A 112,457-nucleotide genomic window follows, 5' to 3' on the forward strand; every position below is an offset into this window, starting at 1 on the left:
CGAAGGCGGCCGCACCGTCGGCTCCGGCGTCGTCTCCAAAATCATCGCATAAGCGGTGGTTTGCAGGTGCGCCATCCTTGGCGCACCTTCGATGCCAAACAGAAATTCGTCAGTTTTATCCGTAGGATAGACTGGCAAAGGGTTCGAAGAAGCGGCGGGATGGTCCCGCCTCTTCCTCTCAACTCTCACGCGCCAAAATAAGGCCAGTAATATGCAAAGCCAGAACATTCGCATTCGGCTCAAGGCGTTTGACTACCGTGTGCTGGACGCCAGCACGCAGGAAATCGTCAACACAGCCAAACGGACGGGCGCCGACGTGCGCGGCCCGATCCCACTGCCGAACAAGATCGAACGCTTCACCGTTCTGCGTGGTCCCCACGTGAACAAGAAGTCCCGCGATCAGTTTGAAATTCGCACCCACAAGCGTCTGCTCGACATCGTCGACCCGACGCCGCAGACTGTGGACGCCCTGATGAAACTCGACCTCGCCGCTGGCGTTGACGTCGAGATCAAGGTTTAAGGAGGGCAACGGAAGATGCGCTCTGGTGTAATCGCAAAGAAAGTCGGCATGACCCGGCTTTTCATGGAAGACGGTAAGCAGATTCCTGTGACCGTTCTCCAACTCGAAAACCTTCAGGTTGTTGCTCAGCGTACAGCAGACCAGCACGGCTACTCGGCCGTTCAGCTGGGTTGCGGTACTGTGAAAGCAAAGAACGTCTCGAAAGCGATGCGCGGCCACTTCGCCGCAGCAAAGGTCGAGCCGAAGCGCAAAATTGCGGAATTCCGCGTTGCGCCCGAGAACCTGATCAACGTCGGTGAAGAGATCACTGCTGACCACTATCTTGAAGGTCAGTACGTCGATGTTTCCGGCACCTCCATCGGTAAAGGTTTTGCCGGTGCGATGAAGCGCCACAACTTCGGTGGTCTGCGTGCGTCGCACGGTGTTTCCATCTCGCACCGTTCGCACGGTTCGACCGGTCAGTGTCAGGATCCCGGCAAGGTTTTCAAAGGCAAGAAAATGGCTGGTCACATGGGTGCTGTCCGCGTGACAACCCAGAACCTGCAGGTTGTGAAAACCGATGCCGATCGTGGCATCATCATGATCAAAGGTGCTGTTCCCGGTTCCAAGGGCGGTTGGGTGACCATTAAGGACGCCGTTAAAAAGCCGACACCTGACAACCTGGTTCTGCCCGCCGCTCTGCGTTCCGCGCAAGCGCCGGCCGCTGAAGCAGCTGCTGTTGAAGGAGACGAGGCATGAAACTCGACGTGATCAAACTTGACGGCGCAGCCGCTGGTTCTGTCGAGCTGACGGACGAGATCTTTGATCTCGAGCCGCGCGCCGACATCCTGCAGCGTGTTGTTCGCTGGCAGCGTAACAAGGCTCAGGCCGGTACGCACAAGGTTAAGACCCGCTCGGAAGTGAGCTACTCGACCAAGAAGATCTATCGCCAGAAGGGCACAGGTGGCGCACGTCACGGTTCCCGTAAGGCGCCCATCTTCCGCAAGGGTGGTATCTACAAGGGTCCGACACCGCGCAGCCACGCACACGACCTGCCTAAAAAGGTCCGTGCACTGGGTCTGAAACTGGCTCTGTCCGCAAAGGCAAAGACAGGTTCGCTGGTTGTGATCGAAACCGCCGAAACAGACGGCAAGACCAACACACTGGCCAAGCAGGTCCGTGATCTTGGTTGGAAGCGCGCTCTGATCATCGATGGCGCAAGCGTAAACGAGGGCTTTGCCCGCGCCGCTGCAAACATCGACGGTCTGGATGTGCTGCCGTCCATGGGCGCAAACGTCTATGACATCCTCAAGCGTGACACTCTGGTGCTCACAAAAGCGGGTGTAGAAGCACTGGAGGCTCGACTGAAATGAGCGCGAAGGCAGAACACTACGACGTGATCCGCAAGCCGATCATCACTGAAAAGTCCACAATGGCGTCTGAAAACAACGCTGTGGTTTTCGAAGTTGCGATCGATGCGAACAAACCGCAGATCAAAGAAGCGGTTGAAGCCCTGTTCGGCGTTAAGGTGAAGGCAGTGAACACTGTCGTCTCCAAAGGTAAAGTCAAGCGTTTCCGTGGTCAGATCGGCCGCCGGAACAACGTGAAGAAAGCTTACGTGACGCTGGTTGAAGGCAACACAATCGACGTTTCCACTGGTCTGTGATCAGCGGTTGAACGGAATAGAAGGGCCCTCGGTGAAAACCGGGGGCCTTTTTTTGTAGGGCAGTCAAACGCTGCTGATAGCGATTTCCGACATGTGCAAAGCCCCTTATTTTCTTGGCTTTGCGTTTTGTCGGAATACATCGGCTGCAGCTATTGACCCCTCGGGATCGTTGGACTAAACGACCCCATCGGCTGGCCCCGGATTCGTTCCGGGGCTTTCCTGTTGTTCTTAAGAAACATCGTTTCGACAGGACATTGCTAATCGGGGACCTTCGGGGCCCTATACTCGAAATAGGCAGGCCTTTGGGTTTGCCGCACGTTAAACGGAAGACAGAAAGCATGGCACTCAAGTCGTATAAACCGACGACGCCGGGCCAGCGCGGGCTGGTGCTGATCGACCGTTCGGAGCTGTACAAAGGACGTCCTGTCAAAGCCCTCACCGAGGGTCTGACAAAGTCGGGCGGTCGTAACAACACCGGACGGATCACATCTCGCCGCCGCGGCGGTGGCGCGAAGCGTCTCTACCGGATCGTCGATTTCAAGCGTAACAAATTTGATGTCGCAGGCATCGTTGCACGCATTGAATATGACCCAAACCGCACAGCCTTTATCGCGCTCATCCAGTATGATGACGGCGAACAGGCGTACATCCTCGCACCGCAGCGTCTCGCGATCGGTGACAAGGTCATCTCTTCTGCCAAAGCAGACATCAAGCCCGGCAACGCAATGCCGTTCTCTGGTCTGCCGATTGGTACAATCGTTCACAACATCGAACTGAAGCCGGGCAAGGGCGGTCAGATCGCACGTGCCGCTGGTACATATGCTCAGTTCGTTGGTCGTGACGGTGGCTACGCTCAGATCCGCCTGTCCTCGGGCGAACTGCGCATGGTACGTCAGGAATGCATGGCAACAGTTGGCGCCGTGTCGAACCCCGACAACTCCAACCAGAACTACGGTAAAGCCGGTCGTATGCGCCACAAAGGCAAGCGTCCGTCCGTTCGTGGTGTCGTTATGAACCCGATCGATCACCCGCACGGTGGTGGTGAGGGTCGGACATCGGGTGGTCGTCACCCGGTCACCCCGTGGGGTAAGCCGACCAAGGGTGCACGCACTCGTAACACCAACAAGGCATCGCAGAAGCTGATCATTCGCTCGCGTCATGCCAAGAAGAAAGGGCGGTAATCCATGACACGCTCTGTTTGGAAAGGCCCCTTTGTGGATGCTTATGTGCTTAAGAAAGCAGAAGCATCGCGCGAATCCGGCCGCAATGAAGTGATCAAAATCTGGTCGCGCCGTTCGACAATCCTGCCCCAGTTCGTAGGTCTGACATTCGGCGTCTACAACGGCCAGAAGCACGTTCCCGTGCTGGTATCCGAAGACATGATCGGCCAGAAGTTCGGTGAATATTCCCCGACGCGTACCTACTACGGTCACGCAGCCGACAAAAAAGCCAAAAGGAAGTAAGCCATGGGCAAGGATAAAAATCCCCGCCGCGTGGCGGACAACGAGGCAATGGCGAAGCTGCGCATGCTGCGCACGTCTCCGCAGAAGCTGAACCTCGTTGCGGCAATGATCCGCGGCAAGAAGGTTGACAAGGCTCTGACCGATCTGACCTTCTCGAAAAAGCGTATCGCCGTTGACGTGAAGAAGTGCCTCCAGTCGGCTATCGCAAACGCAGAAAACAACCACGGTCTCGACGTAGACGAACTGGTTGTTGCGGAAGCATATGTTGGCAAGAACCTGGTGCTGAAGCGTGGACGTCCTCGGGCGCGTGGCCGTTTTGGTCGCATCCTGAAGCCGTTCTCGGAAATCACCATCAAGGTGCGTCAGATCGAGGAGCAAGCCTAATGGGTAACAAAACCAATCCGATCGGCATGCGTCTTCAGGTCAACCGCACCTGGGACAGCCGCTGGTACGCTGATACCAAGGACTACGGTGATCTGCTGCTGGAAGACCTCGCGATCCGCGAATTCATCCACGAAGAGTGCAAGCAGGCGGGTATCGCCCGTATCATCATCGAGCGTCCGCACAAGAAATGCCGCGTAACCATTCATGCCGCCCGCCCGGGTGTCATCATTGGTAAAAAAGGCGCGGACATCGAAGCCCTGCGCAAAAAGCTGGCTCGCATGACCGAGTCCGAGCTGCACCTCAACATCGTTGAAGTGCGCAAGCCCGAGCTTGATGCGCGTCTGGTTGGCGAATCCATCGCCCAGCAGCTTGAGCGTCGTGTTTCTTTCCGTCGCGCTATGAAGCGTGCCGTTCAGAACGCAATGCGCATGGGCGCACTGGGTATCCGTGTGAACGTTGCGGGCCGTCTTGGCGGTGCCGAAATCGCGCGGACAGAATGGTATCGCGAAGGCCGCGTGCCCCTGCACACACTGCGTGCTGACATCGATTATTCGCATGTCGAAGCTGAAACACCCTACGGTATCATCGGTATCAAGGTGTGGATCTTCAAAGGCGAGATCATGGAGCACGATCCGCAGGCGCGTGACCGCAAGAGCCAGGAAATTCAAGACGGCCCTGCACCCCGTGGTGCTGGTGGCGGTCGGCGCTAAGGAGGGCTGAACTGTGCTTCAACCTAAACGCACCAAATTCCGTAAGGCCCATAAGGGCCGGATCAAAGGCCTTGCAAAAGGCGGTTCCGATCTGAACTTTGGCACATACGGCCTGAAGGCCCTTGAGCCAGAGCGTGTAACAGCACGTCAGATCGAAGCAGCACGTCGTGCCATGACGCGTCACATGAAGCGTCAGGGCCGTGTCTGGATCCGTATCTTCCCGGATACACCCGTAACCGCAAAGCCCATCGAAGTTCGTATGGGTAAAGGTAAGGGTTCCGTCGACCGTTGGACCTGCAAGGTTAAGCCCGGTCGCGTGATGTTCGAACTGGACGGCGTTAACGAAGAAATCGCACGAGAGGCCCTGCGCCTGGCAGCGATGAAACTGCCGATCAAGTCGCGCGTCGTTGTTCGCGAAGACTGGTAAGACCGACGCGCATTTGCGCTAGGTTCAAGAAAAAAGACCCCCGTCAGAAATGGCGGGGGTTTTTATATTGTGCATGGCGGGGGTTTTTATATTGTGCGTGGCCTTGGTCGTTCTTAAGTGTCGCGGGCAAACAATAGGGGATCCCATGCGCCAGATCGTTGCCGACATCCTAGCCAAACAAAGCGTCAAGAATTTCGTGACGGCGGTTATTCTGTTCAATGCCATCATTCTGGGGATGGAAACATCGGACGCCATTATGGCGACGGCCGGCGATTTGCTGAAGGTGCTGGATCATATCTGTCTGGCCATCTTTGTGATCGAAATCGTTGCCAAGATTTATGCCCATCGCATGGATTTCTTCAAATCCGGCTGGAACATCTTCGACTTCTTGATCATCTGCTTGTCGTTGTCCCCAAGCGGCGAGGGCTTTGCTGTTCTTCGCGCCATGCGCATCCTGCGTTTGCTGAGGATGGTGTCGATCGCCCCGACATTGCGCCGTGTGGTCGAGGCCTTTGTATCGGCCTTGCCGGGGATGGCGTCTGTCTTCCTGCTGATGGGCCTGATTTTCTACATCGCATCTGTCATGGCGACGACACTGTTTTCCGATGCGTTCCCGCAGTGGTTCGGGTCGCTAGGCGCGTCGGCCTATTCGCTGTTCCAGATCATGACGCTGGAAAGCTGGTCCATGGGGATCGTCCGTCCGGTCATGGAGGTTTATCCATATGCGTGGATGTTCTTTGTACCGTTCATTTTGGTCACAACATTCGCGGTGGTAAACCTTGTTGTCGGTCTGGTCGTAAACTCCATGCAGGATGCCCACGCCGAGGAAAGCAACGCCGCGACCGATGATTACCGTCATGATGTGACGGACCGGTTGGAACGGATCGAGGCTGCTTTGACAGAGCTAGGTAAAAAATAAGGGGCCGTTTAGCCCCTTTCTTTTACGCCCAAGCGTAGTTGAAGCTGACGCTGATGCGTTCGTCTTCGGCCATGTTCATCGGCACCTCATGGCGTAGGAAGCTTTCCCATAGCAGGACATCGCCAACCTTGGGTTTTGCATAGACGAATGTTTTCAGTTCTTCACGTGCGCCTTTCTTGCGGGGTGGGGCGGCCATCATGCGGGCTGAGCGTGGGTCTTCCAGCTTCAGGGCCGAGGCACCGTCGGGCATGGATACATAAGTGGTGCCTGAGATCACGGAATGCGGATGGATGTGCGAGCTGTGCATGCCGCCTTCGGGCAGGATGTTGATCCAGATGTCTTCCAGCTTCAGTTCGCGTCCGTCCAGATCGAACTCCAGATCTTCGGCAAAGGCGGCGACGTGTTTGTCCAGCGCATCCACGATTGATTTGAAAATCGGAAAGCGCCAGGGCAGGTCGGTCAGCGAGGCGTAGCTGGTATAACCCGGATAACCGTTTTCTTCGCACCACTCTTGTCCGGCGTCATCGTCTTCGGCAATCACATAGCAGGAATTCTCAAGTTCTTGCGCGTCGATGTCGTCGCCGAATTCATTCAGTTCCGCGCGGTAAAGGCGCGTTACAAACAGGGATGAGATTTGTGCCATGAAACCGAATTGCCTTTGGTCTGGATTTGTTTGATCTAGGCTTACACCTGCCCACCACGACAGGGAAGGCGGCGCCGGTATTTCCTGCTGAAATTCGCTGAATGGGGCAGGGGGCAGGAAATATCCTGAAAAACACTTGCTAATATGGGCTTTCGGTTGTACTGGGACCGCTCATCCACGGACTCCACCGGAATCAGGGTGACCTTGCGCGTCTAACGTAGGCAGGGGCTCTCCGGTGATGTTGATTAAAGAAAGGGCGACAATGAACGCCAATGAACTCCGTGACAAGACCCCGGACGAACTCCGGGACCAGCTTGTCCAGCTTAAGAAAGAGGCCTTCAACCTGCGCTTCCAGCAGGCCACAGGTCAGATCGAGAACACCGCACGTATGCGCACCGTACGTCGCGATGTGGCACGGATCAAAACCGTGCTGAACCAAAAAGCCGCTGACGCGGCATCGGCAGAATAAGGGGAGCCTTGAGACATGCCCAAACGTATTCTCCAAGGCGTCGTAACAAGCACAGCAAACGCCCAGACTGTCACAGTCTCGGTTGAGCGTCGCTTCAAGCACCCTGTTCTGAAAAAGACGATCCGTAAGTCCAAAAAATACCGGGCTCACGATGAAGCTGAAAAGTTTCAGGTCGGCGACGCGGTTCGCATCATCGAATGCGCACCCAAGTCGAAAACGAAACGCTGGGAAGTTGTCGTCGAATAAGACGGTAACGATCCAGTTTGATCGAAACCCTGGGGGCGTACAACAGAACACCCCCCAAAGGTCGGGAGAAACCACATGATCCAGATGCAGACCAATCTGGATGTTGCTGACAACTCCGGCGCTCGCCGGGTGCAGTGCATCAAGGTCCTGGGTGGTTCCAAGCGTAAATACGCATCCGTTGGCGACATCATCGTCGTCTCGGTAAAAGAAGCCATCCCGCGTGGTCGCGTTAAGAAAGGTGACGTCCGTAAGGCCGTCGTCGTGCGTACCGCCAAAGAAGTCCGTCGTGAGGACGGCACAGCAATTCGCTTTGACCGTAACGCCGCCGTGATCCTGAACAACGCAGGTGAGCCGGTCGGTACCCGTATCTTCGGGCCGGTTGTTCGCGAACTGCGTGCGAAGAACTTCATGAAGATCATCTCGCTTGCTCCGGAGGTGCTGTAATGGCTGCTAAACTCCGTAAAGGTGACAAGGTCATCGTTCTTGCCGGTAAAGACAAAGGCAAGACAGGCACCATCGCTTCCGTCGACCCCAAAGCGGGCAAGGCTGTTGTTGACGGTGTGAACTTGGCGATCCGCCACCAGCGTCAGACACAATCCAGCCAGGGCGGCCGTCTGCCCAAGGCGATGCCGATTGCTCTGTCCAACCTGGCATTCGTTGATGCAAACGGCAAAGCAACTCGCGTTGGCTTCAAGGTTGAAGGCGACAAGAAAGTACGCGTTGCCAAATCCACAGGGGACGTAATCGATGCTTGATACGCAAAACTACACCCCGCGTCTGAAGTCGGTCTTCAAGGACTCTATTCGCGCAGCGATGAAAGAAGAGTTCGGCTACAAGAACGACATGCAGATCCCGCGTCTGGACAAAATCGTTCTGAACATCGGCTGTGGCGCAGAAGCGGTTCGCGACTCCAAAAAAGCGAAATCGGCCCACGAAGATCTGACACGGATTGCTGGTCAGATGGCAGTTGTCACGAAAGCAAAGAAATCCATCGCGGGTTTTCGTGTTCGTGAAGAAATGCCGCTGGGTGCGAAGGTAACTCTTCGCGGTGACCGTATGTACGAATTCCTGGATCGTCTGATCACCATCGCAATGCCGCGTATTCGCGACTTCCGTGGTGTAAAGCCGTCCTTCGACGGTCGTGGCAACTTTGCCATGGGTCTGAAAGAACACATCGTGTTCCCGGAAATCGATTTCGACAAGGTAGACGAAGTTTGGGGGATGGACATCATCATCACCACAACTGCGGACACCGACGCGGAAGCCAAGGCGCTGTTGAAGCACTTCAACATGCCGTTCACCAGCTAAGGGGATTTTAGACTATGGCTAAGAAATCCATGGTAGAACGCGAGAAGAAGCGCGAACGCCTTGTGGCAAAATATGCCGAAAAGCGTGCCGCGTTGAAAGAAATCGCGAACGACGAATCCAAGCCGATGGAAGAGCGTTTCAAAGCGCGCCTGAAGCTTGCCAAACTGCCGCGGAACTCGGCGCCTACGCGCCTGCACAACCGCTGCCAGCTCACCGGGCGTCCGCACGCCTATTACCGCAAGCTGAAGATCAGCCGGATCATGCTGCGCGAACTGGGTTCGCAAGGTCTGCTTCCGGGCATGGTCAAGTCCAGCTGGTAAGGAGGGTCCAAGAATGAACGATCCTATCGGCGATATGCTGACCCGTATCCGCAACGCTCAGATGCGTGGCAAGTCCACTGTATCGACCCCGGCCTCCAAGCTGCGTGCTTGGGTTCTGGATGTGCTTCTCGAAGAGGGCTACATCCGCGGCTATGAGCGTACAACAGGTGCCAACGGTCATCCGGCACTGGAAATCAGCCTGAAGTACTACGAAGGCACACCGGTTATCCGCGAAGTTAAGCGCGTATCCAAGCCGGGCCGTCGTGTGTATCTGGGTGTGGATGAAATTCCGCAGGTTCGTCAGGGCCTGGGCATTTCCATCGTCTCCACGCCTAAAGGTGTCATGTCCGACGCAAACGCTCGTAGCCAGAATGTTGGCGGCGAAGTGCTTTGCACGGTCTTCTAAGGAGGTCATTCGATGTCTCGTATTGGTAAAAAACCGGTCGAGCTGCCGTCGGGTGTAACCGCCGCAGTGTCCGGCCAGACCATTGAAGTAAAAGGCCCCAAAGGGACCCAGAGCTTCACTGCAACGGACGACGTGACTATTGCTGTAGAAGACAATGTCATCACTGTAACGCCGCGCGGCAAATCCAAGCGCGCACGTCAGCAGTGGGGCATGACCCGCACAATGGTTGCTAACATCGTACACGGTGTTCAGAACACCTTCAAAAAAGAACTTGAAATCCAGGGCGTTGGTTATCGTGCCGCCGTTCAGGGCAATGTTCTGAAGCTGAACCTTGGCTATAGCCACGATGTTGATTTCGCAATTCCGGAAGGTGTGACGGTTACCGCCGCTAAGCCGACTGAACTGGTCGTCGAAGGACATGACGCCCAGCTGGTCGGTCAGGTTGCCGCCAACATTCGCGACTGGCGTCGCCCCGAGCCTTACAAAGGCAAGGGCATTCGCTACAAAGGCGAATACATCTTCCAGAAGGAAGGCAAGAAGAAGTAAGGACGGAGCACATGGCAAACAGCAAACAGGTTCTGTTCCAGAAGCGCCGTCTGCGCGTACGGAACAAGTTGCGGAAGACCAATTCCGGTCGCATGCGCCTTTCGGTGCACCGCAGCAACAAAAACATCAGCGTTCAGCTGATCGACGATGTGAACGGCGTAACAGTCGCTTCGGCCTCTTCCATGGAAAAGGCACTGGGCGTTGTTGGCAAAAACAACATCGAAGCAGCCACCAAAATCGGTGCTGCGATCGCAGAACGTGCCAAGAAGGCCGGTGTCGAAGAAGCATACTTCGACCGCGGTGGCTTCCTTTTCCACGGTCGCATCAAGGCTCTGGCCGATGCAGCCCGCGAAGGTGGTCTGAAAATCTAATGGTTGTGCGCGAGGGCTCTGGCCTTCGCGCATTTCCTCTTTCGAGTGAAGGCAGAAATGCCTCGATGATCGGGGGGCTGGTGACAGTCCACTGCGATTGAGACACAGCGCCTTAGGCGCAAGAATAAAGGGATGCCAAATGGCAGAACGTGAAAACCGCCGGGGTAACCGTCGCGAACGCGAGGAAGCACCGGAATTCGCAGATCGTCTTGTAGCGATCAACCGCGTTTCGAAAACAGTTAAAGGCGGTAAGCGCTTTGGCTTTGCTGCACTGGTAGTCGTAGGCGACCAGAAAGGCCGCGTAGGCTTTGGTAAGGGTAAAGCGAAAGAAGTGCCCGAGGCGATCCGTAAGGCAACCGAGCAAGCGAAGCGCCAGATGATCCGCGTGCCGCTGCGCGAAGGTCGTACACTGCACCACGACATCGAAGGTCGTCACGGTGCGGGCCGCGTCGTAATGCGTACAGCTCCGACAGGTACCGGTATCATCGCCGGTGGTCCGATGCGTGCCGTATTCGAAATGCTGGGTATTCAGGACGTTGTTGCAAAGTCCATCGGTTCCCAGAACCCCTACAACATGATCCGTGCCACTCTGAACGGTCTGAAGCGTGAAAACAGCCCCCGTCAGGTTGCTGCACGTCGCGGTAAGAAAGTCGCTGACATTCTTCCCAAGCGTGAAGACGCTCCGAACGAGTCCGCACAAGTAGCCGAGGAGGCCTGATCACATGGCTAAGACCATCGTTGTGAAACAGATCGGTTCCCCGATCCGTCGCCCGGAAAAGCAGCGTCAGACCCTGATCGGTCTGGGCCTGAACAAGATGCACAAGACCCGCGAACTGGAAGACACACCCGCGATCCGCGGCATGGTCGCCAAGATCCCGCACCTGGTCGAGATCATCGAAGAGCGCGGCTAAGCCGGTTCTTTCGGGACAGTGAGAAATAAGAAGGGCCCTTCGCTGGAAGGGCCCTTTTTCTTTGCGAACGTTAAATCCGGTTTACTCGACCTTCGGGCACTTGAGGTTGCCGGTTTTGGCCCATGCGCGCACCGCGCCTTGGATCGCGCCGCTGCCCCATGCGCCGTTAACCGACAGGTTCGTGCCGGAACCCGCGGGCGTGGCGACTGCCGTAACCCATGTGCCTTTGTTGTTCGGCCCTGCACCGATAGCGCCGGTCAGCAAGGTACGGGTTGTGGTGAGCGTGGTCTGGCTGCTTGTGCGGCGTACTTTCGTGTCAAGGCCGACGGTCCACGCGCTGTTGCTGATCATACCGCCGCCAATCGTCATGTCGCTGGCGCCGAAAGTGCCGTTCAGGCATTTCGCAGCACCGGCGTCCAAACTGCGGGACACATCTGCAAAGCTTCTGTTGATTGTCGTGCCTGCACCGGGTGTGGGCATGTCGACATTACAGGCGGCCAAAGCGATCATGCCGGCGCCAAGGCCCAGAAGTCTGAAAGGGTTCATGGTGTTCCTACTTATTAAAATTAATGTATTTCCTTTTTGTGATAAACCTTAACGCCAATCAACCTATGGAATACCTGAATGGTGCTTAAGTATCGGTTTGATTGAATGGTCAAGAATTTTTGACCACACGTGAGAGACGCAAAGTGACTGCGTCGATGTTCCGATATGAAACCGTCAGGGAAGGGCGTGCGCTGAAATACGGTATACTGCGGCATGTTGACCGCCTGTCGCACTTGATCCAGCGCGACTCCCCGTCTATACGCGCACGGTGATCCAAAAGGATTGCGATTCATATCAACACACGCCGCGTTTGTCCCATCCGTCGCTGGGGGGCACATCCGGCAAGGAGAAGCGACAATGAAACTTCATGAACTGCGCGACAACGAAGGCGCAACCAAGCGTAAGAAACGCATCGGCCGTGGCCCGGGTTCGGGCACAGGTAAGATGGGTGGCCGTGGTATCAAAGGTCAGAAATCCCGTTCGGGTGTAGCGATCAACGGCTACGAAGGTGGCCAAATGCCGCTCTACCAGCGTCTGCCGAAGCGTGGCTTCAACAAGCCGAACCGCAAAGCCTACGCTGTTGTTAACCTGGGCCTGATCCAGAAATTCGTTGACGCAGGCAAGCTGGACGCTGGCAACACCATCACCGAAGACGCACTGGTTACATCCGGTCTGGTTCGCCGCAAGCTGGACGGCATCCGCGTTCTGGCGAAAGGCGAAGTGACAGCGAAACTGACACTGGACGTCACAGGCGCATCCAAGTCGGCGGTTGAAGCTGTCGAGAAAGCTGGCGGTTCTGTTACCGTCAAGACAGCAGCTGCTGCTGAATAATGGGTTGTGAGCAGCGGCAACGCTGCTTACATCTCTGACCAGTTTTCCCGACGCCGTCCGAGCTGGAAAGCGCTCAGGGCGGCGTCTGTCCGAGAGAGAGACCCGAAATGGCATCTGCTGTTGAACAAATGGCCGCGAACACGAGCTGGGCGGCCCTTGGCAAAGCCACAGACCTTCGCAACCGTATTCTTTTTACCCTTGGCCTGTTGATCGTTTACCGTCTGGGCACGTTTATTCCCGTTCCAGGTATTGATGGCGCCGCGCTGCGCGAATTCGTCGATCAGGCGGGGCAGGGTATCGCTGGCATGGTCAGCATGTTTACCGGCGGCGCTCTGGGCCGTATGGGCATCTTCGCCCTCGGCATCATGCCGTACATTTCGGCCTCGATTATCGTTCAGCTTCTGACAGCGATGGTTCCTGCACTGGAACAGCTGAAGAAAGAGGGCGAACAGGGTCGTAAAAAAATCAACCAATACACCCGACTGGGCACTGTCGTTCTGGCGACGTTCCAAGCCTACGGTCTGGCTGTCAGCATCGAAGCTGGCGATCTGGCCACCGATCCGGGCCTGTATTTCCGTGCGGCCACAGTGATCACGCTGGTTGGTGGTACGATGTTCCTGATGTGGCTGGGTGAGCAGATCACCCAGCGCGGCATCGGTAACGGTATTTCTCTGATCATCTTCGTGGGCATCATCGCCGAAGTTCCTGCAGCTCTGGCACAGTTCTTTGCATCTGGCCGTTCCGGCGCGATCAGCCCTGCTGTGATCATCGGTGTGATCGTGATGGTGATCGCCGTGATCACCTTTGTGGTCTTCATGGAGCGCGCCCTGCGCAAGATCACCATTCAGTATCCCCGTCGTCAGGTGGGCATGCGTATGACCGAGGCGCAGAATTCGCACCTGCCGGTCAAGGTGAACCCCGCTGGTGTTATCCCTGCGATCTTTGCGTCCACGCTGCTGATGTTGCCTGTGACGATCTCGACGTTCTCCGGTTCGGACACCGGTCCTGTGATGTCGACGATTCTTGCGTACTTCGGCCCCGGACAGCCGCTCTATCTGCTGTTCTTCGCTGCGATGATCATCTTCTTTGCGTATTTCTATACCTTCAACGTTTCGTTCAAGCCGGACGAAGTTGCCGAGAACCTGAAAAACCAGAACGGTTTTGTTCCCGGTATCCGCCCAGGCAAGAAGACGTCCGAGTATCTGGAATACGTTGTGAACCGCGTTCTGGTTCTGGGCTCTGGTTACCTTGCTCTGGTCTGCCTGCTGCCGGAAATCATCCGGAATGAATTCGCAATTCCGTTCTATTTTGGTGGTACTTCGGTGCTGATCGTTGTCAGCGTCACCATGGACACCATTCAGCAGGTGCAAAGCCATCTTCTGGCGCACCAATACGAAGGTCTTATTCAGAAATCGCAACTGCGCGGTAAGGGTAAGGCTCGCAAGAAAAGGGGAGGCCCCGCACGCCGATGAATATTATCCTACTTGGACCGCCCGGAGCGGGTAAGGGAACACAAGCTCAACATCTGGTCGAAACCCGCAACATGGTTCAGCTGTCCACAGGTGACATGCTGCGTGAAGCGAAAACCAGCGGCACAGAAATGGGCAAGCGCGTGGCCGAGGTCATGGACAAAGGCGAACTGGTCACAGACGAGATCGTCATCGGCCTGATCCGCGAAAAGCTGGAAACTGTGAAGGCATCCGGCTTTATCTTTGACGGTTTCCCGCGCACCTTGGCTCAGGCCGATGCGTTGGCCCAGTTGTTGGAGGAAACTGGCCAGACGCTTGATAAAGTTGTCGAGCTGCAAGTGGATGACAAAGTACTGGTCGACCGTATCGTCAACCGCGCCAAAGAGGCGGCCGCTGCCGGTCAGCCTGTTCGCGCAGACGACAACGAAGAAAGCCTGAAGATCCGTCTGATGGAATACTACCGCAAGACATCGCCGCTGATCGGCTACTACTATGCCAAAGGTCAGCTGAAAGGTGTTGATGGTCTGGGTACGATCGACGCTGTTCGCGATGATATCGCGAAGGTTCTGGATAACTAACGATCCGAACAGCAGGGGGCTTCTACCCCTGGGCAAAGAATGGGAAACGTCGCGAACACCGCCGCGGCGTTTCAACTTTGAAGAAATATAGGGGCAGTTGACGCTCTGGGTCTTGACGCTTTGGTCAAATCCCCGTACCCGTCGCCATCTCTATGAGAATCGCCTTGCCATAAGTCCGTCCGGATAAATGGCAGATCACCTGATCAGCCGCCGCCCACCGGGCACCCAGCCTTGGGCGGTTTGTTGTGAAAAAAGGTTCTGGAAATACGGAACCGCAACCGAAGAGGAATACCACGTGGCACGTATTGCCGGCGTAAACATCCCGACAAACAAGCGGGTGCCGATCGCACTCACTTATATCACAGGTATCGGCCACACATCGGCTGAAGCCATCTGCGAAGCTGTAGGCATCGAACGCGCACGTCGCGTGAACGAACTGTCCGACGCAGAAGTTCTGGCCATCCGTGAGCACATCGATGCGAACTACACCGTTGAAGGTGACCTGCGTCGTGAAGTTCAGATGAACATCAAGCGCCTGATGGACCTTGGCTGCTACCGTGGCTTGCGTCATCGCCGCAACCTCCCCGTACGCGGTCAGCGTACACACACCAACGCGCGTACGCGCAAAGGTCCGGCGAAAGCAATCGCTGGCAAGAAGAAGTAAGGGAGGTCTCAGCACATGGCACGTGATACCCGTCGTGGGGGCAAGAAAAAGGTCTCCAAGAACATCGCAGCTGGCGTTGCACACGTAAACTCCAGCTTCAACAACACCAAGATCCTGATCTCTGACGTGCAGGGCAACGCCATTTCGTGGTCGTCTGCAGGCACAATGGGCTTCAAAGGTTCGCGTAAATCCACTCCTTACGCTGCTCAGCTGGCAGCCGAGGATGCAGGCCGCAAGGCGCAGGAACACGGCGTGAAAACTCTGGAAGTCGAAGTTCAGGGCCCCGGTTCTGGCCGTGAATCCGCGCTGCGCGCACTGGCTGCTGTTGGCTTCAACATCACGTCGATCCGCGACGTGACACCGATCGCTCACAACGGCTGCCGCCCGCCGAAGCGTCGCCGGGTCTGATCCGGACATTATTTCAAGGGGCCGCGCCTTTTGGCGCGGTCCCATTTCGCTTTTTTTAACCTCGGGCGTCTCCGGCCTTAAGGACATGGGGCCGAGACAGGAATGGAGGTCTACATGATCCATAAGAATTGGGCAGAACTGATCAAGCCGACACAGCTTGACGTGCGTCCGGGCAACGACCCGACCCGCTCAGCAACTCTGATCGCCGAACCGCTGGAACGCGGCTTCGGTCTGACACTGGGCAACGCATTGCGTCGCGTCCTGCTGTCGAGCCTTCAGGGTGCGGCTATCACAAGCGTACAGATCGACAACGTCCTGCACGAGTTTTCCTCGGTTGCTGGTGTTCGTGAAGATGTCACCGACATCGTTCTGAACCTCAAAGGTGTCGCGATCCGCATGGAAGTCGAAGGCCCCAAGCGCCTGTCGATTTCGGCCAAAGGTCCGGGTGTTGTCACAGCTGGTGACATCGCTGAATCCAACGGCATCGAAGTTCTGAACAAAGACCACGTGATCTGCCACCTCGATGACGGCGCAGATTTCTTCGTGGAACTGACAGTTAACACCGGTAAGGGCTATGTCTCTGCGGACAAGAACAAGCCCGAAGATGCGCCCATCGGCATGATTCCGATCGACGCGATCTATTCGCCGGTTAAAAAGGTTGCTTACGACGTGCAGCCGACCCGTGAAGGTCAGGTTCTGGACTATGACAAGCTGACCATGAAAATCGAAACAGACGGTTCGGTGACGCCTGAGGATGCCATCGCATTCGCCGCGCGTATCCTGCAGGACCAGCTGTCGATCTTCGTCAACTTCGACGAACCCGAAGCTGCTGGCCGTCAGGACGAAGACGATGGTCTCGAGTTCAACCCGCTTCTGCTCAAGAAAGTGGACGAACTGGAACTGTCCGTACGTTCGGCGAACTGCCTCAAGAACGACAACATCGTCTACATCGGCGATCTTATACAGAAGACAGAAGCAGAAATGCTGCGTACGCCGAACTTCGGCCGCAAGTCGCTGAACGAGATCAAAGAAGTTCTGTCCGGTATGGGGCTGCACCTTGGCATGGATGTCGAGGACTGGCCGCCAGACAACATCGAAGACCTGTCCAAGAAGATGGAAGACAACTTCTAAGACAGTCCGATCAGTGGGGCAGGGAAACCTGCCCTGCACCCCCGGGCACCCGCCCCAAGGAGAGGGTGAGACACGCATCTTACCCCTGACAAAGCATAAGCATTAGGAGACTAAAACATGCGTCACGCAAAAGGTTACCGCCGCCTGAACCGTACCCACGAGCACCGCAAGGCACTGTGGGCAAACATGGCTGGCTCGCTCATCGAACATGAGCAGATCAAAACAACTCTGCCGAAGGCAAAAGAACTCAAGCGTGTCATCGACAAGCTGATCACACTGGGCAAGCGCGGCGATCTGCACGCGCGCCGTCAGGCAGCGGCTCAGCTGAAGCAGGACATGCACGTTGCGAAACTGTTCGAAGTGCTTGGCCCCCGCTACGCAGAGCGTCAGGGCGGCTACTGCCGCGTTCTGAAAGCTGGCTTCCGCTACGGTGACATGGCGCCCATGGCGATCATCGAACTGGTCGACCGTGACGTCGACGCGAAAGGCGCAGCAGACAAAGCACGCGTCGCAGCAGAAGAAGCAGCGGCAGAAGCCGAAGCATAAGAATTCGGCCCTTACCGGCCAATCTGAAACCCCCGTCGAATTTCGGCGGGGGTTTTTGCTTTCCCCTTGGCCTTTCCCGTATTCGCGTCGATGATCTGGCCAAACGCAACTTGATAAAAGTGATTATTCATGAATGACCCTTCTCCAAAGCCCGCCAAACTCCGGCCCAAGGCGTTGGTGCTAGGGGGCTACGGGATGATCGGCCATGCTTGTTTGCGGTTGCTGGATCAGAACGGTTTCGAGGTTATTGGAGTAGGGCGGTCAGTACGGTCAGCCCGTGCGGTAGACCCTGACGGGGCGTGGATCATTCAGGATATTGCATCGGCCACCGTCAGTGACTGGCGTGCAATGTTGGACGGTGTGGATGTGATTGTGAACGCCTCTGGCGCGCTACAAGACGGCGGCAAGGATGATCTTGAGGCAATCCACGTCACGGCGATCCAGCGACTGGTTGAGGCCGCCTCTGGCCAGTCCTGTCGGATTATCCAGATCTCGGCCGCCGGGGTGTCTGAAACCGCCTCGACCGAGTTCTTTCGCAGCAAGGCGCGGGCCGAAGCGGAATTCGTGGCTAAGGCCCACGACTATGTAATTTTGCGGCCCACTCTGGTTCTGGCGCAAGAGGCGTATGGTGGCACAGCCCTGCTGCGGGCGGCGGTCGCGATCCCGCTGATCCGCCCTAAGGTCTTTGCAGAGAGCCTGATCCAAACCGTGTATGTTCAGGATGTGGCAGATGCGGTGCTAAACGTAGCAAAGGGCGAAATTCCGTCAGGCACAATTGCGGATCTGACCGAAAGCCATCCTCAAAGTTTTCCTGATCTGTTGACGGCCACTCGCCGCTGGCTGGGGTTTAAGCCACCAGTATTGACAATAGCGGTGCCGGAATTCGTGTTGTCGGCGATCGGCAAGGTTGCAGATGGGTTGGCCTATCTTGGTTGGAGGTCCCCTTTGAGGACAACGGCATTTCGCACGCTAAAGGATGGTGTGCAGGGCGACGCCGATACATGGATCCGCGCGGGGGGCACGCCTATGCGACCATTGGCAGAAACGTTCCGCGCCATCCCTGCGACGCGACAGGAACGACTATTTGCTCGCGCCTATCTGGCGCTGCCCTTGGCGATTGCCATACTGTCTTTGTTTTGGTGTGTGTCGGGGATCATCGCGCTGGCAAATCCTCAGGCCGCGATGCAGGTCATGTTCGATCGAGATGCTCCAAACTGGATTGTCGCGCCCATGGTTTATGGGGGCGCAGTCGCGGATATCGGGTTAGGACTCGCCATTTTGTGGCGACGATGGGTCAAATCGGCGGCTTTGGGTATGATCCTTTTAGCCGGCGGTTACATTGCGGGCAGCGTCCTGTTCGCACCAGACCTTTGGACCGATCCGCTCGGACCAATGGTAAAGGTCATCCCGAGTATCGCGTTGGCCGCATTGGTTTGGTTAATGGTCGAAGAAAGATGACATACGAGATCCTGCTTTTCCTGCATGTTATTGGCGCAACAGTTCTTTTGGGCACCGGAGCCGGCATCGCGTTTTTTATGCTGATGTCACATCTGTCGGGCGATCCAAGGTTAATTGCACATGTCGCAAGCATTGTGATTTTGGCAGATACGGTGTTCACAGCCTCGGCCGCCATTTTCCAACCTATCACCGGCTTCTTTTTAGCGCGCGAGGTCGGCTGGCCCATATTCAACGGTTGGGTGGGGCTTTCGTTGGCGCTGTATGTTGTTGTCGGGGCGTTTTGGTTGCCAGTCGTCTGGATGCAAATCCGGATGCGCGACTTGGCGGCTGAGTCTCGGGATACAGGCACGGAATTGCCGGATGCCTATCACCGTCTGTTCCGCTGTTGGTTTGCTTTCGGCTTCCCGGCTTTCGGCGCAGTTCTGACAATTGTTTGGTTGATGCTGACAAAGCCGGTGTTCTGAAATTCTAATTTGGTACCTTTTGGTTTTAAAAAGGTTAGCTCCACTTCGAAATTACGCGTTTGACGGATTGAGATTGGTTCTCAGCTTGATATTGAAGCATTAACTTTGTTTCTAAGGATGTCTCATGCGCTTGCCCAAACCAGTTTCTGTATTCGACCTTCAAGGCATGGCTTTCGGCATTGGTATGGCGAGCCTTGGCGTGGTGTTCCTGAAGGCGGCTGGGTTGGTGACGGGGCAGACCGCCGGGATTGCTTTGTTGTTGTCTTACGTTTTGCCCTACGGCTTTGGTCCGATCTTCTTCACACTCGGTATCCCGTTTCTTGTGCTGGCGTGGTTGAAGCGCAGTCGCACGTTTGCCATCCGTACGGTCGTGGCCGTGGCCGGCATTTCGCTTTTGTCGCAGTATCTGGCGACGATCCTGAAATTCGAAGACCTCAGTCTTGCCGTTGCGGCGATTGCCGGCGGTGCCTGTAGTGGTGTCGGATTGGTCGCGATCTTCCGCCATAACGCGTCGGCCGGTGGGATGACGATTGTGGGCATCATGATCGAACAGAAGACCGGTTTCAAAGCGGGCTGGTTCCAGTTGGCTGTCGACGCGCTGGTCTTTCTGGCAGCGGCTTTTGTTCTGTCGCCTGCGCAGCTTGGCTATTCGTTCCTCGGAGCATTGATCACCAATATGGCCATTGTCTGGAATTTCGACGTTGAACAAAGCGGGACAGGGCGTCCGGGGTATGGGCGGTCTTCCAGGAAAGATGCGTAGATTGGAATAGCGAGCTTTCGCAATGTCACGCCCAAGGTCATTTCTTTGTCGGTTGTTTCCCAGACCTTCCACTAATTACGGGCCTGTTGTTTCGGCGTGGGGAATGTACGTTGCACGGACAAAGCGGCCGTTTGCCCGAAGTACTTGAGCGGCTGATTGTTCTTGAACCGAAAGAAGATATTGTATCGAGTTGCAACAGTAGGAGCTGCTAGTGAACAATTTACAGAAGATCATTTCAGACAATGTGGAGGAGCATGGGTGGCATGCCCAATTCGTTGGTGGTGACGAAATTTGGCCCGCATTCACCTATTCGATTGGCTGGGGGATCACGAGAGACTGGCCCGAGGTGATTATTGTAGGACAGAGGCTTGAAGTTGCACATGGCATGTTGGCAAAGATTTGGGCAACCAATGAAAAACCGACCAATAATCAAATGCGAACGGACGTCTTACCTGAATTTCGCTGCAAAATGCTTACGGTCGATTTTACATGGTACGAGTTCTTATTTGGTGCTGCCATTGATTTTTATATGGACAGAAATCTGCCCCCATTTGAAGCTTATCAATTAGTCTGGCCGACCACATCTGATGTTCTTCCTTGGGAGGAAAACGCACCTGATGGCTTTTCAAATGCCCAACCGTTGGTGAATTCGAAAATGCTTCAGGAACCTGATAGCTGACATTCGCGCATTTGCAGCGTCTGCGAGCCTGGGCTCTTTCCGGACATTCCGTGGACCGAATGCCAGTGACGGGATTCATGTCCGCTCTGCGATGGCAACCCTTTGGTGCTTAATTGGTAAAACTAAGTGTACCGCGCTCGTAAGGCAGAAAATCGAGCCAAAGCGCATTTTACTGTCGACAGTCAAAATCTTTGTCGCTAGCCTTTGCCCCATGACACAGACCTACGCAGCATTTTGGTATTTTTATGCACCGAGCCATAAGGCGGCGGCAGGGGTTTGTGCGTTCTGACAAAACGTTAAAACAAGATACCACACCGAACCGCCCTCACCGGCGGTTTTTTTTGTGTCCGTCGGGGGCCTAAAAAGGATCACCACCATGACCACCCAAGACCTACGGATCACAAAGATGCAGCAACTTATTTCCCCCGAGGAACTGGCCCGACGACATCCCGTCTCGGACGCCGCCGCGCAAACAGTGCGGGCAGGGCGCGAGGCCATTCAGAGCATTCTTATGGGCGAAGATGATCGCCTGATTTCAATTGTCGGCCCCTGTTCGATCCACGATCCCGTTGCGGCCATCGAATACGCGCGTCTGTTGTTGGAGCTGCGCGAAGAAACCAAAGGCGAGCTTGAGGTGGTCATGCGCGTCTATTTCGAAAAGCCGCGCACCATTGCGGGCTGGAAGGGCATGATCAACGATCCGGGTCTGGATGGCAGCTTCCGCATCAACGAAGGTCTTGAAACCGCGCGGACGCTTCTGCTGCAGATCAACGAAATGGGTCTGCCGGTGGCGACCGAGTTTCTGGATACGACAGTGCCGCAGTACATTGCAGATCTTGTGTCTTGGGCGGCAATCGGGGCGAGGACGACGGAAAGCCAGATCCACCGCGAAATGGCGTCGGGTCTGTCCTGTCCTGTTGGGTTCAAAAACGGCACGCGCGGCAACGCCCAGATCGCCATTGACGCGGTGCGTTCGGCGGCGGGCCAGCACCATTTCATGGGCACCACTGCCAGCGGTCAGGCGGCGATTGTGTCGACCAGCGGCAATGAAGACTGTCATGTGATCTTGCGCGGCGGTGGCGGTGCGACCAACTTTGATGCGGCTTCCGTCGACGCGGTGTGCATTGCCTGCGAACGTGACGGTGTGCGGCCTCAGGTGATGATCGACGCAAGCCATGCCAACAGTGGAAAAGACCCCGCGCGTCAGCCTGCGGTGCTTCACGAAATCGGGACGCAGATTGCCGATGGGGATCATCGCATCACCGGCGTCATGGTCGAAAGCCATCTGGTCGGCGGCGCGCAAAAGCTGGGCAAAACGCCTTTGGTCTATGGTCAGTCGATCACGGACGGATGCCTTGGTTGGGCCGAAACCGAAGCGGCCATGCGCAAGCTGGCGCACACAGTCGCGCTGCGCCGTGATGCGGGCCTAAGCCTCGCGAGTTAATCAGTTCCCTCCCAAGGGGCCGTTTGTGGCCAGAGATGGTTGCAAATGGCCCCCGTGGCCCGCATATCCTGTGACAACGTTTCAGGAGGGCCCATGATCCGCATTCTTTTGGCTCTGGTATTGATGTTGCCGGTCGCTGTTCAGGCTGACACGCGCATTCCCGCATCCAAGTCCGAAATCTCTCTGTCATTTGCGCCATTGGTGAAACAGGCGGCCCCTGCTGTCGTGAACATCTATGCCTCGCGCGTGGTGGAACAGCGGTCGCCTTTTGCGGATGATCCGTTCTTTGGCAATTTCTTTCGTGATTTCGCGGCACCGCGCCCGCGGGTGCAGAACTCGCTTGGGTCCGGCGTGATCCTGTCACCGGACGGAATCATGGTGTCGAACTACCACGTTGTGGGGCAGGCGACAGATATTCGCGTGGTGCTGAACACGCGCGAGGAATACGCCGCCCGTGTTTTGCTTGCGGATGAGGAATCCGACATCGCGATCCTGAAGCTGGACGGGGCGCGAGATATGCCGTTCCTGCGGTTCCGTGACAGTGACACGGTCGAGGTGGGTGAACTGGTGCTGGCCATCGGCAACCCCTTTGGTGTCGGCCAAACGGTCAGCAGCGGCATCGTGTCGGGACTTGCGCGATCAGGCACGGCCACGGGCAACGCGCGGGGGTATTTCATCCAGACTGACGCGCCTATTAATCCGGGCAACTCTGGCGGTGCGCTGATTGATATCAAGGGCGATCTGATCGGCGTGAACACTTCGATCCTGACGCGGTCGGGCGGATCAAACGGCATCGGGTTTGCCATCCCGTCAGCCTTGGTTGAACAGTTCGTCAAACAGGCGACATCAGGCGAACAGCGTTTCCAGCGTCCTTGGGCCGGTCTGACAGGGCAATCGGTGGATGCGGATATTTCCGAAAGTCTGGGCCGTGCCGCGCCGCAGGGTATTCTCATTTCCGCCATCCATCCCGCCAGCCCGTTTCTAGAGGCGGGGCTGCGTGTGGGAGACGTGATTTTGCAGGTTGATCGCCAGCCGGTGAACACACCGGCCGAGATGATCTACCGGATGAGCGTGAAGGGCATTGGCGAAACCGCGCGCGTTCAGATCGCGCGGCAGGGCAAAACCAAAACGGTGAAGGTCAAGCTGATCGCGCCGCCGGATAGCCCTGCGCGGAATACGAAAACCCTTGGTGGGAACGACGTGCTGCCGGGCCTGACGGTTGCGCGGATCAATCCCGCTGTGATCGAAGAACTGGGGCTTCCGGTAAACAGCGAAGGTATCGTTGTGCTTGATCCCGGTCGCTGGGGCGCGCGTGCGGGGCTTAGGGCGGGCGACATCATTACCGAAATCAATGGTCGCGTGATTGAACGACCTGCTCAGGTGGCCAAGGCTTTGGCGCAGGCCGCGCCGCGTATCGCGATCACCGCCATTCGCGGTTCCCAACGTATCCAGCTTAGGTTCCGCGCGTGATTCATGGCTGATCTGTTCGATAGCCCCTCCCAATCCGGTGACATGCCCGAAGGCGCTGCGCATCGCCCGCTGGCGGATGTCTTGCGCCCTGCGAGCCTGTCCGAAGTTATCGGTCAGCAGCAGGTGCTTGGCCCCGAAGGATCGCTGCGCGTCATGCTGGATGCGGGCGCATTGGGCTCGATCATATTCTGGGGGCCGCCGGGCGTCGGGAAAACCACTATCGCGCGGTTGTTGGCACAGGAAACCGATCTGCATTTCGTCCAGATCAGTGCGATCTTCACCGGTGTTCCCGACCTGCGCAAAGTGTTCGAGGCAGCGAAGCAGCGGCGCAAGATCGGGCAGGGGACGTTGCTGTTCGTGGACGAAATCCACCGCTTCAACAAAGCGCAACAGGACAGCTTTCTGCCCCATATGGAAGACGGAACCATCCTGTTGGTGGGCGCGACCACGGAAAACCCGTCGTTCGAACTGAACGCGGCGGTACTAAGCCGGTCGCAGGTGATGGTGCTGGAACGCCTGTCGCCGGACGAACTGGAACTGATGGCCCAACGGGCCGAGGCTGTGTTGGAGCGCGAATTGCCCCTGACCCCGTCGGCGCGGGCGGCTTTGATTGAAATGGCCGATGGCGATGGCCGCGCATTCCTGAACCTTGTGGAACAGGCGATGGCATGGCGCGTCGCCAAACCGCTTGAGATCGAAGACCTGCGTGCACGTTTGATGCGGCGGGCGGCGAATTACGACAAATCCGGCGACGGGCATTACAACCTGATTTCGGCCCTGCACAAATCGGTGCGCGGGTCTGATCCCGATGCAGCGCTTTATTGGTTTTCGCGGATGCTGGAAGGCGGCGAAGACCCGCGTTTTCTGGCGCGTCGCCTGACGCGTATGGCGGTGGAAGATATCGGGCTGGCCGATCCGCAGGCGCAGGCGTTTTGTCTGCAAAGCTGGCAGACCTACGAACGCCTTGGTAGCCCCGAAGGCGAGTTGGCCCTGTCACAGGCGGTGATCTATCTGGCCTTGGCCCCGAAATCGAATGCGAACTACGTGGCCTATAAAGCGGCGCGTCGTCTGGCGGCCTCGTCAGGGTCCGCCCCGCCGCCCAAGCATATCCTGAATGCCCCCACATCTTTGATGAAGGATCAGGGCTATGGCGACGGGTACGCCTATGACCACGATCAGGAAGATGCGTTTTCGGGCCAGAACTATTTCCCTGACGGGATGAAGAGGCCCGAGTTCTACGCGCCGGTCGAACGCGGGTTCGAACGCGATCTGAAAAAGCGGGTCGAGTACTTTGCCAAACTGCGAAGAGAGCGTCAGCGCTGAACGCGGTTGCCGTTCACCCAGACGGCCCGCACAGCGCGGTCATCGCCCATCATGATTGTGGCAAAGACCTCTTCCCACGCATCGCTCGCGCGGTTGGCACGTTGTGCGATGGCGTCGGTCGAGGACAGGTCCAGGATACAAAGATCGGCCTCGTAGCCTTTGGCGACACGCCCGATCTTGTCCTCCAGCTTCAGCGCCCGTGCCGACCCTGCGGTGGCGAGCCACATCAGCTCTGCGGGATGCAGCGGGCGACCACGCAGTTGTCCGATCTCATAGGCTGCGGCCATGGTGCGCAGCATGGAGAACGACGATCCACCACCTGTGTCCGTGGCCAAACCAACGCGCACACGTGATGTCAGGCCGTCCATGTCGAACAGCCCCGAACCGATGAAGGTGTTTGATGTCGGGCAATGGATCAGGGCGGCGTTGACCTCGGACAGCCTGTCGATCTCGCGCGGTTCCAGATGGATCGCATGGCCATAAAGCCCGTTTTCCCCCAACAGGCCTGTCTGTTCGTAGGTGTCGAGATAATCCCGCGCCTCGGGGAACAGGGATTTGACCCACGCGATTTCGTCGGTCTGTTCCGACAGATGCGTTTGCATCAGACAATCGGGCCGCTCGGCCCACAGCCCGCCAAGCGCATGAAGTTGTTCCGGCGTTGATGTGGGAGAAAAGCGGGGTGTGATGACGTAGGCAAGACGATCCACACCATGCCAGCGATCCAACAGCGCCTTGCTGTCATCATAGGCTGTCTGCGGTGTGTCCCGCAGCCCTTCGGGCGCGTTGCGGTCCATACAGGTTTTACCGGTTAAGGCACGCAGGCCGCGTGTTTGTGCCTCGGTGAAAAAGGCATCCACACTGGTCGGGTGCACGGTGCCAAATGAACAAACAGTTGTGGTGCCATTGGCCAACGTCAGATCGAAATAGCGCGCAGCGATCATCGCGGCGTAGTCCGGATCGCCAAAGCGCATTTCTTCGGGGAAGGTGTAGCTGTTCAACCAGTCGATCAGCCGTTTGCCCCAACTGGCAATGATGGCGGTTTGCGGAAAATGCACGTGCGCATCGACGAAACCGGGGCAGATCAGGTCATTGCCGTAGTCTGTGATATCGTCGTTTGGGTGAGCCGCGCGCAGGGCGGCGGCACCGCCTGTTTCCGCGATCAGACCGTTGACAATACGCACTGCGCCATCGGTGCGGATCGTGACCGCATCAAGACCGTCCTGAAACGGATCGCCCGAAATTTCCAAGATACGGCCCAAAAGCAAAGCCATGCCCGCCACCCTTTCTGCGCACCAGCAAAATTTTCGCCGACACCTGTTTCTTTCCAGAGACCTGCCATATGGTCCCCGCGCGTAGATACGCAATCTAAACGTTACGGAAGCGCGCGAAAGGGGCTGTATGACCGAAGATCAGGTAGAAACCGCTGCTGAAACCGTTTCCGAGGAAGACGACAACTACGTTCTTTCCCCGAAAACCGTCGCCGCGATTCTCTATGCGGTGGATGTGCAGGATCGGGAACGGCTGATCGAGCTGATGGAGCCGCTGCATGCGGCGGACATCGCCGACATGCTGGAACAGATCAACGCGTTCGACCGACTGCGCCTGATCAAGCTATATGATCGCGAATTCGACGGCGAAATCCTTTCGGAACTGGATGAAAGCATCCGGGAAGAAGTGATCAGCATCCTGAACCCCGAAGTTCTTGCCGACGCGGTGCGGGAACTGGATTCGGATGACGTTGTCGACCTTCTGGAAGACCTTGAAGAAGGCGACCGCGAAGCCATTCTTGATGTGCTCGAAGACAGCGACAGGATCGCGGTTCAACAGTCGCTGACGTACCCAGAATATTCTGCCGGTCGTCTGATGCAGCGCGAAGTCGTCATGGCGCCCGAGCATTGGAATGTGGGCGAGGCGATTGATTACCTGCGCGATCAGGATGATCTGCCGGACCAGTTCTATCACATTATCATGGTAGACCCGCGCCTGCGCCCTGTGGGCAAGATCGCCCTAGGCAAGCTGATGGCGTCACGGCGCGAGGTTTTGCTAGACTCGATCAAGGACGACAGTTTCCACGTCATTCCGGTGACACGGGACGAAGGCGACGTGGCCTATGCGTTCAACCAGTACCACCTGATCTCGGCCCCCGTTGTGGATGAAACCGAACGTCTTGTCGGTGTGATTACCATCGACGACGCGATGGCGGTTCTGGATGAAGAACACGAAGAAGATATTCTGCGCCTTGCGGGTGTTGGCGAAGAAAGCTCTTTGTCCGACACAATTATCGAGACGACCAAAAAACGTATCCCGTGGCTGGTGGTGAACCTTGGCACGGCGGCTTTGGCTGCGACCGTGATTGCACAGTTCGAAGATACGATTGCGGCTTTGGTCGCGTTGGCCGTTCTAATGCCGATCGTGGCGTCCATGGGTGGCAACGCCGGTACGCAGTCTTTGACCGTTGCGGTGCGTGCACTTGCGACGCGCGACTTGACCGGATCGAACGCGTTTCGGGTTATCCGGCGCGAAATGTTCGTGGGCCTGTTGAACGGGCTGATACTGGCTGTGCCATTGGCCATGGTGACAGCGCTCTTGTTCGGTTCGCCCTTGTTGGGCTTCGTGATTGGTGTGGCGCTGATCATCAACCTGTTTGTGGCGGCCTTGTCTGGTGTGGGCATACCCATTTTGCTTGAGAAGCTGGGCGTTGACCCTGCCTTGGCATCGGGTGTGTTCGTGACAACTGTAACCGACGTGATCGGCTTCTTTGCCTTCCTCGGTCTTGCAACGGTGATCCTGCTATGACGACTGATCCAAAGGCCGTCGCGCGAAAGGCCGGTTTTGCCCGGCGTAAGGCTGCGTTTGATGCCCAAGGTCCCGGTGCGGCCGGTAAGCTGTCCGAGTTTCTGGCAGGCTATCGCGGTGTGCCGATCGCCGGCTATATGCCCATCCGGACCGAGATCGACCCGCTTCCCGCCATGGCCGAAGCCAGCGCACATGGCCCTGTGGGTGTGCCTGTCATCAAGGCGGCTGATACGCCGTTGGACTTTGCCCAATGGGATCCCGATTGCGCCATGGAGACAGGGGCGTTCGGGGCCTATGTGCCGGTAGAAAAGGTCTGGATCAGACCAGAGATCGTGATTGTCCCGCTGGTGGCCTTCAGCCGTGAAGGCGGACGTATGGGCTATGGTGGTGGGTTCTATGACCGGACGCTAGAGCTTCTTCGCGCAAACGGGCCGGTTCTGGCGGTTGGCTTTGCCTTCAACGCGCAAGAAGATCCCGATCTGCCGCTTGAGCCGACGGATCAGCCGCTGGATCTGATCATCACCGAAAGCGATGTTCTTTCCTGCAAATCATAGCCACGAAAAAGGGGGCCGCGGCCCCCTGAATTCTGTTTGCAGTGATCAGAGCGATCAGCCCATCGACAGGCTTGCTGCGCTTTCGGGCAGTTCCTGATCAAAGCAGCGCTGGTAAAATTCGGCGACTGTCTGACGCTCAAGCTCGTCACATTTGTTCAGGAACGATAGGCGGAACGCATAGCCGATATCGTTGAAGATCGTCGCGTTCTGGGCCCATGCAATCACGGTACGGGGCGACATAACGGTCGACAGATCACCGTTCATGAAGGCAGTCCGTGTCAGTTCCGCAACCGTCACCATCTGGCGCACAGTCTTGCGGCCCTTGTCGGTGTCATAGCTGGGATTCTTGGCGACGATGATGTCAACTTCGGCATCCAGCGGCAGATAGTTCAGCGTGGCAACCAGCGACCAACGGTCCATCTGACCTTGGTTGATCTGCTGTGTGCCATGGTAGAGGCCGGTTGTGTCACCCAGACCAACAGTGTTCGCCGTCGCGAAGATACGGAAGAACGGGTGGGGGGTGATCACCTGGTTCTGGTCCAGAAGCGTCAGCTTACCGTCAACTTCCAGAACACGCTGGATCACGAACATAACGTCGGCGCGGCCTGCGTCGTATTCGTCGAACACGATCGCAGTTGGGTTGCGCAGCGCCCACGGCAGAATGCCTTCCTGAAACTCGGTTGTTTGCTTGCCGTCAACCAGACGGATCGCATCCTTACCGATCAGGTCGATACGGCTGATGTGGCTATCAAGGTTCACACGTACACAGGGCCAGTTCAGACGCGCTGCAACCTGTTCGATGTGCGTGGACTTACCAGTTCCGTGATAACCCTGGATCATCACGCGGCGGTTGTAGGCAAAGCCCGCCAGAATGGCCAATGTGGTGTCGTGGTCGAAACGATAGGTCGAATCCAGATCCGGAACACGGTCTGTGCGCTCGGGGAAACCATGGACAACCATGTCAGAGTCGATGCCGAACACATCGCGGACCGAGATCTGCTCTGTCGGTTTAGCGTTGATGTCGATCGAACCGTCCGCCATAGTCATAGTGTCCTTCGTTTGAAATGGGCTTTTGTTGGTCATGTGGTGCAACATATCTCGCGCGGGGGCAAGGGCCACAACGCCCGTCTAAACCTGCCGGGGGCCTTTATCCAGACTCTTCCGGCATAATGCGAGCGCGGCAAATTAACTCTGATGACACCACAACAAGAAATCGAGAATTTGCTGTCTAAAATAGCGCTGGGCGACCGGAACGCGTTTTCTTTGCTCTATGACCGGACGTCCGCGAAACTATTTTCGGTGTGTCTACGTGTGTTAAAAGACCGGACCGAAGCGGAAGAAGCCCTTCAAGAGGCATTTCTTCGCATTTGGCACCGGGCCAACATGTACCGGACGAACGGATATTCACCAATGACGTGGCTGATCACCCTGACCAGAAATATCGCGATTGATCGCTATCGTAAGGCGGGGCCTAAGGCGTCTGAAAAGCTGGATCTGGCCGAGGTTGTTGCAGACGACCGGCCTGGCCCCGAAGCGCAGGTGGTTGCCTCTGGTGAACGCGCGCGGCTTGAAATGTGTTTGAAAGAACTTCCAGCGGATCGCGCGGTTCTGATCGAACGCGCGTATCTGGACGGCGACACCTATCAGCAATTGTCCGATGCCACAGGAGTTAAGCTGAATACAATCCGCACATGGTTGCGTCGAAGTCTTCAGCAACTGCGGGAGTGTCTGGTTCAATGACAGATACTGAAAACACATCCGGAGGCGCGCCACCCGATAGCGTTCTAGCTGCGGAATATGTGCTAGGGCTGCTTGACCCTGAAGAGCTGGAGGCGTTCGAGGCACGGCTAGACACCGAAGAAGACCTGGTGATCGAAGTGGCGCGTTGGGCGGACCATTTCGCCGTGATGGTAGATCGCCTGCCCGAGGCCACGCCGCCGGGCCGGGTAAAGCGCGCCATTGATACGCGGCTCTTTGGCGAAGACGAACGCAAATCGCTGTTCGGCTGGCTGTGGCCTTATGCGGTAGGGGGCATTGCGGCTGCGATGCTGGCCTTTGTCGCAATCGACACCGGACTGGTTGAGATGCCGGGGCAGGTGGCTGACGGGCCTGTTTATCGTGCCGATCTTGAACCCGCCGATCCGGTCGCTGCCAATGTCAGCCTAAGTGCTGTGTTTGATGCCGGACGCGGCGTTCTGGAAGTCGCGCAGGTGCAGGGGCTAGCTCCCGATGGGCGCGATCACGAACTATGGCTGATTGTCGGAGAAAATGCGCCAGTATCGTTGGGTGTCCTGCCAGACGACGGCGTTGCTGTGATTTCGTGGCCTGACGCCTTGCCGAGGGACGTCGATGGCGCGTTGTTTGCCGTGTCCGAAGAACCGGACGGCGGTTCGCAAACAGGCGCGCCGACAGGCCCGATCCGCGCTGTGGGTTCAATCACGCTCTCGTGAACGAAAATCTTAAAAAAACCTGAAACTCCTTTCTGTCTTCCTCGTGGCTAAGGGCATCACGGCGACAATCGCCGGATCGAATTCTAGGAGGAAGACCTATGTCTATGAAAATGCTGACAGCCACAATTATCGCAACAACCCTGTCCACAGCGGCCTTTGCAGAAAGCCACGCGCAAACAGGTAACCCGATGGTTGGCGGTGCTGCGATGTTCCCCGAAAAGAACATCGTTGAAAACGCCGTGAACTCGGCAGATCACGAAACGCTTGTTGCGGCTGTAAAACAGGCCGGTCTGGTCGACACGCTGATGAGCCCCGGACCGTTCACGGTTTTCGCCCCGACCGACGCTGCCTTTGATAAGATTTCCGACGAAAGCCTGTCGCAGCTGATGATGGATCAGAACAAGGCCCAGCTGACGCAAATCCTGACCTGCCACGTGGTTGCTGCCAACGCGATGTCTGATGCGATTGCGGGCATGATCGCAGATGACAACGGCATGCACGCGGTTCAAACCGTGGGTGGCTGTGTTCTGCAGGCGAAAATGGCCGGTGGAAAGATTACCCTGACCGATGAACAGGGTCGTGTCGCGAACGTGACGATTGCAGACGTGAAACAATCCAATGGTGTGATCCATGTGATTGATCGGGTTCTGCTTCCGGCTATGTAATTAACATAGCCTGAAGGCATGGCCCGCCCAGAGTCCCCCTATTTCAGGGGCGGGTCATGCCGCTTTTACCGGGAGAATACAGATGAACAGACGTCATTTCACTATCGCAGGTTTGGCTGCATTCGGCTTGGGCACATCACGTGCTTCTGCTGCAGAGGGAAGTTTTGAAATCACGCGAACAAAGGCTCAGTGGAAAGCGATGCTGTCGCCCTTGGAATACAAAGTCATGCGACAGGAGGGGACCGAACGCGCGTTTACGTCGCCACTTAACGATAACAAAGCGGCAGGCACCTACATCTGCCGCGGCTGCGACCTGCCGCTGTATTCATCCGAACATAAATTCGACAGTGGCACAGGGTGGCCGAGCTTTTACCAACCGGTACGCGGGGGCGCGATCGGAACCAAGGCGGACAGATCGCTGTTCATGACGCGAACTGAATGCCATTGCAGCCGCTGCGGGTCGCACTTGGGGCACATCTTTGATGACGGTCCCAAACCGACCGGCAAGCGACACTGCATCAACGGGGTATCGCTGAAATTTGTCGCAGCTTGACCCCTGAAAGGCGCGATACAGCGTTTGCCACAATAAAAGGCACGGTGGTCCCCACCGTGCTTTTTTGTGCGTGAAGTTTCCCAAACACTCCGCAAAACGCGATAACTGCGGCAAAATGATACCGTTTAAGCAATATTCCCACTTTTTGAATGCTTGCTGCATTCCCATCATTACCCTAGTACGAGCCCACAGAGACGGAGGCCGCCCTAGTGCTTGATATACCCCACGTTCGTTCTGTTTTGGCGGAACACTATGATCTGACACCTTCGCCCGAGTTGGCGGAAGAGATGAAAGATATCTACGACAAGATGGATCGCGTCGTATCGCCGGCTGACTGGGCGATTTACGCGCCATACGTCAAAGCCATCAACGAACTGAAGAAAAAGCGCAACGCGGTTATTCTGGGCCACAACTATATGACGCCCGAGATTTTCCACGCGGTGTCCGATTTCGTGGGCGACAGCCTGCAACTGGCAATGAAGGCTACCGAAGTCGATGCCGATGTGATCGTGCAGGCCGGTGTTCATTTCATGGCCGAGACATCCAAAATCCTCAGCCCTGAGAAAATCGTGCTGATGCCGGATATGGAAGCGGGCTGTTCGCTGGCCGAAAGCATCACTGCCGAGGGCGTTGAAGAGATGCGCGCCAAATACCCCGGTGCGCCGGTTGTGTCCTACGTGAACACCACCGCCGAGGTGAAAGCCGCGTCCGATATTTGCTGTACCTCTGCAAATGCGGTGCAAATCGTTGATGCGATGGACAGCGATACCGTCATCATGACGCCGGACCAGTTTCTGGCGCAGAACGTGGCGAACCAGTCCAAGAAAAAGGTCGTCTACTGGCCGGGGTCCTGCATCGTGCATGAACTCTATACAGCCGACGATCTGCGCGCCTACCGCGAGATGGATCCCGAAGTTAAGATCATCGCCCATCCGGAATGTACGCCTGACGTTGTGGCGGAATCCGATTTCACCGGTTCCACAAGCGGCATCATCAAGTGGGTGCATGACAACAAGCCCGCCAAGGCGATGCTGGTCACCGAATGTTCGATGGCATCGAACATCGCCGATGAGCTGCCCGAAGTGGAATTCGCCAAGCCGTGTAACATGTGTCCCTACATGAAAAAGATCACGCTTGAGAAAATCCTCTATGCGCTGCACACGATGGAAGGTCAGGTTGAGGTCGATCCGGAAGTGTCTGAAAAGGCGCGTCTTTCTGTCCAGCGTATGATTGATCTTTCGCGTAAACTGGGGCTGTAAGCCGGCTTATGAAAACTGTCACCACCGACCGTATCGTCATTGTTGGCGCGGGCCTTGGCGCGCTCTACGCCGCGCTGAAACTCGCGCCGCGGCCCGTCCTTATGATCTCGCCCGAGGTTTTGGGCGAAGGGGCCAGTTCGGCTTGGGCGCAGGGCGGTGTGGCGGCGGCGATGGATCAGGCGGACAGCCCTGAAAACCACGCCAATGACACGGTCAAGGCGGGCGCGGGCACGGTTGATCCCAAAATCGCTGATCTGGTGACACGCCACGCGCGGGACTTCATTCTTGATCTGACAGAGCTTGGTACGCCATTCGATCGCACAGATGACGGACAATACGTACTGTCGCTGGAAGCCGCGCACAGCTTTGCCCGCGTCGTTCGTGTCGAAGGCGATCAGGCCGGGGCCGAAATCATGGCCGCGCTGATCGAACAGGTGCGTCAATCGCCGACGATCCAAGTGCTGGAAGGCACGATGGCCGTGGGTCTGGATACCCAAGACGGCAAGGTGACGGGCATCGCCATTCAGGATGCTGCCGAGGGACGTTCTGCACCCGTTATGGTGCGCGGTGCGGCGTATCTGCTGGCCGGTGGTGGCTCTGGTGGGCTTTATGCCCTGACGACCAATCCTCCGCGCATTCGCGGTCAGGTGATCGGTATGGCGGCACGGGCAGGGGCCAAGATCGCGGATGCCGAGTTCGTGCAATTCCATCCGACCGCAATTGACGTGGGCGAAGACCCCGCGCCACTCGCGACCGAGGCATTGCGCGGCGAAGGGGCGATCCTGATCAACAAGGATGGCGAACGGTTTATGACCGCCGTCCATCCCAACGCCGAACTGGCCCCGCGCGACATCGTCGCCCGTGCGATCTTCGCTCAGACCCAAGCGGGCAACCGCCCGATGCTGGATACGCGCGAGGCGCTGGGCGCGAAGGTCAAGGAACTGTTCCTGACAGCCACGGACGCCTGCATGCGCAATGGCATTGATCCTGAGCTTCAGCCGATCCCCGTTGCCGCAGCCGCGCACTACCATATGGGCGGGATCGCTGTGGATGACCACGGTCGTGCGTCATTGGATGGTCTTTGGGTGTGCGGCGAGGCGGCCTCGACCGGTCTGCATGGCGCGAACCGTTTGGCGTCGAACGGCCTGCTGGAAGCACTTGTTTTCGCACGCATTTGCGCCGAAGGGATCGAGGCGCAGTTGCCTGCGATTTCTGACGCGGCCGAGGTTGAAATCGCCTTTGACGCCGGTGGCACGCCGCCTGATGCCGCAGGCGTTCGGGAATTGCGCCAGACGATGACCAACCTTGTTGGCGTGGTGCGCAATCGCGAAGGTCTGGAAAATGCCTTGCGCAAGATCGACGCTTTGGAAAAGGCCTATTGCGACAGCCCGTCGTTCCTGAACATGATGGCGACCGCCACCATGATCGCCGCCTGCGCGCTGATGCGTGAAGAAAGCCGTGGCGCACATTTCCGCTCGGACTTTCCCGAAGCAAATGGCGAAATCGGCGAACGTTCGTTGATCACTCTGGATCAGGCCATCGCCCTGCGCACCCGTATTACGGAGACACCGACATGAGCTACGCCAGCGTTCCCGATCTGGTTCTGGAAGCCACCGTTCGCAATGCCCTTCTGGAAGATCTGGGCACCTACGGCGACGTCACCACACGCGCGGTAATCCCCGATGGGACGACCTATCAGGCACGTCTGAACGCCCGCGAAGACGCAGTTGTGTCCGGCATGCAGGTGGCGGCCTTGGCCTTCCGTCTTGTGGACCCGGCACTTGAGATTGTGACGCATGTTGCCGATGGTCAGCCCTGCAAAAAGGGTGAAACGCTGATGTCGATCAACGGCTCGGCGGCGTCGATCCTGTCGGGCGAACGAGTTGCGTTGAACTTTGCCGGTCGTCTGACAGGCATCGCGACCAAGACGGCAGGGTTTGTCGCGGAAACCAAAGGTACCAAGGCGCGCGTGACCTGCACGCGTAAAACCACACCGGGCCTGCGGATTGTCGAGAAACTGGCTGTGCTGCACGGTGGTGGTTTTAACCACCGTTATTCCCTGTCCGACGCCATCCTGATCAAGGACAACCACATCGCTGCGGCGGGTGGGGTGCGTCAGGTGCTTGAGGCCAGCAAAGCCCATGCCAGCCACATGATGGCGGTCGAGATCGAAGTGGATCGTCTGGACCAGCTGCAAGAGGTTCTAGAGGTCGGCGGCGCGAGCGTTGTGCTGTTGGATAACATGGACAACGACACGCTGCGCAAAGCTGTCGAAATGGTCGACGGCCGGATCAAGACCGAAGCCAGCGGCAACGTCAAACTGGACCGGATCGCATCGATTTCGGCGACGGGTGTCGACTACATCTCATCTGGCGCGCTGACGCATTCCGCGCGGACGGTGGACTTGGGGCTGGATTTCTAAGCCAAGCCCACCAGTTTCCGAAAGCTGATCAATGCCTCACTGGCGCGTTGCGTGACTTGCTCTTGCGAAAGCGGGTGCAGGGCGCCGATGGCGCGTTTGATTTGCAGATCCCCCACCAGAAGCGTCACGAACAGGTCCGTTGGGTTCAGTCCTTCGGTGTCTTGAATCGAAAGCCTGCTGATCAAAGCGCGGATCAGAGGCACGATTTCATCGCGTCCGCCTGTGGAAATGGCAGCACCCAATTCGCCGCTCGGGTCAGCCGCGGCGGCGCGGTTCAGCGAAATCGCGCGGTCGTCCAGCAACATCGACAGCAGAAGCGGCGCGATTTGTTCAAGCGCTTCCATCGGGTCCTGATCATCCGACAAGGCCTGTTCCAGACGGTGGCGGATGCCCTGCGCGTTGTCACGCACCATCGCTTCAAACAATCCGCGCTTGTCTCCGTACCAACGATATAGCGTCTCGTTCGATGCCTTGGCGGCTTTTGCGATGCTCAGCATCGACGCGCCTGTATAGCCCTTTTCGGCCAGCAACGCGTAAGCAGCGGTTGTGATGGCTTCGTGTTTGTCCTGTTTTTTGTCGTCGCGCATGGGGCCTCTGAAAATGCTTGCGTTTATCCGTACACATAGTTACGGATATGGCAATCCGTAACTATGTGTACGGTTTTTTGAGAGAGGTATTATCATGTTGGAAAAGTCACTGTCCTTTTTGTCGCTGATGTTCTGCGGCGCATTGTTTGGGTTTTTCTATGCGTGGGTCTGTTCGACCATGTGGGGGCTGGATGCCACGGACCCTCGGGTCGCTATTCAGGCGATGCAGGCTATGAACGGATCCATCCGAAACGCGGTATTCGCGCCGGTCTTCTTTGGCACAGTGGTGGTTCTGGCGATTACAACAGCAGTTCAGTTCACCAAAGGGCAGCGGGTTGCCGCAGGCTGGTTTCTGGCGGCCACGATCACGACCTTGCTGTTCAATAACGTCATGACCTTCACAATGCTGGTCCCGATGAACGAAGCGCTGGGTTTGGTAGTCGTACCGGACAGCATTGATCAGGCTGAAGCGATCTGGAGCGCTTATTCGGACCCGTGGAAAGTTCGAAACTATATCCGAACCGCTGGCTGCGGTCTGGCGTTGGCGCTGACCGCCATTGGAGTTTTGTCAGGACGTCGGACGGCCTGAACATGAAAAGGGCCGCGATGGGAGCGGCCCTTTTTCTTTAAGGAGTGGCCTTAGGCAGGCGCGAACATGTCCTTGAACTGATCCCGCAGGATGTTCTTTTGGACCTTGCCCATGGTGTTGCGCGGCAGTTCGTCCATCAGGATCAGTTTGCGCGGATGCTTGAACCGTGCGAGCGATGTTTTGACCGCCTCCATCATCTGATCCAGATCGGGCGTGGCGCCGGCCTCGGGGATAATGACCCCTAGAACGGTTTCGCCGAAATCAGGGTGGGGCACGCCAATAACAGCGCTTTCCAGAACGCCCGGTTGGTCATCCAGCAGCAGTTCGATTTCCTTTGGGTAAATGTTGTAGCCGCCGGAGATGATCAGGTCTTTGTTGCGGCCGACGATGTGGACATAGCCGTCCTCATCCACCTTGCCCAAATCGCCAGTGATAAAGAACCCGTCATCACGTAGTTCGGCGGCGGTTTTCTCGGGCATCTGCCAGTAGCCTTTGAACACGTTCGGGCCGCGTACCTCGATCTGGCCGATCTCTCCATCAGGCAGGGTGGCGCCGTCATCGGGATTGGTGATTTTCAGCTCAACACCCGGTAGCGGGAAGCCCACAGTCCCCGCGCGGCGTTCGCCATCGTAGGGGTTCGAGGTGTTCATGTTGGTTTCGGTCATGCCGTAACGTTCAAGGATGCGATGACCGGTGCGCTGTTCAAACTGGATATGCGTTTCTGCCAGCAACGGGGCAGAGCCTGAAATGAACAGGCGCATATCTTTGGTCAGGTCTGCGTCAAAGCGATCGTCACTCAGCAGGCGGGTGTAGAAGGTGGGAACACCCATCATCGATGTCGCCTCGGGGAGGCGGGCGATCACCACATCCAAATCGAACTTGGGCAGGAAGATCATCGATCCGCCCGCCAGCAGCATGATGTTGGATGCAACGAACAGCCCGTGCGTGTGGAAGATCGGCAGGGCGTGCAGCAACACGTCTTGATCAGTGAAGCGCCAGTGATCGACCAGTGTTTCGGCATTGGACAGCAGGTTGTTCTGCGTCAGCATCGCGCCTTTGGACCGGCCAGTGGTGCCCGATGTATACAGGAAAGCCGCCAGATCATCGCCGTCGCGGTCAACGGTGGCAAAGCTGTCAGGCTGTGCGCCGGCCTTGTCCATCAAGCTGCCAGAGCCGTCGGCGTTCAGTGTTTCCACCTGTGCATTCAGCGCGGCGGCCATCGGCGTAACGGTGTCGGACTTGGCGGCATCACACACGACCAAGGACGCGCCGCTGTTTTCAATGAAATACTGAAGCTCGTCGGCGGTGTAGGCTGTGTTTAGCGGTAGAAAGATCAGACCCGCTTGTGCACAGGCTGCATAAAGCGCCAGTGCCTCGGGCGATTTTTCGATCTGGGCTGCGACGCGATCACCGGCCTTCACACCGGCGGCGGTAATCGCGTTCGCGATCTGCGCTGCGATTTTCAGAAACGCGTCGTGGGTCAGGGTGCCGCCATCCGGCAGGTGCAGGAAGGGTGTGGATTTGCCCGCATGGGCCCCGAACAAGCGATCGTAAAGGGGGTTTGCCATGACAGCGCCTTTCTAGTTCTGTTTGGTCGCGGCGGCCTTGGCCAGAGCATCAACCGCATCTGACGTGGCCACCTGTTGTCGTGTGACGAAAGCGTCGTGGTTTTCTTCGATCTTTTTCAGATCGTAAAGGTAATTCACCATCGCCCCACCAGACTGTTTGCGTCCTTTGGGGGAAATATCGGCATCTGCATGAACTGCGTGCAAAATCGCCCCGTTCCCAAGGTGGAAGCGCGCCACCGGATCATGGGGCAAACCGCCACGGGATTTAGCCTGTGTCAGATAGTGTGCTGCAAGGATTCGGGTGCCTTCGGGGTTTGATTGATCCCAGCTGATGTTTTCCTGCAAAATCCAGTCGGCCATTTTCGGGATGGGCGACAGGGTGACAAATGTTTTCAAACCACCAAGTTCGGCCGACAGATCAGCCGCCACTTGTTTGATCAGGAAATTGCCAAAGGAAATACCGGCCAGTCCGGCCTGACAGTTGGAAATCGAATAGAACACCGCCGTGTCCGCGTCATCGGCGGTCATCGGTGTGCGATCTTCGGACAAAAGCTTTTGCACCGAATTGGCGATGCCTTTGGTCAGGGCCACTTCGACAAAGATCAGCGGTTCTTGCGGCATGGAAGGGTGGAAGAAGGCAAAGCAGCGCCGGTCACTGGGTTGCAAGCGGCGGCGCAGGTCATCCCAGCTGTCGATGGCGTGAACCGCCTCATAGGCGATGATCTTTTCCAGAATATGCGCAGGGCTTTCCCAGTTGATGGGGCGCAGCACCAGAAAGCCACGGTTGAACCAACTGGCAAACAGGTGACGGAAATCCAGATCAAGCGCCTGCAGCTCGGGCGCTTTAGCCCCTAGGCGTAAGAGATCGGCCCGTATCCGCACCAGACGCTCTGTGGCGCCGGGCACGCTGTTCAACCGGCGGATCAGTTCCTGACGGCGTGGTTCGCAGGCCTCGGTATAAGCACGATAAGTCTCTTTCGAGGGGCTTTCCTCATATGCAGTAAGCGCTTCGCGTACCGTTGGAGGATCGATATCCATGCCCGTTGCGACTTGGCTGAAGAACGCCAGTTTGTCTGCGTCCGACATGACTTCGTACCGACTAAGGATATCCGAGGCCAATGCCAGCCCCGAGGGTTCGGACGAAGCCCCGACGAGGGCTTCGGCCAGTTCGTAGATCGGGCGGCCATCTTTACCCGATCCGGTCTGATTTTGGTGCCGCCGTTCAAAAACGGTCGACAGAAGATCAGCAAGCAGCGTCATATCGCGGTTCCCATGACAACGTTAGGCAGCCAAGTTGCCAGACCCGGGAACAGGCACAGCAGGATGATGGCAATCACCATGCAGGCCACAAAGGGAAGGGACCCAACCAGAATGGTCTTGAGCGAGATATCAGGTGCGATGCCGTTGATCACATACAGGTTCAGACCAACAGGCGGGGAAATCAGGCCGATTTCCATGTTGATCGTCAGAACAACCGCGAACCAGATCGGATCAAAGCCTGCCGTTGTGATGATCGGCAACAGGATCGGCGCTGCCATCAGGATGACCGCGACCGGCGGCAGGAAGAAGCCCGCAACCAACAGGAACAAGTTGATCGCGCCCATCAGGACCCAACGGTTCACATCCAGCGTGCCAATCCATTCCGCGATGCTTTGCGTGATGAACAGCGACGACAGCATGTAGGAAAACACACCGGCGGCGGCGATGATGAACAGGATCATCACGCTTTCCTTGGTGCTGTCGCGCAGGACGACCCACAGATCACGCGGGTTCCACAGTTTGTAGATGACCATCGCGATGACCAGACACATCAGTGCGCCAACCGCCGCGGTTTCGGACGGTGTCGCGACACCGCCATACATCGCATAGAGAACGCCGATGATGATCAGCAGGAACGGCAGAACGCGCGGCAGGATTTCGAACCTCTCGGCCCATGTGTAGCTACCCGATCCCAGCTGTGCCGCATTGCCAGACTTCCATGTGGAATACAGCGACCACGCCATGAACAGACCCACCAGCAACAGACCCGGGATGACGCCTGCCAGAAACAAACGACCGATCGAGGTTTCAGTGGCGATACCGTAGACGATCATCGTCACAGACGGCGGGATTAGAATGCCCAGCGTGCCGCCCGCAGCGATAGAGCCTGCGGCCACGCCATCGGGATACCCGCGCTTGCGCATTTCAGGGATGCCCATTTTGCCAATCGCGGCGCAGGTGGCGGGGGACGATCCCGACATCGCGGCAAACAGGGCGCAGGCGCCAAGGTTGGATACCACCAGACCACCGGGAACACGGGTCAGCCAACGCTCAAGGGCCTCGTACAGGTCTGCGCCCGCACGGGTCGAGGCGATAGACGCCCCCATGATGATGAACATCGGAATGGACAGTAGGGCGAAGTTATCAAGTTTGCCGAACAGGATTTCCGGCATCAGTTCCAGCGACCTCATTCCATCAAATACGATCAAGAAACCGGCGGAAACGATCAGCAAGCCAAGCGCAACAGACACGCCCGAGAAAAGAACACAGATAGTGACAAGCGCAACCAATGCGCCAAGGACGAGGGGATCCATCAGTCGGCCTCCAGGCCAAAGGGCTTATCCGCGCCGATCAGGACAGCGATCAGATCAGCGATCAGTTGTAGTAGGTAAAGGCCGAAACCGACGGGCAGGGCCAGATAGGGAATCCAAAGGCGTACACCCCAGACGGTGTCAGACCGCCAGCCGCGGTCCCATGCGAAATGCCAGTACTCAAATCCGTACCAAAGCATGATCGCAACGATCACGATCGACAGAATGGACGTGCACAAAAACATTCCAAAGCGTGCCTTGGGTGCAAGAGAGATAGGGATCAGGTCGACATTCACGTGGCCGCGTAGGCGCTGGACGTACGGAAGACCGATCAGGGTCGCCGCGATGACCAGATAGATGACGGCCTCGGTTTGCCACACGGTCGAGCCGTTCAAAACAAAGCGGATAAAGATCATCTGACAGGTGATGCCGACAGCCGCGACAATCATCGCAGCCGAGGTCCAGCCCGCCAAAGTAGACAGGGCAGCAACGGCCCTTAGAAATTTGTTGTCGCCAGTCTGTGCGACGCGCACAGGGGTGCTGTGGCCAGCCATAGTTGACGTCCTTGTGGTGTGTCTGTGTGGTGGGATTGTAGCATAAATTAGGGCGGCTGGTTCGCCGCCCTGACGGGGCGGTTACTCGACCGCCAATGCCATATCCAGCAGTGCCTGACCGTCCGGCACTTCTTCGACGAAGGCTTTGTAGGATGTTTCCTGCGCAAGGGCGCGCCATGCTTCAAAGTCTTCCGCGCTCATTTCCGCGATCTCGACGCCCGCGTCAGCAAAGACTTTGGCCGAAGCGGCGTCCTGCTTCTTCGCTTCTTCCAGATAGAAGGCTTCTGCTTTTGCTGCAGCGGCAAGAAGTGCTTCCTGCTGTGCGTCGGTCAGACCTTCGAACGTGGATTTGTTCATCAGCAACGGCTGATACATGAACCAAAGCGCAACGTCGCCTGCCGGTGTGTAGCAGCTGACCTGTTCGTAGATGCGGTAGGACACAAAGGACGAAGATGATGTGTTCGCAGCTGTCAGAACACCTGTCTGCATCGCGTTGTAGATCTCGGACGACGCCATAGATGCGATCGAGGCACCTGCGCCGGCCAGCATCTGTTCAAACGCCTTGCCTGCCGCACGTGTCTGTAGGCCAGCCACGTCTTCTGGCTTGGTGATGCACTTGTCTTTTCCGACAAAGCCACCGGCCAGATAGCCGTGGACCAGAACCATCACGTCGTCTTCTGCCATCTTGGCTTCAAGCGCTTCCATGAAGGGCGAGTTGCTCAGGCGTGCGGCATGATCGTGGTTCTTCACGAGTCCGGGCATCAGTGTCAGGTTGAACGCAGGCTGCTGACCACCAGCATAGCTGAGCGGCAGAACCGTCATGTCCAACTGGCCGCGGCTCAGCGGTTTGTACTGTTCGCGCGGTTTGAACAGAGACTTTGAGCCAAAGATCTTGATGTCGAGGTCAACGCCAGCGGCAGCCACCTCATCAGCTACGATCTGCGCCACCTGATGGCGGACGTCCTTGTTCGACCACTGGTGCGACAGGCGCAATTCAGTGGCCTGCGCCATTGTACCAAGCGCCAATAGGGCCGTTGCCGCGACAGCGGATTTCAAAATGGATTTCATGGTTTCTCCTCCCTTTGGTTGACCGGCAATGCCAGAACCTGCGCCACACTATGGAGCCTGTGTTTTCAGAGTCAAACATTTTGTATACAAGAATTGAATTCTTGAACTTTGAGAAAACTGCGTCTAATCCTTGATCATGGAAACACGTCGCGCAGATAGCATTGCCACACAGATCGAAGAGATGATCTTCGCAGGTGGTTATTCTGATGGAGACCGTCTGGATGAGGTCCGACTGGCAGAACAATTCGGCGTTTCCCGCACTCCGATCCGTGAAGCATTCCAGCGCCTGTCCCTAACCGGACTGGTCGAACTGATTCCCCGTCGCGGGACATTCGTGCGGCAACCCGGTCCGGTCGAACTTCTTGAAATGTTCGAGGTGATGGCCGAATTGGAAGCCGCCTGCGGTCGTTTCGCCGCGGTGCGCATTACAGATCAGGCTATTGAAAACCTGCGCGACGCCAATGCCAAATGCCAGATGGCCGTCGATGTAGGGGATGCTGATGGCTACTACAATGAAAACGAGCGGTTTCATCTGATCATCTACAAGCAGTCCGGCAATGCCTTTCTTGAACAAGAGGCGCAGCGTCTGCACAACCGTCTGAAACCATTCCGCCGCCAGCAGTTGCGGCTGCGCGGGCGCATGTCGCAATCCATGGCCGAGCATGAGGCAATCGTTTCGGCGCTGGTGAACGGCGACGCGGAAACAGCCGCGAACACCCTGCGTGGGCACGTCGCTGTTCAGGGTGAAAAATTCCAGAACTTGATGGCGGCACTTCGGAACGCCGCCGAATAAACAAACCTGATCCCCACTAGCTTCTGCCTGTTTGTGCTGTCGAGGATGGCACGAATTTTGCGTCGTGCATGGGATTTGTTGTGACCGCAGCCATTGGCATTCGGACACAGCAGTCTTGTCGATGACGTCGTGGAGCGGGTGATTGGTAGGATGCAGGGATGCCTGATGTAGCAAGCTGGGGATGGTACGTTACCACGCCCTGGCCGGGATACAGCATTTTCGACTACAATAACCTTGATGCAATTGGCAACGGATTGGTCATCGATACGTCGCAATATGTCGACGTCATTCTGCGGGACGCGAATGGCGACGGTATCATTTACGATGACGATTCCTTTGATGGATCGCGAACTGATTCCGGTGAGGCCATTATTGGCCCTACGATGACGCTGATCCCGGAAGAGGTCGCACTTTATACCAATTCCACGCTCACAATTTACGGGGTGACGTATACCGACATCTCGTTGCAAGTTACGCTGTTCGATGACGGTAGCTATTCGGTCCGTATCATGGATAGCGACATTCCCGCTGGCCACTATAGCGATGTCACATACCTTCAACTCGGAACGTGGGCCGGTGTCGAATATAGTGGCGTCGCGTTGTCTGCCGTGGATGACCCGTTTGTGTGTTTTGATGCCAGTACGCAGATACGAACACGACAAGGGGACATTCGGGTTGACCGACTGGTCAGTGGCGACGAGGTGATGACACTGGACCGCGGCTATCAAAAGCTTGTTTGGGTCGGCCATTCGCGACTGCCAGGCACGGATGCAAATGCGCCTGTGGTCTTTCATGATCCTGATACAGGCGATGAATACCTCTCAGTCTCGCAGCAACATCGCATGTTGGTTGCTGGTCCCAAGGTTCATGAATTGTGTGGCCAGCATCAGGCGCTGATCGCAGCCAAGCATCTGGTCAACAATGACACGATCAGGATTAAGCCACGATCCAGAGTTCACTTTGTTCATATCCTTTGCGAGGCTCATGAACTGGTGCTTGCGAATGGAGTATGGAGCGAAACGCTTTACCTTGGGCCACGTTCGCTTTCGGTCCTCAGCGACAGCGCCCGCAGCGATTTTTCACGAAAATGTCCCGAGATTTTCGCGGGAGCATTTGATGAAGCACAGCGGATCCCAACGGCGCGATCTTTTTTGACAGGAAGAAAGGCCAAAGAGGCCGGCGCGCGACAGGCATTTGAATTGATCCATGAAAGCCCGGGTAGAATTCTGCGGGGCGTCACATCGCACGGTCTGATCTTGCTTTAATCGGTCTCAGTGAACCTCACCTTGCCGATAAAGGGCAGGTTCCGGTTGCGCTGGGCAAAATCGATGCCATAGCCCACGACAAATTCATCGGGAATTTCAAAGCCGGTCCAATCCGCGCGCACATCAACCTCGCGCCGCGATGGTTTGTCCAGCAAAGCGATGGTCCGCAGTTTATGTGGCGTCCGGTTTTGCAGCATCTTGATCACGTGGCTCAGGGTAAAGCCCGTATCCACGATGTCCTCGACCACCAGAACATCACGCCCTTCGATCCCGCTGCGCAGGTCTTTCAGAACGCGCACCTCGCGGCTCGATTCCATGGCGTCGCCATAGGAGGAAACCTCAAGGAAATCGACTTCGACCGGTAGGGACAATTCACGGACCAGATCGGCGATGAACACAAAACTGCCGCGCAAAAGGCCGACAACGACAAGCTTGTCCGTGTCCGAATATTCAGTGGCGATTTCCTGCGCCAACGCCTCGATTCGGGCGGCGATGGCTTTGGCTGAGATCATTTCATCTATGACATATGGTTGCATGGTCACGTCTTGCCCTTGATTTTTCGCCCCGAGCATACGACATCCAGCACCACTGTCACGATGAAACGGGGCGTCATGCCGACCCACACTGAAACGAAAACGCTGCCTTACACTGCGCAGCAGATGTACGATCTTGTTGCCGAAGTCGCATCCTATCCGAAGTTTCTGCCCTGGTGCGCCGCCGCGCGCATCCGTTCTGAGGAACAGCAAGGTGAGCAGAGGGTGATGCTGGCCGATCTGGTGATCAGCTTTAAGGTATTTCGTGAACGCTTCGGGTCGAAGGTGACGCTGACGGACGGCGAAAAGCGCATTGATACAGAGTATCTGGATGGTCCCTTTCGTCACATGCACAGCCGGTGGCATTTCGAAGATGTCGAAGGCGGTGTGGACGTGCATTTCTTTGTGGACTTCGAATTCCGCAATCCGATCTTGCAAGGGGCGGCTGGCATGTTCTTTTACGAGGCGATGCAACGCATCGTGCGCGCGTTCGAACGCCGCGCTGCCGAACTCTACACCTGATCCAATTGTGCGGCTGCGCCGCTCAGGTTTATCTCGTCCTTAGGCCGTTGGCCTGCGTCCTCGGATCGGGCGTAGGCTTTTATGTATTTTCTTTCCATAAATACCTTGGGGGAATTGGCCGAAGGCCATGGGGGCAAAGCCCCAAAGAAAAACCGCCGCGACAGGCGCGACGGTTCATGTTTTTCATATCAAGCTCTGATCAGCTTGTGATGTCGTAGGCGCGTTCGCCATGGACAGAGATGTCCAGACCGTTGTGCTCTGTTTCATCATCAACGCGCAGCGGTGCGACCAGTTTGGTGATGTAGACCAGCGCTACTGTGACAACGATGGTGAAGACGCCGACAATGGCCAGCGATCCCAACTGGGCAGCCCAGCTGCCAGCACCGAAGGCTGCGATCATGATCGTGCCGAAGATGCCGCCGACGCCGTGGACTGCGAAGACGTCCAGCGTGTCGTCGATCTGCAGTTTGTTGCGGATCAGGTTCACGGCTTCCTGACACAGGATACCTGCGACTGCGCCGATGATCAGCGCCTCAACCGGGCCAACAAAGCCGGACGCCGGTGTGATCGAGGCGAGGCCAGCAATTGTACCGGTGACCATACCGATCAGGGATGCGCGGCCGAACTTGATCTTCTCCCACAGCGCCCATGTCAGCGAGGCGGTTGCTGCCGAAATGTGAGTGACTGTCAGCGCCATCGCCGCGCCACCGTCAGCAGCCAGTTGCGAACCGCCGTTAAAGCCGAACCAGCCGACCCACAGCATAGCAGCACCGATCATGGTGTAACCGGGGGCGTGCGGAGGTGTGGTTTTGTTTTTGCGCGGGCCAAGGAACATCGCGATGATCAGGGCCGCCAGACCGGCTGTTTCGTGAACGACGATACCGCCTGCAAAGTCACGTGCACCTGTTTCGCCAAAGATGCCGCCGTCGGCCAGCATGCCGCCGCCCCAGATCCAGTGAACGACCGGTGCGTAGCACAGCAGCATCCACAGGGACGAGAAGATCAGCACAAAGCCAAAGCCCACGCGTTCAACATATGCACCGACGATCAGGGCCGGTGTGATGATCGCAAATGTCATCTGGAAGGCAAAGAACAGGATTTCGGGCAGGGTGCCTGACAGGCTGTCTACAGTGACCCCGTCTAGGAACATTTTTCCGAGACCGCCCCAGTAGGCATTTCCGTCACCGAACGCGATGGAATACCCGAAAGCGAACCAAAGGACGCTCATTAAACAGGCAATTGCATAACAATGCATGAAAACTGACAGCACATTTCGTGCGCGCACCAAGCCGCCATAGAACAAGGCAAGGCCAGGTAGCGTCATAAACAGGACCAGCGCGGTTGCGACGATGATCCAGGCGGTATCCGCTCCGTTCATTTGATTTCCCTTCCAGCGTTTTTTGTTTGGGCGGGAGAAAGCGTATGTGAGGCGCGAAAAAAAGCAGCGATGGGTGAATCTGAGTGGCTAAAATGGGGGCGTTTTGAAAAAGATTAAAAAATGGGCGGTATTTTTGCGTTGTGCGTACTTATTGATCACAGCAGAGTCGCTCCGTTGAGCAGCTTTTGCAGAGCGTGTTCGGTTGAGGCCTGACGCACTTTGTCACGTCCGATCGCCCCGAATTCTATGGTTTCGCTGCTGGTACCTTTGCTGCTCGACCATCCGAAGCACACCCGACCTTCAGGTTTGAATTCCGATCCGCCCGGGCCAGCGATGCCGCTGATTGCGACGGCGATGTCGGCGTGCGCGGCTGACCGTGCGCCTTCGGCCATTTCGCGTGCGACCTCTTCGGACACCGCGCCAAAGGCATCAAGCGTTTCGGTTCTGACGCCAAGCATGTCGTGCTTGGCTTGGTTTGAATAGGTGACAAAGCCCCGTTCGAAGATGGCCGAACTGCCCGCAATGTCGGTGATGGCCGCCGCGACCATCCCGCCCGTACAGCTTTCCGCCGTTGTGACGGTCAGTCGCTTTTCCGTAGCAAGCGCCAAAAGCTGTTCGGACAGGGCTTGGGTCATTGTGCGGCCATGATCAGAGGAATGTGGTAGAGGGCTGCGGCGATAAACACCACGATGGCCGCGAAAACACCGGCAAATGCGTCGTCCAGCATTACGCCAACAGAATCATTGCGGCGGTCTGCACGCCCGACAAGCCAGGGCTTCCAGATGTCGAAAAGACGGAACGCGGCAAAACCGACGACCCAACCGGGCCAGAGGGCCAGAATGTCTGCGCCTGCGAAAACCGCGCCGTAGGATACGGGCAGCAGGGCAATCCACTGGCCCAGCACCTCGTCAATCACGATTTCGCTGGGGTCGTGATTGTCGCTTCCTTGGGTCATCTGCTTGGTAGCCCAGTAACCGACGACACCCACAGCGATCACGCCGATCAAGGTCGCGACAATGCCACCAAGAAGGTGCAACCCGTAAAACAGGGGCAGGGCTGCCAATGAGCCCCATGTCCCGGGGGCGGGGCGCAGATAGCCTACGCCAAAGACGGTGGCGATCAGGCGGCTCATGTGCGCACCAAAGCGGCTGTGGCGATGGCGGCGATGCCTTCTTCGCGGCCCGTAAAGCCCAATTGTTCAGAGGTCGTTGCTTTGACCGACACCTGGTCGGGGTTCAAACCGGTGATTTGCGCCATGACCTTCCGCATGCGCGCCGCGTGTGGCCCGATCTTGGGCTTTTCGCAGATCAGCGTCACGTCGATGTTGCAGATGGAATAGCCCTTCTGGCTGGCCAGATCGACGGCATGGCGCAAGAAGATGTGGCTTTCGGCGCCTTTCCACTGGGGATCGGATGGCGGGAAATGCTGACCGATGTCTCCCTCTGCCAAAGCGCCATAGATCGCGTCGGTGGCCGCGTGCATTCCGACATCGGCATCCGAGTGGCCTTTTAGCCCTTTTTCATGCGGGACGTTGACGCCACACAGAACGACGTGGTCGCCCTCGCAAAAGCGGTGCACGTCAAAGCCGTTACCCAGTCGCAGATCCATAAAGTTCCTCCAGAATGCGGGCCGCGCGGTCGAAATCTTCGGGCGCGGTGATTTTTAGGTTTAGGTCCGACCCTTGGGTGATCGCAACCTCGATCCCTGCGGCACGGGCGACTTCTACATCGTCGGCGGCGGTGCCCGGGTGGTTTTGATGGGCCGAAAGGATTGTGTGGTAGTCAAAGCCTTGCGGTGTTTGTGCGCGAAACAGGCCTGTGCGATCGCGGGTGCCTGTGACAAATCCGTTTTCCCCCATCCACAGCGCATCTGTCACGGGCAGGGCGGGGGCAGCAGCTTTACCAGTTTTCAGCGCGGCAAGAACGCCGTCGATTACAGCCTTTGGTGTACAGGGGCGGGCGACATCGTGGATCAACACTTTGTCTGGTTGGGCGCTGGTCAATTGCTCAAGCCCGGCACGCACCGATCCTGCGCGCTCGGATGCGCCGGTGGCCAGCATGATCTGGTCCCGTGCCTTCAGCGTGTCGGCAGTATCTGTGTCATCCGGATTTATGACCAGAACCACAGGGCCATAGGGTAGGAACAGATCAATCGTCCAGTCGGCAACCATACGCCCGTTGATCTTCTGCCACTGCTTGGGTTTGGGGCCGCCAGCACGCGTCCCGCGACCTGCCGCGACGATGATGGTTGCTGTGATCATAAAGGGTTCCTCAGGATTTAGCACTTCCTAGGCTTTGACAGGGTGGCGCGCAATCGTCCGAAGGTATTTGCCTAATTTTTAGGCATGTGCCTTTTTGCTGGCCGGAAAACGTTCTATTGCCGTTGATCAAGGCAATGCTGCGGGTTAGCTCGAAGTAGATGCACAATGAATAGGCGCTAAATCTTGCGTATTGGGTCCGCTGATATCCCAAAACCGGTTCTTCTCGCTCCTTTGGCGGGAATCACCGATTTGCCGTTCCGAACACTGGCCTCCAGTTTCGGTGCCGGTCTTGTTGTGAGCGAGATGATCGCATCGCAGGAACTGGTGCAGGGCAAGTGGGCGACGCGCGAAAAGGCCGAGCTTGGTTTTGGTGTTGAAAATACGTCTGTCCAGCTTGCCGGTCGCGATCCCGTTTGGATGGCAGAGGCCGCCAAATTGGTCGAAGGCAACGGTGCCAAGGTGATCGACATTAATATGGGGTGCCCCGCGAAAAAGGTCGTGGGTGGGTATTCCGGCTCTGCACTGTTGCGCGATCTGGATCATGCCCTGCGCCTGATCGAGGCCGTTGTTCAGGCGGTGGACGTACCTGTGACGCTGAAAACCCGACTGGGTTGGGATGACGACAGCCACAATGCGGATCAACTGGCCAAACGGGCCGAGGCCGCCGGCATTCAGATGATGGTCATCCACGGGCGCACGCGCTGTCAGTTTTACAAAGGTCGCGCCGATTGGGCGGCGATTTCCAAGATCAAAGAAGCAGTAGACATACCAGTGATAGCAAATGGTGATATTTGTTCCGCCGCGGATGCGCGCAGTGCGCTTGACGCGTCTGGCGCGGATGGCGTGATGATCGGGCGGGGCGCGCAAGGGCGTCCCTGGATATTGGCGCAGATCGCAGCCGAGCTTTATGGCGGCGCGGCGCCCAGCGTGCCTGAAGGCAGCGAACTGGTCGATCTGGTGTCAGGTCACTATGAGGCGATGCTGGATTTCTACGGCTCTGATCTGGGCCTGCGTGTCGCGCGCAAGCATCTGGGTTGGTACATGGACAACACGCGGACACCGGTTTCGTTGCGCAAACGTGTCCTGACAGCAAAAACCGCAGCCGAGGTTCTGGCGCTCTTGCCTGATGCTTTGGCCGATCATCCCGAACTTGACGAGGCCGCAGCATGAACACCGGCCTAGAATTTGCGCTTTGGTCTTCGCTTCCAGTTCCTGCAATCCTGATCGACGGGTCAGACCTGATTGCCGATTTGAACCCCGCCGCTGAAGGGTTCATGAACAATTCGACCAAGACGCTGCTTGGTCAGCCCGTCTGGGATAAACTGGCTGTCGATGCCCCGCTAGAGGCCAGCTTTAAGCGGGCCCGCGAACAGGGCACGCCTTTGTTTGTGAATGATGTCGATGTCGGCACAGGCAATCGCCCACCCTTGGTCTGCTCGCTGCACATCGCGCCGATCCAGAACCAGCCCGGTTGGATGATCATGTTGATCAGCCCACGTGAACTGGCGGGGCGCATGACGCAGAACCATTCTGTGAAATCGGCAGCCAAATCCGCAATCGGCATGGCCGAGATGCTGGCGCATGAAATCAAGAACCCTTTGGCAGGCATCACCGGCGCGGCTCAGCTTTTGTCGATGAACCTGAACAAGGAAGATCTGGAGCTGACCGACCTGATCGTCGCGGAAACCCGCCGCATCGTTAAACTGCTGGAGCAGGTCGAACAATTCGGAAACCTGTCCGCGCCCGAGCGTCGCGCCGTCAACATCCACGATGTTCTGGACCGAGCACGGCGTTCGGCCTTGTTGGGGTTCGGCGGGCATATGAAGATAATCGAGGACTACGATCCGTCCTTGCCGCTGGCCTACGGTGATCCGGACCAGTTGCTGCAAGTGGTGTTGAATCTGGTTAAAAACGCGTCCGAGGCCGCCGACCCGCAGCAGGGTGGGACAATCCGGCTTCATACGTTCTACGAACACAGCTTCCGCCTGCGCAGATCGGACGGAACAGGGCAGTCTCTGCCCCTTCAGATCGAAATTATCGACGATGGTCCGGGATTGCCGCCGGACATTGAAGGCGATGTTTTCGACCCGTTTGTATCTGGCAAGGAAAACGGTACGGGGCTTGGCCTCGCGCTCGTGTCCAAAATTATTTCTGATCACGACGGATGGATTTCCGTCGACAGCGTCCCCGGGAAAACACGCTTCCGCATTTCCCTGCCGCTGGCCCCCCGTGACGCAAAGGAGACCGACTGATGGACGGTACAGTTCTTGTAGCTGATGATGATCGCACGATCCGGACAGTTCTGACGCAGGCGCTGACACGCGCGGGGTGTAAGGTACATGCGACGTCGTCCTTGACAACGTTGATGCGCTGGGTTGGCGAAGGAAAGGGCGATGTGGTCATTTCCGACGTCGTCATGCCAGACGGCAATGGTTTGGAAATGCTGCCGAAAATCCATCAGGATCGGCCGGACCTTCCGGTGATCGTGATTTCCGCGCAGAACACAATCATGACCGCTATTCAGGCCGCCGAGGCAGAGGCGTATGACTATCTGCCCAAGCCGTTTGACCTGCCGGACCTGATGAAGCGCACAGCGCGCGCTTTGGAAAACCGCAATGTCGCCCCGCGCAAGGACGAGCCCTCTGAAAACGCGGATGGCCCCGAAGAACTGCCGCTGATCGGTAAAACCCCTGCGATGCAGGCGCTTTACCGACTGGTCGCGCGGGTGATGAATACCGATCTTCCGGTTCTGATCTGTGGGGAAAGTGGCACGGGTAAGTCTTTGATCGCGCGTGCAATTCATGACTTCTCGGATCGTCGTATGTTGCCGTTTGTAACAGTGACTGCCGCCGATCTGTCAGATCTGGAAGGCCCTGCACGTGTTCTGGCACGGGTGAAAGGCGGGACGCTGCTGATCGATGAAATCGGCGATATCGACGATGAAATCCAGGCGCGGATCGTTCGCATGATGGATGTTCCGGGCGAACATGTGCCGCGTTTCATGGCGACCAGCCAGACGGACCTGTCGCAGGAAATGGAAAACGGCCGTGTGCGCCGTGATCTGTACTATCGCCTTTCCGGCGCCACTGTCGCCGTGCCGTCCCTGCGCGAACGGGTCGAAGATATTCAGTTGCTGACCGACCACTTCCTTGCCCGCATCGAACGGGAAGGCGGGCCTAAGCGTTGGTTGTCTGATGATGCGGGCGAGATTTTCCGCGCCTATTCATGGCCGGGCAACGTGCGCCAGTTGGAAAACGCCGTACGCCGTTTATCGCTGACCAGCCGTGCTGACGAAATCACCAAGGCCGAGGTGGAGGCGGTTCTGGGCAACCAGCCTGAAACAGGACCGATCTTGCGTGGCGGTGATAGCGAAAAGCTGTCTACCTCCGTTTCGCGCCATTTGCGCCGGTACTTTGACCTGCACGGCTCTATGTTGCCGCCCCCGGGGCTCTATGGCCGTATTCTGAAAGAGGTCGAAGGCCCGCTGATTGAAATCGCGCTGGAAGCGACAGGTGGAAATCAGGCGAAATGCGCCGATTTGCTGGGCATCAACCGGAATACACTCAGAAAGAAGATCACCGACCTCGATATTCGCGTGACACGACGCCGTAAGTTGATGTAAAATCGCCACACAACCGTGGCCGCGACGCACTTTGCATCGATGAGACCACAATATATGGCGGTAGGTCGCGTTTGACGGCCAATCAATGCGAGGGCGGCTGTGGCCACTCGGGCACGACAATTGAAGTTTGCGCAGTTGACGCAACTTAGAAACCAGCGCCGTTTCAAGACGGCTCTGGCGCTTGGGCTCGTGTTTCTGGGGCCTGTTCTGGCTGTTGCAACCTATCTGGTTCTTGGCCCGCTTGGGAATGCGTCGTCGCAAAGCCTGTCTTTGCGTTTGGTCCTCCTGGCTGACCTTGTTTACGTCCTGCTTTTGGCGGCTTTGGTTCTGTCCCGCGTTGCGGGCATCGTTGCAGCACGGCGTGCGCAGTCGGCTGGATCGCGGCTTCACCTGCGATTGACCGGCGTGTTTGCAATTATGGCGTTGTTGCCGACGATCACTGTGGCCGTTTTTGCGGTGCTGACCATCAATTTCGGTTTAGAAACGTGGTTTTCGACACGGGTTCAGAACGTGGTTGGTGCATCCCTCTCTGCAGCTGAAAACTATGAGGCCGAACATCGCGCCGAACTGACCCAAGACGCGCAGGCGTTGGCTGGGTTCATCGACACAACGGCCCGAAATGCGCGGTTTATGGATGACGGCGAGTTGCGGCAGGTTCTGTCGAACGGCCAGTCCCAAATCCAACGCGGTCTGCGTGAAGCTTATTTGATTGACGGGGTTGGCGAAATTCAATCCCGTGGGGAACGGTCGTATCTGTTTGATTTCGAACGGCCTTCTTTGGAGCAAATCAAACAGTCGCAAGACAACGGCATTGTACTGATCGAGGATTGGGACAACAACGAATTCCGCGCCTTGGTGCCGCTGACACAGTTTGCCGACCGCTATCTTTATGTCAGTCGCGACGTTGACGGCACGATCCTGAACCTGCTGGACGAAACACAAGAAACCGCGCGCTTTTACCAACAACAAGAAAGCGAACGGGGCCGCCGCCTGTTCGACTTTGCTTTGTTGTATCTTGGCTTTGCCTTGCTTTTAATCCTTGCGGCGGTTTGGCTGGGGCTTTGGTTTGCTGAACGTCTGTCGCGTCCGGTAGGTAGCCTTGCTGGTGCTGCGCAGCGTGTCGGGGCAGGGGATTTAGATGTGCAGGTTCGCGCCGCCGATGGTGACGACGAAATCGCCATGCTCGGCCGCTACTTCAACCAGATGACCCGCCAGCTGAAGGCGCAGCGCGAAACGCTGTTGGACAACACGCGCCAGATTGAACGTCGTCAGCGCCTGTTCGACTCGGTGCTGACCTCGGTCACATCCGGTGTTGTCGGTCTTGATTCCGAGGGGCGCGTGGCTTTTGTGAACCGGTCGGCCAAGCGTTTGCTGGATTGGCAGGAAACCGAAGAAAGCCTGCCGATCACTGTGGCGGTTCCCGAATTTGGTCCCTTGTTTGATAAGCTGGTCGATAGCGGGTCCGAGGTTCAGCAAGAAGAAATCAAGGTCAGCCGCGACGGGCGTTTGGAAAACCTGCTGGTCCGCATGTCGACGCGTCGTCGTGAAGACGGCGGTTTGGAAGGCTATGTTGTGGCCTTTGATGACGTGACCGATCTGGTCAGTGCACAGCGTATGGCAGCGTGGGGTGATGTGGCCCGCCGCATTGCGCATGAAATCAAAAACCCGCTGACGCCGATCCAGCTGTCGGCCGAACGCATTCGTCGCAAGTTTGCCCGTAGCCTTGAGGCCGAGGATGCCGAGCGGCTTGAGCAGATGACCGATGTGATCGTCCGCCAGACGGGTGACCTGCGCCGGATCGTGGATGAGTTCTCCAAGTTCGCCCGCATGCCAGAGCCGGAAACCAAATCCGAAGATCTGGCCGAGTTGCTGCGCGGCGTGCTGATCCTGCAAGAGGCCGGTCAGCCCGAGGTGCGGTTCCAATCCACGCTGCCGGATCAGCCGGTGATGGCGGAAATCGACGCGACGATGATTTCACAGGCGCTGACCAATCTTGTGAAAAACGCGGGCGAAGCCATTGAAAGCTTTGTCAAAGATGGGGCGCCCGAAGGGTTTGAGCGCGAAATTCGCGTCAGCCTGACGACACACGACAACAAATGCGAAATTCGCATCATGGACAACGGCATCGGCCTTCCAGAAGACCGCGCCCGCCTGTTTGAACCTTATGTCACCACCCGTGACGAGGGCACAGGATTGGGTCTGCCGATTGTCAAAAAGATCATCGAAGAGCACGGTGGCACGCTGGCTCTTGACGATGCGCCCTTGTTTGAGGGGGCTCCACAGGTCGGCGCGATGGCGGTGATTACACTGCCTCTGGCGTTTGGCGCTGAGAAAATAACATCCCAGAAAACAGTGGAAACGGTTTGAAGAAGGATTTGAAAAATGGGTGACATTCTTATTGTTGATGACGAACGCGATATCCGCGAATTGATCGGTGATATCCTTGAAGACGAGGGCTTTAAGACCCGTCTTGCCGGAAACTCGACCGAGGCGATGGCCGAGGTCAACAAAGAGCCGCCCGCTCTGATGATCCTCGATATCTGGCTGAAAGACAGCAAGATGGACGGGATCGACATTCTGAAAACGGTAAAGCGTGACAATCCGGATGTGCCCGTGGTCATTATTTCCGGCCACGGCAACATCGAGATCGCGGTCGCTGCAATTAAGCAAGGCGCCTACGACTTCATCGAAAAACCGTTCAACATTGACCAGCTGTTGGTCGTCATTCGTCGTGCGATGGAAACATCCCGTCTGCGTCGCGAAAACCAGAGCCTGAAGCGTCGTGATACCCAGTCGTCCGAGATGATCGGTGACAGCGCAGCCTTCCGTCAGTTGGTCAGTCAACTGGATAAGGTCACGCGCTCGAATGGGCGTGTCATGCTGACGGGACCTGCGGGTAGCGGCAAAGAAGTGGCGGCACGCTATATCCATGCCAAATCAAACCGCGCCTCGGCACCGTTTGTGACCGTGAACTGCGCGGGCGTTTCGCCTGAGACAATGGAAGAGGTTCTGTTCGGTCGCGAAACGGCTGAACGCGGGGTCGAGCCCGGACTACTAGAGCAGGCGCATGGCGGCGTGATCTATTTCGACGAAGTGGCGGATATGCCGCTTGGTACGCAGTCCAAAATCCTGCGCATTCTGGTGGACCAACAGTTCCAGCGCGTGGGCGGTGCCGACAAGGTGCGCGTCGACCTGCGGGTGATTTCGTCGACCAACAAATCGCTGGATCAGGAAATCAACGAAGGCCGCTTCCGTGAAGAACTGTATCACCGCCTGAATGTTGTGCCGATTGATGTACCGTCGCTGGAAGAACGCCGCGAGGATATTCCAGCGCTGACCGCACATTTCATTGAAGAATGCCACAAGGCCCAAGGTCTGCCGAAGCGCGACCTGAGCGCCGATGCGATTGCGCTTTTGCAGACGATGGTCTGGCCCGGCAACGTGCGTCAGCTGAAAAATCTGGTTGAACGTGTGCTGATCCTTGGCGATGGTACGGGCGAGATCGAGGCGCGCGAATTGCCGCAGGAAACGCCCCGTCAGGATTCGGACGATGGTCGTGTTGTCTTGTCGAACACGCTGGCTACTCTGCCGCTGCGGGAAGCGCGCGAGGCGTTCGAGCGCGAATATCTGCTGACCCAGATCAACCGTTTTGGTGGCAATATCTCTCGCACAGCCAGCTTTGTAGGCATGGAACGCTCGGCGCTGCACCGTAAGCTGAAATCTTTGGGCGTGGTCACCACGGCCAAGGGCGGGGCACGTATTGCGCGGATCGAAGATGCAGAAGATGAATCCGAGCTTGAGCGCGAAGCGTCCTGATGCGTTTTAACTGCAACGTCCTTTTGGCGTTGCGTTTGACGCGTTGATTGTTGCTGCGCGGCATGTCAGACCAATCGTCTATGATCCGTAGTCTCGGGGCAGGTGCATGAAAGTCATCATTTGTGGTGCAGGGCAGGTCGGTTGGCAGATTGCCCGCCATCTGGCGAGTGAACGAAACGATGTGACCGTGGTCGACAACAATGCCGACCTTGTGCGCCGCGCGACAGATTCTCTGGACGTTCAGGGGGTTGCAGGGTTTGCATCCTATCCCGACGTGCTTGAACGCGCAGGTGCGCGTGACGCGGATATGATCATCGCCGCCACCTATTCCGACGAGGTCAACATGGTCACCTGTCAGGTGGCCCATTCGGTTTTTTCGATCCCGCGCAAGATTGCCCGCCTGCGGTCGCAATCCTATCTGCGGGCAATCTATTCCGATCTTTATCGTCGCGATCACGTACCGATTGACGTTGTGATTTCGCCCGAACGCGAAGTTGCGGCGGCTGCCTTGCAGCGCCTGAGCGCGCCTGCAGCCTTCGATACGGAACGCTTCCTTGAAGGTGGGGCGCAGCTGCTGGGTCTGGTCATTGATGAAAACTGTCCCATCGTAAATACGCCGCTGCGCCAGCTGACGGATCTGTTTTCCACGCTGCGTGCTGTGGTTGTCGGTGTCCGTCGCGATGGCACGCTGTTCGCGCCCGAGCCGGAAGATCAGCTGTTTGAAGGCGACAGCGCGTATATCATGTCCCATGCCGATGACGTGGGTCGGACGTTGGAAATCTTTGGTAAGCCCAATCACAAACAGGAACGCGTGGTTCTGATCGGTGGGGGCAACGTCGGCCTGATGGTGGCGCGCGAACTGGAAAGTCGCGCCGAACGCGTGCGCGCCAAGGTGATTGAAAAGAACCGCAAATGCGCGGAACACGCGGCTGAAGCGTTGGAGAAAACCATCGTTCTGCACGGGGATGGTCTGGATGCGGCCCTGTTGGCCGAGGCGAACATCGACCGCGCCGATGCGGTTCTGTGTGTGACCGACGACGATAAAACCAACATGCTGGCGGCGGTTCGGGCCAAGGCCGAAGGTTGTCCTATGGCCATCGCGCTGATCAACGACCCGACGCTTGTGCCGCTGATGGACCCGCTCGGCGTTGACGCCTACATCAACCCGCGTGCGACGACCGTTTCATCGATTTTGCGCCACATCCGACATGGCCGCGTGCGCGCGGTCTATTCCATCGGCGATGCCGAGGCCGAGCTGATCGAGGCCGAAGTGCTCTCTACCTCTCCGATCGCTGGGCAGCGCGTCCGCGATATCCAGTTTCCGGAAGGGGTTCTGGTCGGCGCGGTTCGCAAGGGCGACAAGGTGGTCAAGATCAGTGGTGATCTGAGGATCGAGGAAGGCGATATCATCGTGATCTTCGCCCTCAGCGAAGACGTGGCAGAGGTTGAACGTCTGCTACAGGTTTCGATCGATTTCTTCTGACGATGTCGCGGCTCGTCGAACTTCCACTTTTGCTTTTGCTCGGAGGCGTCGCGTCGCTTTCGATGTGGGTGCCGGCGATCTATGCCTTGGCGCTTGAACACTTCCACGACGCGCGGACGTTCTTTTATGCAGGCCTGATGGGCATGATCTTTGTCCTGTTCGTGTCCTTGGCGCAGATGGGGCGCGAGCATAACAAAAACCCGCTTCGCCAATTGCTGGGGCTGTTGGTGGCCTATCTGGTGCTGCCCGCCTTTCTGGCGATGCCGTTTCAGGAAGCGGTGCGGAATACGACGTTTGTGAACGCCTATTTCGAAATGGTGTCGTCCATGACGACGACAGGGGCCACCTTATTTGCGCCCGATCGGCTTGATCCTGCAGAACATCTTTGGCGCGGCTTGGTCGGATGGCAGGGCGGTTTGCTGTTGTGGATTTCCGCGGCGGCGATCCTTGCCCCACTGACCTTGGGCGGGTTCGAAGTGACGGCGGCGTCAGAACCGGGCCAAACCTTTGCTACCGGCGCTGCGCGGCGCGACTATGCCGATCCGCGTCAGCGTCTGGCGCGCGCCTGTGCAAGCCTGATCCCGGTCTACGTGGGCCTTACCGCGTCTTTGTGGGTCATGCTGATGGCACTAGGGGACACACCGTTCATCGCGTTGATGCATGCTATGTCTACCATGGCGACGTCGGGGATTTCGCCGATCAACGGGTTGGCAGAAAGCGGATCGGGACGGTTGGGTGAAATGCTGATCTTCCTGTTCCTGCTGTTCGCTTTGACACGCCTGACGTTTTCGAACGACACCAGCGCCGCGCGGCGTCAGGGGATCTGGTACGATCCTGAATTCAGGATGGGGGCGATGATCGTCACCATCGTTCCGATTATCCTGTTTACACGCCATTGGATCGCGTCGTTCGAAGTTGCTGTAAGCGATACGCCGATCGTCGGTCTTCAGGCGCTTTGGGGGGCCATTTTCACAACGCTGTCTTTCCTGACCACGGCCGGTTTCGAAAGCGCCGACTGGTCGGCGGCGCGCAGCTGGTCCGGTTTGGGCACGCCCGGTTTGATTCTGATGGGGCTGGCGATCACTGGCGGCGGCGTTGCGACGACTGCTGGCGGGGTCAAGCTGCTGCGCGTGTTCATCCTGTATCTGAATGGAAGGCGTGAACTGGAACGGTTGATCCACCCGAGTTCCGTTGGACGGTCCGGCCTGTTGACGCGGCGCACCAGAAGGGAAGGTGCGTTTATCGCTTGGGTCTTCTTCATGATCTTTGCTTTGACCCTGTCAGGGCTGGTTATGGCCTTTGCTGCCTCGGGCGTTACGTTCGAGCCGTCCTTCGTTATGGCCGTCGCGGCGCTGACCAACACAGGCCCTGTCGTGAACCTTGCCGCCGAGGTTTCGCTGTCCTTGTCGCAGCTCGAGCTATCGGCAAAATTGTTTTTTTGTGCGGGAATGATCCTTGGCCGTCTTGAAGTGCTGGCCATCGTGGTTATGGTCACGCCCGAGTTGTGGCGCGATTGATCTCATGCAACAGGCTTGAAAAAGGGTGTTGATTTCCTCTGGAAGTTCCTGAGCGAGCAATACATACTCTTTTGAACGAGGGCGCGCTTACGATGGCGCATACAAGAATAAAGGCTTTTTCAATGGCTTCCGACCGTCAAAACCTTCAAGATGCATTTCTGAACCATGTCCGCAAAACCAAGGTGCCGGTCACAGTATTCCTGATCAACGGCGTGAAATTGCAGGGCGTGATCACTTGGTTTGATAATTTCTGCGTCCTTCTGCGCCGCGATGGCCAGTCTCAGCTGGTTTATAAACACGCGATCAGCACAATAATGCCTGCGCAGCCGATCAACCTGTACGACGGCGACGGGGAATAATTGGGCTTCACCGAGACGGAAACGCCAGACACCCGCGCTTGGGTTCTGCATCCCGACATCAAATCAGATCGTGACCGCCGTGAAGCGCATGGCTCGTTGGAAGAGGCTTTGTCCTTGGCCCTGGCTTTGCCGGGGCTAGAGGTTTTGGGCGGCACCGTTGTGCCATTGCCCAAGCCCCATCCGGGCATGCTGTTCGGGTCTGGCAAAATCGAAGAACTGAAACAGCAACTGGAAAAGGACGAGATCGAACTGGTTTTGATCGATGGTCCTGTGACGCCTGTTCAACAGCGCAATTTGGAAAAGGCGTGGGGCGTTAAGCTGCTCGACCGTACCGGTCTGATCCTTGAGATTTTCTCGGATCGGGCGGCGACGCGGGAAGGTGTTCTTCAGGTCGAGATGGCCGCGCTCTCTTATCAGCGGACACGTCTGGTGCGCGCTTGGACCCACCTTGAACGTCAGCGGGGTGGATTGGGGTTTGTGGGTGGTCCGGGTGAAACGCAGATCGAGGCTGACCGCCGTGCAATCGACGAACAGCTTGTCCGGTTGCGCCGCCAGCTTGAGAAGGTTGTGAAAACCCGCGAATTGCACCGTAAGGCACGGGCCAAGGTGCCGTTCCCGATTGTCGCGCTTGTCGGCTATACCAACGCCGGTAAATCCACGCTTTTCAACCGTTTGACCGGTGCCGAGGTGATGGCCAAGGATATGCTGTTCGCCACGCTGGACCCGACTATGCGGGCGGTGAAGCTATCCTCTGGCCCCGAGGTTATCCTGTCAGACACGGTTGGTTTTATTTCCGACCTGCCGACTGAACTGGTCGCGGCCTTCCGCGCCACGCTGGAAGAGGTGCTGGCCGCCGATATCATCGTGCATGTGCGTGACATCAGCCATTCAGAGTCCGAAGAACAGGCGAAAGACGTCCGTGATATTCTGGCCTCTTTGGGTATTACGGACGAAACACCGCAAATCGAGTTGTGGAACAAGATCGACAACGTCGATCCGGACGAAGCCGAGGCGCTTCAACTTCGGGCGTCCCGTCAGGACGATACCTTTGTTGCGTCTGCGATCACTGGGCAGGGGCTTGATGCGTTTCTAGAAGACGTTGCCACAAAGCTGGCAGATGGCATTCGCGAAGAACGCCTGCTGCTGAGCTATGAAGATGGTCGTAAAAGAGCGTGGTTGTTCGAAAAAGGTTTGGTTTCGGAAGAAAAGCAGACCGAAGACGGCTATGATCTTTTAGTACGCTGGTCGCCTACGGATGCTGCGAAGTTCGACAGCCTGTAGTCGATTGGACTAGACAAAAACCAGCCTGTACAGCATCAGAACAGCCAGCGCCGCCAGCGGATAAACCGCTGTGGGAATGTGTTTATCGATCCAGGAACGGGTCTTTCCGCAACGCGGGCACGCTTGTTCGCTTTGCCAATGTTCTTCGCGGCAGCGACTGCAGGTGGTTCTATTCGCAGTGTTTTGCAATTTATAGTATCCGGGAAATTGAATAATAATATCTTTAATCATTATGACTGTACCTCGGTCACTACATATTGTTCAACTGTGGTGTAAATCCAATCCAATTAATGTTGCCTTAAAATCCCAGTGCGGACGGGATGGCTTTCTTTTTCGGGAATTATTCCAATGTCAGGCGGGTGATCCCGACGGACGCGGCCCGTGCCAGATCATTGTCCAGCGACATGGGAATATATTCACCGCGCCGCCAAAGCTGACCCAGATCGTCGTAATGGCGCGACAGGAAATGGCCGGACTGGCCCGTTGAAATCACAAAGACGGAACTATCCGGATCAGCAAAATCATAGACCCCGCGATAGCCTGCACCATGTACGTTCAGGAAGGGTGCTTCGGGCTTTCCGCTCGTTTTGCCGCGCAGCAGGGTGAAATCCCCGCCGGATGTGGATTGCCGGATGTTGGTGAAATACTTCAACAGGGGAACCTCGCCCAGGACCTGATGGTCGTGCGTCGCTTGGTGGGCGTCCCCCCAACGCAAGGATTCCAGCGTGGTGCCATAGGTTTCCCCGATCCAGATCAGCGCGTCGTCCAGCGCAAGGCGGGCAATATCCGTGCAGCCTTCGACGGCGCTGGATTGCTTGATGTCGCACCAGGCGGACGCGCCGTTGATATTGCGGAACACACGTTCGATGAACAGCGGTTCGACGTGGCGGTATTTGTCTGCAAGCGGCCCGATATCGTCGCGGATCAGCCGATCTTGTAGGGCGCGCATCCACGCCGAATAGATCAGCGGTTCTGGCAAGTGTTCGCTCATTTCGCCGTTCCAATTGGCCAGCATGGACAAGGCCTGCGACCGGCGGCGTTCGGGCGTGCCTTCGGGCGCTGCCTCGCCGGTGAACCAAAGGTCTTTGCCGACCAAAGGCAGAAGCGAACGTGCCGCGAAGGAAACCGTATCAAGTTGTGCCTCGATAAAGCTTTCGCGGGTGTGAACTTCTCGGCCCTGCATCAAGGTTTTCCAGCGTTCAATGCGCTGCGTGTCGCCCCATTCAAAGCTGACATGCAGCGGGAAGGGGCGGTCGACGGTTTTGTTGTTGGTGTTGCCGACGATGCCGCCACGCGGAGCAAAAAAGGACGGGTTCGACGCATAAGGCAGCATGCCCTGCCAGCGGTTCTCGGCGATCCAGCCCGGCGCAGGCATCCGGCCCTGACTTTGATGGTTTGCGTCCCGACGGGGCATCTGCCCGACGGTTTGCATCGCGATTTTGTCTTTGTCGATCAGGGTCAGGTTCTGTGACGGGGCCATATAGGCCGATGAAACGGCCACGGCTTCGTCCACGGATTTGGCGTCCATCAGGGCGATGGCGGCCGACATCGACGTGTCGCGCGCGGACAGGGCTGTCCAGCCGAGCGACATGACATGCCCGCTGGGGGTGATTGTGCCGATATCGAATTGTGTGGCGGGCAGAACGGGGCCGTTGTCGGTCCAGCGCAGTGTCACGGTGACCGGTGCGGCATCTTTGATGTTGATGATCGATTTGCGTGTTTCGAACTGCTTCCAGCCGGTCGGGGTCCGGTATTCCTCGGGGTTGTCGGGGTTCAGCTGTTCAAGGAACAGGTCCTGATCATCCAGATAAGACGAGGTCAGACCCCAACCCAGCGTTTCGCTTCGGCCGATCATAACGGCAGGAACACCGGGGATGGTTCCGCCGATGACGCTGCCGGATGTAAGGTTCAACTGCGCCAGATACCAGATTGCGGGTGCCGAAAACCCAAGGTGCGGATCGTTCGCCAGAAGTGTGCCGCCATTGGCCGACCGGTTTGGCGCCGCGGCCCAAGCGTTCGACGCGCCAGCAAGGCCACGCGGTGCAATGGGCATCAGCATGTTGCCGCCAAGCTCGGGCAGTTCGGCATAACGCATCGCGCCGGGGGCAAGGCTGGCGTAATCGGGCAGGGCGGCGGTGCCTGCGCCGGGAACATCCGGCAGAATATCGGAAAGCCTGCGTTCGTCATCAAGCGCAAGGGACGTGCGGGCGCGCAGCACCTCTTCTGACAAATGGCCGGACAGCTGCAGGGCCATCAGCTTGATGATCGCCAGAGAGTCCGCCGGGACCCACGGCGACAAGGTCGGGTCAAACAAGAAGAATTCCGGCGCGCCGCGTCCAAGGCTGTCGCGGTTGATTTCGTCAATGCGGGCGTTGACGCCCGCGGCATAACTTTCAAGCGCGTCCAGCGTTCGGGCATCTTGATGGGATACAGATGCGCGGGCCAGCGTATAAAGATCGAACCGGCGCAAAAGCTTGTCGGTTTCAACAGTGCGCGTGCCAAACAATTCAGACAAACGCCCCTGCGCGGTCCGGCGCATCAGGGTCATCTGCCAAAGGCGATCCTGCGCGTGGGCATAGCCAAGGCCAAAGAACACATCGCGATCCGCCGCGGCTTGGATGTGTGGGACGCCTGAATTGTCGCGGATGATTTCGACATCGGCGGTGATGCCACTGACGGTCAGCGTCTTGTCGTATTCAGGCAGGGATCGTGACGCCAGATAATAGACGCCAAACGCGGCCAGCGCGGCCAAGGCGATGGCGAAAGCGGTCAGTCGAACAAGCCAGCGGAATACCATGGACATCCTGAAAATCCTTTTTCTGGACCTGCGCGTGTCATGGCCCATCTTCCCTTTCTAGCGAAGTAACGGGAATGACTGGCCTTGCCAAGGTTGCGCGGGGCGGCCACAACTGCGGTCAAAGAATATGTCCGCAAAGGAGGAAATCATGGCAAAGCTCGCGTTTTTGGGACTTGGGGTTATGGGATACCCGATGGCCGGACATCTGGCAAAGGCGGGGCATGATGTCACCGTTTATAATCGGACAACCGCCAAAGCACAGAAATGGTCGGCGGAATTCGGCGGAGGGGTCGCCGAAACGCCGCGTGCCGCTGTCGAGGGTGCCGAGTTTGTCATGTCCTGCGTTGGTAACGACGATGATTTGCGGTCTGTCTGCGTTGGTGACGACGGTGCGTTTGCGGGAATGGGCGAAGGTACGGTTTTCGTCGACCACACGACAGTGTCTGATGCCGTTACGGTCGAGCTTTATGATGCAGCCAAGACAGCCGGCATTTCTTTTGTCGATGCCCCGATCTCGGGCGGGCAGGCAGGGGCCGAGAACGGGCAACTGTCTGTGATGTGTGGCGGTGATCAGGATGCCTATGATCGCGCCGAGCCTGTGATCGACGCCTATGCCAAGCTGTGCCGCCGCATTGGCGAAAGCGGCGCAGGCCAACGCACCAAGATGTGCAACCAGATCGCGATTGCGGGTCTGGTTCAGGGCCTTTCCGAAGCGCTGCACTTTGCCGAAAAGGCAGGGCTGGATGGTCGCGCTGTGGTGGAGGTGATCAGTCAGGGGGCCGCTGGATCGTGGCAGATGTCCAACCGGTATGAAACCATGTTGGACGACCATTTCGAACACGGGTTTGCTGTTGACTGGATGCGCAAGGATCTGGGCATCTGTCTGGACGCCGCCGACGACAACGGTGCATCACTGCCTGTGACCGCTCTGGTCGACCAGTTCTACAAGGATGTTCAGAAGATGGGCGGCGGGCGTTGGGATACGTCAAGTTTGTTCAAACGTCTGCGTGCGATGGGCTAATTTCTTTTCCCTTTATTAACCTTTGAACGCGCCGGGCCTCGTCTGGCGCTTTTTCGCGTCGATGTTTTCGGTTGCGCAAACAATTGCCCATTGTGTTTTGCGTGTCGGTCAGCGTACACTCTTCGCTAGGCTAGTCGCATCTGTGCGGCTTCAGCCCAAAGAATTCGCCGAAGGGCGCAGCGCCAGACATGAAAGCTGGACACGCCCTTAGGACCGATAGCGGCCTGATAGGCCAACGAAAATTGCCCTGACCGCTACCAAGCGAAGGGCCATTAATGGGCGCTACGTCACCAGACAGGTTACGGATGCGTCGGAGAAGAACCGCGATGACGCGCGCTAAGTACATGAGGCAGACAGGAGCGGATCACACATCCGCCCGTGCCCGAGCGCTGTCTTTCGCCCTGACAAGACACACCAAATCGACGCTTTCCTTACGAGGGAGGGCGGCAATTTGACGTGCAACTGGATACAATGGCAAAGAAAATGCTTATCGATGCCACCCACGCGGAAGAAACCCGCGTCGTGGTGGTCGACGGAAACAAAGTTGAGGAATTCGACTTTGAATCTAACAGCAAGCGTCAGCTTGCAGGAAACATCTACCTCGCAAAAGTAACACGGGTAGAACCATCACTTCAGGCAGCTTTCGTAGACTATGGCGGCAACCGTCATGGTTTCTTGGCGTTTTCTGAAATCCACCCCGATTACTATCAGATCCCTGTCGCAGACCGTCAGGTCCTGATGGATGAGGAAGAGGCCGCCGCACAGCGCGAGGCCGAGGAAGAAGACAACCCCAAGCCCAAATCGCGCCGTTCGCGGTCGCGGCGGTCGAAATCCAAAGCGGAAAAGACCACAACCACTGATGCGGTCGTGTCGACAGAACCGTCGCAGATCACTGGTATGGAAACCATCGATCTTGATGACGACAGCGACGGCGACAACGACAGCCTCGCTGTGGTTGACGCGCAGCCTGTGGACCAGGTCGTTGCCGACGACGCGGCACAGGACACTGCGTCGGATGCCGAGGTGTCTGAGGATACGCCGACGGAAGAGGCGGCTGAGCCTTCTGCCGAGGCGGAGACTTCTGATGCGGCTGTCGCAACAGCAGATGAGACCGAGGCATCCGACGATGACGCGTCCGCTGATGACAGAGCCTCTGACGAGGCCGAGTCGGACGAAGACGAAGATGACGAGCCGAAGGTAAAAGTTGCCGACGACGACAGCATCGAGTCTGTCGCCGATGATGACACGCAGGAAGAAATCCGCCCGCCTCGCAAGGCGCGTGCACGTCGTTACAAGATCCAGGAAGTGGTCAAGGTTCGCCAGATTATGCTGGTTCAGGTCGTCAAGGAAGAGCGCGGCAACAAGGGCGCTGCTCTGACAACGTACCTCAGCCTTGCAGGCCGTTACTGCGTCCTGATGCCGAACACCGCCCGTGGTGGTGGTATCAGCCGCAAGATCACCAACGCTGCCGACCGTTCCAAACTGAAAGAAATCGCCACATCGATCGACGTACCGAAGGGTGCGGGCCTGATCATCCGGACTGCGGGCGCCAAGCGCACCAAGACCGAGATCAAGCGCGACTACGAATACCTTCAGCGTCTGTGGGAACAGATCCGTGAACTGACGCTGCAATCGATTGCGCCGGCCAAGATCTATGAAGAAGGCGACCTGATCAAACGGTCGATCCGTGACCTGTACAACCGCGACATCGACGAAGTGTTTGTCGAAGGTGAACGCGGCTACCGTACGGCCAAGGACTTCATGAAAATGATCATGCCGTCCCACGCCAAGAACGTGAAGCACTACTCGGACTCGCTGCCGCTCTTTGCGCGCTATCAGGTGGAAAGCTACCTTGGTGGCATGTTCAACCCGACGGTCCAGCTGAAATCCGGTGGCTACATCGTGATCGGCGTGACCGAAGCGCTTGTGGCGATCGACGTGAACTCGGGTCGTGCCACAAAAGAAGGCTCGATCGAGGAAACCGCGCTTAAGACCAACCTTGAGGCCGCCGAAGAAGTGGCGCGTCAGTTGCGTCTGCGCGACCTTGCCGGTCTGATCGTCATCGACTTCATCGATATGGACGAGCGCAAGAACAACACAGCTGTTGAAAAGCGCCTGAAGGACAAGCTGAAAACCGACCGTGCACGCATTCAGGTGGGCCGCATCTCTGGTTTCGGCCTGTTGGAAATGTCGCGCCAGCGTCTGCGCCCGGGCATGATCGAAGCGACGACACAGCCGTGCCCGTCCTGTCATGGCACCGGTCTGATCCGTTCGGACGACAACATGGCGTTGCAGGTCCTGCGTCAGATCGAAGAAGAGGGCACGCGCAACCGGTCGCGTGAAGTTCTGGTCAAGGCACCCGTGGCCATTGCCAACTTCATCATGAACCAGAAGCGTGAACACATCATCCAGATCGAAGCGCGCTACGGCTTGTCCGTCCGCATCGAAGGCGACCCGCATCTGGTCAGCCCTGACTTCACGATGGAGAAGTTCAAGACAGCGACACGCGTTGTTCCTGAACCGACAGCACCTGTTGTGTCGGCCTCGATGGCATTGATGGAAGACATCGATGCCGAAGAGGAAGAAGCGGAAGAGCTGAACGCCGAAGTCGAAAACGAAGCCGAGACAGAAGAAAAGCCCAAGCGTCGTCGTCGTCGCCGCCGGAAGAAAAAGACCAACCAGACCGAAGGCGAAGACGGCCAGTCCGACAATAACGAGTCGACCGATACCGCAGATAACGGTTCGGAAGAGTCCAAGGACAGCGCGGCTGACGAGGCGAAAACGGACGCTTCGGAAGACGCACCTGCCGCAGAAGAGACCACGCCCGACGCCGAGGCCGAAGAAAAGCCCAAGCGCCGTCGTCGCACCCGCAAAAAGCCAGAGCCTAAAACTGAAGAGGCAGAGGCAGCGGATGCGGAAGTGAAGGATGCTGACGCAGCTGCGGAAGTGGCTCCGAAAGAAGAGGCGGCAACAGAAGAAGCTCCGGCTGAAAAGCCCAAGCGTCGTCGTAGCCCGCGCAAGAAAAAGGTCGAAGAGCCTGTCGCCGTAGAACCGGCGGCCGCAGAGCAGGTAGCCGAGGAAGAGGCAGCAGCCCCGACACCGGTTGATGAAAAGCTGGCGGAAGCACCGGCAGAACCTGATCCGGCGGTTCCTGAGGTGAAGGACACATCCTCGGCCACGCCCGAAGCTTTGGAAGAGGCGGTGGTTGAACCGACGCCGGTACCGGAAGCGGTCGAGGTCGCAGAAACCGTTGCAGAGCCTGCCGAGCTGGTGACAGCCGAGGCCGAAGCCCCTGCGCCGGAACCCGCCCCGGCGGAACCGGTGGCCGAAGAAAAGCCGAAGCCAAAGCGCAAAGGCTGGTGGTCCATCGGACGCTAAAAATACAAAACCCCGCGCCGAAAGCGCGGGGTTTTTGTTTGTGGGGGTGGGATTAGCGTTGCGGGATCAGTTCCTGTTCGTCCATCGCTTCAAGACAGTGGATCAGGCCGTTCTCTACATGCTGCGCCAGCAGCTTTTTGGTCAGTTCGGCATCTCGGCTCAGCGCGGAATCAAGCATTGCCTTATGTTCGCGCATTGCGACTTCGCCACGATAGGTCAGGACCAACATCTGATAACGCAGGTATTTGTCAAAGATCGTGGCGTGCAGATCCAACAGGTTCTTTGAATCGCAGGCTGCGATCATGGCAAAGTGGAATTCCCAATCGTAGCGCTTCCAGTCCTCGGTCTTGGTCTGGTTGCCCGCCAGTCTTTCCTGCTCCATCCGGTAAAGCTTGTGGTGGGCAGCAACCAGGTTGCCTTCCCATTCCGTGTCGCCCTTTTGCAGCGACAGGTCCAAAGCATGGCATTCCAGCAAAACGCGAAGGTTCGCGATCTCGCGCAGGTCATCCACTGAAATGGGGTGCACATAAAAGCCGCGCTGTTCCGGCGCGTCGACAAAGCCTTCGCTTGCCAGACGGTTCAGGGTTTCCCGTAAGGTGGACAGGCTGGCGTCATAACGCTTTTTCAGCATGTCGAGCTTGAGCTTTTCGCCCGGCTTCAAGGCGCCGAAAATGATGTCATGCTTGATCGTCTGATAGATCGTTGATCCGACAGTCATACAGCCCTCCCAAGCCGCGGTTTCCGTAGATTAGCTTAAATACCTGATATTTTTGTGTAACGACAACCGGCCAAACGAATAAATAAAATATGGTACACTTAAGAATATCATATATTATTTTTGCGGAGGCGATACAGATTTCTGTCTGTGTCGGGAAACGCGGGCACTTTGATGCACGTCGGGAGGACATCTGAATATGAAGACGAAGACGCGCCTTGCGATTGCGGGGTTCGGGCTGATCGGCCGTCAGCACGCCAAAGCCATCGCAGAAAGCGACCATGCGGAATTGGTGGCGGTGATTGATCCTAGTGAGACCGGCCAGAAGGCTGGCGCGGATTTGGGCGCAAAGTCTTTCGCCGATCTTGATCAGTTCTTCGCGGCGGGCGGCGCGGACGGCATTCTTCTGGCGACGCCGAACACACTGCATGTTGAACAGGGGTTGCAGTGTGTCGAACAGGGCATTCCGATGTTGATCGAAAAGCCGATTGCCACGCGTTCAGGCGATGCATGGGCCTTGGTCGATCGTGCGAAACAACAGGATGTGCCATTGATCGTGGGACATCACCGCCGCCACAGTCCCTTGATGCAATCCGCCAGGGCCGCAATCGACGCAGGACAGATCGGAGACATCCGCGCGGTTCAGGCCACGTGCTGGCTTTACAAACCCGACAGCTATTTCGATGAGGCCGACTGGCGCAAGAAGCCCGGGGCAGGGCCCATTGCAGTCAATTTGGTCCACGACATCGATCTGCTCCGCTACCTGTGCGGAGACGTCAAAACGGTCCGCGCGGTGGCCAGCCCATCTTTGCGTGGCTATCAAAATGAAGACGTCGCCAGCGCGCTGCTTGAGTTCGAATCGGGGGTGATTGGCACCATCACCGTGTCCGATAGCATCGTGTCACCGTGGAGTTGGGAGCTGACAGCCCGCGAAAATCCGGCCTATCCCCCACAGCCTGAAAGCTGCTATCTTGTCGGAGGGTCGCACGGATCATTGTCTATTCCGGATATGAAGCTGTGGAGTTACGGCGAAAATCCGCGACATTGGTGGCATCCGTTGGGCGTGGAAACGCGTAGCGTCCACCCCGAAAACCCGTTGGTTAAACAAGTCGACCACTTTGTTCAGGTCATCCAGAAATCCGCTAAGCCCTTGGTTTCCGGCGAGGAAGCAACAAAGAGCTTATTGGTTGTAGAGGCCATTCAGCGTGCGGCGCAAACCGGCGAAACTGTCAGGATCGACCAAGGTCGATTCTGAGAATTCGAACGTTTAGCAAAAATATCTGATATTTTTAAAAATATCTTGCAAAGCTGCGATGGCCAAGCAAACATGTTCGCCACAAGAGGATTTAAAACGTCCAGGGAGGATGAAATGGACTTCAAACTGACACGTCGTGCCGCGCTTGGCGCAGCACTTTCCGCAACGATGCTTGCAGGGTCCCTTGGTCCCGCTTTGGCGGCGGACAAAATGACTTTCACTATGGCAACAGCCGGTTCTGAAACAGACCAGCGTTCCGCGGCCTTGGCGAACGTCTTCGCGCCGATGGTTGCCGAATTCGCTGACTACCAGCCGGGCTACAACGGCACTCTGTTCGCACAGGGCACCGAGCTTGAGGCGATCAGCCGTGGCAACCTGACCATGTCCATCGCGTCCGCGCAGGAAATGGCACAGTTCTTCCCCGAGTTCTCGATCTTTGCGACAGGTTACGTCCATCAGGACGCCGCGCATCAGGTTCGTGTCTTCAACGACCCGCTGATGGACCCGTTCAAGCAAAAGGCCGAAGACGAACTGGGCGTAAAGCTGCTGTCTGTCATGTATCTGGGCCGTCGCCACGTGAACCTGCGCCAGACGCGCGAAGAGGTTGATGTACAGACACCTGCCGATCTGGCCGGCGTGAACCTGCGTATGCCGGGCACAGACGCATGGCAGTTCCTGGGGTCCGCTCTGGGTGCATCCCCGACACCGATGGCCTTCAACGAGGTTTACACAGGTCTGGCGACTGGCGCTGTTGACGGTCAGGACAATCCTCTGCCGACAGTCGTGGACAAGAAATTCTACGAAGTGACCAAGCAGATCGCGCTGACGTCGCACCTTGTCGACCTGAACTACATCGCGTTCTCGAAGGCGGTTTGGGACGAACTGACACCTGATCAGCAGATCACTGTGCAGCGCGCCGCAGACGCGGCTGCCGCTTGGGGTCGTCTGAAGCAGCTGGATCTGGAGAACAATCTGGCTGATTTCATTCGCAGCCAGGGCGTAGAAATCTACACCCCTGATCTGGAAGCCTTCCGCACACACGTGCAGGCACAGTATGCTGGCAGCGAAGTTGCCGCATCCTGGCCGGAAGGTGTTCTCGAGCGCATCAACGCTCTGGGCAACTGATCTGATCACGACTTAGTGGCCCCGTTTCAGGGGCCACACCTGTGCTGACGGGGGACATGATGAAAACGATTTCAACTTGGTTCCGACACGGCACCGAAGCCATCGCTGCCAGCTTTTTGGCGGCGATGTTTATTACCTTCCTTCTACAAATTTTTTCGCGCTATGTGCTGAAGACACCCTTCGGCTGGACACTTGAACTGTGCTTGATCCTTTGGGTCTGGATCGTGTTTTTCGGCTGCGCCTTTCTGGTGCGCGAAAACGATCACGTGACCTTTGATATCTTCTATCTATCAGCCCCGCGCCGCGTGCAGAAAGTGCTGGCACTGATCTCGGCTGCGGCCATTGCTACGGGCATGCTGTATGCGTTTCTGCCCACATGGGATTACATCGACTGGATGAAGATGCGCAAAACAACAACGGTCCGTAACCCGTTGGACGGAAATAAAATTCCGATGCGCACCATCTTTTCGATCTACGCGATGTTCATGTTGGTCGTAGCTGCGCGCTACATCTGGCGCTTTGTCGATGTGTTGCGCAACGGACCGCCCGAAACAGACCACGAACTTCCCGGTCACGATCACGAACCGCCGGCCATCCAAGAAGGGGATGAAGTGGTATGAGTATGGAACTTGCGCTCTGCCTGATCACCCTGTTCGGGCTGGCGGGTATCGGGACACCTATCGGTTATTCGATCATGCTGGCGTCGCTGGTCTACCTGGGCATGGCCGGTATGGACCTTGCGCTGACGGGCGAAAAAATCCTTCAGGGTTTGTACAAAAGCTTTGTGCTGCTGGCGGTGCCGTTGTTCATCGTGGCCGCCAACATCATGAATGCGGGTACGATTTCCGAACGTCTTCTTAACTTCTGCGTGGCGGCCGTTGGCCGGTTCCGTGGTGGTTTGGGCCATGTGAACGTGGTCGCATCGCTGATCTTCTCCGGCATGTCGGGTTCTGCGGTCGCGGATGCGGCGGGTATCGGTAAGATTATTATCGAGATGATGACCAAGGATGGTCGTTATAGCGGCGGATATGCTGCGGCGATCACGGCGGCCTCTGCCACCATCGGTCCGATCATTCCGCCGTCGATCCCGATGGTTCTGTATGCGCTGGTATCTAACGCATCCATCGGCGCGCTGTTTCTGGCGGGCATCGTGCCCGGCCTTGTGATGGGCGCGGTTCTGATGGCGATGAACACCTATCTGGCCCACAAGCGCGGTTTCGCATTGGAAGAGCCTGTGCCCCTGCGCCAGTTGCCCAAGGTCACAGCAAACGCCTTCCCAGCGCTATTGATGCCGGCGATCCTGCTTTACGGCATCTATGGCGGTGTCACAACGCCGACGGAAGCGGCTGCGGTGGCTGCGCTTTACGCGCTGTTGTTGTCCGGTATTTTCTATCGCGCTTTGTCGCTTAAGGGGCTGTACAGCATCTTCGTGGAAAGCGCGCGGGCGTCTGCCTCGGTTGGTGTTGTCATCGGCGGTGCGCTGATCCTGAACTTTATCGTGGTGTCGGAAAACATTCCGGGCATGGTGTCGGCCTACCTGACAGGCATCGACATGCATCCGCTGATGTTCCTGCTGCTGATCAACGTTTTGATCCTGTTGTTGGGCTGTGTGCTGGATGCGACGACGATCATTCTGGTCATCGTGCCGCTGTTTATTCCCGCCTGTAAGGCTCTTGGGATTGATCTGGTGCACTTCGGGGTTCTGGTTGTCGTGAACTCGATGATCGGCCTGATCACGCCGCCCTATGGCATCTTGCTGTTTGTCATCAACGCGGTCACAGGCATCAAACTGCGCGACATCATCAGCGAAATCTGGGCGTTCTTGGGCGTACTGCTTCTGGCACTGATTGTCCTGATCCTGTTCCCTGATCTGGTCCTGTTCCTGCCCCGTCTGTTTGGATACGCGGGATGAAGGCCGGATTGATCGGGCATGGGATTGGACAATCCCTGACCCCCGCGATGCACGAGGCCGAGGGCCGCGCCCTTGGCTTTGACTACACCTATCAGCGCTTTGACACGGGCGAGGCGCCTTGGTCGGGCATGAGCCTGCCGGACATTCTGGATCATGCCGAAGCCAGTGGTCTGGCAGGTGTGAACATCACCCATCCCCACAAAACCGAGGTGGGCACCTATCTGGATCATTTGGAAGGGCCCGCGCAGGATTTGGGCACGGTCAATACGGTCGTTTTTTGCGATGGGAAACGGGTGGGGCATACCACGGACTATTCCGGTTTCCGCGAAGCGATGCGGCGGACCGGTGTGGCGTTGGCTGGGAAGCCTGTCGCGCAGTTCGGGGCAGGGGGCGCTGGTACCGCGACGTCTTTGGCTCTGCTCGACGAAGGTGCCGACCTAAGCATCGTGGACGTCGATCTGTCCCGCGCGGAGGCATTGGTCACCCGCTTGAAAGAGGTCCGGCCAAACGCGCAAGTGCAAGCTGTGTCCGGCAGCGACATCGAATTACAGGCCGTGTCTGGTGCGGTGAATGCAACACCCTTGGGCATGAATTCATATCCGGGAACGGCGTTCGATCCCGTCGATCTTCCGGACGACGCGTGGGTGGCGGATATCGTCTATTTCCCGATGAATACAGCGCTGTTGCAGGCGGCACGCGCGCGTGGCCTACAGGCGTTCAACGGTGGGGGGATGGCGCTTTATCAGGCGGTCTTTGCGTTCGAGTTGATCACTGGCCACACGCCCGATGCCGAGCGTATGGCCGATTGTTTTGCCCGTTTGTCGGGCCAAAGCTGATCAGTCGAACTGTTCGCGCAAATCTGCCACGGCCTGTGCGAGTATCACCAGATCTACACCCACAGCGGTAAACAGTGCGCCCTTGGCCATGAAATGCTTGGCCATATCCACATCCAGCGCCATCACACCGGCAGGGACGTTCACCGCCTGAAGGCGTTCGATCCCGTTCTCGATCGCCGCGACCACCTCGGGGTGGTTCACCTGACCGGGATACCCCATGCTGGCGCTCAGGTCTGAGGGGCCGATGAATACTGCATCGACACCGTCGATATTTGCAATGTCTTCCAGCGCGTCCATGCCTGCCACGGTTTCGACCTGAACGATCAGGCACAGATCCTCTTCGGCTGTTGTGTAATAATCCTTGATCTTGCCGTAGCGGGTGGCGCGGGTCATGCCGGCCATGCCGCGAATACCACGCGGACCATAGCGCATCGCATCTACGGCAGCTTGTGCTTCCTCTGCGGACTGTACGAACGGCACCATCAGCGTCTGAACGCCCATGTCCAGCATACGTTTGATCAGGACAGGGTCATTGCCTGCCACACGGGCGGTCGCAGATACCTCGGGCACGGCGGCCAAGGCCTGAAGTGCAGGCAGCACTTCGACGGTTTCGATGGCAGAGTGTTCACAATCGATCAGGACCCAGTCGTATCCGGCCCCGCCCAACAGTTCGGCAACGGTGTTGCCCCCGATTGAATTCCACATGCCAAGCTGATGAGCGCCCGACAAAATGGACGCTTTAAAGTGGTTTTTGGGATTTTTCATGATGGTTGACTTCTGTCTTTGAAGGGATCGGCAGTGTACTGCGGATGCCTTGGGAAGACCAGAAAACAACGCCGAAAAACCGCAGGCCAAGGGTGATTTGGCCCGCGGTTTGGTGTTGGGTTGTGCGGCGGATGGTCAGCCGTCGCTTCGGCGTGTCACCGGGAACAGTGACACCGGTTTCCAGCGCTGGATCAGGCCCCAGAGGCCTTTGGGCTCGACAAGGATGATCACCACCGAAACCGTGCCAAGGATGACCATGTACCACGACCCCAGATCGGCCAGAAATTCGCGCAGTACAAAGAACAGGATTATGCCAAGGATCGGCCCCTCTAGCGTACCGATCCCACCGATCACCACGATAAAGATCACCAGCACCGACCATTCGTTGACCGAGAAAGCCGCATCAGGTGTCACGCGCAGTTTCTGTAGGAAAATCAACGCTCCGATCAGGCCGGTGATACCTGCCGTCGCGATGTAGATCAGGAACTTCAACTTGCGTGTTTCGACGCCCACACTGATGGCCGCTTCGTCATCGTCCCGCATGGCCGATAGCGACAGCCCAACGCGCGATCGCATCAGGGCCCAGACGCCCAAGACAACCGCCAGCATGATGCCCAAAGCGATCCAGTAGGTCATGCTTTCCCGCGCCGATCTGCTGGATGCCATTGCCTTGACGATGTCGGCAGGCAGGGAAATGCCGCTGCCGCCGCCAAGGGCAGGGATCTGGGCAAAGACCAGACGGTAGACTTCGGCGATCACCCAAGTGCCGATGGCAAAGTAGGGGCCTGACAGGCGGAAGGCGACAAAGGCTGTGGGCCATGCGATCAGCGCGGTCAGAAGGCCCGCCAAGGGAAGGCCGACCAGAATGGGCACACCAGCAAACATCGCGAGCGAGAAGATCAGGTATCCGCCCAATCCGACGAAGGCCTGCTGCCCGACCGAAATAAGGCCCGAGTAGCCCGCAAGCAGGTTCCAGATTTGTGCAAGCGCGAGGAAATAGAACACCTCGATCAGCAGGCGCATGGTGCCACGGCTGGCCCAGTAGGGACCCAACAGAAGTGCGCCGATGACGAGTGCGAAAAGGCCGAGACGGAACATGTTTTGTGTCGACATTTGCTTAACCCCGCTGCTTGGGGAACAGGCCCTGAGGGCGCAGGACTAGGATGATCAGGAACACAATGTGTCCTGCAAGAATTTGCATTCCGGGATCGATTTTCGCACCCAGACCCTGAGCCACCCCAAGGATGACACCACCCGCCAAAGTGCCCCAGAGCGATCCCAAACCGCCGATAATCACCGCTTCGAATGCAAAGAGCAGACGGACAGGGCCCGCAGCAGGATCAAAGTTGGTTTTGACCGCCAGCAAAACACCGGCCAAGGCAACGACGCCTGAGGCCAGCGCCATGGCGATGGCGAACAGGTGTTTTTTGTTGATGCCCATCAGGCTGACAGTTTCGGGATCATCCGATGTCGCCCGCAGTTGGCGGCCAACAGCTGTATGCGCAAAAATCCAGTTCAACAGGGCGATGACCGCGATGGCCGAAACGAACAGCAACAGCGGGATCACCCCGACGGCCAAACCGCCGCCAAGCGGGATCGCAGCGGTGTCGAGCGCCCCTGCACTGACGCGGCGGCTGTCGGCTGAGAAGGTTTCCAGCATAAGGTTCTGCAGGATCACCGACAGACCGAATGTCACAAGGATGGATGGCAAAAGGTCTTTTCCAGACAGTCGGTTAAGAACCACTTTTTGTCCAACGTAACCCGCAATCATCATGGCGGGGACAATCGGCACAATGGCCCAAAGCGGGCTTAGTCCGGTCAGATCGACGAATACCAGTGTCATGAAGGCGGCTGCGATGATGAAATCACCATGGGCCAGATTCACAAAGCGCATGATGCCGAACATCAGGGACAGACCCGCTGCGAACAGCGCGTAAAGCCCCCCAAGCAAAATGCCTTGTAGGATAGCGTTGATCCATTCCATCACGCGTGCTCCTTCTTGCGGCCAAAGTAGGCTGCGGAAATGTCTGCGCGGTCCAGCGTGGCCGATGGGCCCTCAAGACTGATCCGGCCCTCTTGCAGGCAATAAAGCCTGTCTGAAACGGCGACGGCCTGTCCGATGTCCTGTTCGACGAGAATGACCGACGTGCCGTTTTCGCGGATGCGGGGCAGCGCGCTATAGATGTCGCGGATGATGACGGGGGCCAGACCAAGGCTGACCTCGTCCAGCAACAGGATTTTCGGGTTCGCCATCAGGGCACGGCCAATCGCGACCATCTGTTGTTGGCCACCCGACAGAAGTGTCGAAGGCGTGTCGGCCTTTTCCGCCAGAATGGGGAACAGGCCTTCGACAGCTTGCAGGTTCCATGGGCCTTCGCGGGCCACGGTGGCGCCCAGCAGCAGGTTTTCACGCACGCTAAGCGACGGGAACAGCCTGCGGCCTTCCGGCGACATGGCAATGCCAAGCATAGCAATCTCGTGCGCGGGATGTTGTGTCAGGTCGGTGCCGTCGAACGTTAGGGATTGACCTGGAACAGGCAGCAGGCCTGTCAGCACCTTAAGAAAAGTGGATTTTCCAGCGCCATTGGCCCCGATCAGCGCGACGCTTTCGCCTTCGCTGATGCGAAAATCCACGGCGAAGAGCGCCTGAAAATCACCGTAGAAGGCATCAAGTGACGAGGCGGTCAGCAAATCTGTCATGCTTCGATCCCCAGATAGATTTCCTGCACGTCCTTCGAATTAAACGTTTCTTGTGGGTCGCCTTCGGCCAAGACCGCGCCGAAGTTGATGACGACCAGCCGATCGACCACGGCCAACAATGCGTGCACGACGTGTTCGATCCAGATGATGGACGTGCCGGATGCGCGGATGTCGTTGATGGTTTGAACCAGTGTTTCGCATTCGTCCTCGGTCAGGCCGCCCGCGATTTCGTCCAGCAGTAACAGCGATGGTTCCGTCGCCAGCGCGCGGGCCATTTCAAGGCGTTTGCGGTCCAGAAGGCGCAGCTGACTGGCTGGGACATCGGCAAGGTCGCCCAATCCCAGATCCTCAAGGATTTCGAGGCTTTTGTCTGTGGCATCCGGCAGGCTAAGCGCCCCGCCATTGGTGGCGGCGACCAGCAGGTTTTCCAAAACTGTCATGCCGTTGAAGGGTTTGGGAATCTGGTAGGTGCGCCCAACGCCCATGCGACAGCGAAGGGCAGGTGTGCTTTTGGTAACGTCCTGACCAGACAGGATGATCTGGCCTTCGTTCACAGGCTGGGTGCCCGCGATCAGGTTGAACAGCGTGGATTTTCCAGCGCCGTTCGGGCCGATAATCCCAAGCGCTTCGCCGTGTTTCAGGGTCATCGATACGTTGTTCGTGACCTGCAAAGCCCCATAAGATTTCGAGAGGTTGCGCACCTCTAGGATGTTTTGCGATGTGTCTGTCATATGCGTGCAGCAAGCCGGACGCATTTCTGCGTCCGGCTAGATGCAGTCCCCCGATGATTAGTTGCCGATCAAACGGACGTCGGCCGTTTTGGCGATATTCGGGTGATCACCGTTTTCAACGATGTCGATCACGGGCTTGCCGTCAACGATCCGCCATTGGCCACCCACCAGAGGTGTCTTGGAGATGTTTGGCACAGGGCCCGTCTGGAAGTTGATCGGCCCGACAATGGACGCATAGTCCGTCGCGGCAATTGCGTCGCGGATCGATGCTGGATCGCTTGGGTCTTCGGTGCGGCGCAGGGCGTCGATAGCGATTTCGAACAGCGAATGCTTGAAGCCCAGCGGCATGGTCCAGACGTTGCCTGTGGCTTCCTCGTAGGCGGCGGCCAGTTCTGCGGATGTCTGGCCGTTGAAGCCGGACGAGAAGGGGTGGTTCGGCGACCACCAGAGCTCGGTTGTCAGCGCTTCGCCACGATCACCCAAAGACGAGATGACCTGTGGGAATTCCAGCGCTTTTCCGAATGTCACGACCTTGGGGTGGAAATCCTGCTGGGCGGCTTGCAGCCAGAAGGTTGTGAAGTCCGGCGGCGGAACAACACCCGTGACGATTTCGACACCCGCCGCTTTGAATGCGGAAATCTGGGCCGAGAAATCATCCGACAGGATCTGGTAGCGACCGGGATCGACCAACGTGTAACCGCGGGCTGCCAGCAGCGGGGGATAGCCGCGTTCGGGGTCGCCGAATGCGTTGCCATCCGGATCGTTCGGCCAAAGCGCGCCAACGACTTTGTTGGTTTCGACCTGGTCCCATGTGCCGATGTTGGCCGATGCGATGTCTTCCAGACCCCAGAAGAAATGGAAGGTCCAGTCAAAGCCCTTGGACGGGTCGCCTTGACGACCAAAGAAATGCGGCTGCCACGGGGTATCGTTGGTGATGCAGGGCACCTCGTTCAGTTCCGCCTGATCCGCCACAGGGTTGGTCGTGTCGGGCGTCGAGGTGGCGAGGATCAGGTTGACCTCTTCATCAAGGATCAGTTCCTGTGCAACCGTCGATGCGCGGTTCGAACTGGACTGGCTGTCCTTGACGATGAATTCGATGTCGTAGGTTTCCTCCGCGATTTCCAGCCCACCGGCAAGTGCAGTTTGGAACTGGTTCAGCACAAAGGCATCGGATTCCGCGAAAACGGCCAGCGGGCCTGTTTGCGGCGAAACGAAACCGATTTTGATTTTCTTGTTGGCTGCCAGCGCGGGTGTCCCCAGTGCGGCTGCCCCTGCGATTGCGGCGGCTCCTCGGCCGAAATCGCGACGTGTGATCTTTGTTGCCATTGGTTGTCCTCCACTTCCAATAATCGTGCCTTTGCGGCTTTTGGTGAAACGGTGGTCGGACGGCCGGATTCAAGCAATGCTTGGGCAGGTATGGGGTGATACCGGCTGTTAACTTCTTCTGATAAGGCAAGAAATGCTATAATCGGCCATACGCAAAATGCATCGAAACCTGTCTGTTTGGGTATCACCTGAGACCCGCGTTATCATCGACAGAAAACACCCCGAAAGCGCAATCTAGGCCTTGGCAGTCAACGACACCAAGGAACCAGAGCTGTGCCCAAAATTGACGTGATCGAAACCATGATCGTGGATGTCCCGACAATCAGAGGGCATGTCCTGTCGATGGCAACGATGCGGACGCAAACGGCTGTTCTGGTCCGGATACGGTTTTCTGATGGCTCGGAAGGACTGGGGGAAGGGACCACCATCGGTGGTCTCAGCTATTGTCCGGAAAGCCCTGAAAGCATCCAGTCGGTGATCGAAACCTACATCGCACCTGGCATTGTTGGGCTGGACGGGGATGACATAAACTCGGTCACGCAACTGGTTGATCGCATGGTGCAAGGCAACCGGATCGCCAAATCTGCGATCGAGATCGCGCTTTGGGATGGTCTTGGAAAACGCCTTGGCGTGCCTGTGTCGCAGTTGTTCGGTGGCGCGGTGCACAAAAGGCTTCCTGTGGCGTGGACGCTGGCCTCGGGCAACTCGGACACAGACATTGCCGAAGCCGAAGAGATGATCGAACGTGGTCGTCACAACATATTCAAACTGAAAATCGGTAAGCGGGCCGTCGCGGACGACGTCGCGCATGTGTCCAAGATCGCCAAGGCGCTTGGGGATCGGGCCAGTATCCGCGTGGACGTCAATCAGGCGTGGAGCCTTCAAGATGCGCGCTGGGGATTGAAAGGCCTGCAAGAGGCGGGCTGTGTTCTGGTCGAGCAACCTATCAAGGCGCGTTATCGTAACGCCATGGCCGAGCTGACTGCGAAATACGAAATAGCACTCATGGCGGATGAAATTCTGAACGGGCCGGAAGATGCGCTTGTGGTTGCCGCTAACCATTGTGCCGACGTCTTTGCAGTGAAGGTTGCGCAATCGGGTGGCCTGAAACGCGGGGCCGAAGTGATTGCCATTGGTCAGGCCGCAGGGCTTGGGCTTTATGGCGGCACAATGCTTGAGACGGGGTTAGGCACCTCAGCGGCGCTGCAACTGTTCGCGACGGTTGACCGGTTGGAGTGGGGGACAGAACTTTTTGGGCCGCTGCTTTTGACCGATGAAATTCTGACCAACCCGATTGTGTATACGGATTTCAATGTTGAAGTGCCGCAAGGCCACGGCATTGGGGCCGAGCTCGATATGGATAAGGTCAACTTCTACAGCCGCGACCGGAGCAAAACCGTCAGGGCCGTGTCCGGAACGTAACCGGTGATCAGATCGTTTTGCGTGCGACGCTTTGGGCGATCCTGATAAAGTTGTTGATGTGGCGACCCTGTTCATCCAACCGGTAGTTCACTGACAGCGACGTCACGCCCAAGGGCGGATTGATCTTGTGAAACCGCATGCCATTGCGTGTGGCGGTCCCGACCGAGGCGGGAACAACACAAATCCCTTCGCCAATCGACACAAGGCTAAGCGCAGTTTGCAGATCCATCGTCCAGACGCGGCGTGACGTGTCGACACCCATCTTTTTGCAATTAGACAGCACCACATCGGCAAAGCTGGGGCGGGGATACTCGGGATAGAGGATCAGGCTGGGCGCCTTGAGCGTCCGTAGGTCCAGCCCGCCGGGGCCAGTGACCTCGAGCGTGTCAGGCACAGCGGCGATCAGTGGTTCTTCCAGCAGATGTTTTGTGATGAATTCGCTGTCGTGCAGTTCAGGGCGGGAAAAGGCCACGTCGATTTCGCGCGAGATCAGGGCGCGATGCAGTTGCGCGTTGTTCATCGGCAAAAGGCTCAGGTTCACCTCGGGGTAGTTCGCGCGGAAAGATTTGATGATGTTGGGCAGGATGCCGAATGTCGCAGACCCGACAAAGCCCACACGCAGACGGCCCTCGGCGCCTTGGCCCAATCGACGGACCTCAAGACAGGTGTCATCCAACTGGGCCAGAATGGATTTGCCACGTTCCAGCAGCCGTTCGCCCGCTTGGGTCAGGCTGATCTGGCTGCGGCCCCGGTTGAATAGGGTGGCGTCCAGATCGGTTTCCAACTGCTTGATCTGGCGGCTTAGCGGCGGCTGCGCCATGTCCAGACGTTCTGCAGCGCGCCCAAAGTGCAGTTCTTCCGCGACGGCGATGAAATAGGTCAACTGTTTAAAGTTCACGGCGCGCTTCCTTTTGGCTTGATGGATAGGCTAAAGCCGAAAACGTGAACAGACCCCCAAAGGATTGGGGGTCTGCGACATAACCGGACATGGGCCTTATTCGGCGGCCATGGCCTGCGGTGTCAGAACGAAGTCGAACTCGAGATGCACGTCTGTGCCGTGTTCTTCTTTCGCCGGTTTGAATTTGCCGATCAGGCTGTCTTTCACCGCAAACACGCTGTCATCTTCCAGCCATTCGCTGTCCGCATCGTAGATCTGGCTGATCAGCGGGCGGTAGCCATCCTTCGAGATGATAAAGTGCATGTGGCCCGGACGGTTGGGGTGGTGACCCATGTAGCGCAACAGTTCGCCCGCTGTTTCGTCCTCGGGGATCGGGTAGGGCACGGGGCGCACGGCGACAAAGGCGTAGTGGCCGTTTTCATCGGTTTCGAAACGACCGCGCAGGTTATATTCCGGCTGATCGGGATCAAGGTTTTCGTAGATGCCGTTCGGTGCATCTTCCCACACATCCAACGTCACGCCGGAAATGCCGTTGCCATCCTTGTCGCGGATGTAGCCTTCGTAATAGGCGGTTTCTTCGTTGTCGAAGTGCTTGAGGATTGTGGAGGCACCCTTGGGCAGGACAGGCGGGTTTTCACGATAGAACGGGCCAAGTACCGTGGACTCGCTCGCGTCGCCCTCGACGGGGTTGGTCATCATGTCGACCAGCGTTTCAACACCCAGAATGTCGGCGAGCAGAATGAATTCCTGACGGCTTTCGTTACATAGCTTGCCTGCGCGCTCGAGGTAGAAGCACGCGTCAAGAAATTCGCTGTGCTGCAGTCTCACGTCTTTGACAAAGCTGTGCAGGTGTTTGATCAGCGATGTCATGATCTGGCGCTGACGATCCGAAATTTCGCCGTGTTCCCCAAGGCTTGCAGTAACGACGTCGGTAATATTCTCTTCTGTAACGATGCCCATCTGTTTGGTCTCCTCCTGACAGCACGGGTAGATTGTCGGGCGCTCCTCAGGCCCGTTGACCACAGACTTGTTAGAAATCGCGCGTCATCCCAATACCTTTTCTGGTATTGGTTGATACCGATCAGGCATCTGGTGTGCTGGTAGGGGCCGTCGTAGGAGTTGGCTGGCAGGGGTATGGGCTCATACCCGCTGTGGCATAGAGTTCACCGTACGCCTGTGGCACCCGATGGGCCTGCCGACCTAAGGGAGACAGCAAGGTGATCGACATCTTCACGCATATCCAGAAAACACTAGATCAAACACCGCACCTGTTGCGGTTGGGGCGTTTGTTCTCGGAAACCGTTCTGATCGAAGTGGACGGAGAGGAATTCTATCTGACCTTCGAAAAGGGCCACCTTGTTGCCGTTGTCGAAGGCCCGAGCCGGAAAACACCGTGGAGCTTTGCTTTGCGCGTTGATCGCGATGCTTTGGACAAGTTCTGGCAACCGCTTCCCGAACCGGGGTTTCACGACATCTTCGGCTTTGTGAAGATCGGTCGCGGGCGCGTGGATGGCGATATCCTGAAACTGGTCAAGAACCTGCGGTTTTTCAAAGAAGTCATGGCGCTGCCGCGCGGAATGAAAGGGGCCTGAGGATGACAATCGAAGCAATCACAGGCCGCTATTTGACCGTTCAGATCGCCGGTGCACCGCGCCGGATCTATTTCGAAGAAGCAGGCCAGGGCCGCCCCGTGATCTGCCTGCACACTGCAGGCGCGGACACGCGCCAATGGCGGCATCTGATGAATGATGCCGAGATCACATCGTCAAACCGGCTGATCGCGTTTGATATGCCGTGGCACGGCAAATCCCTGCCGCCCGAAGGGTTTGAAACCGAAGAATACCTGCTGACGACCGAAGCCTACATCGAAACGGTTCTGTCCGTGATCGACGGGCTGGGATTGGACAAACCCGTACTGGCGGGCTGTTCCATGGGCGGGCGCATTGCGTTGCAGCTGGCCGCTTTGCATCCTGACAGGTTCAGCGGATTTATCGCAATCGAGGCGTCTGATTTCCAACCGGCTTGGTACGATATCGACTGGTTCCATCGCCCCGATGCGCATGGCGGCGAAATGGGGGCGGCGCTGGTATCGGCCAATATCTCGCCCTATGCGCCGAATGCGGAACGCTGGAATACGCTTTGGATGTTCATGCAAAGCGGGCCGGGTGTGTTTCGTGGGGATCTGAGCTTTTACACCAAGGATGACAGCCTGATCCTGCGCTTGCCGTCAATCGACACAAGCCAAACGCCGGTGCACATCATCGTGGGTGCTTATGATCTGACCTGCACGCCCGAAGACGCAAAGCGCACAGCAGACGCCATTCCCGGCGCGACGCTGGCTGTGATGGATGAGTTGGGTCACTTCCCGATGAGCGAACACCCAGAAGGCTTCCGCCCGTTTTTTGTGGATGCCTTGGCGAAAATGCCCTGAGCAAACCGTCTGGGTTATCCTTTGCGGATATCCCAGACCATCGCGTCGCCGTCTTCAGCCTGACTGATCAGTTCGTGACCGGCTTCGGCGCAGAAATGCGGGATGTCGATAATCGCGGCAGGATCATCTGTTGTGACCTGAAGAACATCCCCATGATCAAGCGCCATCAGACGCTTGCGCGCTTTCAGAACGGGTAGGGGACAGAGCAGTCCGCGGGCATCAAGTGTGTTGTTCATATTCAGGGACATAGGTCTGATATTTCAGCCTGTCCACAGAGATGTGACAGGATTTCCAGTGACCTTGCCCGCGATTTGATCTAACGCTGGGCCATGTTCGGAATTGAGATCATAGACGCGGGCCTGTTGCCTGCCTTGTTGGTGGCGCTGGTTGCTGGCGTTATCAGCTTTCTAAGCCCCTGTGTCTTGCCTGTTGTGCCGCCGTATCTGGCCTATATGTCGGGCACCACCATGTCGGATTTGAACAGCGGCAAGAACCGTGCGCTTCTGCCTGCACTGTTTTTTGTCATGGGGCTGTCGACCGTCTTTTTGATCCTTGGGTTTGCGGCCTCGGCCATCGGGTCGGTGTTCTTGCAATACCAGTCATGGTTCAACACCTTTGCTGGCATTCTTGTCATGATCTTCGGCGCGCATTTCGTGGGCGCGATCAACATTCCTTTCCTGAACCGCGAAGCGCGTTTTGATGCCGGTGATCAGGGCGGTACGGCGTTCGGTGCGTATCTTCTGGGTTTGGCTTTTGCCTTTGGCTGGACACCTTGCATTGGTCCACAGTTGGGCGCGATCCTGTCTCTTGCGGCGTCCGAGGCGAGCATCAGTAAAGGGTTGATCCTGCTGGGGGTTTATGCGGCGGGCTTGGGCATTCCTTTCCTTCTGGTCGCGGCCTTCCTGCCGCGCTTGACAGGGCTGATGGCTTGGATGAAGCGCCATATGCAGCAGATCGAACGCATCATGGGGCTTTTGCTTTGGACCATTGGCTTGCTGATGCTTACGGGTGGCTTCTCGGCCCTGTCGTTCTGGCTGTTGGAAACCTTCCCCGCTTTGGCAACACTGGGCTGATCTAAACTTGATGCGGAAAGCGCAACAATGCGCGTTCTTGCGCGGTGATTGTCCCGTTTTGCCTTAAACCTGCCTGAAACCGGCGTTAGCTTATGCGCAAATGTCAGTGGTTGAATGGATGAGTGATGGCTGAGACGGGGCAACAGGTGAAAGCGCGGCGGGTGTTTTACATCCCCGGCTATGATCCGATCCATCCCCGCCGCTACCGTGAACTGTACCGGAAAGAGGGCGCCGCGCAGGCAGCGATTGTCGGCTACGATCTGACACTGCGCCCTAGAAAAGCCAAGGGCACCTATGGCTGGCATGTGGATGGGCGCTTTGACGGGCAGGACACACAGGCAGATATCGATGTGCTGGTCTGGTCCGACATCGTCCGCGACAGCATGTCGAACAGTATTCCGGCGACCTATGGTCAACTGGTGCGCACCGCTTGGGCCTATATCGGATCGGGCGCGCTGTGGCGTCTGATGCGGTTGCGCAAGGGGCCGGTGATTGCGGCGCTTTATCCTATCGGGATGCTACTGTTGCAACTGGTTGTCGCCGTGCTGCTTGGTTGGCTGCTGTACAGCGTGGTGACCCATTTCGCGGCGGAGTTCGGGGTATTTGCGCGCTTGATCGGCGGTATCGCTGCCTTGGCCTTGATGGTTTTCGTTCTGAGGTGGTTCAAAGCCAAAGACGGCAAATTATTCGCCTACTACCTCATGCATGACTACAGCTATTCTGCCAAGTGGAAGGGGGCGAACCCGCCCGAGCTTGAGGCTCGCATGACAGAATTCCGCGCCATGATTGCGGATGCGTTGAAAAGCGATGTGGATGAGGTGTTGGTGGTTGGCCATTCCTCGGGCGCGCATCTGTCCGTGTCCATACTTGCCGATTTGATCCGTGCAGGCGACGTGCCCGATAACGGGCCAGCCTTGGCGTTTCTGTCATTAGGGCAGGTGGTGCCGATGGTGTCGTTCCTGCCTAAAGCTGACCGCCTTCGCGCAGACCTGCATTTTCTGGCCTGTCAGGACGTTCTGACTTGGGTCGACGTCACCGCCCCCGGCGATGGCTGTGCCTTTGCACTGTGTGACCCTGTTTCGGTGTCCGGCGTCGCGCCAGCGGACAAACGCTGGCCTTTGGTTTTTTCTGCACAGTTCACCAAATCGCTGAAGCCCGAGACGTGGAAGGCGCTGCGCTGGCGGTTCTTCCGTCTGCATTTCCAGTATCTGTGCGCTTTCGATCAGCCGCTGGATTACGACTATTTCCAGATCACCGCTGGCCCCACAACCTTGGGCACCCGCTATGCAGACCGTCCGCCGTCGGCCAGCCGGATCGATTATGCGGTGTCGAAATACACGTCGATGGCCGCATGATCCCGCCCAAACCCCCATCCCGCCCCAACAGGGTGCCGCTCTGGCGCTATGCCAAGCTGTTCAAGCAGGACATTCTGTCTGCGCAGCCTGCGCGGCTCTATCGTGCGTGGATGGCCGAGTTCAAAACGCCGTTCTTCAAATCCTTCCTGATCAACCAGCCTGATCTGGTGAAGACTGTCCTAAAAGACCGCCCCGAAGATTTTCCGAAATCCGGTCGCGTGAGCGAAGGGTTGCGGCCCCTACTGGGGGACAGCGTGTTTCTGACCAACGGAGCGCAATGGGAACGCCAGAGGCGCATCATAGATCCCGCGTTCGAAGGCGGGCGGTTGCGCGATACGTGGCACCCGATGCGCGAGGCGGCAGAGGCCGCCGTTAAACGATTGCAGGCGCGGGCAGGGGGCATCGTCGAGATCGAGGAAGACGCCAGCCACGCCGCGGCCGACGTCATCTTTCGCACGCTGTTTTCTATTCCGATCGAAGACCGGATGGCGCAGCAGGTGTTCCACGAATTCCGCGCCTACCAGCGCAGCCAGCCGATTGTGAACATTGCTGCTCTGATTCCGCTGCCCCGCTGGATGCCGCGGTTTTTCCGACAGGACACACGGCAGGCGGCGGATCGTATCAGGGGGCTGATCCGGCAACTGACGGAACGCCGTCTGGACGAAATCAAGAAGGGCACTGCACCGGATGATCTGGCGACCAAGATCATGACCTCGGTCGATCCGGACACGGGCGAAACCTTTGATATCGACGAAATGGTTGATCACGTCGCGATCTTCTTTCTGGCGGGGCATGAAACCTCGGCCTCGGCTTTGGCGTGGGGGCTTTACCTGCTGGCGATCTATCCCGAGTGGCAAGAGAAGGTAGCAGACGAGGCAGCCGTGTTTTCTGGCGACTTCTCTGATCTGTCGAAACTGCGCGTGACGCGGGATGTGTTCCGCGAAACCCTGCGGCTCTATCCCCCGGTGCCGATGATGGTCCGCGAGGCTGCGCGTGCGGAAACCTTCCGCGACAGACGGGTGCCCAACGGCGCGCAGGTGGTTCTAAGTCCGTGGCACCTGCATCGCCATGTACGGCTTTGGGACAACCCCGATGGCTTTGATCCAAGTCGGTGGGCGACCGAGAACGGCAAAGCCTGCGCCCGAGACGCCTATATTCCGTTTTCAGCGGGTCGACGCGTGTGCACCGGCGCGGGGTTTGCGATGGCTGAGGGCATATTGTTGCTGTCCGCGATCATTGGCGCGTTCCGCATCGAGGCCGTCGAGGGCAAAGTCCCAGAACCCGCTGCGCATCTGACGGTGCGGGCCAAGCACGGTATTCATCTGCGGATAGAGGTGAGAGGTAGCTAGGGCATCCAAGCCAAAGGGCACCACAAAACATAGCTACGCAGTTTGCCGGGAATTTTGGCGTGGATTGGCAGCAGAAACGTTCGAAAAGTTTTGCGCGCGTCAATTTTCAGGGCGTATAGCTGTGAAGAAATTCAATGCGTTAGCGCTAAACATCGGATTGTCTATCTATCTTCGCTTCGCGCGATGGATTATTGAAACCGGAAATTGGGACAGCCAAGGGAATTTCGGTTCAATGAGTCACACGTCTGAACGCTTTGACGCACAAGCAGCCCGTATCACATCGGGCAAAGGCTTTATCGCAGCTCTGGATCAGTCGGGTGGATCGACGCCAAAGGCGCTGCGTCTTTATGGCGTGGAAGAGTCCGAATATAACGGCGACGAAGAGATGTTCGGCGAAATCCACAAGATGCGCGCCCGTATCATCACCGCACCTGACTTCACGTCGGAAAAGGTTCTGGGCGCGATCCTGTTCGAACGCACCATGCGTGGCGACGTGGATGGTAAGCCGACAGCGGCTGCGCTGTGGGAAGACCGTGGCATTGTACCCTTCCTGAAGATCGACAAAGGTCTGGAAGATAAAGCCAACGACGTTCAGGTGATGAAACCGATGCCGGGTCTGGAAGATCTTCTGGCAGAGGCGGCGGGCCATGGTGTATTTGGCACCAAAGAACGCTCGGTTATCCATGCGGCGAATGCAGAAGGCATCGAGGCCGTTGTTGCCCAGCAGTTCGAAGTGGCGCGCACCGTGATAGGCGCGGGTCTGGTTCCGATCATCGAGCCGGAAGTCGACATCCATTCCGACACCAAATCCGAAGCAGAAGCGATCCTGCATGACGCGCTGGCAAAGCATCTGGATACTCTGGCCGAGGGGCAGGACGTCATGCTGAAGCTGACGATCCCGAACCAAGCCGGCCTCTATGATGATCTGGCGGATCACGCGCGTGTCCTGCGTGTTGTTGCGCTGTCGGGTGGTTATAGCACGGACGATGCCTGCGCCCGTCTGGCCAAGAACACCAAGATGATTGCAAGCTTCAGCCGCGCGCTGACAGAAGGTCTGTCGAAGAAACAGTCTGACGAAGATTTCAACGCGGCGCTGGGCGCGAACATCGACAAGATCTATCAGGCGTCCTGATCGGCCTGATCCGGTAAATACCGTTAGATTTCAAAACCGTGCCTTGGAAAACAGGGCACGGTTTTTTCGTTGGTCACTGGCTTGGCGCTTGTTTCCGATAGTGGCACGATGATTTCCATCGTCAAATTGTATGCCATTGTGTTCCTTTAACATTTTGAAATTGTTGATCTTTTGCTTTACTTGTTAAATCATGCGCGTATCTAGTGGAATTTAACCAGTCCACGATGGAGGGCGCGTATGTCGCCAATCACTGATCACCCGCTTCGATACAAACTGTCGAACGAACTGCATGCGCGTCCGTTTCCGGCGCTGAAGGCTCCGTGCCGTGCGGTCTATCTGGCTGTGAAAAAGGCAGAAGAGGCGGCATCGCGGGATCGCAATCTGGATCTGGAACATCTGTTCGATCTGTTGGACCGCTACGGTGCCACGCACCCGCAGCCCGGTGCCACGCATTACTTTGGCAAATTCGGCCAGTACATGTTGAAGTGGGAACAGCACACAGAATTTGTGACCTATACGGTCTTTCTGAACGGCCTGTCGGATCGCCCCTTTGACCCCGCTGATTTCGAGGTCTTCCCGAACGACTGGCTGGAACGCGCGCCGGGTGTGCGTATGACATCGGCCCTGATCCGCTGTGCGCTGCGTCCTGACGATGCGACGATGGAGCAGCACATCGAAGACTGGTTCGTGTCGGAATCTGTGGCGATGTCCTCGGTCATTGATGATCAGGCGGTGATTGCCGGTGACTTCCGTATTGATACGGCCGGGCACTTGCGGTTCGGCCTGTTCGTGGGCCCTGATGTGGGCGAACGCCGCATGGGCCGGATCGTTCAGCGCCTCTGCGAGATCGAGACATATAAGGTCATGTCGATGCTTGGCTTTACACGGGTCAAGTGGATCGCCCCGCGCATCAGCGAGATCGACAAGGAACTGACCGATTTGATGGATGCCATGACCCATGGCAACAAACGTACGGACCAGACGTTGAAATCGCTTCTTTCGGTTTCGGCTGAGCTGGAAACACTCAGCGCGCAGACGTCGTTCCGTTTTGGTGCGACAGGGGCCTATGAGGCGATTGTCACCCAACGGATTTCGGTTTTGCGCGAAGAGCGGTTCAATGGTCGCCAGACCTTTGCCGAGTTCATGATGCGCCGGTACGATCCCGCGATGCGGACAGTGAAAGCCACAGAACAGCAATTGGCCAATCTTTCGAACAGGGCCATGCGTGCCGCAGATCTGCTTCGTACAATGGTTGAGGTCGAACGTTCAGCCCAGAACCAGCAATTGTTGGAAAGCATGAATCACCGTGCCGATATGCAGCTTCGTTTGCAGGAAACGGTTGAAGGCCTGTCCGTGGTCGCGATCAGCTATTACGCGGTCTCGCTCATGAGCTATCTGCTTTATCCGGTGGCCAGCCTGATCGGGCTGTCCAAGGGCATGCTTACGGCCTTGGTGACACTGCCGGTGGTTCTGTTTGTCTGGATGATGATCCGGCGTATTCGCAAAATGGTCGAGGCCAAAGGCCCCGACATGTAATTTGCGTTGCTTTGTCCGGCCCGCTTATTCGGCGGGCTGGACTGCGTTCGGCGTTGCTCCGCGTGCGTTCAGGACGCGGTGGGTCAGAACACCGCCAACACCGATCGCCAGAATGGCCAGCAGGGCGGCGAAGGACAGGGTGGGGACACCGGCCAGACCGGCACCCACGGTGCAACCGCCAGCCAGAACGCCACCCATACCCATCAGTGCGCCACCAGCAATGTAGCGACCTGTTTCGGACGGGGCGCTAAAGCTTTGCCATTGGAACGTTCCAAAGATCACGGCTGCAACCAGCGCGCCTGCCAGCGTGCCGCCGATCAGGCCCACGCCAAAGCCAGCGGGAATAGATGTCGAGGCGACGGTAAAGAACAATGTGTCTGCCCATGGCGATGTGAAGGACAGTGTCTCCATCGCGATCGGATCGAATTCGTCCTGCAGGATGAACCCTGTGCCAACCCAACCAGCAGGAACCAGCAAGCCGATCAGAACCGCCATAACGACCAGTGTCACGCTGTTGCGGCCACGCAAGCCCAGTGCCAGGGCGCCTACGCCCAGAACGACGGCCCAGACGGCTGCGCCACCGGGAAGCTGTGCAAAGGAAACGGCGTCGCCCATCGGAACGGTGACGGCACCCAGCGACACGCGGATCGGGGCCAGCAGACCCTTTAGCGTGGCATGTGCCACGATGGCGAAGACCAGCAGAACGGTCGCAGCGCGCAGGTTGCCGCTGGCTGTCAGAACAGTCAGGCGCGATACGCAACCACGGGTCAGAACCATACCGGCACCAAACAAAAGACCACCCACCAGAATGGCAAGGATCGGCAGGTCGGCGTTCATGAACCGGTGATCGGCAAAATCGATCAGGCCGAAGATGGCTGCGGCTTGGGTGCCTAGAATGGCGACGCCCAGTGCTGTCAGCCAGACACCCGACGCGGATTTCGCATCATCGCCGATCAGGCTGCGGCGGAAACAGAACTTTGTGCGCTCGGCCAAAAAGCCAAAGGCCAATCCCAGCAAGAGGGCAAAGCCGACAGCCACTTGGGGGGCTGTGTAGTTTTCGAAACCCAAACTCTCGAACATTCTGGATACTCCGGTGTCGCAGGTGTCAGTTCGCCCACTTAGTTAGGGCGTTTCCCGCTCATTCCAGAAAATCGGGGCCGGTTGCAAGTTCGCCTAATAAACAGGCGTTCGTGTCTTGGCGTCGAGTAGAACAAAGTGTTTTGCCAACTGGTCAAAAGCAGAACGCCTGATCCGGTTTTTGCGGATCAGGCGCTCGTTTGCCCTTATTTTACTGCTTTTCAGCGCCCGCGCATGCGGGGATCAAGCGCATCGCGCAAACCGTCACCCAGATAATTCACCGCCAGCACGGTCAACGAGATGGCTGTACCCGGCAGGATCACCCGTTCGGGGAAGTCGACCATGCGGGGAACCGCGTCGGCTAGCATCTTGCCCCATGTCGGAAAATCCGAAGGAAATCCGACACCTAGGAAGGACAGGGCGCTTTCTGTGATGATCGCTGTCGCAAGGCCAAGTGTCGCGGACACCATGATCGGTGACAGCACGTTTGGCAGAAGATGGCGGGTGATTGTCTTCCACGACGTGGTCCCGATGGAGCGTGCGGCCAGAATAAATTCCCGTTCCTTCAGCGTCAGGATATCGCCCCGCACGATCCGCGCGGTGGGCATCCAGCTGGTGATTCCGATGATCGTGACGATCAGAACAAACATCCCGCCTTCGGGGCCAAAGTTGGCACGAAGTGGTTGGCGGAACAGCGTCACAGCAACCAACAGAAGGGGCAGGATCGGCAAGGATAGGAACAGGTCTGTCAGGCGCATCAGTGGGCCGTCCAGACGACGGAAAAAGCCCGCTGCAACGCCGACGGCCGTGCCAATCAGAAGCGATAGCAACATTGCTGCCCAGCCAACCGCCATGGACGCCCGTCCGCCTGCCAGCATCTGCGCCAGCTGATCGCGGCCAAGGTTGTCGGTGCCAAAGGGATGGCCCCACGCGGTTTTGGCCGTGCTGTCCCAGATCGCGGTGTAGATCGGGCGCAGGTCCTTGTTCCGAATGTCGAGCTTTTGCGGATCAAGCGACCAGATGTAAGGTCCGATCAACACAGCGAGCGTGATGAAAATCAGAAAGAACCCGCCGATCATCGCGCCTTTGTGACGTTTCAACTGGTCCCAGATGTCCAGCCACTGGCTGCGTGGCGGGGCGAGGGGGCCTTTGTCCTGCAGGGCTGCAATGGCCTGAGGGTCTGTTGTCGCTGGCTCAGTCATAGCGGATCCTCGGGTCAAGTACGCCATACAAGATGTCTGCGATCAGGTTGAAGGCGACAATCAGGAAGGCAAAGATAAACGTCAGCGTCATAACCATGGGCAGGTCATTGGCGAAGAGCGCGGTGATCAGAAGCTGACCGATGCCGTTCACCTTGAACACGTTTTCCGTAATGATCGCGCCGCCAAAGATGCTTGGGACGCCAAGCGCGATGACAGTGATCACCGGGATCATCGAGTTGCGCAGCACGTGAACCGTGACAACGACCGCCTCGGACATGCCTTTGGCGCGGGCGGTGCGGACGTAATCCATATTCAGGTTATCAAGCATCGACGCGCGCATATAGCGGCTGATTTGCGCCGTGGTTTGCAGGGCCAGAACCATAACCGGCATGATCATCTGCTGCAGCTGGATCTTGAAACTCGCCCAGTCATTCACGACGTGGGTGGTGTCATAGATCGACGGCAGCCAGCCCAGTTGGACAGAGAAAATCACGATCAGCAGAGGTCCGGTAAAGAAGGGTGGGATCGAAAAGCCGATCATCGTCACGAACGTGCCAGCCTGATCGAAAACCGAATACTGGCGATATGCGGAATAAACGCCGATCGGGATCGCGATCAGAACGCCGACCACATAGGCCAATGCAACGACCCACAGGGTTTGCGGAATACGCTGGATCACGATGTCCATCACCGGCGAACGGGTCTGCCAAGAAATCACGCGCAGTTCGTTCTGGTACAGGTTCGTGTCCGGCAACCAGCCAAGAAGCCAGCTGTCTTGCGTAAGCCAGTCAATCAGGATTTTGGGTTCAATCCAGAGAACCTGAACCAACCACTTCCAGTATTGCACCAAGGGGGGCTGACCAAGCCCCAACGCCTCGCGCATTTGTTGTTTCACTTCGGGGGGGACGGTCAGTGGCACTTGGGCCATCGGATCGCCGGGGGCCAGTTGCAGCAGCATGAAGATCGCAAAACTGATAAACAGCAGCGTCGGGACCGCCAGAACCAGACGCCTGATCGTGAATGTCAGCATTTAGGCCAGCCAATTCGCATGTGTTGGAAAGGGCCGTCTGGCCCTAGGAGCAGATAGGAAAATACCGCGCCCCCGTTGGGGGGACGCGGTTATCGTCTGGAAAGGATTATTCCTTGATCCGGTACCAGTCGGCAGCGTTCCAAAGTTCGCTGTCCCATGTGTTCAGCTGAACACCACCCAGTGTCGTTGCACGGGCAGATACACGACCACGGTCAACCAGCGGAACGATTGTCATCGTTTCTTTGGTCAGCATGTCGTTCAGCTTTTTCGCGATTTCGCCGCGCTTTTCCAGCTCGCCTGTGCGGGCCAGTTCGTCCAGCAACGCATCATACTCTTCGCTGCAGAAGCGGTTGATGTTTTCACCCTGCCACTGCGAAGACGGCTTGGGTTCGTTGCCGCAACGGTACATGGACAGGTAGGACTGCGGGTCTGTGCCGTCGAAGTTGTTGGCGTACATTTCCACGTCTGCGTAGAACTTCTGGAATGTGTCGGGCGAGCCCGGATCACCACCGAAGAAGACCGACGCATCGATGTTGCGCAGTTCTGTTTCCACGCCGATTTCAGACCACCACTGTTTGATCAGCGCCTGGAAGTCCTGACGAACGGCGTTTGTCGATGTCTGGTACAGCAGGGACAGTTTAACGCCGTCCTTGTCACGGATGCCGTCACCGTCGGTGTCGGTCCAGCCAGCACCTTCCAGCAGGGCCTTCGCGCCTTCGATGTCCTGTGTCAGACAATCTGTGTTGTCGGACGCGTACAGGGCAGGGGCGGGAACCAGGTTACAGGTCGCACGACCGGCCTGACCGTAGCCGACTTCAACCAGCAGTTCGCGGTCGATCGCCATGGACAATGCGCGGCGCACGGGTTCTTCCGACAGGAAGGGGTGCGGTGCTGCAACTGTCGAACGTTCGCCTTCCGGAAGGTCCGGCGACGGGTTGGTCAGGTTCATTTCGATCCGCTCGACCAGCGTGCCGAATGCTGCGATCGGCTCGCCTTTGCCGGCCTCTGCCATTTGCGCCAGTACGTCTGGCGCCAGCTGCAGGTTCCAAGCGTAGTCGTATTCGCCTGTTTCGAGAACCGCACGGCCGGATGCTGTCGCGTCGCCGCCACCTTTGAAGTTCACAGTCGCAAATGCCGGTTTTGCCGGATCACGATAGTTCTGGTTGGCTTCCAGAGAAATTACGTCGTTCGGGCGGAAGTCTGTTACGACAAACGGGCCCGTACCGATGGGGTAGAAGTTCTGATCGGTACAGGACGATGCCGCCGCGCCGACGCAGTTTTCAAACTGTGCTTTCTGGATGATCGGGGACTGACCGCCCATGAAAGGACCGTAGGGGTTCGGGGTCGGCTGGCCGAACGTGACTTTGACTGTCAGATCGTCCAGCGCTTCTACAGATGTCACGCCGTCGAACTTGGCACGCTGCGCGCAGCCACCTTCGGGGGACATGCAGTACTCGGCGGTGAAAACCACGTCGGCTGCGGTCAGGGCAGAGCCGTCGGACCACTTCATGCCTTCCTTGATCTTCCATGTGATCGACGTCAGGTCGGCGGCCACGCCACCGTTTTCAACGGTCGGGATCTCTTCTGCAAGGTAGGGAACCAGAGCGCCGGTGGGATCATAACGACCAAGGGGCTCGATCACCAGCGATGCGGCTTCGATGTCTTTCGTACCACCAGAGAGGTAGGGATTCATGATGGACGGAGCTTGCCAATAGATAATGTTGACTTGGCCGTCCGCGCCACGCTCGGCCATGGCGGCGGGCGCCATCGCTGATGCGGCAACTGCGCCAAGCAGCAAAGATTTAAGTTTCATTGTAGTCTCCATGTTGGGCATGCTTTTTTGAGGTCTTTGATTTTGTTCTGAGATTTTAGGTGTTTGATTGGTCTGCAGGTTTGGCTGCAGTAGTCATTTTGCGTCATTCCCCATTTGACACGAGTTCACCATGCCAGCATCGAAAACCGCATCGACGTAAAAAGCAAGTGTTCCGATACACAAAATCTGCAAAAACTTGACTGGCTGGTCAGTAACCGCCTGAAAAAAGTTTAACTTTTGATCAAAAAATATTTTTTCAAGCAATGGTTGTGTTTAAGTTGTTGGTATGACTGAATTTCGTGCAGGTGTACGGGTGACGTAGGGTCGGGTTGTCTTTGTCCTGTCTGGTTTGACCGATTAGTCAAATGTTGGTTTGACAAGGGCGTCTGGCTTCGCCTTACTCTTTGCACAACCGTCTGGACGAACCTTGGGGGACAGTATGCTCGACGCGCCGATTGCACGGATTGAAAACCTACGGGTCGAGTTTGAAACAAAGGCCGGAACGGTCGTCGGCGTTGAAGATGTGTCGTTCGAAATCGCCTCGGGTGAAACGGTCTGTGTGGTCGGGGAATCAGGGTCGGGCAAATCAGTTTCTTCACTGTCTTTGATGCGCCTGATCGAATTCGGCGGTGGCACGATTGCGGGCGGCAAGCTGGTTTTTGATCGAAAAGAAGGCGGCGAGATCGATCTGGCCGAAGCCGAGCAATCCCTGATGCGCACGATTCGCGGCAATGAGATCGGGATGATCTTTCAAGAGCCGATGACTGCCTTGAACCCAGTGTTCACCATCGGCCGCCAGCTGACCGAAGGGCTGAAGGTGCATCGCGGGATGTCCGCGTCCGAGGCTGATGCGCGGGCGCTTGAACTGCTGCGCGAGGTGCGTATTCCGGAACCCGAACGCCGGTTGAAGCAATATCCGCACGAACTGTCCGGTGGTATGCGTCAGCGGGTGGTGATTGCTATGGCGCTGGCCTGTAAGCCGCGCTTGCTGATTGCGGACGAACCTACAACTGCTTTGGATGTGACCATTCAGGCGGAAATTCTGGCGCTAATCGACCGGTTAAAGCGCGAAACCGGCACGGCGGTGATGTTTATCACCCATGATATGGCGGTTGTGGCGCAAATGGCTGACCGCGTCGTTGTCATGTTCCGCGGCAACAAGGTCGAGGAGGGGACGGTCGAGGAAATCTTCGAGAATCCCAAGCATCCCTATACTCAGGCGCTATTGGCTGCTGTCCCGCGTCTGGGCGAGATGACGGGCACCGATTATCCCAAACCTATGAAGCTGGTCGGTTCGAACGCCGCAGAACCAGAGCCGATCATCGGATCGGATGAAACGCTGCTTGAGGTTAAGGGTCTGACAACGCGCTTTCCGGTGAAGGGCGGCTTCTTCCGTCAGACGGTGGCCAACGTGCACGCGGTCGAGGATTTGTCCTTCACCATTCCCAAGGGCCGCACGCTGAGCCTTGTCGGTGAATCCGGCTGCGGGAAATCGACTGCAGGCCGGTCGATCCTGCGACTGGTCGAACCGATGAAGGGCAGCGTCAAACTGGATGGTCTGGATATTCTTGGTCTGTCCGACCGTGATCTGCGTAAAGCACGCGCCGATATGCAGATGATCTTCCAAGACCCGTTTGCATCACTCAATCCGCAGATGAAGTTGGCTGACCAAGTGTCTGAGCCAATGGAAAATTTCGGGATGTACTCGGCTTCCGAGCGTATGGATCGCGTGGCGGCGCTTTTCGACCGTGTGGAACTGCCGCGCAGCTTTATGCAGCGCTATCCCCACGAACTATCCGGTGGTCAACGTCAGCGTATCGCGATTGCGCGGGCCTTGGCGCTGAACCCGAAACTGATCGTGGCGGATGAGGCCGTGTCTGCCTTGGACGTTTCGGTTCAGGCTCAGGTCGTGAATCTGATGATGGAGCTTCAGTCCGAACTAAACCTGTCCTACCTGTTCATCAGCCATGATATGGCCGTGGTGGAACGTGTCAGCCACGACGTCGGCGTGATGTATCTGGGGCGGATCGTCGAAATCGGGCCGCGTCGCGCCGTGTTCGAAAACCCGCAGCACCCCTATACGCAGGCTTTGATGAAGGCTGTTCCCATCGCGGACCCACGCAAGCGGAAGCAGGAAAAAGACCTGAACTTCAAGCCGATCCCGTCGCCCATCCATCCCGTCGGCTATGAGCCGGTGAAAAACGAATACAAAGAGGTCGGGCCGGGTCACCGAGTTCTGATTTCGGACAGCGGATATTGATCGGTTGTGCGAAATCCGCGCGCTCTGACTGGTGTCGCGGCTAAGGGCCTGCTAAGGCGCGCGCCATGAACACTGTGAACGTCATATGCATCAAGTGGGGCACTGCCTTTGGCCCTGAGTACGTGAACCGCCTGTATTCGGGCGTACGCCGCAATATGTCGCGGCCGATCCGGTTCATGTGCATGACCGATGTGACAGACGGCCTGCATCCGGATATCGAGGTGCTGGACCTGCCCACCGAACCGTTTCGCAAGGAAATGGATGCGGCGCTGGCAGTGGCCAACCGGCAGGGCGCGATGCGCAAGACGTCGCTTTTTAAAGAAGGTCTGATCCCCGATCTGGAAGGGCCCGTTCTGGGCTTTGATCTGGACGTGGTGATCACAGGCAATCTGGACGAAATCCACGACATGGCGCCGGGCAAGGTCGCCATGCGCCACGACTGGACCGAAAAGCGGAAAGGGCGGCCTACGGGCCATGGCTCTGTCTTCCGCTATGATCCTGCGTTGCATGGGTTTTTGTATGACGATCTGGCCGCAAACCCATATGCCGAGGTTGAAAAAGCGCGCGGCTCCGAGCAGCGCTATACCTCTCATAAAGCCATGGATCGTGGTGTGTTCGAATACATCCCCGAGCCGTGGGTTGTCAGCTTTAAGTACGATTGCAATCCGTTCCCGCGGAACTGGTTTACCCCGCCTCAATTGCCCGAAGATGCGCGTGTCGTGTGTTTCCATGGGCGTCCGAAAATGACGGATGCTTTGGGTGGATACACAAGGTCGATCATTCGCTATTCCAAACCCTGCGACTGGCTGCAGGATCACTGGATCGACCGGACCAAGGCCGATCTGGGTGCGGAATGGGGCTGAAAACCTGACGTAGGTGGTCGCAATCCCGCCTGCGCGCTTGCTTACACTTGCTCCCCCCGCCCTTGGCAGGGTAAGAGCAAATCAACAAAATTCATATCATGAGGACAGCAGTCATGCGTCGCGTCGTAGTAACCGGATTGGGTCTTGTCACACCGCTGGCCAGTGGGGTCGAAGCAACATGGGAACGCCTGCTGGACGGTCAGTCCGGCGCGGGTACCATCACCAAATTCGATGCAAGCCATCTGGCCACCACTTATGCCTGCGAAGTCAAACACGGCGATGGCACAGACGGCACGTTCAATCCTGATGAGTGGATGGACAAGAAAGAACAGCGCAAAGTTGACGATTTCATCCTTTACGGAATCGCGGCTGCCGAAATGGCCGTTAACGATGCAGACTGGCACCCCGAAGATCAGGAAAGCCTGGAGCGCACGGGTGTCATGATCGGTTCCGGCATCGGTGGTCTGAACTCGATCGCCGAAACCGCCTACCTGATCCGCGACAAAGGCCCGCGCCGCGTGTCGCCGTTCTTTATTCCCGGTGCTCTGATCAACCTGATCTCGGGCAACGTTTCGATCCGTCATGGCTTTAAAGGCCCGAACCATTCGGTTGTGACCGCGTGTTCCACGGGCGCGCATGCCATCGGTGATGCGGCGCGCATGATCAAATACGGTGATGCGGACGTGATGGTTGCCGGTGGTGCCGAAGCGGCGATTTCCGAGATCGGCATTGCGGGCTTTAACGCGTGTAAGGCGTTGTCGACCAAACGTGGCGATGACCCCAAAGCGGCCAGCCGTCCCTATGACGCAGACCGCGACGGTTTCGTTATGGGCGAGGGCGCAGGCATCGTTGTTCTGGAAGAATACGAGCACGCCAAAGCGCGTGGCGCGAAAATTTATGCCGAAGTTTGCGGCTATGGCTTGTCCGGCGACGCGTATCACATCACCGCGCCGTCCTCTGACGGTGAAGGCGGCGAACGCTCCATGCGTGCGGCGCTGAAAGACGCGGGTCTTCAGGCATCTGATATCGACTACATCAACGCGCACGGCACATCGACTATGGCCGACGTGATCGAGTTGGGCGCTGTTGAACGCCTGCTGGGCGATGCGGCGGCAACGGCCACCATGTCGTCGACGAAATCGGCGACTGGACACCTGCTGGGTGCTGCTGGCGCGATCGAGGCTGTGTTCTCGATCCTTGCGATCCGCGATCAGGTGGCACCGCCGACCATCAACCTTGAGACGCCGGCCGTTGAAACGCCTATCGATCTGGCCCCCAACGCCAAGCGTGAGCGCGAGATCAATTATGCACTGTCCAACAGCTTTGGCTTTGGTGGCACAAACGCCAGCGTGATCTTCGGCAAGGTCAGCTGATATGTGGCGCAACATCGCTTCTAACGCGATTACGTTCCTCGTCGTCGGGGTTTTCCTGTTCGGCGGTCTGATCATCTGGGCGCAGAAAGAATACACATCGGCAGGGCCACTGGCCCAACAGATCTGTGTCGAGGTGCCACGCGGCACCAACATGACACGCGTTTCCGAAAACCTTGCAGAGCAGAACGCCGTATCGTCGGCCGCGCTGTTCCGCATGGGCGCGGATTACGCCAAGAAAACGCAAGACCTGAAGGCAGGGTCATACCTTGTGCCTGAAGGGGCTTCGATGTCCGAAATCGTCGATATCGTCACCCGTGGTGGCGCATCGACATGCGGCACTGAGGTTGTGTACCGCATCGGTGTAAACGCGGCTTCCGTTGAAGTCCGTGAACTGGATCCTGCGACTGGTCGCTATGTCGAACTGGTCAAGTTCGATCCGGAAGCTGACGAAGTTCCTGCTGAATACACGGCTGTTAAAGCCGAAGGTGACACGCGCTTCCGCATTCTTCTGGCCGAGGGTGTTACCAGCTGGCAGGTCGTGAACGAGCTGGGGCAGATCGATGTGCTGGAAGGCACTGTTGACGTCCCCGCCGAGGGCAGCCTTGCGCCCGACAGCTATGAGGTCACAGTCGGTGCCACACGCGCCAGCCTGATCGAACGGATGCAATCCAGTCAGGAACGCATTCTGGCTGAGGCATGGGCGAACCGCGCAGATAACCTGCCGCTGAACAGCCCTGAAGAGGCGTTAATCCTTGCGTCTATCGTCGAAAAAGAAACAGGTGTGTCCAGCGAACGTCCGCAGGTCGCGTCGGTCTTTATCAATCGTCTGAACGACGGCATGCGTCTGCAAACGGACCCGACGGTAATCTACGGTATCACTAAGGGTGAGGGCGTGTTGGGCCGTGGTCTGCGCCAGTCCGAATTGCGCGGTGCGACGCCCTACAACACCTATGTGATTGAAGGCCTGCCGCCGACACCTATCGCCAACCCGGGTCGTGCGTCTATCGAAGCCGCCCTGAACCCGGCAGAGACGGATTATATCTTCTTCGTGGCTGACGGCACCGGTGGTCACGCCTTTGCAGTGACGCTGGATGAGCATAACCGCAACGTCGCGCGCTGGCGCGAGATCGAAGCGGAACGGGCGAACCAGTAAGGTCTGTCGAAACTCAAAAGCAAAAGGCGCAGTCTGTTGGCTGCGCCTTTTGCTTTGTGTCATCCTTGTCGGATAACTAGGGAAGCGGGCCCAAAAAGCCGATGGTTGCCACGCGCCTGTCCTGACCAAAATCGATCTCTGCCGTCCATTCAGAGGCGTCACCCGCGACAGTCGGACAGATCGGCAGCGTGAACTGATCATCAGCGGCGTACACGCCAGCGGGCACATGGCCCAGAATTCTGACGACCTCGCCTCGGGTCAGACCAACTTTCAGGCCGGACGGTGTAGGCCAGTCCTCGGTGGCGGCAGTTATGCCTATGACTGCCTCATTCATCAGGCTGATCTCAATCCCATGCGCGGTGATCTGATCTATTGGCAAACCTTTGGGCGTGGTTCCTGACATGGCCTCGGGCGATCCGAGTTTTGCCAGAGACATGGCCGTGTCATGTATCGTGACGCCGCCTAAGCTGAATTCGGACGCAGGCAGGCAGTCTTTTGGCCCGTTCGCGCCTTGTTGGCTGATCAGAAGTGGCGGCTCGGACGTCTTGATCGCTTTGTCGACCCATGACAGCGCCAGATCGTCCCATTCATATCCGGCGGCTTCTTTCACATCATATATGCCACCACCAAAGCCAAAGCTGACAGTGTCAGGAACACATTCCAGCGTGGCCAGAGATTTCCCTTGCTTAGAAATGTCGATCCAACCGAAATGGTGGGGGCCTTGCTCCATTTCTTCTTCGGTGAAGGGGCGGTCAAACCCGCCGCCGACCTGATAGGCATAGTCTCCGTTGTAGAAGGTCACGCTTTCGAAAATCGCTTTGCCGACGCCATGCCACGGTTGGTAATCCACGGTGTCGATTGGTTCGGTCAGGAACAGTTCGGGTGGTTTGCCTACGGGGCCGTAACTGTAAGTGGCTGTGTTATTGTCATAGCAGACGGAAACCTCGGTGTTGCGGCCTTCAATCCGACACGAGTTGAAATCGTATTGGCCCTGCGGGCATTCCGCGTTCGCCGCCGTCGCGGCGCTGAGGGAAAGACATAAGATGCCGGTTCGAGTATGGGATGTCACGGAAATGGGCCTTGGTCGGAATGCATCAAAGTCCGGACACCTTGGGCGGGTTGCCCATTATTGTCCAGCGCAGCGCAAGGCGGTGACGCCAAACAAAAAACGCGACCCGAAGGCCGCGTTTTCCAAATCCGTCAGGATGAAGCGGATCAGCTGTCTTCAAGCTGGGCCATAACTTCGTCGGATGCTTCGAAGTTGGTTGTGACGCGCTGAACGTCATCGTCATCTTCCAGCGCATTGACCAGCTTCATCAGGGTCTGCATGCCGTCCAGATCCAGTTCCGTCGTTGTTGTCGGCTTCCAGATCAGGCGGGTGGACTCAGATTCACCCAGTTCGGCTTCAAGCGCGTTGGACACTTCGTTCAAGTCTGTGTCCGCACAATAGATGATATGACCGTCTTCCGAGCTTTCGACGTCTTCCGCGCCGGCCTCGATCGCGGCCATCATGACGGTGTCCGCATCGCCTGCTGCGGGCAGGTACGTGATTTCACCCTTGCGGTCGAACATGAAGCCCACGGAACCTGTTTCGCCAAGGTTGCCGCCGTTCTTCGAGAAGGTCGAGCGCACGTTGGATGCGGTCCGGTTGCGGTTGTCTGTCATCGTTTCGACGATCACTGCAACACCGCTCGGGCCGTAGCCTTCGTAACGGATTTCGTCATAGGAATCTGCGTCGCCACCTTGCGATTTCTTGATCGCGCGGTCGATCACGTCCTTGGGGACCGAGTTCGACTTGGCTTCTTTTACCGCCAGACGCAGACGCGGGTTCTTTTCCGGATCAGGGTCGCCCATTTTCGCGGCGACGGTGATTTCCTTTGAAAGTTTCGAAAACAGTTTCGAACGGGCGGCGTCTTGGCGCCCTTTGCGGTGCTGGATGTTCGCCCATTTTGAGTGGCCGGCCATAACGTTTCCCTTGCATCGAGTTCTTTGAATTTCGCCCGCTTCTATAGGGCAGGGAGGGTGGAAAGGGCAAGGGCGACTGGCGTCTGTCTGTGGGCTGGGATAAGTCCGACTGCGCAGAAGGAGAATTCGATGTCCGCCGCTCTTGCTGGATTTTCACTCGGTTTGTCCCTGATCCTTGCGATCGGGGCGCAGAATGCGTTTGTCCTGAAGTCCGGCCTGACGCGGCAGCACGTGTTTGCCGTGGTGCTGACGTGCGCTTTGTCGGATGCCGTATTGATTGCCGCCGGTGTCACAGGGTTCGGCGCATTGGCCGAACAGGTGCCGTGGCTAGAGTTTGCCATGCGTATCTTTGGCGCGGCCTTTCTGATTTACTACGGCATCCGGAACCTCATCGCCGCATGGAAGGGCGGGGCGGCCATGGATCTGGCTGGCGGTGCACCCAGTTTGCGGTCCGCATTGCTGACCTGTCTGGCGCTGACATGGCTGAACCCGCACGTCTATCTGGATACGGTCGTTTTGCTGGGCAGCATCGCGGCGCAGTTCGACAATAAGCTTGCCTTCGGTTTGGGGGCCTGTACGGCATCCTTCGTTTTCTTCTTTTCGCTTGGGTATGGCGCGCGCTTTCTTGCGCCTCTGTTCCGGCGTCCGGTGTCTTGGCGGATACTGGACTTGCTGATCGCTTGCGTCATGTTTGCAATTGCGGCGTCGCTTTTGTGGGAATGAATGCGGCTTGTGCCGCTTCGCGACTGCTGACTTGATGAGAGACCATGACCAAGCCCGATATGAACAGCAAAAGCCCAATTGCAGGCATCCTCTGGATGGTCATGACAGGCATTTGCTTTGTTATGGTCACGGCTCTGGTTAAAACACTGGGCGGATCGGTGCCCGCCGCGCAGAGCGCGTTCCTGCGCTACGTGCTGGGTTTGGTGTTTCTTTTGCCGATCTGGCGCGAGCTGGTTCAGACCCGTTTGACCAAGCGCCAGCTGGGTTTGTTCGGAATCAGAGGCGCTGTTCACGCGGTCGGCGTGGCCTTCTGGTTTTTCGCAATGTCCCGCATTCCGATCGCCGAAGTAACGGCGATGAACTATCTGACACCGGTTTTCGTCACGATTTTGGCCGCGTTTTTCCTTGGGGAAAAGCTGGCTATTCGCCGAATACTTGCAATCGTGGCGGCGCTTGCCGGGGCGGCACTGATCCTTAGGCCGGGGTTTCGTGTGTTGGATCCGGGGCATCTTGCGATGTTGGGGACGGCAACGATGTTTTCGGCGTCTTACCTGATCGCCAAGGTCGTGTCGGATGAGCTGGACGCAAAGATGGTCGTTGCCATGCTATCGATCACGGTGCCGATCGGACTGTTGCCTTTGGCGTTGATGGACTGGATTACCCCCAATTTTACACAAGTTTTCATATTGTTCGGCGTTGCTTTGTTCGCCACCGTCGGCCACTACACGATGACACGCGCCTTTGCGGCGGCCCCTGTATCCGTCACACAGCCCGTAACATTCCTGCAGCTTGTCTGGTCGGTATTGATTGGCGCTGTTTTCTTTGCTGAACCACCGGATAGCTTTGTCATTGCGGGTGGTGCGGTGATCATGGCTGCGGTCAGTTTTATCACCTGGCGCGAGGCGCGCGCGAAGAAGCGTTCTGTAACGCCGCTAGTGAATGCAACAAAGGGTTGAGTTACCCCTGATTGTTGCGAAATCAGAAAATAGGCAGGAAGTTTTCGCAAACTTGCCGCAATTGGCGCTGATCTTGAAGCCTGTGGAATGGGTAACAAGGAGTGCGAGATGTTTACAGACACCCACATGACAGACAGCTTTGGCGAGGTGCGCAGTTTCCTGCTGCGTGAACGCGACAAAGTTCTTTCCGAGGCAGAGTGGCGTTTCCGTATGCGGGGTTATGGGTACAACGTCCGGAAAACCGACCACGGGTTCGAGGTCGCGCAACTACCAAAGAACCAAATTATCGGAACCATCGAGGAATAAGCTTTATGCTTTGCGAAGTACGTTAACCCGGCAGATCGTCTGCCGGGTTTTCTTTTGCCTGATCTCAACATTGATTGACGAGTCAATCAGATTCACCTAGGGTCTGTCCAAATAGCGGCCATCCGTGTGCCTTGAGTGCACACTGGCTGCGTTGAGTTCTGCAACTTTCTGAACGGGCGGCTTAGCCTTTTCGCGAGGGGACAAGATGACCGATCTCTATGAAACCCAGCCCACTTCCAGCCATTTCGTCGATGGTGTGTATCTTGAGGATACGAACGGCGATGTGATCGACGTGACCTATGCTGCCACGGGCAAGGTGATTGCCAAGGTGCATGCCGCAACTGATGACGTCATTGCCAAAGCCATCGACAGCGCAAAACGTGCACAGGCGGAATGGGCGAAGGTGTCGCCGCGCGATCGGGGCCGCATTCTGACAAAGGCGGCGCATCTGATCCGCGAACGCAATCACGCGCTGTCTGTTCTGGAAACCTACGACACCGGAAAACCGCTGCAGGAAACGCTGGTGGCGGACGCGACCTCGGCTGCGGACGCGCTGGAATATTTCGGGGGCATTGCGGCCGGTTTGACCGGCGAACATATCCCGCTGGGCGAGGATTGGGCCTACACCGTGCGCGAACCTTTGGGGGTTTGCGTCGGTATCGGCGCGTGGAACTACCCGACACAGATCGCCTGCTGGAAAGCCGCCCCTGCGCTGGCTTGTGGCAACGCGATGATCTTTAAGCCATCCGAAACCACGCCGCTCTGCGCTCTGAAGGTTGCGGAAATTCTGGTCGAGGCTGGCTTGCCCGCTGGTCTGTTCAATGTGGTGCAGGGTATGGGGCCGGTAGGTGCCGCTCTGACGACGCATCCAGATGTGGCCAAGGTGTCCTTGACCGGCTCGGTTCCCACAGGCGCCAAGGTTTACGCTGCTGCCGCTGCGGGCCTGAAGCACGTGACAATGGAATTGGGCGGCAAATCCCCCCTGATCATCTTTGATGATGCAGATGTCGAAGACGCCGTTGGCGGTGCGATCCTTGGCAATTTTTACTCGACTGGCCAGATTTGTTCGAATGGCACGCGGGTATTTGTGCAAAGCGGAATCAAGCAGAAGTTCGTTGAACGTCTGGCCGAACGCTTGAAAGGCGTCGTTATGGGCGACCCGCAAGATGAGGCAACCAACTTTGGCCCGATGGTCAGCGCGCGCCAGCTTGAAATCGTCGAAGGCTATATCGCCAAAGGTCAGGACGAAGGCGCCAAGCTGGTGACAGGTGGGGAACGTCTGGAACAGGACGGCTTCTGGATCACGCCTGCGGTGTTCGACGGTGTGACCGACGGCATGACCATCGCGCGCGAAGAAATCTTTGGCCCGGTTCTGTCGGTGTTCGAATTCAGCGATGAAGACGAGGTCATCGCGCGTGCGAACGACACTGAATTCGGGCTGTCTGCCGGTGTCTTCACCCGTGACGTCAGCCGCGCTCACCGCGTCGTCGGTCAGTTGCAGGCAGGTACGTGCTTTATCAACTCTTACAACGATGCGCCGGTCGAGGTGCCCTTTGGCGGTGTGAAGATGTCTGGTGTGGGCCGCGAAAACGCCAAGGCGGCGATCGAGCATTATTCCCAGATGAAGTCCGTCTACGTCCGTATGGGCCGCGTCGAAGCGCCGTTCTGAGACGCAGCGCCTGCTAATAAGTGAGAGCCAAGATGGAAGCTGATTACCTCGTTATCGGTGCGGGCAGCGGTGGCTGCGCCATGACCTATCGCCTTGCCGAGGCGGGAAAATCCGTGATCGTCATCGAACACGGCGGTTGGGACGGTGGCCCGTTCATCCAGATGCCCGGTGCGCTAAGCTATCCGATGAACATGAAGGTCTACGACTGGGGCTATCAATCCGAGCCCGAACCGCATCTGGGCGGTCGTCGTCTGGCGACGCCGCGCGGCAAGGTGATGGGTGGATCATCCTCGATCAACGGGATGGTCTATGTGCGCGGTCACGCCCATGACTTTGATCACTGGCGTGATCAGGGGGCGGATGGCTGGGGCTATGCTGACGTGCTGCCATACTTCAAACGCATGGAGCAATCGCATGGCGGGCAGGATGGTTGGCGCGGCACAGATGGCCCCCTGCATGTGTCCCGAGGCAAGCGCGACAACCCGCTGACGCAGGCCTTTGTCGAGGCTGGCATTCAGGCCGGATACGAGGCGACCGACGATTACAACGGCGAAAAGCAAGAGGGCTTTGGCCCGATGGAGGCGACGATTTTCAAAGGTCGCCGCTGGTCCGCTGCGACCGCCTATCTGCGTCCGGCGGAAAAGCTGGGCGCGCAGGTGATCCGTGCCTTTGCGCGCCGTGTGGTGATGGAGAACGGCCGTGCCACAGGCGTTGAGGTGGAACTCAATGGCCGGATCGAGGTTCTGAAAGCGCGGGCCGAAGTGATCATCGCGGCCTCAGCGCTGAATTCGCCCAAACTTTTGATGCTGTCGGGCATTGGCCCTGCGAAGCATCTGGCCGAACATGGGATCGACGTGGTCGCGGATCGCGCAGGCGTTGGTCAGAACCTTCAAGACCATCTAGAGCTTTATATCCAGATGGCGGCAAGCCAGCCCGTCAGCCTGTTCAAATACTGGAACCTGCTGGGCAAGGCCTATGTCGGTGCGCGCTGGCTGCTGTTCAAAGACGGCCCTGGCGCATCGAACCAGTTTGAAAGCTGTGCGTTCATCCGGTCGCAGGCTGGCGTGGATTATCCGGACATCCAGTATCACTTTATCCCGATCGCCGTGCGTTATGACGGTAAGGCCGCAGCCGAAGGCCACGGGTTCCAAGCCCATGTCGGACCCATGCGGTCGCCGTCACGCGGCGAGGTCACTCTGCGGTCCTCTGATCCGAAGGACGCGCCGCGGATTTTCTTCAATTACATGAGCGAAGAAAAAGACTGGGAAGACTTCCGTCGCTGCATCCGTCTGACGCGTGAAATTTTTGAACAAGACGCGTTCCAGCCATTCGTCAAACACGAAATCCAGCCCGGTGCCGATGTGCAAACCGATGACGAACTGGATGCATTCATTCGTGAACACGCCGAAAGCGCCTATCATCCCTGTGGAACCTGCCGCATGGGCCGTGTAGACGATCCGATGGCTGTGGTCGATCCCGAGGGCCGTGTGATTGGCGTCGAAGGTCTGCGGGTTGCCGACAGTTCGATCTTCCCGCGGATCACCAACGGTAATCTGAACGCGCCGTCGATCATGGTGGGCGAAAAGATCGCCGATCATGTGCTGGATCGCAGGTTGCCATCCGAGAACGCTGAGCCTTGGGTGCACCCCGAGTGGAAAACCGCTCAGCGTTAATGAAGGTTAACTAATTCCGTTGAACTCGCCATGGCGTTAACAGATGTTAACGCCATGTTGAAATTCGTCCTTCCGCTCTTGTTCTCCGCCTCAATCGCGCACGCCGATTTTTACGGTCGTATCAATGTGATCGACGGAGATACCTTTGATGTCGGATCGGTGCGCGTCAGGCTTCATGCCGTCGATGCGCCCGAGTTTGATCAGACCTGTAAACGTTCGGACGGGGCAGAATGGGCCTGCGGACAGTGGGTGACTGACGAGGTGCGCAAAAGGGTGCAGGGCAAGCGCGCCAGTTGCTATGCGGTGACCGTGGACCGGTATGATCGCACCGTTGCCAAATGCGAGGTGCAGGGCCGTGATCTGGGGCAATGGCTTGTTTCTGACGGGCTGATTTTTTCCTTCCCTCGTTACGGGCAGGATTACGTCGCCACGGAAAAAGAAGCGCTTGTCGCCGGGCGCGGGCTTCATGCAAGCGAGGTCCAGTCTCCTTCTGAGTATCGCGCAGAAAAGCGGGCGGTGTCGGTACAAATTGCGCCGCAGGCAAATTGTGTGATCAAGGGCAATATCAGCAGCAAGGGCACGCGGATCTATCACATGCCCGGACAGTCGGATTACGCCAGCACCCAGATATCCGAGCGCAAAGGTGAACGCTGGTTCTGTTCAGAGGCCGAAGCACAATCTGCAGGGTGGCGCAGGGCTGCGCGATAAATTTTCAAAGTTTTTCGCGCAATTTGATCGGGATCAAACACCCGTGCGGCCTGACGTGCGATCTTCCTCTCGAACAAGTTGAGAATAGGAGACGCAGGTGTCCAACACGCCGCATGAACTCGCCGCTGAATTCCCGGAATTCGCTGACAAAATGAGCACGCTGAAACAGTCTGACGCGCATTTTGCGAAACTGGCTGACACGTACCACGAAGTGAACCGTCAGGTGCACCGTGCTGAAACGAACGTCGAACCGATGGAGCAGTTGGCCGAAGATCAGCTGCGCAAACAACGCGCTGCGCTGAAAGATGAAATCTACAACCTTCTAAAGGCCTAACTTCCCCCTCTAAGGTCTTTGAAAAACCCGCGTCTGATAATTCAGGCGCGGGTTTTTTTTGAGCAGATATTAATGCAACTGAGGGCATTTGTAGTCGTATTGATAGCTTTCTGTGGCGAAATTGCGGGAAAGGAAGTAGCGTTACAGGCATTCTTTTACAGAATTGAGATCGCAAAATGACTTACAACGATGACGACAAAATCGACGGGCGCGTCTACGGAGAACAGCCCGAAGTTAAAGCCGACGGCATGGGTAGCCGCGTTCTGTATATGCTGCTTTTGTGGTTGATGCTAAGTTTGGCGCAAACCGTTCTGACGGTCGCAACAATTATTCAATTGGCCATCATGCTGGTGAGCAATAACAAGCCGAACGAACGGTTGGCTGAATTCGGCACGGACTTGGGTGTCTGGATGGCCAAGGCCGCCCGGTATCAAACGGGCGCTTCCGATGTGAAACCTTGGCCGTGGACCGAACTGGACTGAGCCAACAGATCAGGACAGGCCGGCTTCGATCAGGTCGGTGATGGGTTTAGCGAGTGGTCGGGTCATTGATCCGAATGTCCCGACCACGGCGCCATCGGGGCCGATCAGAATTTTGTTGAAATTCCAAGCGGGCTCGAACCCGGTTTCACTTTTGACCCATTTAAAAAACGGATGCGCCTGATCGCCCCGAACATGGGTGATGTCGGTCATCGGCATATCAAGATCAAAGTTCAATTCGCAGAAGTCTTTGACCTGCTCGGCAGTTTTCAATTCCTGCCGGAAATCATTGCTGGGGACAGCCAGCACGACCAGACCCTGATCACGATACTGATCGAAGAGCAGCTGAAGCGCATCGTATTGTGGTGTGAACGCGCAGCGAGAGGCTGTGTTGACCACAAGGACCGGACGACCTGCATAATCAGCCAGATCGATGTCGCCTCCATCGATGGACGGAAAAACAAATCGTTCTGCCGCGAGTGCAGGCAAGGCAAGAATGATTAAAAGAATACTTAGAAGTTTATGCATTGAAGGCCTCCTTGGACGCAACCTAGCGCCCAAGGAATTTAGTCAATGCCGGATAGCTTGGATCAGTCTTCCATCGCTTCCAGTTCGTCGATGAAGCCCTCGATCATCGACAGGCCCTTATCCCAGAAGGCCGGATCTGTCGCGTCCAGTCCGAAGGGTTCCAGCAGCGCCTTGTGGTGCTTGGAGCCGCCTGCCTTCAGCATGTCAAAGTAGCGGTCTTGGAAGCCTTCGGGGTTCTCTTCGTAGTTCGCATAAAGTGCGTTCACGAGGCCATCGCCAAAGGCATAGGCGTAGACGTAGAAGGGCGAATGCACAAAGTGCGGGATGTAAGCCCAGAAGGTTTCATACCCTGGCATGAATTCGAACGCAGAACCAAGGCTTTCGGCCTGCACGGACATCCACAGCGCGTTGATGTCGTCGGGTGTCAGTTCGCCGCCGCGACGGGCGTCGTGCAGTTTGCATTCGAAATCGTAGAACGCGATCTGGCGGACGACCGTGTTGATCATGTCCTCGACCTTGCCAGCCAAAAGAACCTTGCGTTCGGCCTGATCCTTGGCTCCGGCCAGCATCTGGCGGAACGTCAGCATTTCACCGAAGACCGAGGCCGTTTCCGCCAGTGTCAGCGGGGTAGAAGACAGCATTTCGCCCTGATCGGCGGCCAGAACCTGATGCACGCCGTGGCCCAGTTCGTGGGCCAAAGTCATCACATCGCGCGGTTTTCCTAGGTAGTTCAGCATCACGTAAGGATGCACGTCCGTGACGGTCGGATGGGCGAACGCACCGGGCGCTTTGCCAGGTTTCACGCCGGCATCGATCCAACCCTTGGTAAAGAAAGGCTCTGCCAGATCGGCCATGCGCGGGTCAAAGCTGCCGTAGGCGGACATCACCATATCGCGGGCTTCATCCCAGCCGACGATCCGTGTGCTTTCCATCGGCAGGGGCGCATTGCGGTCCCAGACCTGCATCACGTCCAGACCCAGCCACTTGCGCTTAAGCTCGTAATAGCGGTGCGACAGGCGGGGGTAAGCCGCGACGACAGCGTTACGCAGGGCCTCAACGACCTCG

At 57.3% G+C, this 112,457-nt stretch carries 118 protein-coding genes and 1 pseudogene (1 of these 119 running past the window's edge); 84 read left to right on the plus strand and 35 right to left on the minus strand.

Annotated features, from left to right (window positions below; all coding sequences use genetic code 11):
* Positions 1-211 precede the first annotated feature (211 nt).
* The 10 genes from rpsJ (at position 212) to AC4FIA_RS08110 (ending at position 6,068) form a co-directional block, all read left to right on the plus strand.
* On the plus strand, positions 212-520 hold the full coding sequence (rpsJ, locus tag AC4FIA_RS08065; RefSeq protein WP_076450108.1) for a 30S ribosomal protein S10: 309 nt from the start codon (positions 212-214) through the stop codon (positions 518-520).
* A gap of 15 nt (positions 521-535) precedes the next feature.
* Positions 536-1,258: a 50S ribosomal protein L3 gene (gene rplC, locus AC4FIA_RS08070; RefSeq protein WP_103910272.1), complete on the plus strand. Its 723-nt coding sequence runs from the start codon at positions 536-538 to the stop codon at positions 1,256-1,258.
* Complete coding sequence (gene rplD / locus AC4FIA_RS08075; protein ID WP_103910271.1) at positions 1,255-1,872, plus strand: 50S ribosomal protein L4; 618 nt, start codon at positions 1,255-1,257, stop codon at positions 1,870-1,872. The genes rplC and rplD overlap by 4 nt, the downstream gene beginning before the upstream one ends.
* Positions 1,869-2,165 (plus strand): 50S ribosomal protein L23, encoded by a 297-nt coding sequence (locus tag AC4FIA_RS08080; RefSeq protein WP_103910270.1) that lies wholly within the window; start codon positions 1,869-1,871, stop codon positions 2,163-2,165. Before rplD ends, AC4FIA_RS08080 begins: the two co-directional genes overlap by 4 nt.
* Positions 2,166-2,503: 338 nt before the next feature.
* Complete coding sequence (gene rplB / locus AC4FIA_RS08085) at positions 2,504-3,346, plus strand: 50S ribosomal protein L2 (RefSeq protein ID WP_103910269.1); 843 nt, start codon at positions 2,504-2,506, stop codon at positions 3,344-3,346.
* A 3-nt stretch (positions 3,347-3,349) separates the two neighbouring features.
* On the plus strand, positions 3,350-3,628 hold the full coding sequence (gene rpsS / locus AC4FIA_RS08090) for a 30S ribosomal protein S19 (RefSeq protein ID WP_103910268.1): 279 nt from the start codon (positions 3,350-3,352) through the stop codon (positions 3,626-3,628).
* Positions 3,629-3,631: 3 nt separating this feature from the next.
* Complete coding sequence (gene rplV, locus AC4FIA_RS08095) at positions 3,632-4,012, plus strand: 50S ribosomal protein L22 (RefSeq protein WP_103910267.1); 381 nt, start codon at positions 3,632-3,634, stop codon at positions 4,010-4,012.
* Positions 4,012-4,722, plus strand: coding sequence for a 30S ribosomal protein S3 (rpsC, locus tag AC4FIA_RS08100; protein ID WP_103910266.1), 711 nt, complete (start codon positions 4,012-4,014; stop codon positions 4,720-4,722). The genes rplV and rpsC overlap by 1 nt, the downstream gene beginning before the upstream one ends.
* A 13-nt stretch (positions 4,723-4,735) precedes the next feature.
* Entirely contained in the window at positions 4,736-5,149 is a 414-nt protein-coding gene (gene rplP / locus AC4FIA_RS08105) for a 50S ribosomal protein L16 (protein ID WP_103910265.1), read from the plus strand.
* Positions 5,150-5,294: 145 nt separating this feature from the next.
* Complete coding sequence (locus AC4FIA_RS08110) at positions 5,295-6,068, plus strand: ion transporter (protein ID WP_490365429.1); 774 nt, start codon at positions 5,295-5,297, stop codon at positions 6,066-6,068.
* Positions 6,069-6,090: 22 nt separating this feature from the next.
* Here the strand turns inward: AC4FIA_RS08110 and AC4FIA_RS08115 are convergent, their stop codons facing one another.
* Complete coding sequence (locus AC4FIA_RS08115) at positions 6,091-6,711, minus strand: 2OG-Fe(II) oxygenase family protein (protein ID WP_490365430.1); 621 nt, start codon at positions 6,709-6,711, stop codon at positions 6,091-6,093.
* Positions 6,712-6,973: 262 nt separating this feature from the next.
* On the opposite strand from AC4FIA_RS08115, the gene rpmC reads away from it, so the two are divergent.
* The 11 genes from rpmC (at position 6,974) to rpmD (ending at position 11,288) form a co-directional block, all read left to right on the plus strand.
* Positions 6,974-7,180, plus strand: a complete 207-nt coding sequence (rpmC, locus tag AC4FIA_RS08120) for a 50S ribosomal protein L29 (protein WP_103910261.1) — start codon at positions 6,974-6,976, stop codon at positions 7,178-7,180.
* Positions 7,181-7,195: 15 nt separating this feature from the next.
* Entirely contained in the window at positions 7,196-7,426 is a 231-nt protein-coding gene (gene rpsQ, locus AC4FIA_RS08125) for a 30S ribosomal protein S17 (protein ID WP_103910260.1), read from the plus strand.
* Between the two features lie 75 nt (positions 7,427-7,501).
* Positions 7,502-7,870, plus strand: a complete 369-nt coding sequence (rplN, locus tag AC4FIA_RS08130) for a 50S ribosomal protein L14 (RefSeq protein ID WP_007427594.1) — start codon at positions 7,502-7,504, stop codon at positions 7,868-7,870.
* Complete coding sequence (gene rplX / locus AC4FIA_RS08135) at positions 7,870-8,181, plus strand: 50S ribosomal protein L24 (protein ID WP_490365431.1); 312 nt, start codon at positions 7,870-7,872, stop codon at positions 8,179-8,181. The genes rplN and rplX overlap by 1 nt, the downstream gene beginning before the upstream one ends.
* Positions 8,174-8,734, plus strand: a complete 561-nt coding sequence (gene rplE / locus AC4FIA_RS08140; protein WP_103910258.1) for a 50S ribosomal protein L5 — start codon at positions 8,174-8,176, stop codon at positions 8,732-8,734. Before rplX ends, rplE begins: the two co-directional genes overlap by 8 nt.
* 14 nt (positions 8,735-8,748) lie before the next feature.
* Positions 8,749-9,054 (plus strand): 30S ribosomal protein S14, encoded by a 306-nt coding sequence (gene rpsN / locus AC4FIA_RS08145; RefSeq protein WP_103910257.1) that lies wholly within the window; start codon positions 8,749-8,751, stop codon positions 9,052-9,054.
* A 13-nt stretch (positions 9,055-9,067) separates the two neighbouring features.
* A complete protein-coding gene (gene rpsH / locus AC4FIA_RS08150; protein ID WP_103910256.1) occupies positions 9,068-9,460 on the plus strand; it encodes a 30S ribosomal protein S8 in 393 nt (130 codons plus the stop codon).
* Positions 9,461-9,472: 12 nt separating this feature from the next.
* Positions 9,473-10,006 (plus strand): 50S ribosomal protein L6, encoded by a 534-nt coding sequence (rplF, locus tag AC4FIA_RS08155; protein ID WP_103910255.1) that lies wholly within the window; start codon positions 9,473-9,475, stop codon positions 10,004-10,006.
* An 11-nt stretch (positions 10,007-10,017) separates the two neighbouring features.
* A complete protein-coding gene (rplR, locus tag AC4FIA_RS08160) occupies positions 10,018-10,377 on the plus strand; it encodes a 50S ribosomal protein L18 (protein ID WP_103910254.1) in 360 nt (119 codons plus the stop codon).
* A gap of 139 nt (positions 10,378-10,516) precedes the next feature.
* On the plus strand, positions 10,517-11,095 hold the full coding sequence (gene rpsE / locus AC4FIA_RS08165) for a 30S ribosomal protein S5 (protein WP_103910253.1): 579 nt from the start codon (positions 10,517-10,519) through the stop codon (positions 11,093-11,095).
* Positions 11,096-11,099: 4 nt separating this feature from the next.
* Positions 11,100-11,288 (plus strand): 50S ribosomal protein L30, encoded by a 189-nt coding sequence (rpmD, locus tag AC4FIA_RS08170; RefSeq protein WP_103910252.1) that lies wholly within the window; start codon positions 11,100-11,102, stop codon positions 11,286-11,288.
* A gap of 81 nt (positions 11,289-11,369) precedes the next feature.
* On the opposite strand, the gene AC4FIA_RS08175 is transcribed toward rpmD, so the two are convergent.
* Positions 11,370-11,834 (minus strand): hypothetical protein, encoded by a 465-nt coding sequence (locus tag AC4FIA_RS08175; protein WP_490365432.1) that lies wholly within the window; start codon positions 11,832-11,834, stop codon positions 11,370-11,372.
* Between the two features lie 357 nt (positions 11,835-12,191).
* On the opposite strand from AC4FIA_RS08175, the gene rplO reads away from it, so the two are divergent.
* The 14 genes from rplO (at position 12,192) to AC4FIA_RS08245 (ending at position 25,059) form a co-directional block, all read left to right on the plus strand.
* Complete coding sequence (gene rplO, locus AC4FIA_RS08180; RefSeq protein WP_490365433.1) at positions 12,192-12,665, plus strand: 50S ribosomal protein L15; 474 nt, start codon at positions 12,192-12,194, stop codon at positions 12,663-12,665.
* 107 nt (positions 12,666-12,772) lie between these two features.
* Positions 12,773-14,137, plus strand: coding sequence for a preprotein translocase subunit SecY (gene secY, locus AC4FIA_RS08185; RefSeq protein ID WP_490365434.1), 1,365 nt, complete (start codon positions 12,773-12,775; stop codon positions 14,135-14,137).
* On the plus strand, positions 14,134-14,712 hold the full coding sequence (locus AC4FIA_RS08190) for an adenylate kinase (protein ID WP_490365435.1): 579 nt from the start codon (positions 14,134-14,136) through the stop codon (positions 14,710-14,712). The genes secY and AC4FIA_RS08190 overlap by 4 nt, the downstream gene beginning before the upstream one ends.
* 295 nt (positions 14,713-15,007) lie before the next feature.
* The gene (rpsM, locus tag AC4FIA_RS08195) at positions 15,008-15,376 is read left to right on the plus strand and encodes a 30S ribosomal protein S13 (RefSeq protein ID WP_490365436.1); all 369 of its coding nucleotides are present in this window, start codon (positions 15,008-15,010) and stop codon (positions 15,374-15,376) included.
* Between the two features lie 15 nt (positions 15,377-15,391).
* On the plus strand, positions 15,392-15,784 hold the full coding sequence (gene rpsK / locus AC4FIA_RS08200) for a 30S ribosomal protein S11 (protein ID WP_072780049.1): 393 nt from the start codon (positions 15,392-15,394) through the stop codon (positions 15,782-15,784).
* Between the two features lie 114 nt (positions 15,785-15,898).
* Positions 15,899-16,915: a DNA-directed RNA polymerase subunit alpha gene (locus tag AC4FIA_RS08205; RefSeq protein WP_103910357.1), complete on the plus strand. Its 1,017-nt coding sequence runs from the start codon at positions 15,899-15,901 to the stop codon at positions 16,913-16,915.
* A gap of 117 nt (positions 16,916-17,032) precedes the next feature.
* Entirely contained in the window at positions 17,033-17,461 is a 429-nt protein-coding gene (gene rplQ / locus AC4FIA_RS08210; protein WP_287476055.1) for a 50S ribosomal protein L17, read from the plus strand.
* 129 nt (positions 17,462-17,590) lie between these two features.
* The gene (locus tag AC4FIA_RS08215) at positions 17,591-18,919 is read left to right on the plus strand and encodes an SDR family oxidoreductase (RefSeq protein WP_490365437.1); all 1,329 of its coding nucleotides are present in this window, start codon (positions 17,591-17,593) and stop codon (positions 18,917-18,919) included.
* The gene (locus tag AC4FIA_RS08220; protein WP_490365438.1) at positions 18,916-19,383 is read left to right on the plus strand and encodes a DUF2269 family protein; all 468 of its coding nucleotides are present in this window, start codon (positions 18,916-18,918) and stop codon (positions 19,381-19,383) included. The genes AC4FIA_RS08215 and AC4FIA_RS08220 overlap by 4 nt, the downstream gene beginning before the upstream one ends.
* A gap of 124 nt (positions 19,384-19,507) precedes the next feature.
* Positions 19,508-20,143, plus strand: a complete 636-nt coding sequence (locus AC4FIA_RS08225) for a YitT family protein (RefSeq protein WP_490365439.1) — start codon at positions 19,508-19,510, stop codon at positions 20,141-20,143.
* 211 nt (positions 20,144-20,354) lie between these two features.
* The gene (locus AC4FIA_RS08230; RefSeq protein ID WP_490365440.1) at positions 20,355-20,822 is read left to right on the plus strand and encodes a DUF4262 domain-containing protein; all 468 of its coding nucleotides are present in this window, start codon (positions 20,355-20,357) and stop codon (positions 20,820-20,822) included.
* Between the two features lie 376 nt (positions 20,823-21,198).
* Positions 21,199-22,266 carry a 3-deoxy-7-phosphoheptulonate synthase gene (locus tag AC4FIA_RS08235; RefSeq protein WP_490365441.1) on the plus strand — a complete coding sequence of 356 codons (1,068 nt, stop codon included), beginning with the start codon at positions 21,199-21,201 and terminating at the stop codon, positions 22,264-22,266.
* A 93-nt stretch (positions 22,267-22,359) separates the two neighbouring features.
* A complete protein-coding gene (locus AC4FIA_RS08240) occupies positions 22,360-23,736 on the plus strand; it encodes a trypsin-like peptidase domain-containing protein (protein ID WP_490365442.1) in 1,377 nt (458 codons plus the stop codon).
* A 3-nt stretch (positions 23,737-23,739) separates the two neighbouring features.
* Positions 23,740-25,059, plus strand: a complete 1,320-nt coding sequence (locus AC4FIA_RS08245; RefSeq protein ID WP_490365443.1) for a replication-associated recombination protein A — start codon at positions 23,740-23,742, stop codon at positions 25,057-25,059.
* Here AC4FIA_RS08245 and guaD read toward each other — a convergent pair.
* A complete protein-coding gene (gene guaD, locus AC4FIA_RS08250; protein ID WP_490365444.1) occupies positions 25,050-26,330 on the minus strand; it encodes a guanine deaminase in 1,281 nt (426 codons plus the stop codon). The two genes, AC4FIA_RS08245 and guaD, sit on opposite strands and share 10 nt — an antisense overlap.
* Before the next feature lie 127 nt (positions 26,331-26,457).
* On the opposite strand from guaD, the gene mgtE reads away from it, so the two are divergent.
* Positions 26,458-27,855: a magnesium transporter gene (gene mgtE, locus AC4FIA_RS08255; RefSeq protein WP_103910240.1), complete on the plus strand. Its 1,398-nt coding sequence runs from the start codon at positions 26,458-26,460 to the stop codon at positions 27,853-27,855.
* Positions 27,852-28,409, plus strand: a complete 558-nt coding sequence (locus AC4FIA_RS08260) for a 5-formyltetrahydrofolate cyclo-ligase (protein WP_490365445.1) — start codon at positions 27,852-27,854, stop codon at positions 28,407-28,409. The genes mgtE and AC4FIA_RS08260 overlap by 4 nt, the downstream gene beginning before the upstream one ends.
* A 54-nt stretch (positions 28,410-28,463) precedes the next feature.
* Here the strand turns inward: AC4FIA_RS08260 and cobS are convergent, their stop codons facing one another.
* Positions 28,464-29,450, minus strand: a complete 987-nt coding sequence (cobS, locus tag AC4FIA_RS08265; RefSeq protein WP_103910238.1) for a cobaltochelatase subunit CobS — start codon at positions 29,448-29,450, stop codon at positions 28,464-28,466.
* Between the two features lie 153 nt (positions 29,451-29,603).
* On the opposite strand from cobS, the gene AC4FIA_RS08270 reads away from it, so the two are divergent.
* The 7 genes from AC4FIA_RS08270 to nadC all read left to right on the plus strand — a co-directional run bounded on the left by AC4FIA_RS08270 (position 29,604) and on the right by nadC (position 35,758).
* Complete coding sequence (locus AC4FIA_RS08270) at positions 29,604-30,149, plus strand: sigma-70 family RNA polymerase sigma factor (RefSeq protein WP_200813196.1); 546 nt, start codon at positions 29,604-29,606, stop codon at positions 30,147-30,149.
* Positions 30,146-30,859 carry an anti-sigma factor gene (locus AC4FIA_RS08275; RefSeq protein WP_490365446.1) on the plus strand — a complete coding sequence of 238 codons (714 nt, stop codon included), beginning with the start codon at positions 30,146-30,148 and terminating at the stop codon, positions 30,857-30,859. Before AC4FIA_RS08270 ends, AC4FIA_RS08275 begins: the two co-directional genes overlap by 4 nt.
* 104 nt (positions 30,860-30,963) lie before the next feature.
* On the plus strand, positions 30,964-31,524 hold the full coding sequence (locus tag AC4FIA_RS08280; RefSeq protein WP_490365612.1) for a fasciclin domain-containing protein: 561 nt from the start codon (positions 30,964-30,966) through the stop codon (positions 31,522-31,524).
* Between the two features lie 82 nt (positions 31,525-31,606).
* Positions 31,607-32,077 (plus strand): peptide-methionine (R)-S-oxide reductase MsrB, encoded by a 471-nt coding sequence (gene msrB, locus AC4FIA_RS08285; protein ID WP_490365447.1) that lies wholly within the window; start codon positions 31,607-31,609, stop codon positions 32,075-32,077.
* A gap of 209 nt (positions 32,078-32,286) precedes the next feature.
* Positions 32,287-33,336, plus strand: coding sequence for a quinolinate synthase NadA (nadA, locus tag AC4FIA_RS08290; protein ID WP_490365448.1), 1,050 nt, complete (start codon positions 32,287-32,289; stop codon positions 33,334-33,336).
* 8 nt (positions 33,337-33,344) lie between these two features.
* Positions 33,345-34,913, plus strand: a complete 1,569-nt coding sequence (locus AC4FIA_RS08295; RefSeq protein ID WP_490365449.1) for an L-aspartate oxidase — start codon at positions 33,345-33,347, stop codon at positions 34,911-34,913.
* Positions 34,910-35,758 carry a carboxylating nicotinate-nucleotide diphosphorylase gene (gene nadC / locus AC4FIA_RS08300; RefSeq protein ID WP_490365450.1) on the plus strand — a complete coding sequence of 283 codons (849 nt, stop codon included), beginning with the start codon at positions 34,910-34,912 and terminating at the stop codon, positions 35,756-35,758. Before AC4FIA_RS08295 ends, nadC begins: the two co-directional genes overlap by 4 nt.
* On the opposite strand, the gene AC4FIA_RS08305 is transcribed toward nadC, so the two are convergent.
* Positions 35,755-36,345: a TetR/AcrR family transcriptional regulator gene (locus tag AC4FIA_RS08305; RefSeq protein WP_490365451.1), complete on the minus strand. Its 591-nt coding sequence runs from the start codon at positions 36,343-36,345 to the stop codon at positions 35,755-35,757. The two genes, nadC and AC4FIA_RS08305, sit on opposite strands and share 4 nt — an antisense overlap.
* A 94-nt stretch (positions 36,346-36,439) precedes the next feature.
* Between AC4FIA_RS08305 and AC4FIA_RS08310 the strand changes: the two genes are divergently transcribed.
* Positions 36,440-36,934 (plus strand): anthrone oxygenase family protein, encoded by a 495-nt coding sequence (locus tag AC4FIA_RS08310; RefSeq protein ID WP_490365452.1) that lies wholly within the window; start codon positions 36,440-36,442, stop codon positions 36,932-36,934.
* Positions 36,935-36,984: 50 nt separating this feature from the next.
* On the opposite strand, the gene AC4FIA_RS08315 is transcribed toward AC4FIA_RS08310, so the two are convergent.
* The 5 genes from AC4FIA_RS08315 to dctP (AC4FIA_RS08335) form a co-directional block, all read right to left on the minus strand.
* A complete protein-coding gene (locus AC4FIA_RS08315) occupies positions 36,985-38,502 on the minus strand; it encodes a malonate--CoA ligase (protein WP_490365453.1) in 1,518 nt (505 codons plus the stop codon).
* A 12-nt stretch (positions 38,503-38,514) separates the two neighbouring features.
* Positions 38,515-39,762, minus strand: a complete 1,248-nt coding sequence (locus tag AC4FIA_RS08320; RefSeq protein WP_490365454.1) for a malonyl-CoA decarboxylase — start codon at positions 39,760-39,762, stop codon at positions 38,515-38,517.
* Positions 39,759-41,075: a TRAP transporter large permease gene (locus AC4FIA_RS08325; protein ID WP_103910226.1), complete on the minus strand. Its 1,317-nt coding sequence runs from the start codon at positions 41,073-41,075 to the stop codon at positions 39,759-39,761. Before AC4FIA_RS08325 ends, AC4FIA_RS08320 begins: the two co-directional genes overlap by 4 nt.
* The gene (locus tag AC4FIA_RS08330) at positions 41,075-41,626 is read right to left on the minus strand and encodes a TRAP transporter small permease (protein ID WP_103910225.1); all 552 of its coding nucleotides are present in this window, start codon (positions 41,624-41,626) and stop codon (positions 41,075-41,077) included. Before AC4FIA_RS08330 ends, AC4FIA_RS08325 begins: the two co-directional genes overlap by 1 nt.
* Before the next feature lie 81 nt (positions 41,627-41,707).
* Complete coding sequence (gene dctP, locus AC4FIA_RS08335) at positions 41,708-42,694, minus strand: TRAP transporter substrate-binding protein DctP (RefSeq protein WP_490365455.1); 987 nt, start codon at positions 42,692-42,694, stop codon at positions 41,708-41,710.
* A 136-nt stretch (positions 42,695-42,830) separates the two neighbouring features.
* Here dctP (AC4FIA_RS08335) and AC4FIA_RS08340 point away from each other — a divergent pair, with 136 nt between their 5' ends.
* Both AC4FIA_RS08340 and AC4FIA_RS08345 read left to right on the plus strand, forming a co-directional pair.
* Positions 42,831-43,487 carry a GntR family transcriptional regulator gene (locus AC4FIA_RS08340; RefSeq protein ID WP_490365456.1) on the plus strand — a complete coding sequence of 219 codons (657 nt, stop codon included), beginning with the start codon at positions 42,831-42,833 and terminating at the stop codon, positions 43,485-43,487.
* Positions 43,488-43,645: 158 nt separating this feature from the next.
* Positions 43,646-44,752: a Hint domain-containing protein gene (locus tag AC4FIA_RS08345; RefSeq protein WP_490365457.1), complete on the plus strand. Its 1,107-nt coding sequence runs from the start codon at positions 43,646-43,648 to the stop codon at positions 44,750-44,752.
* Here the strand turns inward: AC4FIA_RS08345 and hpt are convergent.
* Positions 44,749-45,294 (minus strand): hypoxanthine phosphoribosyltransferase, encoded by a 546-nt coding sequence (gene hpt, locus AC4FIA_RS08350; protein ID WP_490365458.1) that lies wholly within the window; start codon positions 45,292-45,294, stop codon positions 44,749-44,751. The two genes, AC4FIA_RS08345 and hpt, sit on opposite strands and share 4 nt — an antisense overlap.
* Positions 45,295-45,363: 69 nt before the next feature.
* Here hpt and AC4FIA_RS08355 point away from each other — a divergent pair, with 69 nt between their 5' ends.
* Entirely contained in the window at positions 45,364-45,807 is a 444-nt protein-coding gene (locus tag AC4FIA_RS08355) for a type II toxin-antitoxin system RatA family toxin (RefSeq protein ID WP_490365613.1), read from the plus strand.
* 199 nt (positions 45,808-46,006) lie between these two features.
* On the opposite strand, the gene AC4FIA_RS08360 is transcribed toward AC4FIA_RS08355, so the two are convergent.
* The 4 genes and pseudogenes from AC4FIA_RS08360 to AC4FIA_RS08375 form a co-directional block, all read right to left on the minus strand.
* Entirely contained in the window at positions 46,007-47,185 is a 1,179-nt protein-coding gene (locus tag AC4FIA_RS08360; protein ID WP_490365459.1) for an ammonium transporter, read from the minus strand.
* 155 nt (positions 47,186-47,340) lie between these two features.
* Positions 47,341-47,820, minus strand: coding sequence for a CinA family protein (locus AC4FIA_RS08365; protein WP_490365460.1), 480 nt, complete (start codon positions 47,818-47,820; stop codon positions 47,341-47,343).
* Positions 47,817-48,317 carry a phosphatidylglycerophosphatase A family protein gene (locus AC4FIA_RS08370; protein ID WP_490365461.1) on the minus strand — a complete coding sequence of 167 codons (501 nt, stop codon included), beginning with the start codon at positions 48,315-48,317 and terminating at the stop codon, positions 47,817-47,819. The genes AC4FIA_RS08365 and AC4FIA_RS08370 overlap by 4 nt, the downstream gene beginning before the upstream one ends.
* Positions 48,314-49,445, minus strand: a pseudogene (locus tag AC4FIA_RS08375) (bifunctional 2-C-methyl-D-erythritol 4-phosphate cytidylyltransferase/2-C-methyl-D-erythritol 2,4-cyclodiphosphate synthase). The gene AC4FIA_RS08370 and the pseudogene AC4FIA_RS08375 overlap by 4 nt, the downstream one beginning before the upstream one ends.
* 183 nt (positions 49,446-49,628) lie before the next feature.
* On the opposite strand from AC4FIA_RS08375, the gene dusB reads away from it, so the two are divergent.
* The 9 genes from dusB to hflX all read left to right on the plus strand — a co-directional run bounded on the left by dusB (position 49,629) and on the right by hflX (position 61,523).
* Positions 49,629-50,615, plus strand: a complete 987-nt coding sequence (gene dusB / locus AC4FIA_RS08380; protein ID WP_488048316.1) for a tRNA dihydrouridine synthase DusB — start codon at positions 49,629-49,631, stop codon at positions 50,613-50,615.
* A complete protein-coding gene (locus AC4FIA_RS08385; RefSeq protein ID WP_488048315.1) occupies positions 50,612-51,697 on the plus strand; it encodes a two-component system sensor histidine kinase NtrB in 1,086 nt (361 codons plus the stop codon). Before dusB ends, AC4FIA_RS08385 begins: the two co-directional genes overlap by 4 nt.
* Positions 51,697-53,067: a response regulator gene (locus tag AC4FIA_RS08390; protein ID WP_103910215.1), complete on the plus strand. Its 1,371-nt coding sequence runs from the start codon at positions 51,697-51,699 to the stop codon at positions 53,065-53,067. Before AC4FIA_RS08385 ends, AC4FIA_RS08390 begins: the two co-directional genes overlap by 1 nt.
* 135 nt (positions 53,068-53,202) lie before the next feature.
* Positions 53,203-55,434 carry a sensor histidine kinase NtrY-like gene (locus tag AC4FIA_RS08395; protein WP_287474720.1) on the plus strand — a complete coding sequence of 744 codons (2,232 nt, stop codon included), beginning with the start codon at positions 53,203-53,205 and terminating at the stop codon, positions 55,432-55,434.
* Between the two features lie 15 nt (positions 55,435-55,449).
* Entirely contained in the window at positions 55,450-56,883 is a 1,434-nt protein-coding gene (ntrX, locus tag AC4FIA_RS08400; RefSeq protein WP_103910214.1) for a nitrogen assimilation response regulator NtrX, read from the plus strand.
* A 106-nt stretch (positions 56,884-56,989) separates the two neighbouring features.
* Positions 56,990-58,366 (plus strand): Trk system potassium transporter TrkA, encoded by a 1,377-nt coding sequence (gene trkA / locus AC4FIA_RS08405; RefSeq protein ID WP_490365462.1) that lies wholly within the window; start codon positions 56,990-56,992, stop codon positions 58,364-58,366.
* A gap of 2 nt (positions 58,367-58,368) precedes the next feature.
* Entirely contained in the window at positions 58,369-59,883 is a 1,515-nt protein-coding gene (locus AC4FIA_RS08410; protein ID WP_490365463.1) for a TrkH family potassium uptake protein, read from the plus strand.
* Positions 59,884-60,005: 122 nt separating this feature from the next.
* Positions 60,006-60,242, plus strand: coding sequence for an RNA chaperone Hfq (hfq, locus tag AC4FIA_RS08415; RefSeq protein ID WP_103910211.1), 237 nt, complete (start codon positions 60,006-60,008; stop codon positions 60,240-60,242).
* Positions 60,243-61,523, plus strand: coding sequence for a GTPase HflX (gene hflX / locus AC4FIA_RS08420; RefSeq protein ID WP_490365464.1), 1,281 nt, complete (start codon positions 60,243-60,245; stop codon positions 61,521-61,523).
* A gap of 9 nt (positions 61,524-61,532) precedes the next feature.
* On the opposite strand, the gene AC4FIA_RS08425 is transcribed toward hflX, so the two are convergent.
* Together AC4FIA_RS08425 and AC4FIA_RS08430 are read right to left on the minus strand one after the other, a co-directional pair.
* Entirely contained in the window at positions 61,533-61,754 is a 222-nt protein-coding gene (locus AC4FIA_RS08425; RefSeq protein ID WP_287474727.1) for a hypothetical protein, read from the minus strand.
* A gap of 109 nt (positions 61,755-61,863) precedes the next feature.
* Entirely contained in the window at positions 61,864-64,326 is a 2,463-nt protein-coding gene (locus AC4FIA_RS08430) for a penicillin acylase family protein (RefSeq protein WP_490365465.1), read from the minus strand.
* Between the two features lie 142 nt (positions 64,327-64,468).
* Between AC4FIA_RS08430 and AC4FIA_RS08435 the strand changes: the two genes are divergently transcribed.
* Both AC4FIA_RS08435 and AC4FIA_RS08440 read left to right on the plus strand, forming a co-directional pair.
* Positions 64,469-65,341 carry an NAD(P)-dependent oxidoreductase gene (locus AC4FIA_RS08435; RefSeq protein ID WP_490365466.1) on the plus strand — a complete coding sequence of 291 codons (873 nt, stop codon included), beginning with the start codon at positions 64,469-64,471 and terminating at the stop codon, positions 65,339-65,341.
* Between the two features lie 471 nt (positions 65,342-65,812).
* A complete protein-coding gene (locus tag AC4FIA_RS08440) occupies positions 65,813-68,719 on the plus strand; it encodes an Rne/Rng family ribonuclease (RefSeq protein WP_490365614.1) in 2,907 nt (968 codons plus the stop codon).
* A 52-nt stretch (positions 68,720-68,771) separates the two neighbouring features.
* Here AC4FIA_RS08440 and AC4FIA_RS08445 read toward each other — a convergent pair whose 3' ends face one another.
* On the minus strand, positions 68,772-69,437 hold the full coding sequence (locus AC4FIA_RS08445; RefSeq protein WP_103910205.1) for a GntR family transcriptional regulator: 666 nt from the start codon (positions 69,435-69,437) through the stop codon (positions 68,772-68,774).
* Positions 69,438-69,633: 196 nt separating this feature from the next.
* On the opposite strand from AC4FIA_RS08445, the gene AC4FIA_RS08450 reads away from it, so the two are divergent.
* The 5 genes from AC4FIA_RS08450 (at position 69,634) to AC4FIA_RS08470 (ending at position 74,562) form a co-directional block, all read left to right on the plus strand.
* On the plus strand, positions 69,634-70,689 hold the full coding sequence (locus tag AC4FIA_RS08450; protein WP_490365467.1) for a Gfo/Idh/MocA family protein: 1,056 nt from the start codon (positions 69,634-69,636) through the stop codon (positions 70,687-70,689).
* A gap of 114 nt (positions 70,690-70,803) precedes the next feature.
* On the plus strand, positions 70,804-71,814 hold the full coding sequence (gene dctP, locus AC4FIA_RS08455) for a TRAP transporter substrate-binding protein DctP (RefSeq protein ID WP_490365468.1): 1,011 nt from the start codon (positions 70,804-70,806) through the stop codon (positions 71,812-71,814).
* A gap of 59 nt (positions 71,815-71,873) precedes the next feature.
* Positions 71,874-72,434: a TRAP transporter small permease gene (locus tag AC4FIA_RS08460; RefSeq protein WP_490365469.1), complete on the plus strand. Its 561-nt coding sequence runs from the start codon at positions 71,874-71,876 to the stop codon at positions 72,432-72,434.
* Positions 72,431-73,726 (plus strand): TRAP transporter large permease, encoded by a 1,296-nt coding sequence (locus tag AC4FIA_RS08465; protein WP_490365470.1) that lies wholly within the window; start codon positions 72,431-72,433, stop codon positions 73,724-73,726. The genes AC4FIA_RS08460 and AC4FIA_RS08465 overlap by 4 nt, the downstream gene beginning before the upstream one ends.
* Entirely contained in the window at positions 73,723-74,562 is an 840-nt protein-coding gene (locus AC4FIA_RS08470; RefSeq protein ID WP_490365471.1) for a shikimate dehydrogenase, read from the plus strand. Before AC4FIA_RS08465 ends, AC4FIA_RS08470 begins: the two co-directional genes overlap by 4 nt.
* Here the strand turns inward: AC4FIA_RS08470 and AC4FIA_RS08475 are convergent, their stop codons facing one another.
* From AC4FIA_RS08475 to AC4FIA_RS08500, 6 genes are all read right to left on the minus strand, one after another.
* Positions 74,563-75,327 (minus strand): HpcH/HpaI aldolase family protein, encoded by a 765-nt coding sequence (locus AC4FIA_RS08475; RefSeq protein ID WP_490365472.1) that lies wholly within the window; start codon positions 75,325-75,327, stop codon positions 74,563-74,565. It abuts the gene before it with no gap.
* Positions 75,328-75,462: 135 nt separating this feature from the next.
* Positions 75,463-76,440 (minus strand): branched-chain amino acid ABC transporter permease, encoded by a 978-nt coding sequence (locus AC4FIA_RS08480; protein ID WP_490365473.1) that lies wholly within the window; start codon positions 76,438-76,440, stop codon positions 75,463-75,465.
* A gap of 4 nt (positions 76,441-76,444) precedes the next feature.
* Positions 76,445-77,311 (minus strand): branched-chain amino acid ABC transporter permease, encoded by an 867-nt coding sequence (locus AC4FIA_RS08485; protein WP_490365474.1) that lies wholly within the window; start codon positions 77,309-77,311, stop codon positions 76,445-76,447.
* A complete protein-coding gene (locus AC4FIA_RS08490) occupies positions 77,311-78,027 on the minus strand; it encodes an ABC transporter ATP-binding protein (protein WP_490365475.1) in 717 nt (238 codons plus the stop codon). Before AC4FIA_RS08490 ends, AC4FIA_RS08485 begins: the two co-directional genes overlap by 1 nt.
* A complete protein-coding gene (locus AC4FIA_RS08495; RefSeq protein WP_287474749.1) occupies positions 78,024-78,758 on the minus strand; it encodes an ABC transporter ATP-binding protein in 735 nt (244 codons plus the stop codon). Before AC4FIA_RS08495 ends, AC4FIA_RS08490 begins: the two co-directional genes overlap by 4 nt.
* 57 nt (positions 78,759-78,815) lie before the next feature.
* On the minus strand, positions 78,816-80,084 hold the full coding sequence (locus AC4FIA_RS08500) for an ABC transporter substrate-binding protein (protein WP_490365476.1): 1,269 nt from the start codon (positions 80,082-80,084) through the stop codon (positions 78,816-78,818).
* Positions 80,085-80,357: 273 nt separating this feature from the next.
* On the opposite strand from AC4FIA_RS08500, the gene AC4FIA_RS08505 reads away from it, so the two are divergent.
* Positions 80,358-81,506, plus strand: coding sequence for a muconate/chloromuconate family cycloisomerase (locus AC4FIA_RS08505; RefSeq protein ID WP_490365477.1), 1,149 nt, complete (start codon positions 80,358-80,360; stop codon positions 81,504-81,506).
* A 7-nt stretch (positions 81,507-81,513) separates the two neighbouring features.
* Here the strand turns inward: AC4FIA_RS08505 and AC4FIA_RS08510 are convergent, their stop codons facing one another.
* Together AC4FIA_RS08510 and AC4FIA_RS08515 are read right to left on the minus strand one after the other, a co-directional pair.
* Entirely contained in the window at positions 81,514-82,404 is an 891-nt protein-coding gene (locus tag AC4FIA_RS08510) for a LysR family transcriptional regulator (protein WP_490365478.1), read from the minus strand.
* Positions 82,405-82,500: 96 nt separating this feature from the next.
* The gene (locus AC4FIA_RS08515) at positions 82,501-83,364 is read right to left on the minus strand and encodes a dioxygenase family protein (protein ID WP_490365479.1); all 864 of its coding nucleotides are present in this window, start codon (positions 83,362-83,364) and stop codon (positions 82,501-82,503) included.
* 257 nt (positions 83,365-83,621) lie between these two features.
* Between AC4FIA_RS08515 and AC4FIA_RS08520 the strand changes: the two genes are divergently transcribed.
* Together AC4FIA_RS08520 and AC4FIA_RS08525 are read left to right on the plus strand one after the other, a co-directional pair.
* A complete protein-coding gene (locus AC4FIA_RS08520) occupies positions 83,622-83,996 on the plus strand; it encodes a hypothetical protein (RefSeq protein WP_103910192.1) in 375 nt (124 codons plus the stop codon).
* Positions 83,997-83,998: 2 nt separating this feature from the next.
* On the plus strand, positions 83,999-84,835 hold the full coding sequence (locus tag AC4FIA_RS08525; protein WP_490365480.1) for an alpha/beta fold hydrolase: 837 nt from the start codon (positions 83,999-84,001) through the stop codon (positions 84,833-84,835).
* 14 nt (positions 84,836-84,849) lie between these two features.
* Here the strand turns inward: AC4FIA_RS08525 and AC4FIA_RS08530 are convergent, their stop codons facing one another.
* Positions 84,850-85,071 carry a sulfurtransferase TusA family protein gene (locus AC4FIA_RS08530; RefSeq protein ID WP_490365481.1) on the minus strand — a complete coding sequence of 74 codons (222 nt, stop codon included), beginning with the start codon at positions 85,069-85,071 and terminating at the stop codon, positions 84,850-84,852.
* Between the two features lie 93 nt (positions 85,072-85,164).
* Here AC4FIA_RS08530 and AC4FIA_RS08535 point away from each other — a divergent pair, with 93 nt between their 5' ends.
* The 5 genes from AC4FIA_RS08535 to AC4FIA_RS08555 all read left to right on the plus strand — a co-directional run bounded on the left by AC4FIA_RS08535 (position 85,165) and on the right by AC4FIA_RS08555 (position 91,280).
* Positions 85,165-85,908, plus strand: coding sequence for a cytochrome c biogenesis CcdA family protein (locus AC4FIA_RS08535; protein WP_488048292.1), 744 nt, complete (start codon positions 85,165-85,167; stop codon positions 85,906-85,908).
* 125 nt (positions 85,909-86,033) lie between these two features.
* A complete protein-coding gene (locus AC4FIA_RS08540) occupies positions 86,034-87,263 on the plus strand; it encodes a hypothetical protein (protein WP_490365482.1) in 1,230 nt (409 codons plus the stop codon).
* On the plus strand, positions 87,260-88,612 hold the full coding sequence (locus AC4FIA_RS08545; RefSeq protein WP_490365483.1) for a cytochrome P450: 1,353 nt from the start codon (positions 87,260-87,262) through the stop codon (positions 88,610-88,612). The genes AC4FIA_RS08540 and AC4FIA_RS08545 overlap by 4 nt, the downstream gene beginning before the upstream one ends.
* A gap of 232 nt (positions 88,613-88,844) precedes the next feature.
* Complete coding sequence (locus AC4FIA_RS08550; RefSeq protein ID WP_490365484.1) at positions 88,845-89,744, plus strand: fructose bisphosphate aldolase; 900 nt, start codon at positions 88,845-88,847, stop codon at positions 89,742-89,744.
* A 237-nt stretch (positions 89,745-89,981) separates the two neighbouring features.
* Positions 89,982-91,280: a DUF3422 family protein gene (locus AC4FIA_RS08555; protein WP_490365485.1), complete on the plus strand. Its 1,299-nt coding sequence runs from the start codon at positions 89,982-89,984 to the stop codon at positions 91,278-91,280.
* Between the two features lie 24 nt (positions 91,281-91,304).
* On the opposite strand, the gene AC4FIA_RS08560 is transcribed toward AC4FIA_RS08555, so the two are convergent.
* The 4 genes from AC4FIA_RS08560 to AC4FIA_RS08575 all read right to left on the minus strand — a co-directional run bounded on the left by AC4FIA_RS08560 (position 91,305) and on the right by AC4FIA_RS08575 (position 96,402).
* Positions 91,305-92,360, minus strand: coding sequence for a YeeE/YedE family protein (locus tag AC4FIA_RS08560; RefSeq protein ID WP_488048287.1), 1,056 nt, complete (start codon positions 92,358-92,360; stop codon positions 91,305-91,307).
* Positions 92,361-92,578: 218 nt separating this feature from the next.
* Positions 92,579-93,559: an ABC transporter permease gene (locus AC4FIA_RS08565; protein ID WP_490365486.1), complete on the minus strand. Its 981-nt coding sequence runs from the start codon at positions 93,557-93,559 to the stop codon at positions 92,579-92,581.
* Positions 93,552-94,589, minus strand: coding sequence for an ABC transporter permease (locus AC4FIA_RS08570; RefSeq protein WP_103910183.1), 1,038 nt, complete (start codon positions 94,587-94,589; stop codon positions 93,552-93,554). Before AC4FIA_RS08570 ends, AC4FIA_RS08565 begins: the two co-directional genes overlap by 8 nt.
* 106 nt (positions 94,590-94,695) lie before the next feature.
* Positions 94,696-96,402, minus strand: coding sequence for a peptide ABC transporter substrate-binding protein (locus tag AC4FIA_RS08575; RefSeq protein ID WP_490365487.1), 1,707 nt, complete (start codon positions 96,400-96,402; stop codon positions 94,696-94,698).
* Between the two features lie 439 nt (positions 96,403-96,841).
* On the opposite strand from AC4FIA_RS08575, the gene AC4FIA_RS08580 reads away from it, so the two are divergent.
* The 4 genes from AC4FIA_RS08580 (at position 96,842) to mltG (ending at position 102,051) form a co-directional block, all read left to right on the plus strand.
* Complete coding sequence (locus AC4FIA_RS08580) at positions 96,842-98,662, plus strand: ABC transporter ATP-binding protein (RefSeq protein WP_490365488.1); 1,821 nt, start codon at positions 96,842-96,844, stop codon at positions 98,660-98,662.
* Positions 98,663-98,727: 65 nt separating this feature from the next.
* Positions 98,728-99,525 carry a glycosyl transferase gene (locus AC4FIA_RS08585; protein ID WP_490365489.1) on the plus strand — a complete coding sequence of 266 codons (798 nt, stop codon included), beginning with the start codon at positions 98,728-98,730 and terminating at the stop codon, positions 99,523-99,525.
* Between the two features lie 113 nt (positions 99,526-99,638).
* On the plus strand, positions 99,639-100,898 hold the full coding sequence (gene fabF / locus AC4FIA_RS08590) for a beta-ketoacyl-ACP synthase II (RefSeq protein WP_103910179.1): 1,260 nt from the start codon (positions 99,639-99,641) through the stop codon (positions 100,896-100,898).
* A gap of 1 nt (position 100,899) precedes the next feature.
* Complete coding sequence (gene mltG, locus AC4FIA_RS08595) at positions 100,900-102,051, plus strand: endolytic transglycosylase MltG (protein ID WP_490365490.1); 1,152 nt, start codon at positions 100,900-100,902, stop codon at positions 102,049-102,051.
* Positions 102,052-102,127: 76 nt separating this feature from the next.
* Here mltG and AC4FIA_RS08600 read toward each other — a convergent pair whose 3' ends face one another.
* Together AC4FIA_RS08600 and AC4FIA_RS08605 are read right to left on the minus strand one after the other, a co-directional pair.
* A complete protein-coding gene (locus tag AC4FIA_RS08600; RefSeq protein WP_490365491.1) occupies positions 102,128-103,120 on the minus strand; it encodes a hypothetical protein in 993 nt (330 codons plus the stop codon).
* Between the two features lie 146 nt (positions 103,121-103,266).
* Positions 103,267-104,016, minus strand: coding sequence for a YebC/PmpR family DNA-binding transcriptional regulator (locus AC4FIA_RS08605; RefSeq protein WP_490365492.1), 750 nt, complete (start codon positions 104,014-104,016; stop codon positions 103,267-103,269).
* A gap of 129 nt (positions 104,017-104,145) precedes the next feature.
* Between AC4FIA_RS08605 and AC4FIA_RS08610 the strand changes: the two genes are divergently transcribed.
* The 8 genes from AC4FIA_RS08610 to AC4FIA_RS08645 all read left to right on the plus strand — a co-directional run bounded on the left by AC4FIA_RS08610 (position 104,146) and on the right by AC4FIA_RS08645 (position 110,867).
* A complete protein-coding gene (locus AC4FIA_RS08610; RefSeq protein ID WP_490365493.1) occupies positions 104,146-104,739 on the plus strand; it encodes a LysE/ArgO family amino acid transporter in 594 nt (197 codons plus the stop codon).
* A gap of 44 nt (positions 104,740-104,783) precedes the next feature.
* Positions 104,784-105,695, plus strand: coding sequence for a DMT family transporter (locus tag AC4FIA_RS08615; protein ID WP_490365494.1), 912 nt, complete (start codon positions 104,784-104,786; stop codon positions 105,693-105,695).
* A gap of 108 nt (positions 105,696-105,803) precedes the next feature.
* A complete protein-coding gene (locus AC4FIA_RS08620; protein ID WP_490365495.1) occupies positions 105,804-106,001 on the plus strand; it encodes a hypothetical protein in 198 nt (65 codons plus the stop codon).
* 205 nt (positions 106,002-106,206) lie between these two features.
* A complete protein-coding gene (gene betB, locus AC4FIA_RS08625) occupies positions 106,207-107,670 on the plus strand; it encodes a betaine-aldehyde dehydrogenase (protein WP_490365496.1) in 1,464 nt (487 codons plus the stop codon).
* A 32-nt stretch (positions 107,671-107,702) separates the two neighbouring features.
* A complete protein-coding gene (betA, locus tag AC4FIA_RS08630; RefSeq protein WP_490365497.1) occupies positions 107,703-109,343 on the plus strand; it encodes a choline dehydrogenase in 1,641 nt (546 codons plus the stop codon).
* 54 nt (positions 109,344-109,397) lie between these two features.
* Entirely contained in the window at positions 109,398-110,051 is a 654-nt protein-coding gene (locus AC4FIA_RS08635; RefSeq protein WP_490365498.1) for a thermonuclease family protein, read from the plus strand.
* Between the two features lie 97 nt (positions 110,052-110,148).
* Positions 110,149-110,385, plus strand: a complete 237-nt coding sequence (locus tag AC4FIA_RS08640; RefSeq protein WP_287474786.1) for an HP1242/YdcH family protein — start codon at positions 110,149-110,151, stop codon at positions 110,383-110,385.
* Between the two features lie 176 nt (positions 110,386-110,561).
* Positions 110,562-110,867 (plus strand): DUF4389 domain-containing protein, encoded by a 306-nt coding sequence (locus AC4FIA_RS08645; RefSeq protein WP_490365499.1) that lies wholly within the window; start codon positions 110,562-110,564, stop codon positions 110,865-110,867.
* Between the two features lie 9 nt (positions 110,868-110,876).
* On the opposite strand, the gene AC4FIA_RS08650 is transcribed toward AC4FIA_RS08645, so the two are convergent.
* Together AC4FIA_RS08650 and AC4FIA_RS08655 are read right to left on the minus strand one after the other, a co-directional pair.
* Positions 110,877-111,392, minus strand: coding sequence for a glutathione peroxidase (locus tag AC4FIA_RS08650; protein WP_490365500.1), 516 nt, complete (start codon positions 111,390-111,392; stop codon positions 110,877-110,879).
* A gap of 62 nt (positions 111,393-111,454) precedes the next feature.
* Positions 111,455-112,457 carry the 3' portion of a M3 family oligoendopeptidase gene (locus AC4FIA_RS08655; RefSeq protein ID WP_490365501.1) on the minus strand. It continues 812 nt past the right edge of the window, so the window shows 1,003 of its 1,815 coding nt (coding positions 813-1,815); its start codon lies off the right edge, out of view; its stop codon occupies positions 111,455-111,457.

The organism is Thalassococcus sp., from assembly GCF_982780845.1.

Bases quoted from the DNA above. Each gene is read 5' to 3' on its own strand.
- rpsJ (WP_076450108.1), top strand. From the start codon at position 212: ATGCAAAGCCAGAACATTCGCATTCGGCTCAAGGCGTTTGACTACCGT.
- rplC (WP_103910272.1), top strand. From the start codon at position 536: ATGCGCTCTGGTGTAATCGCAAAGAAAGTCGGCATGACCCGGCTTTTC.
- rplD (WP_103910271.1), top strand. From the start codon at position 1,255: ATGAAACTCGACGTGATCAAACTTGACGGCGCAGCCGCTGGTTCTGTC.
- AC4FIA_RS08080 (WP_103910270.1), top strand. From the start codon at position 1,869: ATGAGCGCGAAGGCAGAACACTACGACGTGATCCGCAAGCCGATCATC.
- rplB (WP_103910269.1), top strand. From the start codon at position 2,504: ATGGCACTCAAGTCGTATAAACCGACGACGCCGGGCCAGCGCGGGCTG.
- rpsS (WP_103910268.1), top strand. From the start codon at position 3,350: ATGACACGCTCTGTTTGGAAAGGCCCCTTTGTGGATGCTTATGTGCTT.
- rplV (WP_103910267.1), top strand. From the start codon at position 3,632: ATGGGCAAGGATAAAAATCCCCGCCGCGTGGCGGACAACGAGGCAATG.
- rpsC (WP_103910266.1), top strand. From the start codon at position 4,012: ATGGGTAACAAAACCAATCCGATCGGCATGCGTCTTCAGGTCAACCGC.
- AC4FIA_RS08110 (WP_490365429.1), top strand. From the start codon at position 5,295: ATGCGCCAGATCGTTGCCGACATCCTAGCCAAACAAAGCGTCAAGAAT.
- AC4FIA_RS08115 (WP_490365430.1), bottom strand. From the start codon at position 6,711: ATGGCACAAATCTCATCCCTGTTTGTAACGCGCCTTTACCGCGCGGAA.
- rpmC (WP_103910261.1), top strand. From the start codon at position 6,974: ATGAACGCCAATGAACTCCGTGACAAGACCCCGGACGAACTCCGGGAC.
- rpsQ (WP_103910260.1), top strand. From the start codon at position 7,196: ATGCCCAAACGTATTCTCCAAGGCGTCGTAACAAGCACAGCAAACGCC.
- rplN (WP_007427594.1), top strand. From the start codon at position 7,502: ATGATCCAGATGCAGACCAATCTGGATGTTGCTGACAACTCCGGCGCT.
- rplX (WP_490365431.1), top strand. From the start codon at position 7,870: ATGGCTGCTAAACTCCGTAAAGGTGACAAGGTCATCGTTCTTGCCGGT.
- rplE (WP_103910258.1), top strand. From the start codon at position 8,174: ATGCTTGATACGCAAAACTACACCCCGCGTCTGAAGTCGGTCTTCAAG.
- rpsN (WP_103910257.1), top strand. From the start codon at position 8,749: ATGGCTAAGAAATCCATGGTAGAACGCGAGAAGAAGCGCGAACGCCTT.
- rpsH (WP_103910256.1), top strand. From the start codon at position 9,068: ATGAACGATCCTATCGGCGATATGCTGACCCGTATCCGCAACGCTCAG.
- rplF (WP_103910255.1), top strand. From the start codon at position 9,473: ATGTCTCGTATTGGTAAAAAACCGGTCGAGCTGCCGTCGGGTGTAACC.
- rplR (WP_103910254.1), top strand. From the start codon at position 10,018: ATGGCAAACAGCAAACAGGTTCTGTTCCAGAAGCGCCGTCTGCGCGTA.
- rpsE (WP_103910253.1), top strand. From the start codon at position 10,517: ATGGCAGAACGTGAAAACCGCCGGGGTAACCGTCGCGAACGCGAGGAA.
- rpmD (WP_103910252.1), top strand. From the start codon at position 11,100: ATGGCTAAGACCATCGTTGTGAAACAGATCGGTTCCCCGATCCGTCGC.
- AC4FIA_RS08175 (WP_490365432.1), bottom strand. From the start codon at position 11,834: ATGAACCCTTTCAGACTTCTGGGCCTTGGCGCCGGCATGATCGCTTTG.
- rplO (WP_490365433.1), top strand. From the start codon at position 12,192: ATGAAACTTCATGAACTGCGCGACAACGAAGGCGCAACCAAGCGTAAG.
- secY (WP_490365434.1), top strand. From the start codon at position 12,773: ATGGCATCTGCTGTTGAACAAATGGCCGCGAACACGAGCTGGGCGGCC.
- AC4FIA_RS08190 (WP_490365435.1), top strand. From the start codon at position 14,134: ATGAATATTATCCTACTTGGACCGCCCGGAGCGGGTAAGGGAACACAA.
- rpsK (WP_072780049.1), top strand. From the start codon at position 15,392: ATGGCACGTGATACCCGTCGTGGGGGCAAGAAAAAGGTCTCCAAGAAC.
- AC4FIA_RS08205 (WP_103910357.1), top strand. From the start codon at position 15,899: ATGATCCATAAGAATTGGGCAGAACTGATCAAGCCGACACAGCTTGAC.
- rplQ (WP_287476055.1), top strand. From the start codon at position 17,033: ATGCGTCACGCAAAAGGTTACCGCCGCCTGAACCGTACCCACGAGCAC.
- AC4FIA_RS08215 (WP_490365437.1), top strand. From the start codon at position 17,591: ATGAATGACCCTTCTCCAAAGCCCGCCAAACTCCGGCCCAAGGCGTTG.
- AC4FIA_RS08220 (WP_490365438.1), top strand. From the start codon at position 18,916: ATGACATACGAGATCCTGCTTTTCCTGCATGTTATTGGCGCAACAGTT.
- AC4FIA_RS08225 (WP_490365439.1), top strand. From the start codon at position 19,508: ATGCGCTTGCCCAAACCAGTTTCTGTATTCGACCTTCAAGGCATGGCT.
- AC4FIA_RS08235 (WP_490365441.1), top strand. From the start codon at position 21,199: ATGACCACCCAAGACCTACGGATCACAAAGATGCAGCAACTTATTTCC.
- AC4FIA_RS08240 (WP_490365442.1), top strand. From the start codon at position 22,360: ATGATCCGCATTCTTTTGGCTCTGGTATTGATGTTGCCGGTCGCTGTT.
- AC4FIA_RS08245 (WP_490365443.1), top strand. From the start codon at position 23,740: ATGGCTGATCTGTTCGATAGCCCCTCCCAATCCGGTGACATGCCCGAA.
- guaD (WP_490365444.1), bottom strand. From the start codon at position 26,330: ATGGCTTTGCTTTTGGGCCGTATCTTGGAAATTTCGGGCGATCCGTTT.
- mgtE (WP_103910240.1), top strand. From the start codon at position 26,458: ATGACCGAAGATCAGGTAGAAACCGCTGCTGAAACCGTTTCCGAGGAA.
- AC4FIA_RS08260 (WP_490365445.1), top strand. From the start codon at position 27,852: ATGACGACTGATCCAAAGGCCGTCGCGCGAAAGGCCGGTTTTGCCCGG.
- cobS (WP_103910238.1), bottom strand. From the start codon at position 29,450: ATGGCGGACGGTTCGATCGACATCAACGCTAAACCGACAGAGCAGATC.
- AC4FIA_RS08270 (WP_200813196.1), top strand. From the start codon at position 29,604: ATGACACCACAACAAGAAATCGAGAATTTGCTGTCTAAAATAGCGCTG.
- AC4FIA_RS08275 (WP_490365446.1), top strand. From the start codon at position 30,146: ATGACAGATACTGAAAACACATCCGGAGGCGCGCCACCCGATAGCGTT.
- AC4FIA_RS08280 (WP_490365612.1), top strand. From the start codon at position 30,964: ATGAAAATGCTGACAGCCACAATTATCGCAACAACCCTGTCCACAGCG.
- msrB (WP_490365447.1), top strand. From the start codon at position 31,607: ATGAACAGACGTCATTTCACTATCGCAGGTTTGGCTGCATTCGGCTTG.
- AC4FIA_RS08295 (WP_490365449.1), top strand. From the start codon at position 33,345: ATGAAAACTGTCACCACCGACCGTATCGTCATTGTTGGCGCGGGCCTT.
- nadC (WP_490365450.1), top strand. From the start codon at position 34,910: ATGAGCTACGCCAGCGTTCCCGATCTGGTTCTGGAAGCCACCGTTCGC.
- AC4FIA_RS08305 (WP_490365451.1), bottom strand. From the start codon at position 36,345: ATGCGCGACGACAAAAAACAGGACAAACACGAAGCCATCACAACCGCT.
- AC4FIA_RS08310 (WP_490365452.1), top strand. From the start codon at position 36,440: ATGTTGGAAAAGTCACTGTCCTTTTTGTCGCTGATGTTCTGCGGCGCA.
- AC4FIA_RS08315 (WP_490365453.1), bottom strand. From the start codon at position 38,502: ATGGCAAACCCCCTTTACGATCGCTTGTTCGGGGCCCATGCGGGCAAA.
- AC4FIA_RS08320 (WP_490365454.1), bottom strand. From the start codon at position 39,762: ATGACGCTGCTTGCTGATCTTCTGTCGACCGTTTTTGAACGGCGGCAC.
- AC4FIA_RS08325 (WP_103910226.1), bottom strand. From the start codon at position 41,075: ATGGATCCCCTCGTCCTTGGCGCATTGGTTGCGCTTGTCACTATCTGT.
- AC4FIA_RS08330 (WP_103910225.1), bottom strand. From the start codon at position 41,626: ATGGCTGGCCACAGCACCCCTGTGCGCGTCGCACAGACTGGCGACAAC.
- dctP (WP_490365455.1), bottom strand. From the start codon at position 42,694: ATGAAATCCATTTTGAAATCCGCTGTCGCGGCAACGGCCCTATTGGCG.
- AC4FIA_RS08340 (WP_490365456.1), top strand. From the start codon at position 42,831: ATGGAAACACGTCGCGCAGATAGCATTGCCACACAGATCGAAGAGATG.
- AC4FIA_RS08345 (WP_490365457.1), top strand. From the start codon at position 43,646: ATGCCTGATGTAGCAAGCTGGGGATGGTACGTTACCACGCCCTGGCCG.
- AC4FIA_RS08355 (WP_490365613.1), top strand. From the start codon at position 45,364: ATGCCGACCCACACTGAAACGAAAACGCTGCCTTACACTGCGCAGCAG.
- AC4FIA_RS08360 (WP_490365459.1), bottom strand. From the start codon at position 47,185: ATGAACGGAGCGGATACCGCCTGGATCATCGTCGCAACCGCGCTGGTC.
- AC4FIA_RS08365 (WP_490365460.1), bottom strand. From the start codon at position 47,820: ATGACCCAAGCCCTGTCCGAACAGCTTTTGGCGCTTGCTACGGAAAAG.
- AC4FIA_RS08370 (WP_490365461.1), bottom strand. From the start codon at position 48,317: ATGAGCCGCCTGATCGCCACCGTCTTTGGCGTAGGCTATCTGCGCCCC.
- AC4FIA_RS08385 (WP_488048315.1), top strand. From the start codon at position 50,612: ATGAACACCGGCCTAGAATTTGCGCTTTGGTCTTCGCTTCCAGTTCCT.
- AC4FIA_RS08390 (WP_103910215.1), top strand. From the start codon at position 51,697: ATGGACGGTACAGTTCTTGTAGCTGATGATGATCGCACGATCCGGACA.
- ntrX (WP_103910214.1), top strand. From the start codon at position 55,450: ATGGGTGACATTCTTATTGTTGATGACGAACGCGATATCCGCGAATTG.
- trkA (WP_490365462.1), top strand. From the start codon at position 56,990: ATGAAAGTCATCATTTGTGGTGCAGGGCAGGTCGGTTGGCAGATTGCC.
- AC4FIA_RS08410 (WP_490365463.1), top strand. From the start codon at position 58,369: ATGTCGCGGCTCGTCGAACTTCCACTTTTGCTTTTGCTCGGAGGCGTC.
- hfq (WP_103910211.1), top strand. From the start codon at position 60,006: ATGGCTTCCGACCGTCAAAACCTTCAAGATGCATTTCTGAACCATGTC.
- AC4FIA_RS08425 (WP_287474727.1), bottom strand. From the start codon at position 61,754: ATGATTAAAGATATTATTATTCAATTTCCCGGATACTATAAATTGCAA.
- AC4FIA_RS08430 (WP_490365465.1), bottom strand. From the start codon at position 64,326: ATGTCCATGGTATTCCGCTGGCTTGTTCGACTGACCGCTTTCGCCATC.
- AC4FIA_RS08435 (WP_490365466.1), top strand. From the start codon at position 64,469: ATGGCAAAGCTCGCGTTTTTGGGACTTGGGGTTATGGGATACCCGATG.
- AC4FIA_RS08440 (WP_490365614.1), top strand. From the start codon at position 65,813: ATGGCAAAGAAAATGCTTATCGATGCCACCCACGCGGAAGAAACCCGC.
- AC4FIA_RS08445 (WP_103910205.1), bottom strand. From the start codon at position 69,437: ATGACTGTCGGATCAACGATCTATCAGACGATCAAGCATGACATCATT.
- AC4FIA_RS08450 (WP_490365467.1), top strand. From the start codon at position 69,634: ATGAAGACGAAGACGCGCCTTGCGATTGCGGGGTTCGGGCTGATCGGC.
- dctP (WP_490365468.1), top strand. From the start codon at position 70,804: ATGGACTTCAAACTGACACGTCGTGCCGCGCTTGGCGCAGCACTTTCC.
- AC4FIA_RS08460 (WP_490365469.1), top strand. From the start codon at position 71,874: ATGAAAACGATTTCAACTTGGTTCCGACACGGCACCGAAGCCATCGCT.
- AC4FIA_RS08465 (WP_490365470.1), top strand. From the start codon at position 72,431: ATGAGTATGGAACTTGCGCTCTGCCTGATCACCCTGTTCGGGCTGGCG.
- AC4FIA_RS08470 (WP_490365471.1), top strand. From the start codon at position 73,723: ATGAAGGCCGGATTGATCGGGCATGGGATTGGACAATCCCTGACCCCC.
- AC4FIA_RS08475 (WP_490365472.1), bottom strand. From the start codon at position 75,327: ATGAAAAATCCCAAAAACCACTTTAAAGCGTCCATTTTGTCGGGCGCT.
- AC4FIA_RS08480 (WP_490365473.1), bottom strand. From the start codon at position 76,440: ATGTCGACACAAAACATGTTCCGTCTCGGCCTTTTCGCACTCGTCATC.
- AC4FIA_RS08485 (WP_490365474.1), bottom strand. From the start codon at position 77,311: ATGGAATGGATCAACGCTATCCTACAAGGCATTTTGCTTGGGGGGCTT.
- AC4FIA_RS08490 (WP_490365475.1), bottom strand. From the start codon at position 78,027: ATGACAGATTTGCTGACCGCCTCGTCACTTGATGCCTTCTACGGTGAT.
- AC4FIA_RS08495 (WP_287474749.1), bottom strand. From the start codon at position 78,758: ATGACAGACACATCGCAAAACATCCTAGAGGTGCGCAACCTCTCGAAA.
- AC4FIA_RS08500 (WP_490365476.1), bottom strand. From the start codon at position 80,084: ATGGCAACAAAGATCACACGTCGCGATTTCGGCCGAGGAGCCGCCGCA.
- AC4FIA_RS08515 (WP_490365479.1), bottom strand. From the start codon at position 83,364: ATGGGCATCGTTACAGAAGAGAATATTACCGACGTCGTTACTGCAAGC.
- AC4FIA_RS08525 (WP_490365480.1), top strand. From the start codon at position 83,999: ATGACAATCGAAGCAATCACAGGCCGCTATTTGACCGTTCAGATCGCC.
- AC4FIA_RS08530 (WP_490365481.1), bottom strand. From the start codon at position 85,071: ATGAACAACACACTTGATGCCCGCGGACTGCTCTGTCCCCTACCCGTT.
- AC4FIA_RS08535 (WP_488048292.1), top strand. From the start codon at position 85,165: ATGTTCGGAATTGAGATCATAGACGCGGGCCTGTTGCCTGCCTTGTTG.
- AC4FIA_RS08540 (WP_490365482.1), top strand. From the start codon at position 86,034: ATGGCTGAGACGGGGCAACAGGTGAAAGCGCGGCGGGTGTTTTACATC.
- AC4FIA_RS08545 (WP_490365483.1), top strand. From the start codon at position 87,260: ATGATCCCGCCCAAACCCCCATCCCGCCCCAACAGGGTGCCGCTCTGG.
- AC4FIA_RS08550 (WP_490365484.1), top strand. From the start codon at position 88,845: ATGAGTCACACGTCTGAACGCTTTGACGCACAAGCAGCCCGTATCACA.
- AC4FIA_RS08555 (WP_490365485.1), top strand. From the start codon at position 89,982: ATGTCGCCAATCACTGATCACCCGCTTCGATACAAACTGTCGAACGAA.
- AC4FIA_RS08560 (WP_488048287.1), bottom strand. From the start codon at position 92,360: ATGTTCGAGAGTTTGGGTTTCGAAAACTACACAGCCCCCCAAGTGGCT.
- AC4FIA_RS08565 (WP_490365486.1), bottom strand. From the start codon at position 93,559: ATGACTGAGCCAGCGACAACAGACCCTCAGGCCATTGCAGCCCTGCAG.
- AC4FIA_RS08570 (WP_103910183.1), bottom strand. From the start codon at position 94,589: ATGCTGACATTCACGATCAGGCGTCTGGTTCTGGCGGTCCCGACGCTG.
- AC4FIA_RS08575 (WP_490365487.1), bottom strand. From the start codon at position 96,402: ATGAAACTTAAATCTTTGCTGCTTGGCGCAGTTGCCGCATCAGCGATG.
- AC4FIA_RS08580 (WP_490365488.1), top strand. From the start codon at position 96,842: ATGCTCGACGCGCCGATTGCACGGATTGAAAACCTACGGGTCGAGTTT.
- AC4FIA_RS08585 (WP_490365489.1), top strand. From the start codon at position 98,728: ATGAACACTGTGAACGTCATATGCATCAAGTGGGGCACTGCCTTTGGC.
- fabF (WP_103910179.1), top strand. From the start codon at position 99,639: ATGCGTCGCGTCGTAGTAACCGGATTGGGTCTTGTCACACCGCTGGCC.
- mltG (WP_490365490.1), top strand. From the start codon at position 100,900: ATGTGGCGCAACATCGCTTCTAACGCGATTACGTTCCTCGTCGTCGGG.
- AC4FIA_RS08605 (WP_490365492.1), bottom strand. From the start codon at position 104,016: ATGGCCGGCCACTCAAAATGGGCGAACATCCAGCACCGCAAAGGGCGC.
- AC4FIA_RS08610 (WP_490365493.1), top strand. From the start codon at position 104,146: ATGTCCGCCGCTCTTGCTGGATTTTCACTCGGTTTGTCCCTGATCCTT.
- AC4FIA_RS08615 (WP_490365494.1), top strand. From the start codon at position 104,784: ATGACCAAGCCCGATATGAACAGCAAAAGCCCAATTGCAGGCATCCTC.
- AC4FIA_RS08620 (WP_490365495.1), top strand. From the start codon at position 105,804: ATGTTTACAGACACCCACATGACAGACAGCTTTGGCGAGGTGCGCAGT.
- betB (WP_490365496.1), top strand. From the start codon at position 106,207: ATGACCGATCTCTATGAAACCCAGCCCACTTCCAGCCATTTCGTCGAT.
- betA (WP_490365497.1), top strand. From the start codon at position 107,703: ATGGAAGCTGATTACCTCGTTATCGGTGCGGGCAGCGGTGGCTGCGCC.
- AC4FIA_RS08635 (WP_490365498.1), top strand. From the start codon at position 109,398: ATGTTGAAATTCGTCCTTCCGCTCTTGTTCTCCGCCTCAATCGCGCAC.
- AC4FIA_RS08645 (WP_490365499.1), top strand. From the start codon at position 110,562: ATGACTTACAACGATGACGACAAAATCGACGGGCGCGTCTACGGAGAA.
- AC4FIA_RS08650 (WP_490365500.1), bottom strand. From the start codon at position 111,392: ATGCATAAACTTCTAAGTATTCTTTTAATCATTCTTGCCTTGCCTGCA.